Annotated in this window: 101 protein-coding genes and 2 pseudogenes (1 of these 103 running past the window's edge); 52 read left to right on the forward strand and 51 right to left on the reverse strand. The window is 68.7% G+C overall.

The annotated features are described in order from the left end of the window. Positions 1-141: 141 nt before the first annotated feature. The gene (locus tag H0X95_RS18880) at positions 142-1,173 is read right to left on the reverse strand and encodes a bile acid:sodium symporter family protein (RefSeq protein ID WP_059721720.1); all 1,032 of its coding nucleotides are present in this window, start codon (positions 1,171-1,173) and stop codon (positions 142-144) included. 355 nt (positions 1,174-1,528) lie between these two features. On the opposite strand from H0X95_RS18880, the gene H0X95_RS18885 reads away from it, so the two are divergent. The 3 genes from H0X95_RS18885 (at position 1,529) to H0X95_RS18895 (ending at position 4,579) form a co-directional block, all read left to right on the forward strand. After that, positions 1,529-2,011 carry a hypothetical protein gene (locus H0X95_RS18885; protein ID WP_034201267.1) on the forward strand — a complete coding sequence of 161 codons (483 nt, stop codon included), beginning with the start codon at positions 1,529-1,531 and terminating at the stop codon, positions 2,009-2,011. Positions 2,012-2,356: 345 nt separating this feature from the next. Further along, positions 2,357-3,433 (forward strand): porin, encoded by a 1,077-nt coding sequence (locus H0X95_RS18890; protein ID WP_006488646.1) that lies wholly within the window; start codon positions 2,357-2,359, stop codon positions 3,431-3,433. A gap of 183 nt (positions 3,434-3,616) precedes the next feature. Further along, a complete protein-coding gene (locus tag H0X95_RS18895) occupies positions 3,617-4,579 on the forward strand; it encodes a LysR family transcriptional regulator (protein WP_006488650.1) in 963 nt (320 codons plus the stop codon). 115 nt (positions 4,580-4,694) lie between these two features. Here the strand turns inward: H0X95_RS18895 and H0X95_RS18900 are convergent, their stop codons facing one another. Continuing rightward, positions 4,695-5,654, reverse strand: a complete 960-nt coding sequence (locus H0X95_RS18900; RefSeq protein ID WP_006488640.1) for an NAD(P)H-dependent flavin oxidoreductase — start codon at positions 5,652-5,654, stop codon at positions 4,695-4,697. 239 nt (positions 5,655-5,893) lie between these two features. Between H0X95_RS18900 and H0X95_RS18905 the strand changes: the two genes are divergently transcribed. Further along, positions 5,894-6,790 (forward strand): alpha/beta fold hydrolase, encoded by an 897-nt coding sequence (locus H0X95_RS18905; RefSeq protein WP_006495468.1) that lies wholly within the window; start codon positions 5,894-5,896, stop codon positions 6,788-6,790. 61 nt (positions 6,791-6,851) lie between these two features. Here the strand turns inward: H0X95_RS18905 and H0X95_RS18910 are convergent, their stop codons facing one another. After that, positions 6,852-7,343, reverse strand: coding sequence for an Lrp/AsnC family transcriptional regulator (locus H0X95_RS18910; RefSeq protein WP_006495467.1), 492 nt, complete (start codon positions 7,341-7,343; stop codon positions 6,852-6,854). Positions 7,344-7,455: 112 nt separating this feature from the next. On the opposite strand from H0X95_RS18910, the gene H0X95_RS18915 reads away from it, so the two are divergent. Continuing rightward, positions 7,456-8,358, forward strand: coding sequence for a DMT family transporter (locus tag H0X95_RS18915; protein WP_006488637.1), 903 nt, complete (start codon positions 7,456-7,458; stop codon positions 8,356-8,358). Positions 8,359-8,611: 253 nt separating this feature from the next. On the opposite strand, the gene H0X95_RS18920 is transcribed toward H0X95_RS18915, so the two are convergent. Genes H0X95_RS18920 through H0X95_RS18935 form a run of 4 tightly spaced genes read right to left on the reverse strand, consistent with a single transcriptional unit; the run spans position 8,612 to position 11,254 of the window. After that, complete coding sequence (locus H0X95_RS18920; RefSeq protein WP_006488644.1) at positions 8,612-8,818, reverse strand: DUF1289 domain-containing protein; 207 nt, start codon at positions 8,816-8,818, stop codon at positions 8,612-8,614. Further along, positions 8,815-9,321, reverse strand: coding sequence for a YbaK/EbsC family protein (locus tag H0X95_RS18925; RefSeq protein WP_006488642.1), 507 nt, complete (start codon positions 9,319-9,321; stop codon positions 8,815-8,817). The genes H0X95_RS18920 and H0X95_RS18925 overlap by 4 nt, the downstream gene beginning before the upstream one ends. Before the next feature lie 26 nt (positions 9,322-9,347). Beyond that, on the reverse strand, positions 9,348-10,280 hold the full coding sequence (locus tag H0X95_RS18930) for a hydroxymethylglutaryl-CoA lyase (RefSeq protein ID WP_034201288.1): 933 nt from the start codon (positions 10,278-10,280) through the stop codon (positions 9,348-9,350). A gap of 32 nt (positions 10,281-10,312) precedes the next feature. Beyond that, positions 10,313-11,254: a 2-hydroxyacid dehydrogenase gene (locus H0X95_RS18935; protein ID WP_059721718.1), complete on the reverse strand. Its 942-nt coding sequence runs from the start codon at positions 11,252-11,254 to the stop codon at positions 10,313-10,315. A gap of 345 nt (positions 11,255-11,599) precedes the next feature. Between H0X95_RS18935 and H0X95_RS18940 the strand changes: the two genes are divergently transcribed. Next, entirely contained in the window at positions 11,600-12,223 is a 624-nt protein-coding gene (locus H0X95_RS18940; protein ID WP_059721717.1) for an RBBP9/YdeN family alpha/beta hydrolase, read from the forward strand. Between the two features lie 248 nt (positions 12,224-12,471). Here the strand turns inward: H0X95_RS18940 and H0X95_RS18945 are convergent, their stop codons facing one another. Further along, positions 12,472-12,756 carry a hypothetical protein gene (locus tag H0X95_RS18945; protein ID WP_006493376.1) on the reverse strand — a complete coding sequence of 95 codons (285 nt, stop codon included), beginning with the start codon at positions 12,754-12,756 and terminating at the stop codon, positions 12,472-12,474. Between H0X95_RS18945 and H0X95_RS18950 the strand changes: the two genes are divergently transcribed. The 4 genes from H0X95_RS18950 (at position 12,755) to H0X95_RS18965 (ending at position 17,310) form a co-directional block, all read left to right on the forward strand. Next, a complete protein-coding gene (locus tag H0X95_RS18950; RefSeq protein ID WP_124551037.1) occupies positions 12,755-13,084 on the forward strand; it encodes a hypothetical protein in 330 nt (109 codons plus the stop codon). The genes H0X95_RS18945 and H0X95_RS18950 overlap by 2 nt on opposite strands. A gap of 228 nt (positions 13,085-13,312) precedes the next feature. Then, entirely contained in the window at positions 13,313-14,068 is a 756-nt protein-coding gene (locus tag H0X95_RS18955; RefSeq protein ID WP_196446138.1) for a (2Fe-2S)-binding protein, read from the forward strand. Between the two features lie 18 nt (positions 14,069-14,086). Beyond that, positions 14,087-15,088: an FAD binding domain-containing protein gene (locus H0X95_RS18960; protein WP_006495461.1), complete on the forward strand. Its 1,002-nt coding sequence runs from the start codon at positions 14,087-14,089 to the stop codon at positions 15,086-15,088. Beyond that, positions 15,085-17,310 (forward strand): xanthine dehydrogenase family protein molybdopterin-binding subunit, encoded by a 2,226-nt coding sequence (locus H0X95_RS18965; protein ID WP_196446139.1) that lies wholly within the window; start codon positions 15,085-15,087, stop codon positions 17,308-17,310. Before H0X95_RS18960 ends, H0X95_RS18965 begins: the two co-directional genes overlap by 4 nt. Before the next feature lie 9 nt (positions 17,311-17,319). Here H0X95_RS18965 and H0X95_RS18970 read toward each other — a convergent pair whose 3' ends face one another. Continuing rightward, on the reverse strand, positions 17,320-18,240 hold the full coding sequence (locus H0X95_RS18970) for a LysR substrate-binding domain-containing protein (protein ID WP_196446140.1): 921 nt from the start codon (positions 18,238-18,240) through the stop codon (positions 17,320-17,322). Between the two features lie 112 nt (positions 18,241-18,352). Here H0X95_RS18970 and H0X95_RS18975 point away from each other — a divergent pair, with 112 nt between their 5' ends. Next, positions 18,353-18,991: a glutathione S-transferase family protein gene (locus H0X95_RS18975; protein ID WP_006493377.1), complete on the forward strand. Its 639-nt coding sequence runs from the start codon at positions 18,353-18,355 to the stop codon at positions 18,989-18,991. A 56-nt stretch (positions 18,992-19,047) separates the two neighbouring features. Here the strand turns inward: H0X95_RS18975 and H0X95_RS18980 are convergent, their stop codons facing one another. Next, entirely contained in the window at positions 19,048-20,319 is a 1,272-nt protein-coding gene (locus H0X95_RS18980; RefSeq protein ID WP_006495457.1) for an MFS transporter, read from the reverse strand. 106 nt (positions 20,320-20,425) lie between these two features. On the opposite strand from H0X95_RS18980, the pseudogene H0X95_RS18985 reads away from it, so the two are divergent. The 3 genes and pseudogenes from H0X95_RS18985 (at position 20,426) to H0X95_RS18995 (ending at position 22,202) form a co-directional block, all read left to right on the forward strand. Continuing rightward, positions 20,426-21,498 (forward strand): annotated as a pseudogene (locus tag H0X95_RS18985) (LysR substrate-binding domain-containing protein). Between the two features lie 114 nt (positions 21,499-21,612). After that, positions 21,613-21,822 (forward strand): hypothetical protein, encoded by a 210-nt coding sequence (locus H0X95_RS18990; protein WP_006484075.1) that lies wholly within the window; start codon positions 21,613-21,615, stop codon positions 21,820-21,822. Beyond that, positions 21,822-22,202 (forward strand): annotated as a pseudogene (locus H0X95_RS18995) (type II toxin-antitoxin system VapC family toxin). The gene H0X95_RS18990 and the pseudogene H0X95_RS18995 overlap by 1 nt, the downstream one beginning before the upstream one ends. A gap of 56 nt (positions 22,203-22,258) precedes the next feature. On the opposite strand, the gene dapA reads toward H0X95_RS18995, so the two are convergent. After that, a complete protein-coding gene (gene dapA, locus H0X95_RS19000) occupies positions 22,259-23,152 on the reverse strand; it encodes a 4-hydroxy-tetrahydrodipicolinate synthase (RefSeq protein WP_059721714.1) in 894 nt (297 codons plus the stop codon). 451 nt (positions 23,153-23,603) lie between these two features. Between dapA and H0X95_RS19005 the strand changes: the two genes are divergently transcribed. Continuing rightward, on the forward strand, positions 23,604-24,623 hold the full coding sequence (locus tag H0X95_RS19005; protein ID WP_006484066.1) for a sulfate ABC transporter substrate-binding protein: 1,020 nt from the start codon (positions 23,604-23,606) through the stop codon (positions 24,621-24,623). 165 nt (positions 24,624-24,788) lie between these two features. Beyond that, positions 24,789-25,757, forward strand: a complete 969-nt coding sequence (locus H0X95_RS19010; RefSeq protein WP_006484077.1) for an ion channel — start codon at positions 24,789-24,791, stop codon at positions 25,755-25,757. Between the two features lie 32 nt (positions 25,758-25,789). On the opposite strand, the gene H0X95_RS19015 is transcribed toward H0X95_RS19010, so the two are convergent. Beyond that, the gene (locus tag H0X95_RS19015) at positions 25,790-26,404 is read right to left on the reverse strand and encodes a glutathione S-transferase family protein (RefSeq protein WP_006484065.1); all 615 of its coding nucleotides are present in this window, start codon (positions 26,402-26,404) and stop codon (positions 25,790-25,792) included. Positions 26,405-26,765: 361 nt separating this feature from the next. On the opposite strand from H0X95_RS19015, the gene H0X95_RS19020 reads away from it, so the two are divergent. Together H0X95_RS19020 and H0X95_RS19025 are read left to right on the forward strand one after the other, a co-directional pair. Next, positions 26,766-27,323, forward strand: coding sequence for a DapH/DapD/GlmU-related protein (locus H0X95_RS19020; protein WP_048984858.1), 558 nt, complete (start codon positions 26,766-26,768; stop codon positions 27,321-27,323). Positions 27,324-29,047: 1,724 nt separating this feature from the next. Next, positions 29,048-32,620, forward strand: a complete 3,573-nt coding sequence (locus H0X95_RS19025; RefSeq protein WP_059721713.1) for an indolepyruvate ferredoxin oxidoreductase family protein — start codon at positions 29,048-29,050, stop codon at positions 32,618-32,620. A gap of 92 nt (positions 32,621-32,712) precedes the next feature. Here H0X95_RS19025 and H0X95_RS19030 read toward each other — a convergent pair whose 3' ends face one another. Next, positions 32,713-34,380 carry a Na+/H+ antiporter gene (locus tag H0X95_RS19030; RefSeq protein ID WP_043204969.1) on the reverse strand — a complete coding sequence of 556 codons (1,668 nt, stop codon included), beginning with the start codon at positions 34,378-34,380 and terminating at the stop codon, positions 32,713-32,715. A gap of 308 nt (positions 34,381-34,688) precedes the next feature. Between H0X95_RS19030 and H0X95_RS19035 the strand changes: the two genes are divergently transcribed. The 5 genes from H0X95_RS19035 (at position 34,689) to H0X95_RS19055 (ending at position 38,904) form a co-directional block, all read left to right on the forward strand. Further along, complete coding sequence (locus tag H0X95_RS19035) at positions 34,689-35,975, forward strand: sensor domain-containing phosphodiesterase (protein ID WP_006484063.1); 1,287 nt, start codon at positions 34,689-34,691, stop codon at positions 35,973-35,975. A gap of 156 nt (positions 35,976-36,131) precedes the next feature. Further along, the gene (locus H0X95_RS19040; RefSeq protein WP_006484062.1) at positions 36,132-36,518 is read left to right on the forward strand and encodes a hypothetical protein; all 387 of its coding nucleotides are present in this window, start codon (positions 36,132-36,134) and stop codon (positions 36,516-36,518) included. Beyond that, on the forward strand, positions 36,515-36,919 hold the full coding sequence (locus H0X95_RS19045; RefSeq protein ID WP_196446141.1) for a hypothetical protein: 405 nt from the start codon (positions 36,515-36,517) through the stop codon (positions 36,917-36,919). Before H0X95_RS19040 ends, H0X95_RS19045 begins: the two co-directional genes overlap by 4 nt. 109 nt (positions 36,920-37,028) lie before the next feature. Then, on the forward strand, positions 37,029-37,754 hold the full coding sequence (locus H0X95_RS19050) for a copper homeostasis protein CutC (RefSeq protein ID WP_034201302.1): 726 nt from the start codon (positions 37,029-37,031) through the stop codon (positions 37,752-37,754). Between the two features lie 61 nt (positions 37,755-37,815). After that, complete coding sequence (locus H0X95_RS19055) at positions 37,816-38,904, forward strand: suppressor of fused domain protein (RefSeq protein WP_006484078.1); 1,089 nt, start codon at positions 37,816-37,818, stop codon at positions 38,902-38,904. 24 nt (positions 38,905-38,928) lie between these two features. Here the strand turns inward: H0X95_RS19055 and H0X95_RS19060 are convergent, their stop codons facing one another. From H0X95_RS19060 to H0X95_RS19085, 6 genes are all read right to left on the reverse strand, one after another. Beyond that, positions 38,929-40,284 (reverse strand): purine-cytosine permease family protein, encoded by a 1,356-nt coding sequence (locus H0X95_RS19060; RefSeq protein ID WP_006484074.1) that lies wholly within the window; start codon positions 40,282-40,284, stop codon positions 38,929-38,931. 221 nt (positions 40,285-40,505) lie between these two features. Further along, on the reverse strand, positions 40,506-41,501 hold the full coding sequence (locus H0X95_RS19065) for a biotin-dependent carboxyltransferase family protein (protein ID WP_006483468.1): 996 nt from the start codon (positions 41,499-41,501) through the stop codon (positions 40,506-40,508). Beyond that, on the reverse strand, positions 41,491-42,366 hold the full coding sequence (locus H0X95_RS19070) for a 5-oxoprolinase subunit B family protein (RefSeq protein WP_006495445.1): 876 nt from the start codon (positions 42,364-42,366) through the stop codon (positions 41,491-41,493). The genes H0X95_RS19065 and H0X95_RS19070 overlap by 11 nt, the downstream gene beginning before the upstream one ends. Beyond that, a complete protein-coding gene (locus H0X95_RS19075) occupies positions 42,363-43,820 on the reverse strand; it encodes an acetyl-CoA carboxylase biotin carboxylase subunit (RefSeq protein WP_060214904.1) in 1,458 nt (485 codons plus the stop codon). Before H0X95_RS19075 ends, H0X95_RS19070 begins: the two co-directional genes overlap by 4 nt. Before the next feature lie 4 nt (positions 43,821-43,824). Continuing rightward, on the reverse strand, positions 43,825-44,067 hold the full coding sequence (locus H0X95_RS19080; RefSeq protein ID WP_027812637.1) for an acetyl-CoA carboxylase: 243 nt from the start codon (positions 44,065-44,067) through the stop codon (positions 43,825-43,827). A gap of 22 nt (positions 44,068-44,089) precedes the next feature. Continuing rightward, positions 44,090-44,872 carry a 5-oxoprolinase subunit PxpA gene (locus H0X95_RS19085; protein WP_006483471.1) on the reverse strand — a complete coding sequence of 261 codons (783 nt, stop codon included), beginning with the start codon at positions 44,870-44,872 and terminating at the stop codon, positions 44,090-44,092. Positions 44,873-45,131: 259 nt separating this feature from the next. On the opposite strand from H0X95_RS19085, the gene H0X95_RS19090 reads away from it, so the two are divergent. After that, positions 45,132-46,049 carry a LysR family transcriptional regulator gene (locus H0X95_RS19090; RefSeq protein WP_006483476.1) on the forward strand — a complete coding sequence of 306 codons (918 nt, stop codon included), beginning with the start codon at positions 45,132-45,134 and terminating at the stop codon, positions 46,047-46,049. 79 nt (positions 46,050-46,128) lie between these two features. Here the strand turns inward: H0X95_RS19090 and bioB are convergent, their stop codons facing one another. The 9 genes from bioB to aceK form a co-directional block, all read right to left on the reverse strand. After that, positions 46,129-47,148 (reverse strand): biotin synthase BioB, encoded by a 1,020-nt coding sequence (gene bioB, locus H0X95_RS19095; RefSeq protein WP_006483467.1) that lies wholly within the window; start codon positions 47,146-47,148, stop codon positions 46,129-46,131. A gap of 41 nt (positions 47,149-47,189) precedes the next feature. Further along, complete coding sequence (gene bioD, locus H0X95_RS19100; protein ID WP_006483466.1) at positions 47,190-47,909, reverse strand: dethiobiotin synthase; 720 nt, start codon at positions 47,907-47,909, stop codon at positions 47,190-47,192. Next, positions 47,906-49,090: an 8-amino-7-oxononanoate synthase gene (gene bioF, locus H0X95_RS19105; RefSeq protein ID WP_059721705.1), complete on the reverse strand. Its 1,185-nt coding sequence runs from the start codon at positions 49,088-49,090 to the stop codon at positions 47,906-47,908. Before bioF ends, bioD begins: the two co-directional genes overlap by 4 nt. Further along, complete coding sequence (gene bioA / locus H0X95_RS19110) at positions 49,087-50,433, reverse strand: adenosylmethionine--8-amino-7-oxononanoate transaminase (protein WP_195904302.1); 1,347 nt, start codon at positions 50,431-50,433, stop codon at positions 49,087-49,089. Before bioA ends, bioF begins: the two co-directional genes overlap by 4 nt. Before the next feature lie 479 nt (positions 50,434-50,912). Further along, positions 50,913-52,184: a dienelactone hydrolase family protein gene (locus H0X95_RS19115; RefSeq protein WP_006487605.1), complete on the reverse strand. Its 1,272-nt coding sequence runs from the start codon at positions 52,182-52,184 to the stop codon at positions 50,913-50,915. 106 nt (positions 52,185-52,290) lie between these two features. Further along, the gene (locus H0X95_RS19120; protein WP_059721703.1) at positions 52,291-52,725 is read right to left on the reverse strand and encodes a YchJ family protein; all 435 of its coding nucleotides are present in this window, start codon (positions 52,723-52,725) and stop codon (positions 52,291-52,293) included. 38 nt (positions 52,726-52,763) lie between these two features. After that, on the reverse strand, positions 52,764-53,441 hold the full coding sequence (locus H0X95_RS19125; protein ID WP_006495437.1) for an SDR family oxidoreductase: 678 nt from the start codon (positions 53,439-53,441) through the stop codon (positions 52,764-52,766). Between the two features lie 111 nt (positions 53,442-53,552). Further along, positions 53,553-54,320 (reverse strand): carbonate dehydratase, encoded by a 768-nt coding sequence (can, locus tag H0X95_RS19130; RefSeq protein WP_196446142.1) that lies wholly within the window; start codon positions 54,318-54,320, stop codon positions 53,553-53,555. A gap of 56 nt (positions 54,321-54,376) precedes the next feature. Further along, positions 54,377-56,194: a bifunctional isocitrate dehydrogenase kinase/phosphatase gene (gene aceK, locus H0X95_RS19135; protein WP_059721702.1), complete on the reverse strand. Its 1,818-nt coding sequence runs from the start codon at positions 56,192-56,194 to the stop codon at positions 54,377-54,379. 304 nt (positions 56,195-56,498) lie between these two features. Here aceK and H0X95_RS19140 point away from each other — a divergent pair, with 304 nt between their 5' ends. Beyond that, positions 56,499-57,578 (forward strand): MBL fold metallo-hydrolase, encoded by a 1,080-nt coding sequence (locus H0X95_RS19140; RefSeq protein WP_006483650.1) that lies wholly within the window; start codon positions 56,499-56,501, stop codon positions 57,576-57,578. A 16-nt stretch (positions 57,579-57,594) separates the two neighbouring features. On the opposite strand, the gene H0X95_RS19145 is transcribed toward H0X95_RS19140, so the two are convergent. The 6 genes from H0X95_RS19145 to argS all read right to left on the reverse strand — a co-directional run bounded on the left by H0X95_RS19145 (position 57,595) and on the right by argS (position 65,591). Continuing rightward, on the reverse strand, positions 57,595-59,238 hold the full coding sequence (locus tag H0X95_RS19145) for an ABC-F family ATP-binding cassette domain-containing protein (protein ID WP_196446143.1): 1,644 nt from the start codon (positions 59,236-59,238) through the stop codon (positions 57,595-57,597). Positions 59,239-59,430: 192 nt separating this feature from the next. After that, positions 59,431-61,026, reverse strand: coding sequence for an ABC transporter substrate-binding protein (locus tag H0X95_RS19150; protein WP_059721700.1), 1,596 nt, complete (start codon positions 61,024-61,026; stop codon positions 59,431-59,433). 283 nt (positions 61,027-61,309) lie between these two features. Then, a complete protein-coding gene (locus tag H0X95_RS19155) occupies positions 61,310-62,083 on the reverse strand; it encodes an SDR family oxidoreductase (protein WP_006489097.1) in 774 nt (257 codons plus the stop codon). A 19-nt stretch (positions 62,084-62,102) separates the two neighbouring features. Next, complete coding sequence (locus H0X95_RS19160; RefSeq protein WP_059721699.1) at positions 62,103-62,741, reverse strand: thiol:disulfide interchange protein DsbA/DsbL; 639 nt, start codon at positions 62,739-62,741, stop codon at positions 62,103-62,105. 70 nt (positions 62,742-62,811) lie between these two features. Then, complete coding sequence (locus H0X95_RS19165) at positions 62,812-63,702, reverse strand: SPOR domain-containing protein (RefSeq protein WP_034201311.1); 891 nt, start codon at positions 63,700-63,702, stop codon at positions 62,812-62,814. A gap of 107 nt (positions 63,703-63,809) precedes the next feature. After that, positions 63,810-65,591 carry an arginine--tRNA ligase gene (argS, locus tag H0X95_RS19170; protein WP_006495432.1) on the reverse strand — a complete coding sequence of 594 codons (1,782 nt, stop codon included), beginning with the start codon at positions 65,589-65,591 and terminating at the stop codon, positions 63,810-63,812. A 200-nt stretch (positions 65,592-65,791) separates the two neighbouring features. Between argS and H0X95_RS19175 the strand changes: the two genes are divergently transcribed. Continuing rightward, the gene (locus H0X95_RS19175) at positions 65,792-66,115 is read left to right on the forward strand and encodes a DUF1840 domain-containing protein (RefSeq protein WP_006489103.1); all 324 of its coding nucleotides are present in this window, start codon (positions 65,792-65,794) and stop codon (positions 66,113-66,115) included. Between the two features lie 307 nt (positions 66,116-66,422). Here the strand turns inward: H0X95_RS19175 and H0X95_RS19180 are convergent, their stop codons facing one another. The 6 genes from H0X95_RS19180 to H0X95_RS19205 form a co-directional block, all read right to left on the reverse strand. After that, on the reverse strand, positions 66,423-67,010 hold the full coding sequence (locus H0X95_RS19180) for a hypothetical protein (RefSeq protein ID WP_006495431.1): 588 nt from the start codon (positions 67,008-67,010) through the stop codon (positions 66,423-66,425). Between the two features lie 179 nt (positions 67,011-67,189). Beyond that, on the reverse strand, positions 67,190-69,907 hold the full coding sequence (gene metH / locus H0X95_RS19185; protein WP_043206384.1) for a methionine synthase: 2,718 nt from the start codon (positions 69,905-69,907) through the stop codon (positions 67,190-67,192). A 42-nt stretch (positions 69,908-69,949) separates the two neighbouring features. Then, positions 69,950-71,017: a homocysteine S-methyltransferase family protein gene (locus tag H0X95_RS19190; RefSeq protein WP_059721698.1), complete on the reverse strand. Its 1,068-nt coding sequence runs from the start codon at positions 71,015-71,017 to the stop codon at positions 69,950-69,952. A gap of 203 nt (positions 71,018-71,220) precedes the next feature. Next, positions 71,221-71,478 carry a BTH_I0359 family protein gene (locus H0X95_RS19195; RefSeq protein ID WP_006477667.1) on the reverse strand — a complete coding sequence of 86 codons (258 nt, stop codon included), beginning with the start codon at positions 71,476-71,478 and terminating at the stop codon, positions 71,221-71,223. 258 nt (positions 71,479-71,736) lie between these two features. Continuing rightward, the gene (locus tag H0X95_RS19200; RefSeq protein ID WP_059721697.1) at positions 71,737-72,996 is read right to left on the reverse strand and encodes a DUF3108 domain-containing protein; all 1,260 of its coding nucleotides are present in this window, start codon (positions 72,994-72,996) and stop codon (positions 71,737-71,739) included. Positions 72,997-73,109: 113 nt separating this feature from the next. Then, positions 73,110-73,976 (reverse strand): IclR family transcriptional regulator, encoded by an 867-nt coding sequence (locus H0X95_RS19205; protein ID WP_059721696.1) that lies wholly within the window; start codon positions 73,974-73,976, stop codon positions 73,110-73,112. A 128-nt stretch (positions 73,977-74,104) separates the two neighbouring features. Here H0X95_RS19205 and H0X95_RS19210 point away from each other — a divergent pair, with 128 nt between their 5' ends. The 6 genes from H0X95_RS19210 (at position 74,105) to rfaE2 (ending at position 80,124) form a co-directional block, all read left to right on the forward strand. Further along, a complete protein-coding gene (locus tag H0X95_RS19210) occupies positions 74,105-75,097 on the forward strand; it encodes a fumarylacetoacetate hydrolase family protein (RefSeq protein WP_006490901.1) in 993 nt (330 codons plus the stop codon). Positions 75,098-75,229: 132 nt separating this feature from the next. Next, positions 75,230-76,057 carry an enoyl-CoA hydratase/isomerase family protein gene (locus H0X95_RS19215; RefSeq protein ID WP_006495425.1) on the forward strand — a complete coding sequence of 276 codons (828 nt, stop codon included), beginning with the start codon at positions 75,230-75,232 and terminating at the stop codon, positions 76,055-76,057. Positions 76,058-76,138: 81 nt separating this feature from the next. Then, positions 76,139-76,882 carry a PhaM family polyhydroxyalkanoate granule multifunctional regulatory protein gene (locus H0X95_RS19220; RefSeq protein WP_059721695.1) on the forward strand — a complete coding sequence of 248 codons (744 nt, stop codon included), beginning with the start codon at positions 76,139-76,141 and terminating at the stop codon, positions 76,880-76,882. A 24-nt stretch (positions 76,883-76,906) separates the two neighbouring features. Next, the gene (locus H0X95_RS19225) at positions 76,907-78,133 is read left to right on the forward strand and encodes a patatin-like phospholipase family protein (protein WP_006482098.1); all 1,227 of its coding nucleotides are present in this window, start codon (positions 76,907-76,909) and stop codon (positions 78,131-78,133) included. Between the two features lie 465 nt (positions 78,134-78,598). After that, positions 78,599-79,477, forward strand: a complete 879-nt coding sequence (locus tag H0X95_RS19230) for a diiron oxygenase (protein WP_058901843.1) — start codon at positions 78,599-78,601, stop codon at positions 79,475-79,477. A gap of 161 nt (positions 79,478-79,638) precedes the next feature. Continuing rightward, a complete protein-coding gene (gene rfaE2, locus H0X95_RS19235) occupies positions 79,639-80,124 on the forward strand; it encodes a D-glycero-beta-D-manno-heptose 1-phosphate adenylyltransferase (RefSeq protein ID WP_006497810.1) in 486 nt (161 codons plus the stop codon). A gap of 16 nt (positions 80,125-80,140) precedes the next feature. Here rfaE2 and H0X95_RS19240 read toward each other — a convergent pair whose 3' ends face one another. From H0X95_RS19240 to H0X95_RS19260, 5 genes are all read right to left on the reverse strand, one after another. After that, on the reverse strand, positions 80,141-80,383 hold the full coding sequence (locus H0X95_RS19240) for a hypothetical protein (RefSeq protein WP_006482093.1): 243 nt from the start codon (positions 80,381-80,383) through the stop codon (positions 80,141-80,143). A 197-nt stretch (positions 80,384-80,580) separates the two neighbouring features. After that, positions 80,581-81,381, reverse strand: coding sequence for a type III pantothenate kinase (locus H0X95_RS19245; protein ID WP_034201317.1), 801 nt, complete (start codon positions 81,379-81,381; stop codon positions 80,581-80,583). Next, on the reverse strand, positions 81,378-82,298 hold the full coding sequence (locus H0X95_RS19250) for a biotin--[acetyl-CoA-carboxylase] ligase (protein ID WP_006482094.1): 921 nt from the start codon (positions 82,296-82,298) through the stop codon (positions 81,378-81,380). The genes H0X95_RS19245 and H0X95_RS19250 overlap by 4 nt, the downstream gene beginning before the upstream one ends. Before the next feature lie 279 nt (positions 82,299-82,577). Further along, a complete protein-coding gene (locus tag H0X95_RS19255) occupies positions 82,578-83,423 on the reverse strand; it encodes a tetratricopeptide repeat protein (RefSeq protein WP_034201318.1) in 846 nt (281 codons plus the stop codon). 8 nt (positions 83,424-83,431) lie between these two features. Then, the gene (locus H0X95_RS19260; protein WP_059723990.1) at positions 83,432-85,501 is read right to left on the reverse strand and encodes a bifunctional 2',3'-cyclic-nucleotide 2'-phosphodiesterase/3'-nucleotidase; all 2,070 of its coding nucleotides are present in this window, start codon (positions 85,499-85,501) and stop codon (positions 83,432-83,434) included. 343 nt (positions 85,502-85,844) lie between these two features. Here H0X95_RS19260 and H0X95_RS19265 point away from each other — a divergent pair, with 343 nt between their 5' ends. From H0X95_RS19265 to H0X95_RS19310, 10 genes are all read left to right on the forward strand, one after another. Then, positions 85,845-86,969, forward strand: a complete 1,125-nt coding sequence (locus H0X95_RS19265) for an MlaE family ABC transporter permease (RefSeq protein ID WP_012492376.1) — start codon at positions 85,845-85,847, stop codon at positions 86,967-86,969. After that, the gene (locus H0X95_RS19270) at positions 86,966-87,880 is read left to right on the forward strand and encodes an ABC transporter ATP-binding protein (protein ID WP_006481553.1); all 915 of its coding nucleotides are present in this window, start codon (positions 86,966-86,968) and stop codon (positions 87,878-87,880) included. Before H0X95_RS19265 ends, H0X95_RS19270 begins: the two co-directional genes overlap by 4 nt. A gap of 17 nt (positions 87,881-87,897) precedes the next feature. Further along, entirely contained in the window at positions 87,898-88,827 is a 930-nt protein-coding gene (locus H0X95_RS19275; protein ID WP_006481551.1) for an MlaD family protein, read from the forward strand. An 83-nt stretch (positions 88,828-88,910) separates the two neighbouring features. Further along, a complete protein-coding gene (locus H0X95_RS19280) occupies positions 88,911-89,534 on the forward strand; it encodes an ABC-type transport auxiliary lipoprotein family protein (protein WP_011546311.1) in 624 nt (207 codons plus the stop codon). A 19-nt stretch (positions 89,535-89,553) separates the two neighbouring features. Further along, positions 89,554-90,705 carry a VanZ family protein gene (locus H0X95_RS19285; protein WP_034201321.1) on the forward strand — a complete coding sequence of 384 codons (1,152 nt, stop codon included), beginning with the start codon at positions 89,554-89,556 and terminating at the stop codon, positions 90,703-90,705. A gap of 154 nt (positions 90,706-90,859) precedes the next feature. Continuing rightward, positions 90,860-91,177, forward strand: coding sequence for a (2Fe-2S) ferredoxin domain-containing protein (locus H0X95_RS19290; protein ID WP_006485233.1), 318 nt, complete (start codon positions 90,860-90,862; stop codon positions 91,175-91,177). Positions 91,178-91,190: 13 nt separating this feature from the next. Beyond that, complete coding sequence (locus H0X95_RS19295) at positions 91,191-91,835, forward strand: alpha/beta hydrolase (protein ID WP_006485236.1); 645 nt, start codon at positions 91,191-91,193, stop codon at positions 91,833-91,835. 508 nt (positions 91,836-92,343) lie between these two features. Next, positions 92,344-93,654, forward strand: coding sequence for a D-alanyl-D-alanine carboxypeptidase family protein (locus H0X95_RS19300; protein ID WP_006485243.1), 1,311 nt, complete (start codon positions 92,344-92,346; stop codon positions 93,652-93,654). A 48-nt stretch (positions 93,655-93,702) separates the two neighbouring features. Continuing rightward, positions 93,703-94,629, forward strand: coding sequence for a D-amino acid aminotransferase (locus tag H0X95_RS19305; protein ID WP_006485237.1), 927 nt, complete (start codon positions 93,703-93,705; stop codon positions 94,627-94,629). Next, entirely contained in the window at positions 94,629-94,937 is a 309-nt protein-coding gene (locus H0X95_RS19310) for an HP0495 family protein (RefSeq protein WP_011546305.1), read from the forward strand. The genes H0X95_RS19305 and H0X95_RS19310 overlap by 1 nt, the downstream gene beginning before the upstream one ends. A 23-nt stretch (positions 94,938-94,960) precedes the next feature. Here H0X95_RS19310 and H0X95_RS19315 read toward each other — a convergent pair whose 3' ends face one another. Beyond that, on the reverse strand, positions 94,961-95,950 hold the full coding sequence (locus H0X95_RS19315) for a transcriptional regulator GcvA (RefSeq protein WP_006485238.1): 990 nt from the start codon (positions 95,948-95,950) through the stop codon (positions 94,961-94,963). A 102-nt stretch (positions 95,951-96,052) separates the two neighbouring features. Between H0X95_RS19315 and H0X95_RS19320 the strand changes: the two genes are divergently transcribed. From H0X95_RS19320 to lipA, 3 genes are all read left to right on the forward strand, one after another. Continuing rightward, positions 96,053-96,379, forward strand: a complete 327-nt coding sequence (locus tag H0X95_RS19320; protein WP_006485239.1) for a DUF2917 domain-containing protein — start codon at positions 96,053-96,055, stop codon at positions 96,377-96,379. Between the two features lie 84 nt (positions 96,380-96,463). After that, positions 96,464-97,219 carry a lipoyl(octanoyl) transferase LipB gene (gene lipB, locus H0X95_RS19325; protein WP_059723988.1) on the forward strand — a complete coding sequence of 252 codons (756 nt, stop codon included), beginning with the start codon at positions 96,464-96,466 and terminating at the stop codon, positions 97,217-97,219. Further along, a complete protein-coding gene (lipA, locus tag H0X95_RS19330; protein WP_006499067.1) occupies positions 97,212-98,204 on the forward strand; it encodes a lipoyl synthase in 993 nt (330 codons plus the stop codon). The genes lipB and lipA overlap by 8 nt, the downstream gene beginning before the upstream one ends. Positions 98,205-98,504: 300 nt before the next feature. Here the strand turns inward: lipA and H0X95_RS19335 are convergent, their stop codons facing one another. The 3 genes from H0X95_RS19335 to H0X95_RS36390 are packed head-to-tail and all read right to left on the reverse strand — an operon-like array spanning position 98,505 to position 100,688. Next, a complete protein-coding gene (locus H0X95_RS19335) occupies positions 98,505-99,173 on the reverse strand; it encodes a hypothetical protein (protein WP_196446144.1) in 669 nt (222 codons plus the stop codon). A gap of 13 nt (positions 99,174-99,186) precedes the next feature. Next, positions 99,187-100,101, reverse strand: a complete 915-nt coding sequence (locus H0X95_RS19340) for a glycine zipper family protein (protein ID WP_060265666.1) — start codon at positions 100,099-100,101, stop codon at positions 99,187-99,189. Beyond that, complete coding sequence (locus H0X95_RS36390; protein WP_442859836.1) at positions 100,098-100,688, reverse strand: PAAR domain-containing protein; 591 nt, start codon at positions 100,686-100,688, stop codon at positions 100,098-100,100. The genes H0X95_RS19340 and H0X95_RS36390 overlap by 4 nt, the downstream gene beginning before the upstream one ends. A 342-nt stretch (positions 100,689-101,030) precedes the next feature. Here H0X95_RS36390 and tauA point away from each other — a divergent pair, with 342 nt between their 5' ends. The 3 genes from tauA to H0X95_RS19360 are packed head-to-tail and all read left to right on the forward strand — an operon-like array spanning position 101,031 to position 103,845. After that, on the forward strand, positions 101,031-102,047 hold the full coding sequence (gene tauA, locus H0X95_RS19350) for a taurine ABC transporter substrate-binding protein (protein ID WP_006485234.1): 1,017 nt from the start codon (positions 101,031-101,033) through the stop codon (positions 102,045-102,047). Between the two features lie 38 nt (positions 102,048-102,085). Continuing rightward, positions 102,086-102,883 (forward strand): taurine ABC transporter ATP-binding protein, encoded by a 798-nt coding sequence (locus H0X95_RS19355; RefSeq protein ID WP_048986825.1) that lies wholly within the window; start codon positions 102,086-102,088, stop codon positions 102,881-102,883. Next, positions 102,883-103,845, forward strand: a complete 963-nt coding sequence (locus H0X95_RS19360; protein WP_059723985.1) for an ABC transporter permease subunit — start codon at positions 102,883-102,885, stop codon at positions 103,843-103,845. The genes H0X95_RS19355 and H0X95_RS19360 overlap by 1 nt, the downstream gene beginning before the upstream one ends. A gap of 56 nt (positions 103,846-103,901) precedes the next feature. Here H0X95_RS19360 and ggt read toward each other — a convergent pair whose 3' ends face one another. After that, positions 103,902-105,776, reverse strand: coding sequence for a gamma-glutamyltransferase (gene ggt, locus H0X95_RS19365; RefSeq protein WP_034201325.1), 1,875 nt, complete (start codon positions 105,774-105,776; stop codon positions 103,902-103,904). 83 nt (positions 105,777-105,859) lie between these two features. Continuing rightward, positions 105,860-106,822, reverse strand: a complete 963-nt coding sequence (locus H0X95_RS19370; protein ID WP_006485246.1) for a LysR family transcriptional regulator — start codon at positions 106,820-106,822, stop codon at positions 105,860-105,862. Positions 106,823-106,981: 159 nt separating this feature from the next. Between H0X95_RS19370 and H0X95_RS19375 the strand changes: the two genes are divergently transcribed. The 4 genes in view from H0X95_RS19375 to H0X95_RS19390 are tightly spaced (at most 29 nt apart) and all read left to right on the forward strand, a layout consistent with a single transcriptional unit that may run on beyond the window. Then, entirely contained in the window at positions 106,982-109,105 is a 2,124-nt protein-coding gene (locus H0X95_RS19375; RefSeq protein WP_059723983.1) for a 3-hydroxyacyl-CoA dehydrogenase NAD-binding domain-containing protein, read from the forward strand. A gap of 29 nt (positions 109,106-109,134) precedes the next feature. Next, positions 109,135-110,331: an acyl-CoA dehydrogenase family protein gene (locus H0X95_RS19380; protein ID WP_059723982.1), complete on the forward strand. Its 1,197-nt coding sequence runs from the start codon at positions 109,135-109,137 to the stop codon at positions 110,329-110,331. A 14-nt stretch (positions 110,332-110,345) separates the two neighbouring features. After that, positions 110,346-111,491, forward strand: coding sequence for an acyl-CoA dehydrogenase family protein (locus H0X95_RS19385; protein ID WP_059723980.1), 1,146 nt, complete (start codon positions 110,346-110,348; stop codon positions 111,489-111,491). Between the two features lie 29 nt (positions 111,492-111,520). After that, positions 111,521-112,517 carry the 5' portion of a CaiB/BaiF CoA transferase family protein gene (locus H0X95_RS19390; RefSeq protein ID WP_059723979.1) on the forward strand. It continues 209 nt past the right edge of the window, so the window shows 997 of its 1,206 coding nt (coding positions 1-997); the start codon lies at positions 111,521-111,523; the stop codon falls past the right edge of the window.

Below are 112,517 nucleotides of genomic sequence, written 5' to 3' on the forward strand. Positions count from 1 at the left end.
GGGGCGGAAGGCGGAAGGCGGAAGGCGGAAGGCGGAAGGCGGAAGGCGGAAGGCGGAAGGCGGAAGGCGGAAGGCGGAAGGCGGAAGGCGGAAGGCGGCAGGCGGCCGCCAGCGGCGGCCATCCGGCCCCCCGGAGACACGTCAGCGCTTGCCCGTACTCAACGCGCCCGACGTGGCCGTCGCATCCCCCTCGTCCTGCTCGCCGCTCGTGTCGCGTGCGCCCCAGCGCTGCGCGAGCGCCGCGCACGCCATCAGCTGGATCTGGTGGAACAGCATCAGCGGCAGCACGATCGCGCCGACCGCGTTCGCCGAGAAGATCACCTTCGCCATCGGCACACCGGCCGCGAGGCTCTTCTTCGAGCCGCAGAAGATGATCGTGATCTGGTCGGCGCGGTTGAAGCCGAGCCGCTTGCTGACGAACGCGGTCAGCAGCAGCGCGATCGCGAGCAGCACGAGGTTGACGACGAGCAGGCCGCCGAGCGCGTGCGGCGGAATCTGGTGCCACAACCCTTCGTTGACGGCCTCGCTGAACGCGACGTAGACGACCAGCAGGATCGAGCCCTGGTCGACGAAGCGCAGCACGCCGCGATTGCGGTCGATCCAGCCGCCGATTACCGGCCGCAGCAACTGGCCGGCGATGAACGGCACGAGCAGCTGCATCACGATGCTGCCGACGGTGCTCCACGGCGACGCCGCGGCGGCCGACTGCGACGTGATCATCAGCCCGACGAGCGCCGGCGTGACGAAGATCCCGAGCAGGCTCGACGCCGAGGCCGCGCACACGGCGGCCGGCACGTTGCCCTTGGCGATCGACGTGAACGCGATCGACGACTGGACCGTCGACGGCAGCGTGCACAGGAACAGCACGCCCGCATACAGCGTCGGCGTGACGAGCGGCTGCAGCACGGGCTTCAGCGCGAGGCCGAGCAGCGGGAACAGCGCGAACGTGCTGAGCAGCACGACCGCGTGCAGCCGCCAGTGGGTCGCGCCGGCGACGACGGCTTCGCGCGACAGTTTCGCGCCGTGCAGGAAAAACAGCAGGCCGACCGCGATGTTGGTCGCCCAGTTGAACGCATGGGCGGCCGGGCCGCGGCAGGGCAGCAGGCTCGCGAGCACGACGGTGCCGACCAGCGCGAGCGTGAAGTTGTCGGGAAGAAAACGGGGACGGGCCATCGGGAACTCGATTCGGAAACAGCACGGGCGGCAAAAGCGCGCGTCGCGCGCGCGGATGGCGTCATTGTCGCGGTTGGCGATTCACTACACAAATTCATTGTGAGAATCGATTGATGAATCTGTTGCATGCAATGGCGTCCGCCACACCTGTCCGGCCTCACGCAAAACAGCAGAAGAATGTTCTGTCGCGATCGCGCCCCGAAGTGAAAAAACCTAGCAGTAACATGGTGTTACACCGATGCCGGCGACATAACACTTTTTGGCTCGACACACTTTCCGCCCGCTCATAAATTACTGCTGAAAGCCTTGGGTCGGCCGAAAGGAGCCGACGGCGGGCGTCGATGGGCACGGAACGATGACGGAACGGGTGAAACGGAAGATCGGACGATGGGTGGCAGGCGTGCTCGGCACGCTGCTGATGCCGCTCGCGCTCGCCCAGCCGCCCCATGGCGGTCACGGGTTCGGCGGCCACGGCTTCGGTGGCGGCGACATGCGCGCGTACGGTCAGGCGGCCGCCGGCGGTCCCGTCTGGCGCCGCGCCGCGCCGCCTGCCGGCGTACGTCCCGGCGGCGTCAGCGGCTCCGGCTCCCGCTGGGGGCTGCGCCCGACGCCGTCGTACGGCCACTACGCCGCGCAAAGCCCGTATCGGCCGATCAGCGCCGAGGTCCGCCAGATGCCGCGCCCGCCGGGCGGCGGCAACGTCCCGCTGCGCGCCGGTTCGATCCGCGCCGACGTCGCCCGCTACAACGAGGAGCGCGGCGGTCGTCCGATGCCGCCGCCCCGCTCGCAGGAAGAGCCTGCGCACTCGCCGTTTTTCTCCCCGTTCTACCGAAACTGAGCGCCCCGGCGCGCGTCCCCCCGCCGGCTGATGCGAATTCGCCACAGTCGCGCGCAGATTTCCGCTGATTTTCCCGCCGCATTGCGCTATCTTTCGCGCCCGGCACGCGCATGCCACGCCGCCGCCCGCCCGTGCGACCGCGTTCGCGCCGGGCCGCCACCGTGCATCCGGCCATGGATACGTTCCGCGAAGTTAAGGCTGGCGCTATACCAGCAATAAGTGTGCGCAATTTTGACCGGACGAATGATCCGTAAAGATGGCTGCGCCCCATACGACGCAAGCACTCGGCTCCAAAAAACAACGCTCGCGCCACTTATCGACTATTCGACAAAACCTGGAGATCCCATGAAAGCATTCGCTCGCCGTGCGTCGCGCACGTCCGTCAAGCTGATCGCCGCAGCCGCCTGCGTGGCGGCCGCCGCACCCGTCCATGCGCAGTCGAGCGTCTCGCTCTACGGTCAGGTCGACGAATGGGTCGGCGCCACCAAGTTCCCGGGCGGCAATCGGGCGTGGAACGTGTCGGGCGGCGGCATGTCGACGTCGTACTGGGGCCTGCACGGCGCGGAGGACCTCGGCGGCGGCTACAAGGCGATCTTCACGATGGAGAGCTTCTTCCGCGCGCAGAACGGTCAGTACGGCCGCTTCCAGGGCGACACGTTCTTCGCGCGCAACGCGTACGTCGGCATCAGCTCGCCGTACGGCACGGTGACGGCAGGCCGCCTGACGACGCACCTGTTCCTGTCGACGATCCTGTTCAACCCGTTCTACGACTCGTACACCTTCTCGCCGATGGTGTACCACGTGTTCCTCGGCCTCGGCACGTTCCCGACCTATCCGAGCGACCAGGGCGCGGTCGGCGATTCGGGCTGGAACAACGCGCTGTCGTACACGTCGCCTTCGTTCGGTGGCCTGAATTTCGGCGCGATGTACGCACTCGGCAACCAGGCCGGCGACAACCGTTCGAAGAAGTGGAGCGCGCAGTTCAACTATGCGAACGGCCCGTTCGCGGCGACCGCCGTCTATCAGTACGTGAACTTCAACAACGGCCCGCAGGATCTGAGCGCGCTCGTGACCGGCATGAAGAGCCAGGGCATCGCGCTGGTCGGCGCGACCTACGACCTGAAGCTCGTGAAGCTGTTCGGCCAGTACATGTACACGAAGAACGACCAGGTCGCGGGCAGCTGGCACGTGAACACCGCGCAGGGCGGCGTGTCGGTGCCGCTCGGCGTGGGCAACGCGATGGCGTCGTATGCGTACTCGCGCGACGCGGGCGGCCTCGACCAGACGCGCCAGACCTGGGCCGTCGGCTACGACTATCCGCTGTCCAAGCGCACCGACGTCTACGCGGCCTACATGAACGACCACATCAGCGGCCTGTCGACCGGCAACACGTTCGGCGCAGGCATCCGCGCGAAGTTCTGACGCGCACGCGCGATCGGCGCGCCGGCCGCGCGCGTCAATCGCGCGTTTTGGCTGCATGTTTTCCCGCCCGAAACGGCGCCGCCACCCGCGGCGCCGTTTTGCCTTTCTTGACCTTTCTGTTTCCTCGCCTTTGTTACCCTATCTCGTAATTGGTTGATTCCCCCGGGATTGCGAGCTAGTTCGATGGATACCCTCGTCAGCATGAATGTGTTTCGCTACGTCGTCGAAGTGGGCAGCTTCGTCGGCGCGGCGGAGCGCATGCAGATGTCGGCGGCGATGGCGAGCAAGCACGTGATGCACCTCGAGCAGCAGCTCGGCGCGCGGCTGCTGCATCGCACGACACGACGCGTCGCGCCCACCGAGGCCGGACGTGAATACTATGAGCGCCTCGTGCAGGCGCTGTCCGAACTCGACGAAGCCGGTCAGGCCGTCGGCGCCGCGAGCGTGGTGCCGCAGGGCCGGCTGCGCGTGACGTCGCTGTCCGCGTTCGGGCTGCGGCACGTGATGCAGGCCGTCACCGATTACGCGGGTCGGTTCCCGGACGTGACGGTCGACATGACGCTCTCCGATCGCGTGGTCGACCTGATCGAGGAAGGCTACGACGTCGCGGTGCGCGCGGCGCCGAACGGCCTGAAATCGTCGTCGCTGGTCGCGCGCCAGATCGCGACCGCGCACATCCTGCTGGTCGCGTCGCCCGAGTATCTCGAGAAGCGTGGCACGCCGCAGACGATCGCCGATCTCGCGAACCACAACTACCTGCGGCGCGATTCGAATTCGACGATGCTCGATTCGCTGGTGATCGACGCGGCCGCCGCGTCGCGCGTGAGCCTGAACGGCAACCTGATCGTGAACCATCTCGAAGGGCTGCGCGCGGCCGTGCTCGCCGGCGCGGGCATCGCGCTGCTCGGCACCGAAGTGGTCGGCGACGACATCGAGTCGGGCCGGCTCGTGCCGGTGCTGCTCGATTCGGTGCCGCCGCACGAGGCGCCGATCTACGCGGTGTACGCGAGCCGTCGTCACGTGTCCGCGAAGGTGCGCTCGTTCGTCGACTTCCTGGCTGCGCGCTTCGAAGGGCAGTCGTTGTGCCCGTCCATCGAAGCGCGTCTGCGCGTGCTGCCGATCACGCGGATGAAGCGCGCGGTCTGACCCGCATCGTCCGCCGCGGCGGGGCAATAAAAAAAGCGCGAACCGCTGCGGTTCGCGCTTTTTGCCTGGCTCGACGATTTCGCGTCGATGGCGGCCGCGATGGCCGCCGCCTCCGTCAGCGCGGGATGCCGAGCCGCGCCTTCGCGTCGTCGTATTCGCGCTTGAGCCGCTCGACGAGCGCACCCACGCTCGGCAGGTCGTCCATCAGGCCGACGCCCTGGCCCGCACCCCAGATGTCCTTCCACGCCTTCGTTTTGTCGCTGCCGAAATTCATCTTGGTCTTGTCGGATTCCGGCAGCGCGTCCGGATCGAGGCCGGCCTTCTCGATGCTCTCGCGGATGTAGTTGCCGTGCACGCCCGTGAAGAGGTTCGTGTAGATGATGTCCGACGATTTCGCGTTCAGGATCGCGTGCTTGTAGTCGTCGATCGCGTGCGCTTCCTGCGTCGCGATGAAACGCGTGCCCATGTACGCGAAGTCGGCGCCCATCGCTTGCGCGGCGAGGATCGAGCCGCCGTTCGCGATCGAGCCGGACAGCACGATCGGACCGTCGAAGATCTTGCGGACTTCGCCGACCAGCGCGAACGGCGACGTCGTGCCCGCGTGGCCGCCGGCGCCGGCCGCGACGAGGATCAGCCCGTCGACGCCCGCTTCGAGCGCCTTCTGCGCGTGGCGCAGGTTGATCACGTCGTGCAGCACGATGCCGCCGTAGCTGTGCACCGCATCGACGATCTCGCGCGCCGGTGCGCGCAGGCTCGTGATGAAGATCGGCACCTTGTGCTCGACGCACACGCGCACGTCGTGTTCGAGCCGCGCGTTCGACTGGTGGACGATCTGGTTGACCGCGATCGGGCCGATCACCGCATCGGGATGTTTCGCCTTGTGGTCGGCGAGTTCCGACTGGATCTGCGTGAGCCACTCGTCGAGCAGTTCGGCCGGGCGCGCGTTGAGCGCAGGGAACGAGCCGACGATGCCCGCCTTGCATTGCGCGAGCACGAGTTCGGGGTAGCTGACGATGAACATCGGCGACGCGATGACGGGGAGCGTCAGGTTCTGCAGGACGGTGGGCAATGCCATGTGATGTCTCCAGTCTCCGGGGGCGTTGCGGTCGGACGGTGATTCGAGTGTAGCTGTGGAATGCGTTCGTTCATATTAATACGAACGGTCGTGCGATTCTACGCGAGCTTAACAAACTGCGCGGTGTGCCGGCAATCGAGTGAGTGTTCTCTTTCTATGGTTTCGGGTGCTTACCCCGCTGTGAAGACGCGCCGGCGCTCCTAAAATAGCCGCCATAACAAACCAACGAGAAACAAACCATGTCGTTTGAGGCGTTTGCACCGTTTCGCGTGACGGTGCAGGACACCGACATTTTCGGTGTCAAAGGAGGCACGGGGCCGCCGCTGCTGTTGCTGCACGGCCATCCGCAGACCCACATGATCTGGCATCGCGTTGCCGCGACGCTCGCGAATCACTTCACGGTGATCGCCACCGACCTGCGCGGCTACGGCGCATCGGGCCGGCCGCCGAGCGACGCGCGGCACACGCCGTATTCGAAACGCGCGATGGCGGCGGACCAGGTCGCCGTGATGCGGCATTTCGGCTTCGAGCATTTCCACGTATGCGCGCACGATCGCGGCGCGCGGGTCGCGCACCGGCTCGCGCTCGATCACGCGGATGCCGTCGAGCGGATGATGCTGCTCGACATCGCGCCGACGCTCGCGATGTACGAGAAAACCGATCGCGCGTTCGCGACCGCGTATTTCCACTGGTTCTTCCTGATCCAGCCGGCGCCGCTGCCCGAGACGCTGGTCGGCGCGCACACCGATGCGTACATCGAGCGCGTGATGGGCAACCGGTCGGCCGGGCTGGCGCCGTTCGCGCCGGAGGCGCTCGACGCGTACCGGGCGGCGCTCGCGCAGCCGGGCGCCGTGCACGCGATGTGCGAGGACTACCGCGCGTCGGCGACGATCGATCTCGAGCACGACCGTGCGGATCTCGAACGCGGCAACAAGGTCGCGTGCCCGCTGCGCGTGCTGTGGGGCGAGCACGGGATCGTCGGCCGCTGCTTCGATCCGCTCGACGAATGGCGGCGCGTCGCGCGCGACGTCAGCGGCCGTGCGCTCGACTGCGGGCACTACATTCCCGAAGAGGCGCCGGCCGCGCTGATCGACGAACTGCTCGCGTTCTTCGACGCGCGCGACGCGGCTGCGTGACGGTGCGTGCAGGCGGCCGGCGCGGGTCGCCCGCGCCTCGGCGGGGCGTGCCGCTCGCGGCTCAGCGGTGCGCGTGCTCGTCTTCGACGAGCGGCGGCAGGCGGCGCGGCACGGGCGTCGATTTCACGATCGCGGTGCTCGTCTCCGCGCGCTCCGTCACCTTCGACAGGATGTCGTCGAGATGCTCGATCGTGCGCAGGTAGAGCCGGCAGATGAAGCAGTCGTCGCCGGTGACCTTGTCGCATTCGACGAATTCGGGAATCCGCCGCAGCAACTCCTCGACCAGATGCAACTGGCCCGGCAGCGGCTTCACGCGGACGATCGCCTGCAGCGTGTAGCCGAGCGCGCGCGGGTCGAGCTCGACGGTGAACGCGGCGATCACGCCTTGCGCCTCGAGCCGCCGCACGCGGTCGGCGGTCGCGGGCGCCGACAACCCGATCTGCCGGGCGAGTTCGCTGGTCGCGATGCGGGCGTCGTCGGCCAGCGCGGCGACGATCGCGCGGTCGGTCGCGTCGAGCGACGCGACGGCAGGCGGGGAAAGGCGTTTCGGCATGATTGCTTTGCTTTCGAAGGTGAATCTGCTGATTCACTTCAGTTTAGCCGTGGTTGCGGCGAAAGCAAGTTTCTAGAATCGAAGTCATCCACTCTCTTCAACGGAGTTCCTGATGGCCACGAATGAAATTCGCCGCGGCGCCGCCGAGATGATCGTCGCGATGCTGATGTCCGGCACGATCGGCTGGCTCGTGATGTCGTCGCAGCAGCCGCTGACCAATGTCGTGTTCTTCCGCTGCGTATTCGGCACCGCGACGCTCGCGATCGTCTGTGCGGCGTTCGGTTTCCTGCGCCGCTCGCTGTTCTCGCCGCGGATGCTCGTGCTCACGATGTTCGGCAGCCTCGCGATCGTCGCGAACTGGCTGCTGCTCTTCGCCGCCTATTCGCGCGCGTCGATCTCGATGGCGACCGCTGTCTACAACACCCAGCCGTTCATGCTCGTCGCGCTCGGCGCCATCGTGTTCCGCGAGCGGATCACCGCGTCGACGGTCGCGTGGCTCGTGCTCGCGTTCGCGGGGCTGGTGTTCGTGGTGCGCGTGGAGCCGGCCGTGCTCGCGGTGCCCGGCGAATACCTGGAAGGGGTCGCGCTGTCGCTCGGTGCGGCGTTCCTGTATGCGATCTCGTCGATCATCACGAAGCACCTGAAGGGCACGCCGCCGCATCTGCTCGCACTGCTGCAGGTCGGCCTCGGCGTCCTGCTGCTTGCGCCGTTCGCACACTTCGACACCTTGCCGGCGACGGTCGGGCAATGGGCCGACCTGATCGTGCTGGGCATCGTCAACACCGGGCTGATGTACGTGTTGCTGTACGGCGCGGTCCAGAAGCTGCCGACCGCGATGACGGGCGCGCTGTCGTTCGTCTATCCGGTCGTCGCGATCGTCGTCGATCGCGTCGCGTTCGGGCAGACGCTCGCGTGGACGCAGGTGGTCGGCGCGCTCTTGATCCTGCTCGCGGCGGCCGGCGTGAACCTCGGCTGGCGCATCGTGCCGGCGCGTCGCACGGCGGTCGGCAACTGATACGGTCAGACGATTCGGCGCCGTGGCGGGCTCATGCAGCGGCCGTCGAAGGGGCGAGCCGGGAACGGAGATTGCGCTTGAAACGACGCCCAGCGGACGCCGCGCGCACTCGGAAAAGCGCTGTAAGAAGTTGTAGGGAAACACCCGATGCGATGCGGCCGCGTCGCTCGTATGATGCGGGCTGTGACGTTGATCACGTTCACAGGATTCCGATCTCGATGCCGTTCGCCCGTGAGGCTGAACGGCTTTTTTTTTATGTCTCGCTGCCTGCGATCAGGCGCCGCCGTGCGTCGAGCCGCGCGAGCAGCGCGCGCCGCGCGTCGTCGTCCGACGTACGCCATCCCTTGATCTCGCCGCGCGTGCGCAGGCAGCCCGCGCACCAGTCGGTGCGCGGATCGATCCGGCAGACGTCGGTGCACGGCGACGCGACCGTGGCGACCGGCATCGTCACGTCGCTCATGCGGACTCCCGCAACGCGACGTCCGCGACCGGCGCGCCGGTGAGCGACACGAGTTCGTGCGGCGACAGGTTGAACACCGCGTGCGGATGGCCGGCGGCGGCCCACAGGCTGTCGAGCGCGAGCAGGTCGGCGTCGATCAGCGTGACGGGTTCGACCAGATGGCCGATCGGGCAGACGCCGCCGATCGCATAGCCGGTGTTGTCGCGCACGAACTTCGCGTCCGCGCGGCCGACCGGGCCGACCTGTTCGGCGACCTTTCTTTCGTCCACGCGGTTGACGCCGCTCGCAATCACCAGCACGGGCGCGCCGTCGGCCTGCCGGCGAAACAGGATCGACTTCGCGATCTGCGCGACCGAGCAGCCGAGCCCGGCCGCGGCCTCGGCCGACGTCTTGCCGGTTTCGGCGAGCATCACGATGCCTTTCGCATGGCCGCGCTCGCGCAGCAGCAGCGCGACGCGTCGCGCGGAATCGGGGAGGGAATCGAATGAAGCGGGTGTCGTCATGTTGATGAATCCGTGGAGTGGCGCGATCAGACGCAGTTCGCGGCGTCGGCCGCGCTCCGTGCTTTCGCGAGCAGTGCACGACCGGCGCGCGACACGTTCGCGCGGCCGATCGCGTTCGAGATGAAATCGCCGGCGGCGACGACCTGTGCGAGGTCGATGCCGGTTTCGATGCCGAGGCCCTGCATCAGGTACAGCACGTCCTCGGTCGCGACGTTGCCGGTCGCGCCCTTCGCGTACGGGCAGCCGCCGAGGCCCGCGACCGATGCGTGAAAGATCTCGATCCCTTCGAACAGCGCCGCGTAGATGTTCGCGAGCGCCTGGCCGTAGGTGTCGTGGAAGTGGCCCGACAGGCGTTCGCGCGGGAACACGCGCGTGACGGCCGCGAGCACTTCGCGCGTGCGCTTCGGCGTGCCGACGCCGATCGTGTCGGCAATGTCGATCTCGTCGCAGCCGAGCGCGGCGAACCGTTCGACGACGTCGACCACCGACGCGACCGGCACCTCGCCCTGGTACGGGCAGCCGAGCGTGCACGACACGCTGCCGCGCAGCCGCAGGCCCGCATCCTTCGCGGCTTTCGCGACGGGCTCGAAGCGCGCGATGCTCTCGGCGATGCTGCAGTTGATGTTCCGCTGCGAGAACGCCTCGCTCGCCGCGCCGAAGATCACGACTTCGTCGGCCCGTGCCGCGACCGCATTCTCGAAGCCCTTCAGGTTCGGCGTGAGCACCGAGTACACGGTGCCCGGGCGACGCTCGATGCCGGCCATCACGTCGGCGCCGTCGGCCATCTGCGGCACCCATTTCGGCGACACGAACGACGCGGCCTCGACGTTGCGGAAGCCGGCGCGCGACAGCCGGTCGACGAGCGCGATCTTCACGTCGGTCGGCACGAAGGTCTTCTCGTTCTGCAGCCCGTCGCGCGGGCCGACTTCGACGATCTTGACGGCGGTGGGGAACGTCATGGTTGTCTCCTGGTTTCTCTTTGTGGCGGAATTCAGTAGCCGCGCGCGTAGTCGACGATGCCGCTGACGGGCGCGCCGCGCTCGAACGCGCGGATCTTGCCGGCGATCTGCTCGACGGCTTCCGCGCGCAGCGTCTCGGCCGAGCTGTGCGGCGTGATCGTGATGCGCGGCGTACGCCAGAACGGATGGTCGTCCGGCAGCGGTTCGTGCTGGAACACGTCGAGCGTGGCCGCGGCGACCTGGCCGCTCGCGAGCGCGTCGAGCAGGTCGGCTTCGACGAGATGCGCGCCGCGCGCGACGTTGACGACGTACGCGCCGGGCGCGAGCCGCGCGAATGCGCGCGACGACAGGATGCCGTCGGTGTCGCGCGTGCTCGGCAGCAGGTTGACGAGCACCTTCGCGCCGTCGATGCACGCGTCGAACGCGCCGTCGCCGGCGAAGGTCGTGACGCCGTCGAGCTGCTTCGCGCTGCGGCTGTAGCCGCGCACCGGCACGCCGAGGGCGGCGAGCGCGCGGGCGACCTCGGCGCCGAGCACGCCGAGCCCGAGGACCGCGACGGTGAAGTTCGCGCGCGCATGCGGCTCGAGCGGCTGCCAGCGGCGCTCGCGCTGCTGCAGGTCGTATTCGTCGAAACGGCGCAGGTAGCGCAGCACCGCGTGCGTCACGTATTCGACCATCTGCTGCGCCATGCCCGAATCCTCGAGCCGCACCAGCGGCACGTGCGCGGGCAGCGTGCCCGGATGCGCGCGGTCGAGCGCGAGCAGCGCATCGACACCCGCGCCGAGGTTGAAGATCGCGCGCAGGCCGTCGCGCGGCGCGAACAACTCGCGCGGCGGGCGCCACACGAGCGCGTAGTCGGCGGCAGCCGTATCGCCCGGCTGCCACGCGCGCAGTTCGGCTTCCGGCAGCGCACGCGCGATCTCGTCGCGCCATGCGCCGGCGTCCTGATGCGGCGAGTAGAACAGGATCTTCATTGCGTGAGGGCGCGCGCGCCGGCAAGGCGCGCCGCGGGAACGGCAAGCGAAGCCGGGTGCAGCGCACCGGCGGACGTAGCGGACATCGGGCGTCTCCTGACGAGCGGTCCGGCGCGTCGGCGCGGGGACCGGTTCCGTGTGAAGCTGACGGGAAGCCCACATTCTACGGTTTCGCGGCACATCGCGCCGTCGTGCGGGACGGGCGGCCGGTGCGGGCCGCCGTCACGCGGCCACCGGCCGCCACCGCGGCACCGGTCGTGCAAAAGCAAAGCACAAAATATTGGTTCGGCCGCCGCGTACCCGGCGCCACAATCGAACCTCGTCTTCAAGCAAGCGAGGGCAATCATGCGCGCATGCAGCAAATCGGCGTGGCCGCCGCGGCTCGTCACCGTTCCGGGCCTGCACGGCAGCGAAGGCGCCCACTGGCAGACCTGGCTCGAGCGGCAGTTCCCGCGCTCGTTGCGCGTCGAGCAGCACGACTGGGATGCGCCCGATCTCGCGGGCTGGGCGCAATCGGTGCGGGCGCTGCTCGATCGCGAGCGCGGCCCGTTCGTGCTCGCCGCGCACAGCTTCGGCTGCCTCGCGGCCGCGCATGCGCTCGCGCAGTGGCCGCACGTGGGCGATGTCGCGGGCGTGCTGTTCGTCGCGCCGGCCAGCCCGAAGAAATTCACGTTTGCCGGGCCGTTCGACGCGCGCCGGCTCGCGGCGCCGTCGATCGTGATCGGCAGCGAGACCGATCCGTGGATGCCGCTCGCCGATGCGCGCACGCTCGCGCAGCGCCTGGGCAGCGCGTTCGTGAACCTCGGCGACGCCGGGCACATCAACACCGCGGCCGGCTTCGGGCCGTGGCCGCGCGCGAAATACTTCATCGACACGCTGGTGCATTGCGCGGCGCCGCTGCGCTTTCGCGACGCCGACGACGGCTTCGACGCCGCGCTCGTCGATCGCGCGCTCGCGCACGCGGTCTGACGGGCTGGCCGCGCGGCGCAGGCTGCGCGGCGGCTGCCGCGGCATGTCACGCCGATGACGCGCCGGCCTGAAGCCGGCCGGCGCTGAATCGCTCGGCCGGCCGTTCTCGATGTGGCTCGCGAAGCGGCGCGCGAACGTGCCGTTTGCGCCGCCGTCCACCCAACCGTCACGTCATACCCGTCACGCCTCCGCACGAGCGCCTGCTGCTCTGCGCGAGCGGTGCCGACTCCTGTCAGGTTACGAAGGAATCAACCCGGCGACGAGGCGGCGGCGCTCGATGCGGCCGCGTTCGTGGCGGGCTTCGCATCGTCGTCGTCATCGGGCGGGTAGTGCACGACGGGCGGCGCGAGCGGCGCGGCATCGGATGCGGCGGCGTTCGCGGGCGCGTCGCTGTTGAACGCGCTGGCGGCGCCGCTCGATGCGCCGGCCTGCGGCGCGGCGTCGGTCGCGTGAGCGTCGGGCGGTGCGTCGTCGCTGCAGGCGGCGACGAATACGGCGGCACACAGAACGACGGCGACGGAAACGCGACGCATGACTTCTCTCTCCTGGCAGGCTGATCGGGAAACGTTTTCGAGTATGCCGCCGCGATGCGACGTTTCGGTGAATCGTTGGCGATCAGGGCGCGATCGCGACATGTTTTCGTCAGGCCGACCGCGCGCCTTCGCGGCGATCCGCCTGCACGCATGGCGGAATTTTCCAGCAGACGCGGATGCTGCGCGCATTTACACGGCGCGCAACTTCCCAACCCGGCCACCGCGAAGCGGCCGCCATGCGCGCCATTGGCGATGCGACCGGCAACTTGCGATCGACGGGCTGCCGGTTTCGCCCGAAAACCGGGCGTTATTGCCGCTTCGTCAGTGAATTGCCAGCCGCGCGCCAGCGTGGCGTCATGAACGCGCGATCTCGGGCGCCCGAGCCTGGCGATCGCATGTGCGCGCCGCGGCCCGGCGCCGGCACGCTGCAGAGGCGCGGCTTCCCGCGGTGTCGCGGCACCGGAATTGCTCGTTTGCCGATCCGCGTGCCGACTGCGCTGCCATCCGGGCACGAGCGGCACATCCGCGTCCCTCCACCATGGAGCGAGCACAAGCCATGTCCAGCGATCGATCCGATTCTCCGTCCGCCGAACCGGCGCGCGATGCCGCCCCGTCGCCGCTCGGGCCCGGCCATCCCGTGGCGCCGCCGTTGCCGCACGATACGCCGTCCAGCGCCGCGCGGCGCCGCTTCCTGCAATCCGCGGCGGCTGCCGCGACCGTCAGCGCCGCATCGCACGTTCATTCGCAGCCGCCGCACGCGGCAGCGCAGCCGGCCGCGCCGCGCCGCGATACGGCGCCGGCGCAGCCCGTGCGTCTCGACATCAACGGGCGCGCGTACACGCTGCAGCTCGAACCGCGCGTGACGCTGCTCGACGCGCTGCGCGAATACGCCGGCCTCACGGGCACGAAGAAGGGCTGCGATCGCGGGCAGTGCGGCGCGTGCACGGTGCTCATCGACGGGCGGCGCATCAACGCGTGCCTGACGCTCGCGGTGATGCACGAAGGCGAGCGGATCACGACCGTCGAAGGGCTGGCGCGCGACGGCGTGCTGAGCCCGGTGCAGCGCGCGTTCGTCGAATACGATGCGTTCCAGTGCGGCTACTGCACGTCCGGCCAGCTCTGCTCCGCGACCGCGCTGCTCGACGAGTTCGCGGCCGGCGCCGGGAGCGCCGCCACCGACGACGTGCGGCGTCGCCCCGCGCGCCTGTCCGACGACGAGATCCGCGAGCGCATGAGCGGCAACCTGTGCCGGTGCGGCGCGTACCCGAACATCGTCGCCGCCGTGCGCGCCGCGCATGCGGCGCACGGCTAGCCGACGGAGGGCACCGCAATGGAAGCGATCTCCTACGAGCGCGCGACCGACGTCGCCGGCGCCGTGCGCGCGGCGCAGCGGCCCGGCACGGCCTTCATCGGCGGCGGCACGAACCTGCTCGACCTGATGAAGGGCGGCGTCGCGCGGCCCGTCACGCTCATCGACATCACGCGGATCGCGGGCCTCGATACGGTCGATGCGTTGCCCGGCGGCGGTATGCGCATCGGTGCGCTCGTGCGCAACAGCGATGCGGCCGATCATCCGCGCCTGCGCGCCGGCTATCCGCTGCTGTCGCAGGCGCTGCTCGCCGGGGCGTCCGCGCAATTGCGCAACATGGCGACCGTCGGCGGCAACCTGATGCAGCGCACCCGCTGCCCGTATTTCTACGATCCCGCGTTCGCGCAGTGCAACAAGCGCGAGCCGGGCAGCGGCTGCGCGGCGATCGGCGGCCACAACCGGATGCACGCGATCCTCGGCGCCAGTCCGCACTGCGTGGCGGTGAATCCGTCGGACATGAGCGTCGCGCTCGCCGCGCTCGACGCCGTCGTGCAGGTGAGCGGCCCGCGCGGCGCACGGCAGATTCCGATCGCGTCGTTTCACCGCTTGCCGGGCGATCGTCCCGATCTCGACACGACGCTCGAACCGGGCGAGCTGATCACCGCGGTGGACTTGCCGCCGCCGCGCTTCGCCGACCATGCGCACTATCTGAAAGTGCGGGATCGCGCGAGCTACGCGTTCGCGCTGGTGTCGGTCGCGGCCGCCTTGCGGATGGACGGCCCGCACGTTGCCGACGCGCGGATCGCGCTGGGCGGCGTCGCCCACAAGCCGTTGCGGGCGCTGGAGGCGGAAGCGCATCTCGCGGGCCGCACGCCGACCGACGCGACGCTGCGCGAGGCGGCCGCGCTGGCGTTGCGCGATGCGCGGCCGCTCGACGGCAATGGATTCAAGGTCGCGCTCGCGCAGCGGGCGATCGTCCGTGCGGTCGCAACGGCAGCCGCCACGACGGGAGGTGTCGCATGAACACGTTGACGGGACAGCCGCTCGACCGTGTCGACGGCGTACTGAAGGTGACGGGCGGCGCGCACTACGCGGCCGAGTTTGCCGATGCGCGGCTCGCGCACGCGGTGCTCGTGACGAGCACGATCGCATCCGGGCGCATCGAATCGATCGATGCGGCGCGCGCCCGCGCGATGCCGGGCGTGCTGATCGTGATCACGCACGAGAACGCGATGCGGTTGCCCGACGGCGGCCGGCCGCCGCTGTCGCCGCCCGCCGGGCGCCGGCTCACGTTGTTGCAGGACGACACGGTGCGCTACAGCAACGAGCCCGTCGCGGTCGTCGTCGCCGAGACGCTCGAGCAGGCGACCGACGCCGCGAACGCCGTGCAGGTGCGCTATCGCGCGAGCGAGGCCGTGCTCGATTTCGTGCAGGTGAAGCACGGCGCGCGCGTGCCGCCGAAACAGCAGGGGCGTGCGATGGACACGCAGCGCGGCGACCTCGATGCCGGCCTGCGCGAAGGCGCGGTGCGCATCGACGCAACCTATACGACGCCGATGCAGCACCACAACCCGATCGAGCCGCACGCGACGATGGCGCGCTGGGACGGCCCGATGCTCACGCTGCACGATGCGACGCAGGGCGTGTCGGGCGCGAGCGCGGCGGTGGCCGCGGTCTTCGGCATCGCACCGGAGCAGGTGCGCGTGATTTCGCCGTTCCTCGGCGGCGGCTTCGGCTGCAAGGGTTCGTCGTGGTCGCACGTGTCGTTGTGCGCGATGGCGGCGAAGCAGGTCGGGCGCCCGGTTCGGCTCGCGCTGACGCGGCCGCAGATGTTCGGCCCGGTCGGCGGGCGGCCGTTCACCGAGCAGCGCATCGTGCTGGCCGCGCGCCAGGACGGGACGTTGACGGCGATGCGCCACGACACGATCGCCACCACGTCGACGTTCGAGGACTGGATGGAGACCTGCGGGATGCCGTCGCGCATCCTGTACGCGGTGCCGAACCACGCGACCACGCACCGGATCGTGTCGCTGAACGTCGGCACGCCGACGTTCATGCGCGCGCCCGGCGAGGCGTCCGGCTCGTTCGCGCTGGAATCGGCGATGGACGAGCTTGCGTGGCGGCTCGGCATGGATCCGGTCGCGCTGCGGCTCGCGAATTACGCGGAAGTCGATCCGCAGGACGGCAAGCCATGGTCGAGCAACGCGCTGCGCGAATGCTACCGCGTCGGCGCGCAGCGCTTCGGTTGGTCGCGCCGTGCCGGCGCGCCGCGCACGATGCGCGACGGCGACACGCTGATCGGCCTCGGGATGGCGGCCGCCACGTATCCGGCGAACCGCAGCGAGGCGTCGGCGCGTGCGCGGATCTTGCCGGACGGCACGGCCGAAGTCGCGTCGGGCACGCAGGACATCGGCACCGGCACCTACACCGTGATGACCCAGGTCGCGGCCGATGCGCTCGGTTTCGCGCCGCGGAACGTGCGCTTCGTGCTCGGCGATTCCAGCCTGCCGCGCGCGCCGGTATCGGGCGGCTCGCAGTCGGCGGCGAGCGTGGCGCCGGCCGTGCGCGAGGCCGCGTGGCAGGCGCGCGCGAAGCTGATCGCGCTGGCGATCGCCGATCCGGGGTCGCCGCTGCACGGCGCCGCGGCCGATGACGTGACGGTCGACAACGGCTGGATCGTGCATCGCGGCGCGCCGTCGCGGCGCGATCCGGCCGCGGCGGTGCTCGCGCGCGCGGGCGGTCGACCGATCGACGCGCAGGCGACGACGAAGCCGGGCGACGAGAAGTCGCGCTACGCGTCTCACTCGTTCGGCGCGGTGTTCGCGGAAGTGCGCGTGGACGCCGAGCTCGGCACGATCCGCGTCCCGCGCATCGTCGGCGTGTACAGCGTCGGCCGTCTGCTCAACGCGAAGACCGCGCGCAGCCAGTTGATCGGCGGAATGGTATGGGGGCTGGGTACCGCGCTCGAGGAGGGTTCGCATCTCGACGTGCGCCACGGCCGCTTCACGAACGCGAATCTTGCCGAATATCACGTGCCCGTGAACGCGGACATCGGCGCGCTCGACGTGAGTTTCGTCGACGAAAGCGACACGCATTTCAATCCGCTCGGCATTCGCGGCATCGGCGAGATCGGCATCACCGGCGTGCCGGCCGCGATCGCCAATGCGGTTTATCACGCAACCGGCGTGCGGGTGCGCGACTTGCCGATCACGCTCGACAAGGTGGCGATGCCGACGCGTGCGTGAGCCGCGACGTCAGCGCCGCGGCGTCCTGCGCCGCACTTCGCTGCGCAGCCAGTCGAGCCAGGTGCGGATCGCCGCCTCGTGCGGATGGCCGGGGCGCCATACGACGTAGTGCGCATACACGTCGGCGATGCGCACCGTCGACACGCGCACGAGCGTGCCGTCCGCGAGTTCGGGCTCGATCAGCGAGCGGCGCGCGAGCGCGACGCCGCGGCCTTGCCGCGCCGCGTCGATCAGCGCGTTCGTATCGCTGAAACGGGGCGCGCGCGCGGATTCGGTGAGGTCGAGCCGCGCGGCCTGGAACCACGGTTCCCACGGTTGCGCGGGATGGCGCAGCAGCGTCGCGCGGACGAGGTCGGCCGGCGTGCGCGGGGCGATGCCGTCGCGATTGCGGTAGGCGGGGCTCGCGACCGGAAAGATCGTCTCGTTCATCAGCTTCTCGGCGACGACGCCGGGCCAGGTGCCAGGCCCGTAGCGCAGCGCGACGTCGATGCGGTCGCGCTTGCGCAGCGGCGCGAGCGCCACGTCCGGATGGAGCACGATCGAGATGTGCGGATGCGCGGCGGAGAAGCGCGGCAGGCGCGGCGCGAGCCAGCGCTCGGCGACGCTCGGCAGCACGCTGACGTTCAGCGCCACGTCGCAGGTGCGCGGGCGGCGGCGCACCGCCAGCGCGGGTTCGAACGCGCGTTCGAGCACGCTCAGGCCCTGGCGAACCTGCAGTGCGAGGGCATGCGCGGCGTGCGTCGGCGTCGCACCGTTGCGCTCGCGCGTGAACAGCGGATAGCCGAGCTGCGCCTCGAGCGCGCGGATGTGCTGGCTGACCGCGCCTTGCGTGAGCGCGAGTTCGTCGGCCGCACGCGTGAAGCTCTGCAGCCGCACGGCGGTTTCGAACGCACGCAGCGTCTGCAGCGGAGGGAGGTGGATGCGTCGCATACGGGTATTAGTAACACTAATGTCCGAGCACGACAATTCATCGTTTGCCGCGTATCGGTACGCGTTCCTACACTCGGTTCCGTCTTCCACAGCCCCATCGGGCCACACCGCCATGAACGCCTATCGTCTCTACCTTTCGCCGGGCGCCTGCTCGCTTGCCGCCCACATCGCGCTGGAGGAAACCGGCGCGCCGTTCGACGTCGAAATCGTGTCCGTGCGCGAACAGCAGAACCTCGAAGCGCGCTATCTCGCGATCAACCCGAAGGCGCGCGTGCCCGTGCTCGCGATTCCGGGCGAGCCGCGCGTGCTGACCGAAACGCCGGCGATCCTCACGTATCTCGCGCGCCGCTATCCGGACGCGCAACTGCTGCCGCTCGACGATCCGCTGCGCGAGGCGCGCTGCCACGAATGGCTCGCGTGGCTGGTCGGCTGGGTGCATGGCGTCGGGTATGGCGCGCTGTGGCGGCCGGGGCGCTTCATCGACGATCCGGCGCTGCACGGCGCGATCAGTGCGCATGGGCGCGGCACGATCGAGGCCGCGAACGCGTCGATCGAAGCCCTGCTGGCCGACGGGCGCACGTGGGCCGAGCCGGGCGCGCATTCGATCGTCGATCCGTTCCTGCTCGTGCTGTATCGGTGGGGCGTCGCGATCGGGCTCGACATGACGCGGCATCCCGCATGGACCGCTCATGCGCAGCGCGAGGCCGAACGGCCGGCCGCGCGGCGCGCGCTGGCGCGCGAGGCGGCCTGACGGGGGAGCGGGCGTCGCGGGTCCTTGCCGCGACGTCCGAGTGAAACGGGCGGCGGTTATTTCGCCGCGAACAGCGGATAGGTCGCGCCCGCGACCAGCGCGGCCGCGAGCCACACCACGCTCCACGAACTCGCGGCGAGCAGCGGCGGAATCGCGAGCGGCGTCGCGAACAGCCCGAGGTAGACGATCGTGTTCGCCATCCCGAGCGCGGTGCCCGCGTGGTTCGCGCCCGCGAGCGTCGCGAGCTCCGTGTACGCGACGCCATGCCACGCCGACACGCAGATGCCGGCGAACACGAGAATCGCGACGATCGCGGCGAGCGGCACATGCGGGCTGCCGGCCGTCGCCGCCGCGAGCAGCGTGAACGACCCGGCCGCGACGAACACGGAGCCGCGCAGGTACGCGCGTCGATTGCCGTGCCGGTCGGTATGGCGGCCGCTCCACACCCGCATCACCATCGCGCCGAGCTGCAGCGCGACCATCGCCGCGCTGATGCCGGCCAGGCCGAGCCGGCCGAAGTCGTGCAGGAACACCGTCGCGAACGTGAGCACCGCGAATTGCGGCGCGCACAGCAGGCCGATGCCGAGCACGATGCGCCACACGGGGCCGCTCGCGAGCGGGTTGCGCGCGTGGCCGGCGGTCGGTGGCCGTTGGGCGATGCGGCGCGTCGCGACGGGCGCCGCGGCCGGCTCGGCAGGCGGTTCGTGCAGCCAGCGCCAGGTGAGTGCGGCCGATCCCGCGCACAGCAGCATCAGCGCCCCGAACACCGCGGCGAAGCCGGCATGCGACGCGAGCGACGGCAGCAGCGCCGCGCCGAGGCCGCCGCCGAGCGGCACGGCCGTCTGGCGGATGCTCATCGCGAGCCCGCGTTCGCGCTCGCCGAACCAGCGCATCACCGCGCGTCCGCTCGAGCCGTTGACGCTGCCGCCGAGCAGGCCGACGCAGCACATGGCCGCGACGACCCGCATCAGCGGCGGCGCCGCGTGCGCGGTCGGGACGACCGTGCCCACCATCAGCGCGAGCATCGCGGCCGTCGCGACGAGCCCGGTCAGCAGCACGCGGCGGTCGCCGAAGCGGTCGGCGGCGATGCCCCACGGCAGCTCGGACAGCGCGACGCCGAAGCCGAGCGCGCCGAGCACGAGGCCGAGCGCGCCGTTGTCGAGGTGATAGGCCGAGCGCATCCACACGGCCGTGGTCGGAATGCCGGCCGCGGCGGCCGAAAAGCTCATGTTCGCGGCGACGCCAGCGGCCAGCACGCGCCAGCGATGGGCCGGCCCGCGCACGTCGCGGGCTGGCGAAGCAGGAGAAACGATGCACGAAGTGTCCATGACGGCAGGCCCGGTTCGAAGTTGACGTCCATAGTCTGGCGGCCTACATTCATCCTGAAAATCGGAAAGTTTTTGATGAATCGTTCGATGAAACAGGATGGTTGAAATGCCTGGACAAGACCTGCCGCGCGACGGCGGCGAGCCGCTCGCGGGGGCCGATGCCGCGCTGGCGCGGCCCAACTTCGATGTCGCGGCGCTGCGCAGCCTCGTCGCGGGCGTGGATCTCGGCAGTTTCGCCAAGGCGGCCGACCGCGTCGCGCGCTCGTCGTCGGCGGTGAGCGCGCAGATCCGCAAGCTCGAGGAGCAGGCCGGCACGCCGTTGTTCGTGAAGGCCGGACGCGGGCTCGCGCTGACCGACGCCGGCTCGCGCTGACCGACGCCGGCAACGCGATGCTGCACTACGCGCGGCGGATGATCGAGCTGAACGACGAAGCGGCCGCGGCCGTGCGTGGCGTGAATCTCGACGGCTGGGTGCGCGTCGGGTTGCAGGAGGATTTCGGCGAAGCGATCCTGCCCGACGTGCTCGGGCGGTTCGCGCGTGCGCATCCGAAAGTGAAGATCGAGGCGCGCGTGGCGCGCAACGCCGATCTGCTCGACCGGCTCGACGCGAACCAGCTCGATCTGGCGCTCGTGTGGGGCGATCCGGCGTCGGCGGCGCTCGTGTCGCGGGCGGGGATCGACAGCGAAGCGATCGCGCAGGCGCCAATGCAATGGATCGGCGCGGCGGCGGGTGGTGGTGCCGGTGTGCCGGATGGCGGCGGGGATGCCGGCGTGACGGGCCGTGTCGACGAAACCGGCGGTCGCGCCGTGCACGCGACGGGCGAGCCGTTGCCGCTCGTCGTGTTCGACCGGCCGTGCCGGTTCTTCGGCGCGGCGACCGATGCGCTCGACCGCGCGGGGGTGCCGTGGCGCGTCGCGTTCACGACGCCCAGCCTGGCCGGGCTATGGGCGGCCGCGGCGGCCGGCCTCGGGCTGACGGTGTGCTCGCATTACGGACTGCCCGCGTCGGTGCGCGTGCTCGATGCGGCGTCGTGCGGGCTGCCGGCGCTGCCTGGCCTGCCGCTGATCCTGCTGCGGCGCACGTCGTCGGCGACGCCGACGGTCGACCGGCTTGCGCGGATCGTGACGCAGGCGGTGCGGGGGGCGACGGGGGCGGAAGGCGCGGCGTTGGCGGCCTGACGACACGTTCGCGATGGTCACTGCCGGTTATCCGACAGCCCCTCTGCCGATTGGCCGAATGGATCGATCGGGCGAACCTGACTACAGTGATGATCATCTGAAACGGAGGTCATCATGCAAAAAGCGAATGTTCCCGGTGCCGGCGCGATCGATCCTGCGCATCGGACGGATGGTTCGATCCGCAGTGACGGGGAACCCGCCGATCAGTCCGCGCCTGCCTCGCTACCCGTTCGGTTCGGGGTCCTGCAGGGACAGGTCCGGATCGCGGACGACTTCGATGCGCCGCTGCCCGATTATCTGCTGGATGCTTTCGAAGGACGGTGATGCGCCTGTTGCTCGATACGCACATCTTCCTGTGGATCGCGACCAACGATCCGAGGCTCAGCACGCGTGCGCGCAGACTGATCTCGGCTGCTGACGAACGCTTCGTCAGCAGCGCGAGCATCTGGGAGGCCGCCATCAAGGCCGGCCTTGGGAAGCTCGACATCGACGTTGGCGAGCTGATCCGCGCAATCAGCGCAAGCGGGATTCGCGAGTTACCGGTTCGCGCCGTACATGGAGCCGCGGTGCGCGATTTGCCTCATCACCATCGCGATCCTTTCGATTGATTGCTGGTCGCGCAGGCGCGACATGAACCCCTTCGGCTTGTGACGGCCGACGCGCATCTGGCTCGGTATGACCGGTCCCTGGTTTTGACAGTTTGAAATAATCCGTCGGGGCGGGATTCATCTGCCGCCAGCGCCATGCGTGGCTTAGCGGCCTATGCCGTGGCGACGTCCGGCTCGATTGCTTCGAGCGCCGCGCAAAGCGCGTCCAACCGCGCTCGCAACCCTTCGCTCGCCGGCACGAACGGCAGCCGCAATCCGTCCTCGCACCACCCTTGCGCGGCGAGCACGGCCTTCACCGGCGCCGGGTTCGGTTCCGCGAACAGCGCCGCGACGAGCGGCTGCAGCGCGACCGACAGGCGCCGCGCATCGGCGAGCCGCCCGTCGCGCAGCCATGCGTGAATCCGCACATGCCAGTCGGGCAGCACGTGCGCGCTGCTCGCGATCGCGCCGTGCGCGCCCGCGCACATCGCCGCGAAGTTCTGGTTGTCGTCGCCGGACAGGATCGCGAGCGGCGTGTCGTGCACCAGCCGGCTCATCCGGTCGAGCGTGCCGCCGCATTCCTTGATGCCCGCGACGCGCGGATCGCGGGCGAGCGCCTGCAGCGTGTCCAGTTCGACGTTCACGCCGGTGCGGTACGGGATGTTGTAGACGAGCACCGGCAGGTCGGCCGCGTCGACGATCGCCTCGACATGGCGGCGGATGCCGTCCTGGGTCGGCCGCACGTAGACGGGCGGCGTGACGAGCAGCCCGTCCGGGCGCAGCGCCGCGAGTTCCCGTGCGCGGGCGGCCGCGAAATGCGTCGCGCTCGCGGTCAGCCCGACGACGATCGGCAGCCCGGGTGCCGCGTCGCGCAGCGTCGCGAACACCGCGTCCTGTTCGCGCGCGTCGAGCAGCACGCCTTCGCCGGTCGTCGCACCCGCGACGAAACCCGCGATGCCCGTGGCCGCATAGTGGCGCGCAAGCCGCGCGAGCGCCGCATGGTCGACCTCGCCGTTGTGGAACGGCGTGATGATCGGCAGCCAGATACCTTCGAAACGTGTGTTCATGCAAAACCTCAGGGTGGAAACGGAGTGGGAAGGAACCGTTCCGCCGGCGGTGTGCCGGAGCGAGGCGTGCGTGCAAGGAGAATGAAACGACCTGCGGGCATCCCGTCCGGCATTCGCCTGACGGGACGCGACGCCCCCGTCAGTCGAGGAGTCGTTTTTTCAGTTTCAGCCCGGCCGCGCGCGCACCTGCCGCGACGGCGGCGAGGATCGAGGGCGAACGCAGGGTAGCGGACATGGATGAACCGTGAATGGGCTGAGCGGCGATCTTAACACCGGAGCGGCGGCGCGCGCGAGCCCCGGCCGACGCTTAGCAGGATTCGAGATTTGCTTTCCACGACTGATTGGAAAGCGCGCCGCGCCCGGCCGCTAGAATGCCCGCTTACGTTTCGATGACAGCGCGTACGCGTGCGGTCACGCACATTCACCACCACTGGAAACGGGGCATATCACGATGGCAAGCATCAAGGGGATCGGCCGCTGGCTGCACACGGGCGCGGCGGCGGCGCTGGTCGTGGCGGCGACGGCCGCGCACGCGGACACGTCGATCCTGAACGTGTCGTACGACGTGACGCGCGAGCTGTACAAGGACATCAACGCGAGCTTTGCCGCCGCCTACAAGCAGAAGACCGGCGAGACGGTCACGATCAAGCAGTCGCACGGCGCATCGAGCGCACAGGCGCTGTCGGTGCTGCAGGGGCTGCAGGCCGACGTCGTGACGATGAACCAGCCGAACGACATCGACCTGCTCGCCGAGCGCGGCCAGTTGCTGCCGAAGGACTGGCGCGCACGCTTCCCGGACAACAGCTCGCCGTACTCGACGACGATGGTGTTCCTCGTGCGCAAGGGCAACCCGAAGGCGATCAAGGACTGGAGCGATCTCGCGAAGCCGGGCGTCCAGGTGATCATCGCGAACCCGAAGACGTCGGGCAACGGCCGCTATGCGTATCTCGCCGCATGGGGCTTCCAGAAGCAGAAGGGCGCGACCGACCAGCAGGCGCTCGACTTCGAGAAGGCGATCTTCCGCAACGTGCCGGTGCTCGATTCGGGCGGCCGCGGCGCGACGACGACGTTCACGCAGCGCGGCATCGGCGACGTGCTCGTCACGTTCGAGAACGAGGTCGCGCTGATGGACACGGGCGCATCGGGCGCGCAATTCGACGCGGTGTATCCGTCGGCGAGCATCCTCGCGGAGCCGCCCGTCGCCGTCGTCGACAAGGTGGTCGACAAGAAAGGCACGCGCAAGGTCGCGCAGGCGTATCTGGATTACCTGTACACGCCGGAAGCGCAGGAGATCATCGCGCAGCACCATCTGCGCCCGCGCGACGCGGCCGTGCTGAAGAAGCATGCGGCCGAGTTCAAGGCGCTGAAGACGTTCAGCGTCGAGCAGGTCTTCGGCAGCTGGGCGAACGCGCAGAAGACCCATTTCGCCGACGGCGGCACGTTCGACCAGGTGATCGTCGACCGGAAGTGAGCGCGGCGCGCACGACGCGCGCGCTCGCATGACGACGCAGCCGGCCGCTCCCGCGGCCGGCTTTTTTTGTGCCTGCGCGGCGGATTTCCGTTCCGAGCCGGCCCGCATTCCCGGCCGCCGCCGCGCGTGCTACGCTCATCGCCTCCCTGCAACCGGCGCCGCGCGATGAACGTCGATTCGTCCTCCCCAGCCTCCCGCGGCCGTGGCCGCAAGATCTGGTCGGGCACCCGCCCGGTGATCGCGTATGGGATGCCGCCGCTCGGCTGGCGCGACTTCTACCATCGCGCGCTGACGGTGAGCTGGCCGGTGTTCTTCCTGTCGCTTGCGGTGCTGTTCCTGCTGCTCAACGGCGGCTTCGCGACGCTCTATCTGCTCGGCCATGCGCCGATCGCGAACCAGTCGCCGGCGGGCTTCGGCGGCGCGTTCTTCTTCAGCGTCGAGACGCTCGCGACCGTCGGCTACGGCGACATGCATCCGCAGACGGTCTATGCGCACCTCGTCGCGACGTTCGAGATCTTCGTCGGGATGTCGGGCATCGCGCTGGCCACCGGGCTCGTGTTCGCGCGGTTTTCGCGGCCGCAGGCGAAGATCCTGTTCGCGCGCTACGCGATCGTGCGGCCGCTGAACGGCCGGATGACGCTGATGGTGCGCGCCGCGAATGCCCGCCAGAACGTGATTGCCGAGGCGCAGGCGAAACTGCGGCTGATGCGCGTCGAAGGCACGCACGAGGGCTACTCGCTGCGCAAGATTCACGACCTGCCGCTCGTGCGCAGCGAGCATCCGATCTTCCTGCTCGGCTGGAACCTGATGCACGTGATCGACGAGTCGAGCGCGCTGTTCGGCGAGACGCCCGAATCGCTCGCCGCGCGCGACGCGCAATTGCTGATCACGATCGAGGGCTCGGACGAGACTACCGCGCAGGTCATGCAGGCGCGTCATGCGTGGGCGCATGGCGAGATCCGCTGGCGCCACCGCTATGTCGACCTGATGCACGACGAGGACGGCATCACGCACATCGATTACACGCATTTTCACGAAGTCGTGCCGATCGACGTCGACACGGACGAGCGTGGTTCGCCGGGCGTGGTGATCGACGCGGACGCGTCGTCGCCGGGGCCCGCGGCGCAGGCGTGATCGAGGGCGGCGGGGCGCCGCCCGTTCGGGCGTCACGCGTGCAGCAGACGCGCCGCTTCGCGCTGTTCGATCGCGACCGCGCGGCGGAACGCGTCGCGGTCCTCGGCGCGCGCGACGTAGTCGCCGAGCACGCCTTCGTGCGGCAGCAGATGTGCGTCGAACGCGATCTTCAGCGTGCTGGCCAGCAGCAGGTCGGCCGCGGTGAAGCGGTCGCCGACGAGCCAGCGGCTGTGGGCGAGCGCTTGCGCGAGCGCGCGCTGCACGCGCGCGATGTTGCCCCAGCCGAACGCGACCGGATTGCCGGACGCGCCGGTGAATTTCTCGGCCATCGCCGGTTCGAGACAGGTCGGTGTGAAGAACATCCACTGAAGGAAACGGCCGCGCAGCGGATCGTCGGGCGCGACGCCGAGCCCGGCGCCCGGGCAACGGTCGGCGAGATAGAGCAGCACGGCGCCCGATTCGGCGAACGGCGCGCTGCCGTCGTCGAGCGCGGGCAGCTTGGCCATCGGGTTGACCTGCACGAACGCATCGCTGCCCTGCTCGTGCGAGCGCAGGTCGATCGGCACGAGTTCGTACACCACACCGAGTTCCTCGAGCATCCACAGCGCCCGGAATGCCCGGGTCTTCGGCCAGTAGTAGAGCTTCATCGCGCCTCCGCGTTTGGGTGCTGCTGTCGATCCGGTGGATGCTCAAGCGTACCCGAGCGCGGGAGGTTCGGACAGAGGAACCCGGCCATGGGCGCCGGTCGGTTGCGTGTGCCTGATTCGGTGCGCGGGAGCACGGGTGAACCGGGTGAAATGCCTCGTGAAGCCTTCGGCAACGGGAGTTCAATGAATGACTAGTTATTTATAAACTAGTTATAAAAATCGAGAGGTCTCAACGCAAATCCGCATCGTTACGATGCGCCCGGCCGCATTCCGCCGTACCCGCGCATACTGCAACGCGATCGTCCGGCTGCGACCGGAAACGCGCCACGTACCGCCGCAATAACGAGGAGACACATCACGCATGACAAACGACGATCGCACCACGTTCGTTCCGCGCAGAACGCCCGAATCGGCGGCCATGGTGGCCGAGGTCAGACGGGCGATGGCGATCACCGCGCGGCTCAACCGCCTGACGTTCGACGATGCGGCCGACGTGCGCGCATTGTTCGGTGAACTGATCGGCACGCAGGTCGACGACGGCTTCGTGCTGATCCCGCCGTTCCATGCGACCGGCGGCACCGGCATGAAGCTCGGGCGCAACGTGTTCGTCAACCAGAACTGCACGTTCTACGATCTGGGCGGACTCGAGATCGGCGACGACGTGATGATCGGCCCGAACGTCAGCCTGATCACGTCCGGTCATCCGGTCGAACCTTCGCGGCGGCGCGATGGCGTGGTCGCGAAGCCGATCGTGATCGAACGCAACGTGTGGATCGGCGCGGGCGCGACGATCATCGGCGGCGTGACGATCGGCGAGAACGCGGTCGTCGCGGCCGCGGCCGTCGTCACCCGGGACGTGCCGCCGAATACGCTGGTCGGCGGCAATCCGGCGAAGGTCATCCGGTCGATTGCCGAATAACGTCGTCCGGGCGCGCGTGCCGGTGCGGTGAGGCGTCGTCGAACGAATGTGGACAACCCGTCGCCCCAGCCACTCGAAACGCTGTGCATCTGAACGGTGAGCGTGCCGCCGAGGCCGCCCGGACAAGCCCCCCGGGCTTTCCGCTGCTTTCGTCCAACCACGCATCCGCCGAACGGCGGATGAAAATCCGGTCGCGTACGGGTTGTGGATATCCGCGCCGCGAAACGATTCGGCGCGCTGTGGTTTTCACAGGTGAGGGTGACCGGATGCGGCGCGATAGATGACGCAGGTTGTGGACAACTCGCGGCAAGACGAAGCGAAATGCTGTGAAATTCAATGGTGAGTGTCGCGCCCGATCACGCGGGGCGCCTGCACCGGCGCGGGTTTCGCGCCGTTTGCCGCGGTTCGGCGCGCCGCGCATTCTAGCCGACTGTCGCGAGCGCGTGACCGCCCCATACGTGCCCGGGACGTATGCATCCGGCTCCGGCCCCAATCGAAGGGCTGTGCATTCTAACGGTGAGCGCCGGCGCGTGGTTCGCAACATGCGGGTTTCGGTGCGCGTCTTCGCCTGTTCGCGGGACTCGACGCATCGTGTAACCCAATGGTGAATCTGGGCCCGTGATCTGCGCGCAGCGCGCGAAGAAGCAGCCGCTCGACCGATGAAGCCACGCGAAGCACCGTCCGTGTCACGCCTGGACGCGAGGTTGCGAGCGAGGCGTCTACGCATTCCCGTGTGGATATCCGGCCGCCGAAACGACGCTCGCCACTGTGACTTTCGACGGTGAGCATCGGCGCTTCGTCGGGCGCGGTGCCGCTTCCGGTACGGATTGCCGGTCGCCGATGGGTTTCGACGCGTGCATCCTCCGTCGATCCAGGCACATTCGTCCATGTGGATATCCGGTTCCCGGGACCACTCGAAGCGCTGTGTTTTTCGACGGTGAGGGTGCGCGCCAGGCCGGCGCGCAACGCTGGTCCGGGCGTGGACAACTGTCGCGGCAACCACTCGAAGTCCTGTGTATTTCAACGGTGAGGGTGAAGCGATAGTCCCTCGACCGGCGTATTCCGGCGCGACCGTCCGCCGGACGGACGTACTCGCGCGCCTGTGTATCCGACCGGTGAGGGCGAGCAGCCGAGCGACGAAATGCGCAGGCTCCAATGTGGACATCCGCCCACAAACCGACTCGCCGCGCTGTGAATTTCAACGGTGAGCGTCGGCCTCCGAGCGCCCTGCATGCCGATTCCGGAGGTGGACATCCCGCCCCCGACGCCACTCGAAACGCTGTGCAATCGAACGGTGAGCGCGCTTGCCCGACCGGCCGAAGGACGCGTCGTTGTGGACATCCGCCGCCACCGACCAATCGGAACGCTGTGCATTTCGACGGTGAGCGTGACGTCCCGATGCCGCTGAAACCCTTGCCGCTCGGGGTTCGAGCGCCCTCCACCCGGCTGGCGGCGAGCGTTGCGGCACGCACCGGCTTTTCTGCCGAACCATTCGACCACCCTGACGCGCCGCCCGTCACGCTCCCGCCGCCCGCGCGAAAACTCTCTCAAATCCCGGCAAAAAGCTGCGCAGTTTTTCTCGCCACGGGCCGGTCCGCGCAAGATGAGAAAAAACATTCTCGCCGGCGCGCGAAAAAATAGAGCCATTCGCTGCCGGCACCCGCGCGTCATCCGACGATCCGCCGCGCACGGCCCAGAACAGCACAATCCGGAGACAACCCCTCATGACCGCCCGCCTGCCCGTCGACGGCACGCCTGCCCTGTCCGACTACCGCCTGACCGACAACCTGACCGCGACGCGCGGCCGGATCTTCCTGACCGGCACGCAGGCGCTGATTCGCCTGCTGCTGATGCAGCGCACGGTCGACACCGAACAGGGGCTCAACACGGCCGGTTTCGTCAGCGGCTATCGCGGCTCGCCGCTCGGCATGGTCGACCAGCAGCTGTGGAAGGCGAAGAAACTGCTCGACACCAGCGGCGTGCGCTTCCTGCCGGCGATCAACGAGGAACTCGGCGGCACGGCCGTGCTCGGCACGCAGCGGGTCGAGGCCGACCCCGAGCGCACGGTCGAGGGCGTGTATGCGATGTGGTACGGCAAGGGCCCGGGCGTCGATCGCGCGGGCGACGCGCTGAAGCACGGCAACGCGTACGGTTCGTCGCCGCACGGCGGCGTGCTGGTCGTCGCGGGCGACGACCATGGCTGCGTGTCGTCGTCGATGCCGCACCAGAGCGACTTCGCGATGATGGCGTGGCACATGCCGGTCGTGAACCCGTCGAACATCGCCGACATGCTCGAATTCGGCCTGTACGGCTGGGCGCTGTCGCGCTACTCGGGCGCGTGGGTCGGCTTCAAGGCGATCTCGGAAACGGTCGAGTCGGGCTCCACCGTCGACCTCGATGCGTTGCAGACGCGCTGGCCGGCGCCGGCCGGCTTCACGCCGCCGGCGGGCGGCCTGCACAACCGCTGGCCCGACCTGCCGAGCCTCACGATCGAGGCGCGCCTCGCCGCGAAGCTCGACGCGGTCCGCCATTTCGCGCGCGCCAACAGCATCGACAAATGGATCGCGCCGAGCACCCACGCGAACGTCGGCATCGTCACCTGCGGCAAGGCGCACCTCGACCTGATGGAGGCGCTGCGCCGCCTCGACCTGACGGTCGCCGATCTCGACGCGGCCGGCGTGCGGATCTACAAGGTCGGCCTGTCGTATCCGCTCGAAATGACGCGGCTCGAGACCTTCGTCGACGGGCTGGCCGAAGTGCTGGTGATCGAGGAGAAGGGTCCGGTCATCGAGCAGCAGATCAAGGACTACCTGTACAACCGCACCGAAGGCGCGCGCCCGCGCGTGCTCGGCAAGCACGACGCGGCCGGCGGGTGCCTGCTGTCGGAGCTGGGCGAGCTGCGCCCGTCGCGCATCCTGCCGGTGTTCGCCGACTGGCTCGCGCGGCACAAGCCGGCGCTCGACCGCCGCGAGCGCGTCGTCGATCTCGTCGCGCCGCAGATCCTGTCGAACGAGGCCGACGCGGTGAAGCGCACGCCGTACTTCTGCTCGGGTTGCCCGCACAACACGTCGACGAAGGTGCCCGAAGGCTCGATCGCGCAGGCCGGCATCGGCTGCCACTTCATGGCGTCGTGGATGGAGCGCGACACGACGGGCCTGATCCAGATGGGCGGCGAGGGCGTCGACTGGGCCGCACACGCGATGTTCACGAACACGAAGCACGTGTTCCAGAACCTCGGCGACGGCACCTACTTCCACTCGGGCATCCTCGCGATCCGCCAGGCGGTCGCCGCGAAAGCGAACATCACGTACAAGATCCTCTACAACGACGCGGTCGCGATGACGGGCGGCCAGCCGGTCGACGGCAGCATCTCGGTGCCGCAGATCGCGCGGCAGGTCGAGGCGGAAGGCGTGTCGCGCTTCGTCGTGGTGTCCGACGAACCGGAGAAGTACGACGGTCATCACGGGCAGTTCCCGACGGGCACGACGTTCCATCACCGCAGCGAACTCGATGCGGTGCAGCGCGAATTGCGCGAGACGCCGGGCGTCACCGTGCTGATCTACGACCAGACCTGCGCGGCGGAGAAGCGCCGCCGCCGCAAGAAAGGCGAATTCCCCGACCCGGACAAGCGCCTGTTCATCAACGACGCGGTCTGCGAAGGCTGCGGCGACTGCGGCGTGCAGTCGAACTGCCTGTCGGTCGAGCCGCTCGAGACGCCGCTCGGCCGCAAGCGCCGCATCGACCAGTCGTCGTGCAACAAGGACTATTCGTGCGTGAACGGCTTCTGCCCGAGCTTCGTGACGGTCGAAGGCGCGGCGCTGAAGAAGGCCGCCGGCGCCGCGTTCGACGAAGCGGCGCTCGCCGCGCGCGTCGACGCGCTGCCGGTGCCGGCGACGCATCTGGATGCCGCGCCGTTCGACATGCTCGTGACGGGCGTGGGCGGCACCGGCGTCGTGACGGTCGGCGCGCTGATCAGCATGGCCGCGCATCTCGAAGGCAAGAGCGCGTCGGTGCTCGACTTCATGGGCTTCGCGCAGAAGGGCGGCTCGGTGCTGTCGTTCGTGCGGATCGCGTCGAGCGACCGCTGGCTGAACCAGGTGCGCATCGACACGCAGCAGGCCGACGTGCTGCTCGCATGCGACATGGTGGTCGGCGCGAGCGCCGAGGCGCTGCAGACGGTGCGTCACGAGCGTTCGCGGATCGTCGTCAACACGCACCGGATCCCGAACGCGTCGTTCGTGCAGAACCCCGACGCGAACCTGCATGCGGACGCACTGCTCGAGAAGATGCGCCACGCGGCCGGCGACGGCTACCTGTCGAGCTGCGACGCGCAGGCGCTCGCCGCGAAGTTCCTCGGCGATTCGATCGGCGCGAACATCCTGATGCTCGGCTACGCGTGGCAGCTCGGCCTCGTGCCGGTGTCGCTCGCCGCGATGATGCGCGCGATCGAGCTGAACAACGTCGCGGTGCCGATGAACAAGCTCGCGTTCTCGATCGGCCGGATGGCGGCCGGCGACGCGGCGGGCCTCGATGCGTTGTGGAACGCGCGCCATACGGTGGCCGTCCATGCCGCGCCGGAGACGCTCGCCGAGCTGATCGCCGATCGCGAGGCGCGCCTCGACGCCTACGGCGGCGCGCGCTACGTCGAGCGCTACCGGGCGCTGGTGAGTGCGGCGCGCGCGAAGGGCGACGACACGCTGACGCGCGCGGTCGCGACGACGTTCTACCGGCTGCTCGCGGTGAAGGACGAATACGAAGTCGCGCGGCTGTACACGGACGACGCGTTCCGCACCGCGCTCGAAGCGCAGTTCGAAGGCGTGCCGGGCCAGGCGTACCGCGTGAAGTTCAACCTCGCGCCGCCGACGGTCGCGAAGGCCGGCAGCGACGGCAGCACGCCGAAGAAGCGCGTGTTCGGCCAGTGGATGTGGCCGGTGCTCGGCCTACTGGCGCGCGTGCGCAGCCTGCGCGGCACGTGGCTCGATCCGTTCGGCCGCACCGTCGAGCGCAAGATGGAGCGCGCGCTGGCCGACGACTACGAGACCACGCTCACGCGTGCGTTCGCCGCGATGACCCCCGGCAATGCGGCGCAGGTCGTGCAACTGGCCGACCTGCACGCCCGCGTGCGCGGCTTCGGTCATGTGAAGGTGCGCAACCTGGCCGGCGTGAAGCGCGCGGAACGCGAGCTCGCGTTGCAGCTCGGCATCGACGCGGCGACGAGCGCGGCCGTGCAGCACGCGCTCGACGAGATGAAGGGCGCGGGGATGCTGAAGGGGATTCCGGTCGTCGTCGCGAAGTAACGCGAACGCGAGTGGATGCGAAAACGGCGACGCGGGTGCGTCGCCGTTTTTTCATGCATGCCGGTTGCCGCGCGCAGGCCGTTGCAGGCCCGTCAAAGAATGCCTTTCTTGCGCGTCGACAGCGCGGTTTCCGACAGGTCGATCTCGCGAATCAGCTTCGTCAGCGTCTCGTCGGAAATCTTGCTGTCGCTGCGCAGCCGGTACAGCGCCGAGCGCTCCGCGCGCACGGCCGCGATCCGCATCTGCAGCTCCATCGTTTCGGCCTGCTTCGCTTCCGCGCGCGGCGTGGGGCCGTCCTCGGCCAGCGCGGCGAGCCGGCGGCGATACTGGTCCATCACGCGTGCGGAGATGTCCGCGCAGCGCGCCGCGCCCGATTCGTCGAGATCGGCCGAAATCGCGTCGTGCGACGAATCGATCGCGCGGATCGCGGCCTGCGCGGCGGCCGAGCGCGCGGTGCGCTCCTCGTCGCCGAGCGGGTTGCGCGACGAGCGCACGCCGCGCAGCAGCAGCGGCAGGCCGATCACCGCGACGATCAGCGAGCCGAGGATCACGGCCGACGCGATGAAGATCGCGGTGTCGCGGCCGGGCAGCGGCGCGCCGTCGGACAGCGCGACCGGGATCGACAGCACGCCGGCGAGCGTGACCGCGCCGCGCACGCCGCCGACCGTCATCACCGCGATCGTGCGCACGCCGGCCATCGTGCCGGCGAGGCCCTGGCGCGCGGCGCGGCGGCTCGCGAACCAGCGCAGCAGCCACACCCACAGGAAGCGGATCGCATACAGCGCGAGCATCATCGCGCACACGTTGAAGATCATGCGGCCGACCAGCGCGTCGCTCGTATGGTGCGCGTCGACGAGCGCGCGGCCGATGATGTGCGGCAACTGCAGCCCGAGCATGATGAACACCATGCCGTTGAACACGAACTCGATCATCGCCCACGTGCTTTCGGCGCGCACGCGCGACGCGACGGTGCTTTTGCGCGAGAAGCTCGTGTAATTCATCATCATCCCGGCCGACACGGCCGCGAGCACGCCCGACAGGTCGAGGTGCTCGGCGAACAGGTAGGCCGCGAACGGCACCAGCAGCGTCATCACGATGCCGGGCGCCGGGTCGCCCTCCTGTTCGGCGTTCAGGAAGCGTGTCGACAGCGCGCTGAACAGCCACGACACGATCGCGCCCGTCGCGAGCCCGCCGGCCGCGACGATCACGAACGTGACCGACGCGGCGCGCAGCGAGAACACGCCGGTCAGCGCGGCCGCGATCGCGAACTTCAGCGCGACGAGGCCCGACGCGTCGTTCATCAGCGCCTCGCCTTCGAGGATGTGCATCAGTTGCGGCGGGATGCGACCCTTGCCGGCGATGCCCGACAGCGCGACCGCATCGGTCGGCGACAGCACGGCCGCGAGCGCGAACGCGATCGGCAGCGGCAACTCGGGAATCAGCCAGTGTGCGAAGTAGCCCACTGCGAGTACCGTCATGAACACGAGCCCGAACGCGAGCATCAGGATCGCGCGGCGCTGCAGGTATAGCTCGCGTTTCGGAATCCGCCAGCCGTCCGCGAAGAGCAGCGGCGGAATGAACAGCAGCATGAAGATCTCGGGATCGAACGTGACGTGCAGGTTCAGCTTCGGCCACGCGAGCATCGCGCCGAACGCGATCTGCATCAGCGGCAGCGGCAGTTGCAACGGCAGGAGGCGCGTGACGGCGCCGGACAGCGCGACGGTCAGCAGCAGAATGAGGACGGTGAAGACGATTTCCATCGATACGGCGGATAGGCAGAATGAAACGATCGTACGGAGTGTAGCGTGCCGACGTGACGGATGCGCTCGAACGGGCGGTGCGTGCGCACGGAAATGGTGCATCGACGGCGCGCCACGGTGGTGCGGCAGCCCGGCGCGACCCTGCGGCGCACGGGTCATGCGCACCTTGCACGGAGCTTGCTTGAGGGAGAGCAGCCGCCCGGCCCGCGCCGGGCAACCGAGGGTCCAACCATGACATTGCGCGCGCCGTCCCGGTCGTCGTCCGTGACGCCGGACGGCGCGTTCGAGTGCATCACCAGGAGAAGGGCATGACGATCGTGCAACAGGAGCGTCCGGCCGCCGCGTCGCCGTACCGGTTCGAGCGGGAGATGAGCTCCGGCTTCGAACGGCTGGCGACGCAGCACCGCGACCTGACGCTCACGACCGTGTTCCAGCCGATATTCAGCCTGTCGCACCAGCGTGCGGTCGGCTACGAGGCGCTGCTGCGCGCGCACGATGCGCTCGACCGCGCCGTGTCGCCGCTCGACGTGTTCGGCGAAGCCGCGCGCCAGGGCGAACTGCTGCAGCTCGACCGGCTCGCGCAGGCGCTGCATCTGGAGAACTTCGCGCTGCTCGGCGCCGAGCGCGAGTGGCTGTTTCTCAACGTCCATCCGGGCGTGCTCACCGACCCGTTCCAGGCGGCCGCGCTGCTCGCGAACCTGAAGCGGCTCGGCATGCCGCCGCGGCGCATCGTGCTCGAAGTGCTCGAACAGCGCGCGGAGGACGTCGAGCGGCTCGCGGAGGCCGTGCGCGCGTTCCGCACGCAGGGTTTCCTGATCGCGCTCGACGATTTCGGCGCGGGCCATTCGAACCTCGAGCGGATCTGGCAGCTGAACCCGGACATCGTGAAGCTCGACCGGATCATGCTGTCGCATGCGGCACATCGCACGGGACTGACCGCGATCCTGCACGGGCTCGTGACGCTGTTGCACGAGGCCGGCAAGCTGGTGCTCGTCGAAGGGATCGAGACCGAGCACGAAGCGCAGATCGCGCTGTCGTGCGAGGCCGATTTCGTGCAGGGCTACTACTTCGGCCGGCCGGCGCCGGGGCTGCCCGACAGCGCGGCCGCGACCGGCTGCATCGGCGAGCTGACCGAGCGCTTTCGTCAGCAGACCGAAGCGCGCGAGCGGCGCGACACGCAGCGGCTCGCGCCGTACCTGCGCGCGTTCGAACGGGCGGCCGAGCGCCTCGAGGCCGGCGAGCCGCTCGACGAGGTGTGCTGGAACTTCCTCGCGCTCGACGCGGCCGCGCGCTGTTTTCTGCTCGATGCGCAGGGCCGGCAGTCGGGCCGCAACGTCGTGCTGCGCGCGGATCGCGCGCTGGCCGAGGCGCGCTTTTCGCCGCTGGCGGACGCGCAGGGCGCGAACTGGCTGCGCCGGCCGTATTTCCGCTCGGCGATCGCCGAACCGGGGCGCGTGCAGGTCACGCGGCCGTACCTGTCGATCAACGAGGCGCAGCCGTGCGTGACGCTGTCGGTGGCCGTGCGCGTCGGCGATGCGCAGCGCGTGCTGTGCGGCGACATCGACTGGGTCGACGACGACGCGCCGGTCGCGTAGCGACGCACGGCGCGCATGCGGTGAGCAGCGAGCGGGGCGCGGGGCGGCCGTTGCGTTCACCGCGGGCTTCCCCGACAATGGCGCGACCGCGGCCATCGTGACCGCGCGCGCCGTCCCGGGGGCCACCATGGCGGCGAATAAAAAAGGAAAAAAACCATGAAACGACCGATTTCGCTGACCATCCTCGCGTGGGTCATCATCGTGACCAACGCGATCACCTGCGTGTATACGCCGTTCTCGATCGGCATGCCGACCACCCAGGCGCTGCTGTCGCACTACCTGCTGCCCGTCTGGGCGACGCTCGGCATCAGCGTGATCATCGAAGCCGCGAACGTCGTGATCGGCATCGCGATCCTCAAGGGGCGTGAGTGGTCGCGCAAGGCCTACGTCGCGACGTCGGTGTTCGGCTTCGCGTTTTCGTTCATCAACATGCCGAAGTCGATGTTCGCGGTGCTGATCCCCGGCTTCCTGCTGTTCGCGCTGTTCATCTACCTGCTGTTCCGGCGTCCCGCGACCGCGTATTTCCGGCACGCCCTCGCGTGAACGTCGTGCGCAACGCGCTGGCGATCGTGCTGTTCACGATCGCCGGCTTCGGCGTGATGGCCGCGCAGCTGGCCGCGTTCCTGAAAGTCGGCCACGCGGGCGCGACGGTCGTATTCGTCGCCGTGTTGTTCACAGCGTCGGCCGTGCTGCTGGCTGCGGGCGCGTTTGCCGGCGCATTCCGGCCGCGTGCGCGCGGCGCGGGCATCACGCTGCTGGCCGCGGCCGCGACCACCGCGCTCGGGATGATCGGCTGGGGAATGCTCCTGCTCACGCCGGCGATCGTCGACATGATGCAGCAGCAGGGCGCGTACTTCGACGCGCGCATGTTCCGGTTCGTGTCCGGCACCGCGGTGACGGCGTTGTCCGCGCTCGTCGGCGTCTGGCTCGTGCGGCGCGGCTGAAGGACATGGCTGAAATGCGCGACTGAAATACGCGGCCGCCGGCACGCTGGCGTCCGTCACGCGGCTCGGCTAGGATGCGCGAATTATCCAGACGATTCGCGGGCCGCCCATGAACCGACATGCCGCTTCTTCCGTCCTCCTCGAAGTGATCGCCACGACCGTCGGCGATGCCCAGGCCGCCGCCCGCGCGGGCGCCGACCGCCTCGAACTCGTGACCGCGATCACCGAAGGCGGGCTGACGCCGAGCGTCGGCCTGATTGAGGCCGTCGTGGCCGCCGTGCCGATTCCGGTCAACGTGATCGTGCGTCCGCACAGCCGCTCGTTCGTCTATGACGCCGACGACCTGCGCGTGATCGAGCGCGACGTGCGCGCGGCCGTCGCGGCCGGCGCGAACGGCGTCGTGTTCGGCGCGCTCGACCCGCGCGGCGACGTCGATCTCGGCGCGCTGGCCCGGATCGCGGCCGCCGCGGACGGGCGCGCGCTCACGTTTCACCGCGCGTTCGACGTCGCGCGCGATCTGAACGCCGCGTTCGACGCGCTGCTGCGCGTGCCGGCCGTCACGTCCGTGCTGACGTCGGGCGGTCATCCGTCGGTGCTCGACGCGGTTGCGACGATCACGCGGCTCGTGCGGCAGGCGGCGGGCACGACTTGCACGGTGCTGGCCGGCTCGGGGCTCACGATCGACGCGGTCGGCGATTTCGTGCGCGCCACCGGCGTGCGTGCGGTGCATTTCGGCTCGGGCGTGCGGCCGCGCGGCGAGGTGCTGGCGCCCGTCGACGGGCAACGCGTCGAGCGCGTGCGCGCGGCGCTCGACGGCGCGGCGTCGCACGTGTGACGCACGTCCCGACACCGCACGACACAAACACGACACGACATCATCGGGGAGAGCGGGCCACATGACGGACGCCACGCACGACACGCACGACGGCGCGGACGACGATGCCGCGCCCGGCTGGGACGCGATCGACGCCGCGCTCGCGCGCCTTTATCCGGGCCAGGAGCCGAAGCACTACGGCACGCTGGTCAAGTGGCGGCTCGGCGGCCCCGATCCGCTCGACGGGATCAGCGTGTGGCGGCGCGCGGCCCCCGTGCCGCACTGGCATTTCGTCACGTACGGGCTGAGCGAGCTGTATGCGAAGGAGTCGGACGATCCGGCCGTCAGCGGCTTCGGCTTCGAGCTGACGATGCGCGTCGCGTGCGTGGCTGGCGACGACGAGCCGCCGCGCTGGGTGTTCAGCTTCCTGCAGAATCTCGCGCGCTACGTGTTCCAGAGCGGCAACGCGTTCGACGACGGCCACTGGATGACGGCCAACGGCCCGATCGCGCTCGATACCGATACGGCGCTCTGCTCGATGGGCTTCGCGTTCGATCCGGAGCTGCCGGCGATCGACACGCCGCACGGCCGTCTCGCGTTCCTGCAGGTCGTCGGGCTGACGCTCGACGAGGAACGCGCCGCGAAGCGCTGGCGCACGCGTGCGCTGCTCGACACGCTGCTGCCGCACATGCCGCTGTGGGTGACCGATCTCGGCCGCGCGTCGCTGCTCGAACGCGCGGACGTGCGCGAGCAGGTCGACGCGGGCACGCAGCGCGACGGCTCGGCGAGCGGTTACCTGTTCACCGACGTGCTCGGCTGGGGCACCCGCAAGCGGCTGCTGCGCGCGCCGGTGATCGAGATCACCGTCGGCGCGCGGCAGGTCGACGAACTCGTCACGCTACTGCCGCTGCGGCTGCCGTTCGACCGGCCGTTTCGCCTCGTCGGTCACGACGGCGCGGTGCGGTTCGTGCGCGGCGACGCGAACGGCGTGAGCGACGAAGACGGCACGCTGACGCTGCGGCTCACCGACGCGACGGTGCAGGCGCTGGCGCGCACGCTGAAGCCGCGCGCCGGCGAGTATGCGATCGACGGGCTCGACGGCGTGCGCTGGCGGGTCGAGCCGACGGTGATCCGCGACGCGCAGGGCCATCCGGTGCAGACGATCGGCTAGGGCCGGCGCCCGAGCCGCGGCGCGTCACGTGTTGCGCACGAACCAGGTCCGCTTCGCGGTGCCGAGCAGCGCGCGATAGACGAGCCACGACACGACGAAGGTGGCCGGCGCCGACAGCGACGCGGCGAACCCGGTCGCCTGATTCAGCGCGAGCCCCGCGAACGCGCCCGCGAACCACGCGGTCAGGCCGCCCGGATTGAACACCGGCACGTGCGCGTCGCGGCATTCGACGTCGTCGCCGACGAGCTGCCCGTAGCGCGCCGACAGGATGTGCGCGAGCGCGACGCCGACCCACGCGACGACGAAGATGCCCTGGTACGCGAGCGCTTGCAGGATCCGCGAGAAGATGTCGGCCATCATCAGCGCATAGACGACCGCGCCGACCACGACCGCCCACACGAATTTCGGCGCGCGCAGCCCCGCGACCTTCTGGAAGAACGCCTGCATGTTGACGGTCGCGAGGTAGTAGTTCGCGGTATTGATGCGCGACTGCGTGACCCACACGAACAGCAGCCCCCACACGCCCATCAGCTTCAGCAGCGCGAGCACGACCGACACTTCCGACAGCGTGCCGAGCCCGGGAATCGTGCTGACGAGATAGATGCCGGCCGCGCCGTTGACGAGGAACGTGACGAGGTAGAACGGCATCCCGAAGTTGAAGCGGCCGTGATAGCGGGCGTCGGCCTTGCGGCCGAAGCGCGCGTAGTCGAACGTGAACATCATCAGCACCCATACGCCCATGTAGTAGACGAAGCACTGCCACCAGCCGCCGGCCGGGGCGCCGCCCGCCGGCCCGAAATCGAGCCACGCGGCGTGATAGCCGTACTCGGCCGTCGCGAGCCCGACCGCCGCGAGCAACCCGAACAGGTAGAACGGCAGCAGCACGCCGTTGAACTTGTCGAGCCAGTGCTGCACGCTGCCGAACACGAGCGGCACGCTGTAGCAGACGACGATCAGCGCGGCCCACTTGTAGTCGAGCGCCGGAAACTGGTGATGCGCGGCGACCGCGATCACCGAGCCCTCGAACACCGCGTAGTAGATCGCCGTCGCGAAGAAGATCAGCGTCGCGAGCGCCGCGCCCGCGCTGCCGAACAGCACGCGCGAGAACAGCGCGACCGACAGGCCGGTACGGATCGCGTAGCGGCTGATGATCGAATTGACGATGCCGTACGAGACGACCGACAGCGCCATCCCGATCAGCGCGTTGCGCGCGCCGTAGGTGAGCGCGAGCGTCGCGCCGACGACGATGTAGAACACCGCGCTGCAGACGGCCCACCACGCCATCGTCAGCGCAAAGGGCGGCATGCGTGCGTGATCGGGAATGGCGAGCGTCGACAGGTCGAGATCCTCGTCGGTGCGGGCCTGAGCCAGGTTGGCCATGAGCGTGCTCCTCGATGAGCGAAACAGCGGACGACGTCTGGGCCGCGGCCCATGCGAGCCGCGGGGTTGCCCCGACGTCGGGGCGGGCAACCGGTCCGGCGAAAACGGCACGCAGGCGTCCCCGCCGCGCCGCGCGCGGCCGCACGGACGGGAAACGGAAGCGAAGGATGAAAACGGAGGGCGGCGCACGGCGCCCGGCGCGACGGCCGGGCGCGTGGCGCTCAGTCCTTCAGTACGGCGCGCAGCAGCGCGAGGCGCCGCTGGTACTCGCGGCGCGCGGCGAGCGCGTCGGCCATCGTCACGCGCACGAAGCGCGCGCGATGGTTCGGCTGCATCTGGCCGATCAGGTCCATGTCGGCGCTGATGACCGTGCCGATCGTCGCGTAGCCGCCGCCCGACACCGCATCGCGATGCAGGATGATCGGCTCGACTCCGGCCGGCACCTGGATCGAGCCGATCGGATAGCACGCGTCGACGATGTTCGACGGATCGGCCCCGGCGCCGAACGGCTGCTCGCGCGGCCGGAACTGCAGCGGCCGGCCGTTCTTGTAGCGGTAGCCGATGCGGTCCGCCTCGGGCGCGACCGTCCATTCGTCATCGAAGAACGTGTGCGCCGACGCGTCGGTGAGCCGGTAGTGGTACAGCCCCGGCAGCACGCGCAGTTCGACCTGGCTGTCCAGCGGCCGGCTGACCGACGCCGGCAGCTCGCGCCCTTCGCGAAGCGTGCCGCGCGCCGCGCCGATCGGCAAACGGTCGCCTTTCTGCAGGCGCCGGCCCGCGTGGCCGCCGATCGCGCCGAGCGTGTAGGTCGAGCGGCTGCCGAGCACGACCGGCACGTCGATGCCACCCGCGACGGCCAGGTACGCGCGGGCGCCGCCCTTCACGTAGGCGAACGACAGCACGCTGCCCGCGCGGATCCACAGCGCGACGTTGCAGCGCTGCCCGACGCCGTCGATCTTCGGGGTCATCTCGGCGCCCGTGACGGCGACCAGCGCGTCCGCATGGAACAGCAGCTCCGGGCCGAGCAGCGTGCATTCGAGCACGGCCGCCTGTTCCGGATTGCCGACCAGCAGGTTCGCCGCGCGCGACGCGTACTGGTCGAGCGAGCCCGACGGCGGGATGCCGACGTGGTAGTAGCCTTGCCGGCCCGTATCCTGGACCGACGTCGCGAGGCCGGGTTTCACGACCTCGATCAGGTTGTGCGCGTCAGCGGGCATGCAGCACCTCGACGAGAGAACGGTTGACCGCATCGGGATCGCGCCGGAACGCGTCGAGCGAGAATTTCACGGGGCGCACGCGCAGCGAGAAGGTACCCGCTTCGACGGCCGCCACCGCGGCGTCATAGGCGTCGCGATCGATCGGCTGGAATTTCACGATGTCGCCGGGCCGGAAGAACACCATGAAATCGCGCAGGTAGTCGAGCCGCTGCGCGGGATCGAAGATCGGCGCCGGCGTCACGCCGAACATCTGGTAGCCGCCCGCGCCGCGCACCGAGTAGATGCAACCGAAGCAGCCGCCGTGGCCGACCGTCAGCTTCGGCGTGTCGGTGCGCGGCCGCAGGTATTTCGGTACTTCGAGCTGCCGTGCGCGCTCGACCATCTGGTACATGAACGGCAGGCCCGCGACGAAGCCGACCATCGACACGAACCACGGCGAGCCCGAGTGCGCGGCGATGAAGTCGTCGACGTCGCGCTTGCCGTTGATCCGCGCCGCATATTCGAGGTCGGTCGACGACGGGTCCTGGTGACGCTCGCGAAACCGCATCAGCGTCTCGTGCGTCCACGGGTCGTTGTACAGCACCGGCACCTCGACGATGCGGGTATCGAGTTCGAGCGGCGCGTCGCCGACCTCGGCCTCGATCGCCTTGAGCAGCGCGACGAGCGTGTCGGGCTCGATCACGTCCGGGTCGTAGCGCACCTGGTAGGACGCGTTCGCCGGACAGATCTCGGTGATGCCCGGCACCGCGCGCCGCTGCAGTTCGCGCGTGATCGCCGTGCCCTTGAAGAAGGCGTCGAGCGACATCGCCTCGCTGATCTCGACGAACACGAATTCGTCGCCGCCGAACGTATAACGGGTCGTCACAGGGCCTCCCCGACGCGCGCGGCGTCCGCGGTTTCGTGCTGCCGGGCGGCGGCCGTCGCGGCCTCGCGCCATGACGGCATCCACGCTTCGAGAAAATTCGTGTGATAGCGGCCCGCGCGCACGTCGTCGTCCGCGAGCAGCGCGACGTGCAGCGGCGCGGTGGTCTTCAGGCCGCCGACCTGCAGCTCGCCGAGCGCGCGAGACAGACGCCGCAATGCGGCCGCGCGGCTCTCGTCGTGCACGATCAGCTTCGCGAGCAGCGAATCGTAGAACGGCGGCACGACGTAGCCCGGGTAGAGCAGCGAATCGACGCGCACGCCGGGGCCGGTCGGCCACACCAGTGCGTCGATCCGGCCCGGATTCGGGCGGAAATCCTGCAGCGGATCTTCCGCGTTGATCCGGCATTCGAGCGCGGCGCCGCGCATCGCGATGTCGGCTTGCGCGAACCGCAGCGGCTCGCCGTCGGCGATGCGCAGCGTTTCGCGCACGAGATCGATGCCGGTGATCGCCTCGGTCACCGGATGCTCGACCTGGATGCGCGTGTTCATCTCGATGAAGTAGAACTCGCCGCGCGCATCGTCGAACAGGTATTCGAGCGTGCCCGCGCTGCGGTAGCCGACCTCGCGCGCGAGGCGCGTGGCCGACGCGCACAGCGCGTCGCGCTGCGCCGGCGTGAGCGACGGCGACGGCGCTTCCTCGAGGATCTTCTGGCGGCGCCGCTGCAGCGAGCATTCGCGCTCGAACAGGTGGACGACGTCGCGGCCGTCGCCGAGCACCTGCACCTCGATGTGCCGCGCTCGCGCGATGAAGCGTTCGAGATAGACGCCGCCGTCGCCGAACGCGGCCTGCGCCTCGCGCTGCGCGAGCGGCAGTTCGGCGTCGAGCTGCGCGGCGTCGTGCGCGACGCGGATGCCGCGCCCGCCGCCGCCCGCGGCCGCCTTGATCATGATCGGGTAGCCGATGCGCGCGGCGACTTCCCGCGCCTCGTCGAGCGACTGCACGACACCGTCGCTGCCGGGCACGGTCGGCACATTGGCACGCCGCGCGGTTTCGCGGGCGCGGGCCTTGTCGCCCATCGTCGCGATCACCTGCGCGGCCGGGCCGACGAAGATCAGCCCGGCCGCCTCGACCTGCGCGGCGAACGCCGCGTTCTCGGACAGGAAGCCGTAGCCCGGATGGATCGCGTCCGCGCCGCATTGCCGCGCGGCGTCGAGGATCGCGGCCGGATTCAGATAGCTCTTCGCCGCATGCGACGACCCGATGTGGATCGCTTCGTCGGCCATGCGCGCGGCGAGGCTGTCGCGGTCCGCGTCGCTGACCACGGCGACCGCGCGCATGCCGAGCTCGCGTGCCGCGCGGATCACGCGCACCGCGATTTCGCCGCGGTTCGCGACCAGCACGGTCTTGATCCGCGACGGTCGATAGAAGGTGTCGGGGGCGTTTGCCGGCTTCATCGCATCACCCCTCGATCCGCATCAGCACCTGGCCGGCGTCGACCGGCTCGCCATCGTCGACGAGCAGCTCGACGACGCGGCCGGCCGCATCGGCTTCGATCTCGGTGAACTGCTTCATCACTTCGACGAGGCCGACCACCGCGCCGGCCGCGACCGTCGCATCCACCGCGACGTAGTAGTCCGCCTCGGGCGACGGGCGTCGGTAGAACGTGCCCGGCAGCGGGCTGACGATGTCGTGCAATGCCATCTTGCGTCTCCTTGAATCGGGTTCAGTGATGAGCGGCGAGCGGTTGCGGGCCGGCGGTCCGGATGCCTTCGCGGACCAGCGCGTCGCGCGTTTCGCGCACGAGTTCGAGCGCGCCGGGCGTGTCGCTGTGGATGCAGACCGAATCGAAATCGATGTCGATGTCGTCGCCGTCGATCGTGCGCACCTTGCCGTCGATGCACGCACGCAGCACCTTGTCGGCCACCTGCTGCGGGTCGAGGCGCCCGACGCGGCGCGTGAACACGATGGAGCCGCTGCGGTCGTAGTCGCGATCGGCGTAGAACTCGCGGATCACCGGCTGTTCGTACTCCCTCGCCACGCGATACGTGACCGACGCTTCCATGCAGTACAGCCACAGGCCGGGATCGACGCGCTGCAGCGTCTCGATCAGCAGCCGCGAGAACGCCTCGTTGGCCGCCGCGTGCATGTAGAGCGCGCCGTGCGGCTTGACGTGCTGCAGGCTCACGCCGTTGAGCCGCGCGAACTCGCGCAGCGCGCCGAGCTGATACAGGATGTCGTGGACGAGCGCCTGCGGCGTTTCGGTGATCGTGCGGCGACCGAAGCCCGCCAGATCGCGAAAGCCCGGATGCGCGCCGATCCCGACGCCGGCGTCGCGCGCGAGCTGCACCGTGCGCGCCATGATGTTCGGGTCGCCGGCATGAAAACCGGTGGCGATGTTCGCCGAGCTGATGAGCGGCATGATCTGCTCGTCGACGCCGTCGCCGATCGTCCACGGGCCGAAGCCTTCGCCCATGTCCGAATTCAGGTCGACACTGTGCTTCCTCATACGGTTCGTTCCTCCAGGTTCTCCGGTTTCGCTTGCGCCGCAGAGCGTGTCGATACCGTGTTGAACGCAGGTTAGCCGTGCGGGGTGCGTCAAAATAGTTCTATTTTTATATGCGAGCGTATCGATTTTTCAGATATCGCGGGAAGCGGCCGCCCGGCGCCGCGGCAGGCGGATGTGCGCGGGTCGGGCGGGTCCGGATTGCCGCGCAACGGACGGTTGATATGATGGTTGCCCTGCCCCCATCAGTTTTCCACCGCGCATGGCCCTGACGCTCAGACAGCTCAAGTACTTCGTCGCGACCGCCGAGCTCGGACAGATCTCGCAGGCCGCGATCCAGCTCACCATCTCGCAGTCGGCCGTGACGAGCGCGATCAAGGAACTGGAGGACAGTCTCGGCACGCAGCTGTTCGTGCGCACGTCGGCGGGCGTGACGCTGACCGATACCGGGCGGCGTTTTCTCAATCACGCGTACACGATCCTGTCGTCGGTCGACGAGGCGATGCGGATCCCGAATCTCGAAAGCACGCTGACCGGCACGCTCGCGATCGCCGCGAGCTACACGGTGCTCGGCTACTTCCTGCCGCATCACGTGCTGCGGCTCAATACGCTCTATCCGCGCCTGACGATCCACCTGCACGAGCTGAACCGCGAGTCGATCGAGGAAGGGCTGATCGCGGGCCGCTACGACATGGCCGTGCTGCTCACGTCGAACGTGTCGAATCCGGAGCTCGTGCTGGAGCCGGTGATCCATTCGGTGCGCAGGCTGTGGGTCGGCGCGCATCATCCGCTGCTGCGGCGCGAGAGCGTCACGTTCGCGGAGGTCGCGCACGAGCCGTTCGTGATGCTGACGGTGGACGAGGCCGGGCAGACCGCGCTGCGTTACTGGAACGAGACGCCGTACCGGCCGAACGTAATCCTGCGCACCTCGTCGGTCGAGGCGGTGCGCAGCATGGTCGCGAACGGCAGCGGTGTCGCGATCCTGTCCGACATGGTGTATCGCCCGTGGTCGCTCGAAGGGCGGCGCATCGAGACGATCGTGCTGCGCGACCCGGTGCCGCCGATGAGCGTCGGCCTCGCGTGGCGCAAGAACATCGAGCTGAGTCCCGCGATGCACGCGGTGCGCGACTATTTCCGGCACACGTTCATGGAGCCGCGCGCACTGGGCGGCGCGACCTGAGCCGTGCGCGCGGGCGTGAAAAAGCCGGGGCGCGCCCCGGCTTTTTCGTTGGCGGGCGCGGCGCGCCGGCCGTTGCCGCTTACGCGTTGTCCGACAGCGCGTCGGCCTGGCTCGCGCGGATGCCGAGGCGCTCGAACAGCGCGCGGTCGCGCTGCGTCTGCGGGTTGCTCGTCGTCAGCAGCTGGTCGCCGTAGAACATCGAGTTCGCACCGGCGAGGAAGCACATCGCCTGCATCGCGTCGTCGAGCTGCTCGCGCCCGGCCGACAGGCGCACGACGGCCTTCGGCATCGTGATGCGCGCGACCGCGATGGTGCGCACGAATTCGAACGGATCGAGCGGCGCGGTGCCTTCGAGCGGCGTGCCTTCGATCGCGACGAGGTTGTTGATCGGCACCGATTCCGGATACGGGTTCAGGTTCGCGAGCTGCGAGATCAGGCCCGCGCGTTCGCGACGCGATTCGCCCATCCCGATGATGCCGCCGCAGCACACGTTGATGCCCGCGTCGCGCACGCGGTCGAGCGTGTCGAGGCGATCCTGGTAGGTGCGCGTCGAGATCACCTGGCCGTAGAACTCCGGCGACGTGTCGAGGTTGTGGTTGTAGTAGTCGAGGCCCGCGTCGGCGAGCTGCCGAGCCTGTTCGTCTTCGAGCATGCCGAGCGTCATGCAGGTCTCGAGGCCGAGCTCCTTCACGCCGCGCACCATCTCGGTCAGCGCCGGCATGTGGCGCTCCTTCGGGTTGCGCCACGCGGCGCCCATGCAGAAGCGGCTCGCGCCGTTCGCCTTCGCCGCGCGCGCGGCGTCGAGCACCGTGTCGACGTCCATCAGCTTCTCGGCCTTCAGGCCCGTGTCGTGATGCGACGACTGCGAGCAGTACCCGCAATCTTCCTCGCAGCCGCCCGTCTTGATCGACAGCAGCGTCGACAGCTGCACCGCGTTCGCGTCGAAGTGCTCGCGATGCACCTGCTGCGCGCGGAACATCAGGTCGTTGAACGGCAGTTCGAACAGCGCGACGACGTCGGCGACGCGCCAGCGCTGCGGCGCCGGTGCAGCCATGGGAATCGCGTCGGATTGCACGGCGACGGTCTGGGCTTGGGTCATTTCGTTTTCCTGTCCTGGGCGGGATTGGGGGATCGGTTGGGTCAAGGCCGCGCGGCGCGCAGCGACTCGACGAGCGCGGCGATGTCGAGCATCGCCGCGGCGGATTCGGGGGCGGCCGGCGTCATGTGCGCGATGCGGCCGACGAGCGGCGCGCGGTGCTCGCGCGCGAGCCAGTCGCGAATCGTCGCGACGTTCTCGTCGGCGAACGACATGGCCGGGTCGACGTGGTTCGCGACCCAGCCCGCGAGCGCGAGCCCGCGCTGGCGAATCGCATCGGCCGTCAGCAGCGCGTGGCTGATGCAGCCGAGCCGGATGCCGACGACGAGCACGACGGGCAGGCCGAGCGCGACCGCGAGATCGGCGGTGTCCTGCGTGTCGTTCAGCGGCACGCGAAAGCCGCCGACGCCTTCGACGACGACGACGTCCGCGCGCGTCAGCGCTTCGCGATGGCACGCGACGATCGTGTCGAGATCGAGCGTCACGCCTTCCTGCGCGGCGACGATGTGCGGCGCGGCCGGCGCTTTCAGCAGGAACGGCGTGCGCAGCTCGGGCGGCAGCACGACGTTCGCGGCGGCGTCGAGCTGATCGGCATCCTCGTTGCGCCAGACGCCGTCGCGTTGATACGCGCCGGCCGCGACCGGCTTCAGCGCGGCCGCGCGCAGCCCGTGCCGCGCGAAGCCGTGCAGCATCGCGGCCGACACGAAGGTCTTGCCGATTTCGGTATCGGTGCCGGTGACGAACAGCGAGAGCGGGGCGGTCATGCTGCTGCCTCGCTAGCTTCGATCAACGTGGCTTCGAGCCTGGCGAGATCGTCGAACGAATGCGCGGCCGACAGCGACACGCGCAGTCGCGACGTGCCGGCCGGCACCGTCGGCGGCCGGATCGCGGGCACCCACAGGCCGTGCGCGTCGAGCGCGCGCATCGCCGCGAGCGTCGCATCGTTGCTGCCGATCACGAGCGGCTGCACGGCCGTGTGCGAATCGACCGGCTGCCAGCGCGTGTTGCGCAGCAGCGCACGCGTGCGTTCGATCAGCGCGGCGAGGTGCGCGCGGCGCGCGTCGCCTTCGTCGCCCGCGATCACCTTCAGGCTCGCGGAGACCGCATGCGCGACGGCCGGCGGCGCGGCGGTCGTGAAGATGTAGCTGCGCGCGCGCTGGATCAGCCATTCGATCACGGTTTCGTGCGCGATCACGAACGCGCCGGCGACGCCGGCCGCCTTGCCGAGCGTGCCGACGTACACCAGGTGCGGCGAACGCAGCGCGGCGGCCGCGAGCGCGCCGCGCCCCTGCGGGCCGAGCACGCCGAAGCCGTGCGCATCGTCGACGACGAGCCACGCGCCGTGGCGCTCGGCCAGCGCGACGAGTTCGGCGAGCGGCGCGACGTCGCCGTCCATGCTGAACACGGTGTCGCTGACGATCAGTTTCGTTTCGGCCTCCGATGCGTCGAGCAGCGCGGCGAGCGCGGCCGTATCGGCGTGCGGATAGACCTGCACGTTCGCGCGCGACAGCCGCATCCCGTCGATCAGCGACGCGTGGTTCAGCGCGTCGGAGAAGATCGTCGCGCCCTTGCCCGCGAGCGCCGTCATCGCGGCGAGGTTCGCCATGTAGCCGGTGCTGAAGTACAGCGCGCGCGGCGCGTCGGAGAAGCCGCCCGCGAAGCCCGCGAGCTCGTCCTCGAGCCGCGCGTGCGCGCGCGAATGGCCGCCGAGCAGGTGCGAGCCGCCGCTGCCGGAGCCGTAGCGCTGCGCGCCTTCCGCGAATGCGGCGACGAGTGCCGGATGCGCGGCGAGGCCGAGGTAGTCGTTGCTCGCGAAGCCGACGATCTCGCGGCCGTTCACGGTCATGCGTGCGTCGCACGCGGTGTCGGCGATACGGCGCACGCGGCGCAGCCCTTGCGCGTCGAGATCGGCGAGGCCGCGTTGCAGGGTGTCGAGCAGGCTCATCGGCCGAGGTCCTCCAGCGTCGCGTCGAGCGTGTCGCGCGTGCGCTGCGCGAGCCACGCGATGTCGTCGTCGCTCATCACGTACGGCGGCATCAGGTACACGGTCGTGCCGATCGGGCGCAGCAGCAGTTCGCGCGCCAGCGCATGTTCGAAGAAGCGCCGCGAGAAACCGCGCGCCGCGTCGCCGTCGAGCGCGACGTCGAACGCGAACAGCGTGCCGCGCTCGCGCAGATGGCGCACCTGAGGATGAGCGTCGAGCGGCGCGAGCGCCGCGCGCAGCGTCGCCGATTTGCCGGCGTTGCGCGCGAGCACGTCGTCGCGCGCGAACAGGTCGAGCGTCGCGACCGCCGCGCGGCACGCGAGCGGGTTGCCGGTGTACGAATGCGAGTGCAGGAAGCCGCGCGTCGTGTCGTCGTCGTAGAACGCCGCGAACACGTCGTCGCGCGTGAGCACCAGCGACAGCGGCAGGTAGCCGCCGCTGATCCCTTTCGACAGGCACATGAAATCGGGCCAGACACCGGCCTGCTCGCACGCGAAGAAGGTGCCGGTGCGTCCGCACCCGACCGCGATCTCGTCGGCGATCAGGTGCACGCCGAATTCGTCGCACAGCGCGCGCAGCCCGCGCACGTACGACGGATCGTGCATCGCCATGCCGGCCGCGCACTGCACGAGCGGCTCGACGATCAGCGCGGCGATCCGGTCGCCGCGTTCGACGAACAGGCGCCGCACGTCCGCGAGCGCGCGGCCCGCGACGTCGGCGGCCGTCTCGCCCGGCAGCGCGCCGCGCGCATCGGGCGACGCGACCACGTGCGCGTGGCGGATCAGCGGATCGTACGCATCCTTGAACAGCGCGACGTCGGTCACGCCGAGCGCGCCGATCGTCTCGCCGTGATAGCTGTTCGCGACGCAGACGAATTCCTGCTTGTTCCCGCGGCCGCGGTTGCGCCACGCGTGGAAGCTCATCTTCAGCGCGATCTCGACGGCCGACGCGCCGTCCGACGCGAAGAACGCATGGCCGAGCGTGCGCCCGGTGAGCGCGTGCAGCCGTTCGGCGAGCTCGATCGCCGGCGCGTGCGTGCAGCCGGCGAGCATCGCATGCTCGAGCGTGTCGAGCTGGTCCTTCAGCGCCGCGTTGATGTCCGGGTTCGCATGGCCGAACAGGTTGACCCACCACGAGCTGATCGCGTCGAAGTAGCGGCGGCCGTCACGGTCGTACAGCCACACGCCCGCGCCGCGCGCGACGGGGACGAGCGGCAGGCGCTCGTGATGCTTCATCTGGGTGCAGGGGTGCCAGACCGCGCGCAGGCTGCGCGCGACCCAGTCGTCGGTGGCTGGCGTACTCAAGGCGACTCCGGGGGTAAAACGACCGCGCGGCATCGACGGGATGCCGCGCGGCGGGATACGAAACGCGCTGAGATTAGCGTGTTCCGCCGGACGTTGCACTAGCGGTTACAAGTGCCGCAAAGCCTTGTCGGGCGGGAGTTCGACGCAGTTCGTGGGGGCTCGGAACGGAACGCGACGGATCGGGCGAAATGCGCGCAGATGACGACGTTCGAGTGACACCCCCCGCAGAAAAAAATCGCGGCGCGGCGCGCGGTGCGCGGGCGAAAAATCGGGGATCGAAGCGCAAAACGGGCGTGCGGGGCGATGTCGCGACCGACAGGCGGCGGCACAGCGATGGGGGCGCACCGGAACGCAATCGGGCAACCGAAACGGCAGGCGGCGCCGCGCGACGGACACGCGCTCAGGAGAAAAGAAAAGGAAGCGAAGCGGGGGAAAAGACGAAAAACGCGCGCGGCGTACGATCCGCCGCGCGTCGGACGTCAGCGCGAAGCCAGTGCGCGCGTATCGGTGTCGCGGGCGGGGGCGTCGCCGTTGTCGGCCGTCTGCGTCGCGTTGTCGTTCCACACGACACGGTCGTTGACCGCATACAGCCGGCATGCGCCCGCGCCTTGCTTCGCGCAGTTGTCGAGCGCGAGCGCCATCGGATCGTCGCCGCCTTCGGCCCACGACCACGCGCCTTCCGACGACACCGCGAACGCGCGGCTCGGATGCTGGTTCAGGAAGCGGCGATAGCCTTCGCGGCCGGCTTCGTCGACGTACGGCACCGCGTTGACCGCATCGATCGACGCATAGCCGGTGGCCTTCGGCTCGTGCGGGTTCGCGACCGCATAGCGCACCGCGGTCGGCAGGTTCAGTTCGGCGAGGAATGCGTGCACGGCCGGCCACCACACGGGCACGCCGTCGCGATCGACGATCAGCCGGTGCGCGTCGTCCTTGTAGCGGCCGAAATCGATGAACTGCGCCTGCGTGCCATGCGACACGTACGCATCGTGCATCTGCGCGACGAGCGCGGGCGTCCACACCGAATCGTTGTCGCCGTACAGCCACAGCGACCGCACGGCCGTATGCGCGCCGTACTGGTCGAACGCGTCGACGAGGTTGCGCTGCCAGCCGTCGCACAGGTCCTGGCGCAGCCCGCCGGAGAAGTTGATGATGCCGCGCACGCCCGCCGCGGCTTCGGTGCCGTAGGCGACCGACACGAGGCCGCCGTGCGACGTGCCGGCGACGACGATGCGCGACGCATCGACGTACGGCTGGCGCGACATGTAGCGCACCGTCGCGTCGACGTCGGCGGCCTGCGCGAGGCCGTTCTTGCCGACGTTGCAGCCTTCCTGCTGGTACGTGCCGCCCGAACCGGCGAAGCCCTGGCGATTCGGCGCGATCACCGCATAGCCGCGGCGCACGAATTCGCGCGCGAACGCGAGCGGCCGGCTGCGCGGCTGCAGATGGAGATCGCCGGTGTTTTTACCGTGGTTGAAGACGACGAGCGGGAACGGGCCGGGGCCGTTCGGCTTGAACAGCGTGGCCTCGAGCGTGACGGCGCCCGACGCGTCGGCCGGAATGCGGAGGATCTGTTCGTTGAGGTCGGCGGCAACCTGCGGCAGGTTCGCGTCGGCGTAGTCGAAGTGCTCGGCATGGGCGAGCGAGCCGCTGGTGCCCGCACCCGTATTGGCGCTCGGCAGCGTACCGGCCTGAGCGGCCGACAGCGCACAGGCCGCCATCCATCCCACCAATACCTTGCTGAACGCCATCCGTAAGCCCTGCCATGCAACATGACCAATTCGAGGTCATCGTAGCCCGACAAAATCGGGTTGTGCAATGCGGGAATAACCCGGCGTCTGACACAGCAACTATTTGTCAGCGTTCACTTACTTCGCCGTCGACATAGCGCCAGAAACCGTGCTCGTCGCGCTCGAAACGGCTCGTCTCGTGCAGCCGGTAGGCGCGTCCACCGACCTTGTAGCGGGCCACGAATTCGACCTCCGCGTGCCGGTCGTCGAGCGGCGCGTGGCGTTTGACCGCGAGGCCCAGCCAGCGCGGCGCGTCCGGCGCGCTGGGGTCGGTGTCGAGATCGGGCGGGCAGGTGCGCGCGGCCCACGTCGCGCGCAGGTAATCGGTCGCGCCGAGCACGTACGCGCTGTACCGCGAACGCATCAATTCGAGTGCGGTCGGCGCGGCCTCGCCGCCGTCGATGAAGCGGCCGCAGCAGGCCGCATAGCGCGGCGCCGACGTCCTGGCGGGCGCGGCGGACGCGCCGCCGCACGGGCACGCGTCAGGTCGGTTCAAAATCATGCGAAATGTGAATTAACAACGCTGGGTTGTCGGCGCACTCACCAGCTGAGCTCGATGCCGTCGTACTGGAAGAACCGGCCGTTCGCTTGAGACACGTCAGAACCGGATTCGGCGATGACGCGACGCATGCCGGTCACGCTCGTTTCCGGATCGATCGCGGCCTGCGCGCCGCCCATGTCGGTGCGTACCCAGCCGGGATGCAGCGAAATGCACGCGGCATGGCGCGTCTGCAGCGACGCGATGCGCAGCGCGTCGTTCAGCGCGGCCTTGCTCGCGCGGTACAGCCAGCCGGTCGTGCCGGTCGCCTCGGCGATGCTGCCCATCCGGCTCGATACGACCGCCAGCACGCCGCGCGCATCCTCGACGAGCGGCAGCAGGATCGGCAGCAACTGCATCGGCCCGCGCACGTTCGTATGCATCACCGCGTCGAAATCCTCGGCGGTGATCGTCTCGACGCCTTCGGTGCGCGGCCCGTACACGCCCGACACGAGCACGGCCGCGTCGAGCCGCTCGCCGTCGAGCTTCCAGCCGAGCGCCGCGATCTGCTCGGGCTGCGCGATGTCGAGCGCATGCGCCTGGGCGCCGAGCGCGCGCAGCGCGTCGAGCGACGCGGCGTCGCGCGCGGTGGCGATCACGTTCCAGCCGTCGCGCCGGTACTGCCGGACGAATTCGCGGCCGAGGCCGCGCGATGCACCGACGATCAATACGGTTTTCATGCTCGTCGCTCCTTGGGTTGGCGCCGCCGCGGCAGTGCCGGTGTCAGATCCGTTCGATGCGTGCCGCGCCCGCGCGGCAGTCGCCGCCGGGCGGCCGGCGCGCACCTCACGTTACTGCGCGTCGTCGCACGGCTTCAGCGTGGCGGCGACCGCCTGCGCGACGCCGTCGAGCCGTGCGGCGTCCGCCGCGACCATGTCGTTGTCCGGCGCGTGCTGGCCGCGCGCGGTCAGCGCCGCCACGCAGCGCTTGTAGGTTGCGTCGAGCGCATCGAAGCTCGACACGGACATGCCGAGATTGCGCATCCGGCCGTCGTGCACGCCGTACACGAGCCCGTGCACGGTCAGCGACTGGCCGCGCGCCCACGCGTCGTTGACGATCGTCGTGCGGCACACGTTGACGACCTGTTCGATCGAATTCAGCTCGATCAGGCGGCGATAGCGCGCTTCGCCGACCGGCCATTCGTCGAGCAGCGCCGCGTGGCGCTCGCGCACGTCCTGCACGTGATGCAGCCAGTTGTCCGCGAGGCCGACGCGGCGGTTGTGCAGCGCCGCGTTCACGCCCGAGCAGCCGTAGTGGCCGACGACCATGATGTGCTTCACGCGCAGGATGTCGACCGCGAACTGGATCACCGACAGGCAGTTCAGGTCGCTGTGCACGACGACGTTCGCGATGTTGCGGTGCACGAACACTTCGCCCGGCGGAAGGCCGATGATCTGGTTTGCCGGCACGCGCGAATCCGAGCAGCCGATCCACAGATACTCCGGCGCCTGCTGGTCGGCGAGCCGGGCGAAGAAATCGGGATCGTCGGCGAGCTGGCGCTTGACCCACGCGTCGTTATTGTCGAACAGATGTGAAAGCGGATTGTCTAGGGTAGTCATCGGGGTGGCTTCCGTTGGCGGAAATCGGGTCGATATCGGATTCGGTGTTGCCGGCGTCAGGCGGCGCGCTGCGCATCGCCTTCGCCGTCGTTGCGGCCCGTCGCGCCGAAGCGCGCGGGGTAGCGCACGCAAAAGCGCAGGGTCGCGTCGTACGGATAAAAATCGGGCAATTCGCCCTGCATCAGCTTGTCCTTGCTCGCCTGCCACAGCGCGGGATCGAAAAAGTCCGCGTGATGCTTCATGAAGACGCTGCGCACGCGCGGGTCGCCGAGCAGGAACGGCCCGTAGGTCTCCGGAAAGATGTCGTGCGGGCCGACGGTATACCACGGTTCGCCGGACAGCTCGTCTTCCTCGTTGCGCGGCGGCGGCACGCGCCGCACGTTGCAGTCGGTCAGGTATTCGATCTCGTCGTAGTCGTAGAACACGACGCGGCCGTGGCGCGTGACGCCGAAGTTCTTGTACAGCATGTCGCCGGGGAAGATGTTGGCCTTCATCAGCTCCTTCACCGCGTTGCCGTATTCCTTCACGCCGTGCTCGACGTCCGCGTCGCTGCCGTTCTGCAGGTACAGGTTGAGCGGCGTCATCCGGCGCTCGATGTACAGGTGCTTGATGACCAGCTTGTCGTCCTCGTATTCGAGCAGCGACGGCACTTCCTTCTCGAGTTCGCGCACGAGCGCGTGATCGAGCCGCGCGAGCGGCAGCGCGACGCTCGAATACTCGAGCGTGTCGGCCATCCGCCCGAGGCGGTCGTGGCGTTTCACGAGCTGGTACTTCTCCATGATCTGCGCGCGCGTCGTTTCCTTCGGCGGCGGGAAGTGATCCTTGATGATCTTGAACACGTACGGGAACGACGGCAGCGTGAACACGAGCATCACGAGGCCCTTGATCCCGGGCGCGATGATGAAGCGGTCGCTCGAATGCGACAGGTGGTGCAGCAGGTCGCGGTAGAACAGGTTCTTGCCCTGCTTCTGCAACCCGACCGACGTGTAGATCTCGGCCTTCGGCTTGCCCGGCATGATCGTGCAGAGGAACTCGACGTACGCGGACGGCACGCCCATGTCCACGAGGAAGTACGAATGCGAGAAGCTGAAGATGATCTGCAGCAGGTCGCGGCGCAGCAGCACGGTGTCGAGCGCGAGCAGGCCCGGGCGCACGTGGCGGATCGGCACCGCGAACGGCAGCACGCGGTCGGCGTTGATGATGCGGCCGATGATGTACGCGCTCTTGTTGCGGAAGAACAGCGACGACAGCACGTGGATCTGGAAATTCGGCGCTGCGTCGAAGTGGCCGAATTCGTCGTCGATCGCCTGCATCACGCAGTCGATGTCGCGCGTGAGATCCTCGAACGCCGGCTCGAGCTGGAAGTTCGTGACGATGCGCTCGAGCGTGACCGCGAGCCCGTCGGTGCCCGGATAGTACGCGCGGTAGGTCGGTTTCGCGGCCGGCTCGTCGTTCTCCAGGTACTCGGTCGAGATCGCCGGGCGCACGAAGATGAAATCGTTGCTGAAATACGAGCGGTGCAGGATCTTGCAGCACACCGAATTGAAGAAGGTTTCCGCGCACTCGGGCTGGCGGTGCGACGTGAGCAGGCCGATGTAGTGCAGCTTGATCTGCTGCCACACTTCGTCGTCGATGTTCTCCGCGTCGTATTCGTCTTCCAGCACCTCCACGCATTCCTTCACGCGATCGTCGTACGACGTGATCCGCTCGCGTGCGAGCCGCTGCAGCCCGTGCCAGTCGCCACGCTCGAACAGCGTCTTCGCTTCGACGGCCGCTTCGCGGAAGATCCGGTAATGGCGATCGAAGTATTCGAGCATCGTCTGCGCGACGTCGAAACCGATCTGCGACGACAGCAGTTTGGGGAAGTGATTCATTGCGTGCAGGCTCGTTCGGGAGGGGCTGTAAGCACTCGCCATTTTAGCGCCCAAGTCGGCGTTTCAATGACTTTCGGGGCAACGCGCGAATGGCCGTCAATCGGCGTGTTGCTCGCCGTTCGGCGCCGTTCGGTGCATCTTCGCGTAAAGATACGGGTACGGAACCGATTCTGACACGAACTTTTTTTGGCGGGCCGGCGCCCGCCGGGCACGCGTTTTTCGCGACGGCGATAGAATCGACGCACCGCCCGCCGCGCCCGCCGCCGGCGCGCATTCGCACCGATAACGACGAGACACCCCACCGATGAACGCCCTGGAACACCAACTCGACTACCCCTTCGCCGATACGCTGCCCGCCGCGGGCGACACGTTCGAGGTTGCGCCCGGCGTGCGCTGGCTGCGCATGCCGCTGCCGTTCTCGCTCGATCACATCAATCTCTGGCTGCTGCGCGACGAGATCGACGGGCAGGCCGGCTGGACTGTCGTCGATTGCGGGATCTCGTCGGACGCGATCCGCACGCACTGGGAACAGATCTTCGACACGCAGCTCGACGGCCTGCCCGTGCTGCGCGTGCTCGTCACGCACTGCCACCCCGATCACTTCGGCCTCGCGAACTGGCTGTGCGAAGGCGGCGACCAAGGCCGCTGGAACGTGCGGCTGTGGATGACGCTCGGCGAATATATGTTCGGCTGCCTGATGGCGGCCGGCAACGGTTCGAACGCGGGCGGCGCGGCCGCCGCCGATCACTTCGCGCGCCACGGCCTGACCGATCCGGCCGCGCTCGACAAGCTGCGCAACCGCCGCAGCTACTACTCGGACCTCGTGCCGGCCGTGCCGCCGCGCTACCGGCGCCTGCGCGAAGGCGACGCGGTGACGATCGGCGCGCGGACGTGGCGCGTCGTCACCGGTTTCGGCCATTCGCCTGAACATTGCGCGCTCCACAGCGAAGCGGACGGCGTGCTGATTTCCGGCGACATGGTGCTGCCGCGCATCTCGACGAACGTGTCGGTGTTCGACCTCGAGCCGGAAGCGAACCCGCTCGCGCTGTACCTCGAATCGCTCGGCCGTTACGAGACGATGGCGCCCGACACGCTCGTGCTGCCGTCGCACGGCAAGCCGTTCCGCGGCGTGCGCACGCGCATCGCGCAACTGCGCGAACACCACGATGCGCGCCTGGCCGAAGTGCGCGTCGCGTGCGCGGAGCAGCCGATGAGCGCGGCCGACATCGTGCCGATCATGTTCCGCCGCCGCGAGCTCGACATCCATCAGATGACGTTCGCGCTCGGCGAGGCGCTCGCGCACCTGAACCTGCTGTGGCTTGCGGGCGAACTCGTGCGCGAGCAGGGCGACGACGGCGTGCTGCGGTTCCGCACCGCCGGCTGAGCACGCTGCGTCGCCGTCACGCGACGGGTTCGTAGCGCCACCCGTCGCGCTGCCACTGCATCGTGTGCGTCGGTTCGAGCGCCGCGAGAAACGCGGCGTCGTGCGACGCGACCACGATCGCGCCCGGGAAGCCGGCCAGCGCCGCTTCGATCGCGCGCACCGATTCGAGATCGAGGTGATTGGTCGGCTCGTCGAGCAGCAGCAGTTGCGCCGGCGTGCCGCGCCACAACGCGCACGCGAGCGCGGCCTTCAGCCGTTCGCCGCCGCTCAGTTGCCGCGCCGGCTGCGTCGCACGCGTCGCGTCGAGCTGCAGCAGCGCGAGACGGCTGCGCAGGTCGCCTTCGGCGAGCGGCGTATCGAGCAGGCCCAACTGGTCGACGATCGAGCGCTCGGCGTCGAGCAGCGCGAGCCGCTGGTCGAGATACGCGGTGCTCACGTGCGTTGTGCAGGTGCCCGAACGCGGCGCCAGCTCGCCCGCGAGCATTCTCAGCAACGTCGACTTGCCGCAGCCGTTCGGGCCCGTCAGCGCGATGCGCACGGGGCCGCTCGCCGACCACGTGATCGCGTCGGCGTCGCCCGCGACGCGCCACGGCAGTTGCGCGCGTTCGAGCGTGAACAGCTGGCGGCGCGCGCTGACCTCGGTGCCCGGCAGCGATACCAGTACCGGCGCGTCGGCTTCGACGCGCGCGGCCGCTTCCTGCACGCGCGCGTCGAGCATCGCCTTGAAGTCGCTCTGATGACGCCGGACGGTCCCCATGATCGCGCGCGCGGCGCCCTTGCGGCTTTGACGCGCCATCGACGACAGGTTGGCCGTCTTCGCGTCGCGCAGCGACGCGGCCGCGTGACGCTGGATCGTGTCGTGTTCCTGTTCGAGCCGGCGCCGTGCGCGCCCGCGCTCGGTGCGCGCATGGTCGAGCGCCGCGTGCGCGGCGTCCTGTTCCGCGTCGCGCTGCGCGCGGTAGCGCGCATAGTTGCCGCCATATGAACGCGCGCCGTGCGGCGTCAGCTCGACGATGCGTTGCACGCCGGCGAGCAGCGCACGGTCGTGGCTGACGATGACGACGCCGCCGCGCCAGCCGTCGAGCGCCGCGCGCAGCCACGCGCGGCCTGGTGCGTCGAGATGGTTGGTCGGTTCGTCGAGCACGAGCAGGCCGGCGCCGGACAGCAGCGCGCCGATCAGCGCGACGCGCGCGAGCTGGCCGCCGCTCAACGCGTGCGCAGGCGTGTCGGCGTGGACGTCGTGCAGGCCAGCCGCGTCGAGCGTCGTGCGCAGCAGCTCCGCGAGATCCCAGCGATCGCCGATCAGCTCGAAGTCGTGCGGCGTTGCGCGCCCGTCCGCGAGACGCGCGAGGGCGCCGAGCGGGGCATCGAGCGCGGTGATCTGCGCGACGGTCCGCGGGGTGGCCATTGCGTCGTCGTCGTGCTGCTGCGCGACGTAGACCACCTGCGCATGCCGCTCGATCGTGCCTGCGCTGGGCGCGCGGCGGCCCGCGATCAGTTGCGCGAGCAGGCTCTTGCCGATGCCGTTGCGGCCGACGATGCCGGTCGGCGTGCGATCGATGGACAGGTCGAGCGAATCGAACAGCGTGACGCCGTCGTCGAAGCGGAAGGAAACGTGATGAAGCGCGACGAGCGCGCCGGTGGGCGTGGCTGCAGCCATAAGCACCTCCAAAAATGCGTGAAGACCTTCGCGCGCGGCGTGCGTGGCACGGGCGGCGAAAACATTTTGGGAAGGCTTAGTGGTTCACTTTGGCTGGCGTCCGGTATGAGGAATAGGCGCGCAGTGTAGCAAGCGCGGCGTGCGGGCCGCAAGCGGGCGGCGCGTGCGCCGTCGCTTGCGCGCCACGCACGGTTACTGCACGGCGACCGTCGTGAAGTTCTGTCGTCCGAACGGACTGACGTGATAGCCGCTCACGTTGGTGCGCGTGAGCGCGGCCGCGGTCGGGTAGCCGAGCGGAATCCACAGCGCCTGATCGTGGATGATCTTCTGCGCGCTTTCGTACAGCTTCGCGCGCTTGGCCTGGTCGGCGGTCGCCTTGCCGTCGGCGATCAGCTTGTCGAGCGGCGCATCGCAGAAGCGCGCGAAGTTGATGCCCGACTTCACCGCGTTGCAGCTGAACAGCGGCGACAGGTAGTTGTCCGGATCGCCGTTGTCGCCGGCCCAGCCCATGAACAGCATGTCATGCTGGCCGAGCTTCGCCTGCTTGATCAGCTCGCCCCATTCGATCACCTTGACCTCGGCCTTCACGCCGATCTTCGCGAGGTCGGCCTGCAGCAGTTCGGCGCCGACCTTCGGATTCGGATTCAGCACGCTGCCGGTCGGGCGCGTCCAGATCGTCGTCGAGAAGCCGTTCGGGAAGCCGGCCTGCGCGAGCAGCTGCTTCGCCTTCGCGGGATCGTGCGGGTACGGCGCGATGTCCTTCGCGTAGCTCCACGTGTTCGGCGGATACGGGTTGTTCGCGGCCGTCGCGGTGTTGTCGAACACGACCTTCAGGTAGGTCGCGCGGTCGAACGCGAGGTTCAGCGCCTCGCGTACCTTGTCGTTGTCGAGCGGCTTCTTCTGCGTGTTCAGCGCGACGAACGCGGTCATGAACGCGGGCGTCTGCACGACCTTCAGCGCGCTTTCGCCCTTCGCGGCGAGCACGTCCTGCGGCTTCGGCGACAGCGCGATCTGGCATTCGCCGGCCTTCACCTTCTGCAGGCGCACCGACGGGTCGGGCGTGATCGCATAGATCAGCCGGTCGACCTTCGACTTCGGGCCCCAGTACGTCGGGTTCGCGTCGTAGCGGATCAGCGCGTCCTTCGTATAGCTCTTCAGCACGAACGGGCCGGTGCCGACCGGCTTCGCGTTCAGGTCGGCCTGCTTGCCGGCCTTCAGCAACTGATCCGCGTATTCGGCCGAGTAGATCGACGCGAAGCCCATCGTCAGGATCGGCACGAAGGTCGCGTTCGGCTCGTTCAGCACGAATTTCACCGTGCTGTCGTCGACCTTCGTGACCGACTTCACGAGCTTCACGAGGCCCATCGACTGCGCGTGCGGGAAGCCGCTCGCGCCGGCGACCTTGTGCCACGGGTTCGCATCGTCGAGCATCCGCGTGAACGTGAACACGACGTCGTCCGCATCGAGCGCGCGGCTCGGCTTGAAATAGTCGGTGGTCTGGAACGCGACGTTCGGGCGCAGGTGGAACGTGTACGTGAGGCCGTCGGCGCTGGCCTCCCATTTGTCCGCGAGCGCGGGCACGACCTTTTTCGCGGCCTCGTCGTAGGACACGAGCGTGTTGAAGATCACGTCGGCCGATGCATTGGTCGTGACGAGCGAGTTGTACTGCACGACGTCGAAGCCGTCCGGGCTCGATTCCGTGCAAACGGTGAGCGGCTTGGCGGCGGCGAGGCCGGGGGCGGCAAGGGCGGCGGCGATGGCGGCCGCGGCGAACAGCTTGACGTGCATAGGATCTCCCACGTGGCTTGTGTTTTTCGCTGGATGATGGAGGCAGGCGCGGCCTGGAAGCGGCAGGGCCGGCGCGGCTGGCGAATAGCATACCGTCAAAGCGCGCGACGCGTGAAAAAAGGCGCCGGAACGCGGCGAATTGGCCGAAAAACGGCTGCGTTCGCGACGGAACGGGTGTTGATGCGGCGAAGGTGCCGCGGCAGGTGTCGCAAAACCGGCGCGTCGACGCTCCGGCGCAGCGATACGGCCCGGCGCGCGTCGCGCGGGCCGCGTCGGCGGATCGTCAGTGCGCGCCGGCCTTCGGCTTGCGCGGCGCCTTTTCGAACAGGCGGTCGTACAGCCAGCGCGGCAGCACGTGCAGCACCTTCGCGACGACGCCCATCTGCCACGGAATCACGCGGAACGCGTGCTGCCGGGCGATCGCCTGCGCCGCCCGTGCGGCGAAGCGGTCGGCGTCCATCAGGAACGGCATCCGGTACGGGTTGTGCGCGGTCATCGGCGTGCGAATGTAGCCGGGCGCGATCGTCACGACGCCGACGCCGGCCGGACGCAGCTCGACGCGCAGCGCTTCGAGATACTTGATCGCGGCCGACTTCGACGCGCTGTACGCGCCGGAGCCGGGCAGCCCGCGCACGCCGGCGACGCTCGCGACGCCGACCAGCGTGCCGTGGCGCGCGGCCGTCATCGGGCCGACGAACGGCTCGAACGTCGCGACCATCCCGTAGTAGTTGATGTCCATCACGTCGCGGAACGCCGCGAGATCGCCCTGGCCCGTGACGGCGCCCTGGCTTATGCCTGCGTTCGCGATCACGACGTCCGGGCAGCCGTGCGTCGCGATGAACGACGCGGCGGCCGTCGCGAGCGCATCGGCGTCGCGCACGTCGGCGGAATAGACGGAGATGGACAGCTTCGGGAAACGCCGCGCGAACGCATCGAGTGCATCGGTGCGCCGCGCGACGAGCGCGAGCGTGGCGCCCTGGCGGGCGTATTCCTCGGCCATCGCGAGGCCGAGGCCGCTCGACGCGCCGGTGATGAAGACCTTCAGCGGAGTAGTCATGCCGGCGCGCGGGCGGGGATCAGAGCTTCTTGTCCTGGACCTGCTTCACGAGGAAGTCGAGCACCTGGGCGGTACCCGGGATGCTGTTCGTGTAAGCGGGGCCCGTCTTGTACTTGCCCTGGACGACGACCGTCGGCACGCCGTCGATCGCGTAGTCCTTCAGCAGCTTGGCCGACTGGTTCACCTCGCCCTGCACGCTGAACGAGTTGTACGCGTCCATGAACTTCTTCTTGTCGACGCCCTGCGTGGCCAGGAAGTCGGTCTGCGCCTGCGGCGTCAGCAGGTAGTTCTTCTGCTTGTGGATCGCGTTGAAGATCGCCGGCGTGACCTTCTCGGAGATGCCGAGCGCGGACACCGCGTAGTACAGCTTCGAGTGCGGGACGAAATCGTCACGGAATGCGACCGGCACGCGCTTGAAGTCGATGTTGTTGCCCTGCTTCTTCACCCAGGCCTCGATCGTCGGCTCGAATTCGTAGCAGTGCGGGCAGCCGTACCAGAAGAACTCGATCACCTCGACCTTGCCGGCCGGCGCGGATACCGGCTGCGGCGACTTCATCACCTCGAAGTCCTTGCCGGCGGCCGGCGCGGCGGGCGAAGCCTGCGCGAGGCCGGCGGCCAGGCCCAGGGACAGAAGGAGCGTGCTAAGCAGTTTTTTCATGTTGTGAACGTCGAATCAGTTGCTCGGGTTACGGAACGTAACGGGTTCTGCGTGGGCTCGGCCGGTTGGCTTACTGCTTCGTGAAGCGGATCACCGCCGTGTCGACACCTGCATCGGACAGGCGCTGACGGGCCGAGTTCATATCCTCGAACTTCGAGAACGGGCCGACGCGCACGCGGAAATAGGTCACGCCGCTGACGTCGCGCTTCGACACCTTCGATTCGAAGCCCTGGAAGCCGAGGCGCGCGCGCTGCTGCTCGGCATCGCCTTCCGTCTTGTATGCGCCGACCTGCAGGAAGTAGCCGGTGTTCGCGTCGTTCGCGGTCGGCGGCTTCGCTGCCGCTGCGGCCGTGGCCGACGACGTCGGCTTCGGCGTGTTCGCGGCCTGCTGCTGTTGCTGCTGCTTTTGCGCGGCGGCTTGCTGCGCCTGCTTCTGCGCGGCGAAGCGGGCGAGGTCGTCCTCGCCGCCTTGCTGCTGTTGCTGCGCCTGTTGCGTCTTCTTCGGCGGCGGCGTGGTGTCGGCCGGCTTCGGCGCGACGGCGACGCCGTTGCCCGACGACGGAGTGTTCGACGCGGTGGTGTTGCTCGAGCCGGTCGCGCCGTTCGTGTTACCCGACGGCGGCACTTCGACGATCTGCGGCTCGGGCAGCAGGCCGCCCTGGGTCTGGTTCGCGGCCTGGCCCGGCGCCGTGTTCGGCGGGGCGGGCTGCGCGGCTTGCGGCACCGGCTGGCCGGGCGTCTTGCCCTGCAGCGCGCGGTTCGGATCGAACTGCTGCGGCTGGCTTGCGCCGTTGTCGGCCGGCGGCGGCGCGACCTTCGACACGAACGGCGACGGCGAACGCGTGATATAGAGCGCCACCACCACGGCGATCGCGAGGCCGACGATCAGGCCCAGCACGATTCCAAGAAATGTCCCTCCGGCTTGTTTCGATTGCTTCGAAGTTCGGCGTGGTTGTGCCATTGCTTGAGTCACCTGCAAAAAGAATCGTGAAAAGGCCGAGGCAGGCTCTCCTGCGGCGGGCGCTGCCGCGGCCATTCGCTGCCCGGTTCGGGGCCGCGCTTACATCCTTACATCTTGGCGGGTGCGGACACGCCGAGCACCGCCAGGCCGTTCTCGAGCACCTGCCGGGTCGCGGCGAGCAGCGCGGCGCGCGCATTGCGCGGCGCTGCGTCGTCGACCAGCACGCGCTCCGCATTGTAGAACGAGTGGAATTCGCCAGCGAGATCGCGCAGGTAGAACGCGACTGCGTGCGGCGCCAGCTCGTTCGCCGCGTGCGTGAGCATGTCCGGATACTCGGCCAGCTTCTGCATCAGCGATGTCGCCTGCGCGCTCGTCAGTTGCGACAGGTCGGCGCCCGGCAGTTGCGCGACGTCGACGTTGTAGCGCGACTTCAGTTCGTTGAGCACCGAGCAGATTCGCGCATGCGCGTACTGGACGTAATAGACCGGGTTTTCGTCGTTCTGTTTCAGCGCGAGGTCGATGTCGAACACGAACTCGGTATCGGCCTTGCGCGAGATCAGGAAGAAACGCACCGCGTCGCGGCCGCGCGTGATGGTCGCCTCGTCGATCAGGTCGGGGGCCGCTTCCTGGCCCGCCGCCGCGCCGCCCGACCATTCGATCAGGTCGCGCACCGTCACGTAGCTGCCCGCGCGCTTCGAGATCTTCACTTCCTGGCCGTCGCGCATCACGGTGACCATCTTGTGCAGCACGTAGTCGGGATAGCCCTTCGGAATCCCGATGTGCAGCCCCTGCAGGCCGGCGCGCACGCGCGCGATCGTGCCGTGGTGGTCCGAACCCTGGATGTTGATCACCTTCGTGAAGCCGCGCTCCCACTTCGTCACGTGGTACGCGACGTCCGGCACGAAGTACGTGTACGTGCCGTCCGACTTGCGCATCACGCGATCCTTGTCGTCGCCTTCGTCGGTCGTGCGCAGCCACAGCGCGCCGTCCTGCTCGTAGGTCATGCCGGCCTTGACCAGCGCGTCGACCGTCTTCTCGACGCGCCCTTCGCTGTACAGCGACGATTCGAGGTAGTACTGGTCGAATTTCACGCCGAACGCCTGCAGGTCCATGTCCTGCTCGCGACGCAGGTAGGTGACCGCGAACTTGCGGATCGCGTCGAGATCCTCGACGTCACCCGTGCCCTTGACCGGCTCGCCGTCCGAGGCGGCGACCGTTTCGCCGTTCAGGTAGTCGCGCGCGATGTCGGCGATGTACTCGCCGTTGTACGCGGCTTCCGGCCAGCCCGCGTCGCCCGGCTTCAGGCCGCGCGCGCGCGCCTGCGTCGAGATCGCCAGGTTGCCGATCTGCACGCCCGCGTCGTTGTAGTAGAACTCGCGGTGCACCGCGTAGCCCTGGCTCGCGATCACGTTCGCGAGCACGTCGCCGAGCGCGGCCTGACGGCCGTGGCCGACGTGCAGCGGGCCGGTCGGGTTGGCCGACACGAATTCGAGCAGCACCTGCTTGCCCTTCTCGCGATCCGACGTGCCGAACGCGCGGCCCTGGTCGAACACGGCGGCGATCACGGCCTGCTTCGCGGCGGCCGACAGGCGCAGGTTGATGAAGCCGGGGCCGGCGATCTCGGCGGCTTCGACGAGGCCTTGCGCGGCCGGCTGCGCGGTGAGGGCGGCGACGATCTGCTCGGCGAGCTGGCGCGGGTTCGTGCCGAGCGGCTTCGCGAGCTGCATCGCGACGTTGCACGCGACGTCGCCGTGCGCGGCGACCTTCGGGCGCTCCAGCGTGATGGCCGGGGCGACGAATGCTGCGTCGGCGCCTTTCAGCGCGTGTGCGACCTGCTTGACGCTATCCGCGAGCAGGGCTTCGAGGGTCTGTTTGTGTGCTGGCAGCATGCTGGTAGAAGGCTTCGTTGGTGGCGGCCGGAAACGCCGGCCCGCCGGCACGCTTTTTAAGCGCGCGTTTCAGGGATCGCAGAATTTTAACAGGTGCTAATATGCCGCTCAGGCGGCCCGCGTCCGCGAGGCCGGACGCCGGTCTGCCGGCGTTCCCCAACCGCGCCGCGCAGGCACAACAAGATGAAAAGGGAATTGTCATGATTACGTTCAAGAGCAAGGCGGCACAGGATCTCGACGTGCTGAAGGATTTCGCCGTGTATGTGCTGGGTCTCGTCGGCAAGCAGCTGGGCGAGCGCGGTGTGATTACGCACGACGAACTGGACCACGCGATCGCCAAGCTGGAAGGCGCGGTCGCGCAGGCGAAGCAGGAACGCGCCGAGCACGCCGGCCATTTCCATGAGGACGAAGCCGACCACGCGCACCACGAAGTGCCGCCGAGCCTGGCCCAGCGCGTCGCGCCGTTCCTGACGATGCTGCGCGAAGCGAAGGCCGGCCAGGCCGACGTCCACTGGGGCTTCTGAGCTTCCCTTGCTTGGCGGATCGAAAGGTTCGCCAGACAGGAAAAAGCCCGCTTTCGAGCGGGCTTTTTCTTTTGTCTGATGAAAGTTGCGCTCAGCGGAAGGCGGGCGCGAAATCGGGGCGGCAGCGTGGCACTTGCCTTGACCGAAAGATGAAATTCCTTATAATTCAACGCAAGACTATGTGAAAGCGGGTGCGAAAACATAGCGCCGCCCGGACAACCGGGTCCCACCTGGAGTGGGTATTTCGTCGAAAGACGGAAAGAGAATCCTGCATGCGACGGCTGCCGAAAGGCGGCCGTTGGTTTTTCTACGCCCGGATCTTGCGGCCTTCCAGGCTCGCGCGCAGCAACGTGCGCAACGCGACTTTCCGGGCTTCCCGCTGGCGCCGGTTCAGGCCGCCGTCCAGCATGTAGGCCGACTGTACGCGCAGGATGAGCCGGCGTTTCCTGATCCGGTCCTTCGACACCTCGAAGAACACGGCATACACGCGTTGCGTGCCGTCCGATGCGACCGCCTCCACCGTGACGAAATTGGGTTGCCGTTCATCCGCGACGACGATCCGGCGCGTCGCCAGCCCCACGATCACGCCGCGCAACAGCTCCCGTGACGCGCGATACCGGTCCGCGCAAAGCACGCGTGTCTCGCGGCCGTCGTCGTAGATCTCGCCGTCCGGAATGGTGTCGCGGCTGCGTCCGTCCCATTTGAAGCTGCGTGTGAAGCAGTGACACGAGAACAGGACAAGAACCGTCACATCGAAGCCGGTTTCCAGATCGCAGGTGAAGGTCAATGGACGCAGATGGTCCAGATCCCAGCGCTCGCCGCGGTAAATCGTCGGCGGGAACGGGCTTGCGCTGTCCGCTGGCGTTTCGGTGATCCGGATCTCGAAGGTCGACATGGCGGGAATGATTTAGAGAGAAGGGCGCGTCATGTCGCCCACGCGCGTTGGCCCGAAAGCTCGGCGTTACAGCCGCTTCGATCTTGATTATTGAGATTAGGTATCCTGATGAATTGAGCTGTTGTGCGACGCGCCCCTGGATCGGGGCGCGTGGCGATGGAAACGGTAGGTCGACGCGGTTACAGTTGCGGCGCGAGCGCGCGACGTGCGTCGTCGAGCGACAGCGCCATGCGCCGCGCATAGTCCTCGAGCTGATCCTGCCCGATTTTGCCGACCGAGAAGTAGCGGCTGTCCGGATGCGCGAGGTAGAAGCCCGACACGCTCGCCGCCGGCAGCATCGCCAGCGAGTCGGTCACGCTCATGCCGATCTCGTCCGCGTGCAGCACGTCGAACATGTCGCGCTTGACGAGGTGGTCCGGGCAGGCCGGGTAGCCGGGCGCCGGGCGGATGCCCGCGTACTTCTCGGCGATCAGCGCGTCGTTGTCGAGCGTCTCGCCGCTCGCATAGCCCCACAGCTCGCGCCGCACGCGCGCGTGCATCGCTTCGGCGAACGCTTCGGCGAAACGGTCGGCGAGCGCCTTCAGCATGATCGCGCTGTAGTCGTCATGGTCGGCTTCGAACTGCTTTTCCTTCGCGTCGACGCCGAGGCCGGCCGTCACCGCGAACATCCCGATGTAGTCGGCCACACCCGATTCCTTCGGCGCGATGAAATCGGCGAGCGAGCGGTTCGGCCGCATCACGCCGTCGACCACCGGGCGCACGCTCTGCTGGCGCAGGTTGCGCCACGTGAGCAGCACCTCGGAGCGCGACTCGTCGCTGTAGATCTCGATGTCGTCGTCATTGACGGTGTTCGCCGGCAGCAGCGCGATCACGCCGTTCGCGGTCAGCCAGCGGCCCTGGATCAGGCGCGCGAGCATCGACTTGGCGTCGGAGAACACGCGCCGCGCCGATTCGCCGACGATCTCGTCGTTCAGGATCGCCGGGTACGGGCCCGCGAGATCCCAGGTCTGGAAGAACGGACCCCAGTCGATGTAGTTCGCGAGCTCGTTCAGGTCGTAGTTCCTGAACACGCGGCGGCCGATGAACTTCGGCTTGACCGGCTGGTAGCCGGCCCAGTCGACCTTGGTCTTGTTCGCGCGCGCGTCGGCGAGCGTGACCATCGGCTGCTGCTTGCGGTTCGCGTGCTGGTCGCGGATGCGTTCGTAGTCGGACTTCAGCTCGTCGAGATACTTCGCCGCGCCTTCGTCGGACAGCAGGTTCGACGCGACCGACACCGAGCGCGACGCATCCGGCACGTAGACGACCGGGCCTTCGTAGTGCGGCGCGATCTTCACCGCCGTGTGCACGCGCGACGTCGTGGCGCCGCCGATCAGCAGCGGAATCTTCTTCACGCGGAAGTAGTCGTCGCGCTGCATTTCGGACGCGACGTACGCCATTTCCTCGAGGCTCGGCGTGATGAGGCCCGACAGCCCGATGATGTCCGCGCCTTCGACCTTCGCCTTCGCGAGGATCTCGTTGCACGGGACCATCACGCCCATGTTGACCACTTCGAAGTTGTTGCACTGGAGCACGACCGACACGATGTTCTTGCCGATGTCGTGCACGTCGCCCTTCACGGTCGCGATGACGATCTTGCCCTTCGCGCGCACGTCGCCGCCCGCTTCCGCGAGCAGCCGCTTTTCTTCCTCGATGAACGGGATCAGGTGCGCGACCGCCTGCTTCATCACGCGCGCCGACTTCACGACCTGCGGCAGGAACATCTTGCCCTGGCCGAACAGGTCGCCGACGATGTTCATCCCGTCCATCAGCGGGCCTTCGATCACGTTGATCGGACGGCCGCCGGCCGCGGCGATCTTCGCGCGCACTTCTTCGGTATCCTCGACGATGAAGGTCGTGATGCCGTGCACCAGCGCGTGCGAGAGCCGCTTCTCGACCGGCTGGTTGCGCCACTCGAGGTTCTCTTCCTTCTTCGCGCCGCCCACCTTGAACTTGTCGGCGATTTCGAGCAGGCGATCGGTCGAATCCGCGCGGCGGTTCAGGATCACGTCCTCGACGCGCTCGCGCAGCTCCGCGTCGAGATCGGCGTACACGCCGAGCTGGCCCGCGTTCACGATGCCCATGTCCATCCCGGCCTGGATCGCGTGATACAGGAACACGGTGTGGATCGCCTCGCGCACCGGGTCGTTGCCGCGGAACGAGAACGACACGTTCGACACGCCGCCGCTCACCTTCGCATGCGGCAGGTTCTGCTTGATCCAGCGGGTCGCCTCGATGAAGTCGACCGCGTAGTTGTTGTGCTCCTCGATGCCCGTCGCGACCGCGAAGATGTTCGGGTCGAAGATGATGTCTTCCGGCGGGAAGCCGACTTCGTTCACGAGGAAGTCGTACGAGCGCTTGCAGATCTCGGTCTTGCGCGCGTAGGTATCGGCCTGGCCGGTCTCGTCGAACGCCATCACGACCGCGGCCGCGCCGTAGCGGCGGATCAGGTTCGCGTGGTGGCGGAACGCGTCCTCGCCTTCCTTCAGCGAGATCGAGTTCACGATCGCCTTGCCCTGCACGCACTTGAGGCCGGCTTCGATCACGTCCCACTTCGACGAGTCGATCATGATCGGCACGCGCGCGATGTCCGGCTCCGACGCGATCAGGTTCAGGAAGCGCACCATCGCCGCCTTCGAATCGAGCATCGCCTCGTCCATGTTGACGTCGATCACCTGCGCGCCGTTCTCGACCTGCTGGCGCGCGACGGCGAGCGCCTCGTCGAACTGGCCGTTGAGGATCATCCGTGCGAACGCCTTCGAGCCGGTGACGTTGGTGCGTTCACCGACGTTGATGAAGAGCGTCCCGGGCGTGACGTTGAACGGCTCGAGGCCGGCAAGGCGCATCATGTGATCGGTCATGGCGGTGCGAATTCTTTTGAGGAAGGACGTGGGGCGGTCGGGTCAGGCGTTGTCGCTGTACTGGTTGGGCCAGCGGCGCGGCTTCACGCCGGCGAGCGCCTTCGCGATCTCGGCGATGTGCTCGGGCGTCGTGCCGCAGCAGCCGCCCGCGAGGTTCACGAGCCCGGCCTGCGCGAACTCCTTCAGCAGGCCCGACGTGACATCGGGGGTTTCGTCGAAACCGGTGTCGCTCATCGGGTTCGGCAGGCCCGCGTTCGGGTAGCACGACACGTAGGTGTCGCACAGCTTCGCGAGCTCGGCGATGTACGGGCGCATCAGCGCCGCGCCGAGCGCGCAGTTCAGGCCGAACGTGAGCGGCTTCGCGTGGCGCAGCGAATTCCAGAACGCCTCGACGGTCTGGCCCGACAGGATCCGGCCCGACGCATCGGTGACGGTGCCCGAGATCATGATCGGCAGGCGCTCGCCGGTGTCCTCGAACAGCTCGTCGAGCGCGAACAGCGCGGCCTTGGCGTTCAGCGTGTCGAAGATCGTCTCGACGAGGAACAGGTCGACGCCGCCGTCGAGCAGCGCCTTCGCCTGCTGGTAGTACGCCGTGCGCAGCTCGTCGAACGTGACGTTGCGGGCGCCCGGATCGTTGACGTCCGGCGAGATGCTGGCCGTCTTCGGCGTCGGCCCGATCGCGCCGGCGACGAAGCGCGGCTTGTCCGGCGTCGCGTATTTCGCGGCCGATTCGCGCGCGAGCTTCGCCGATGCGACGTTCATCTCGACGACGAGATCTTCCATCCCGTAGTCGGCCTGCGCGACGGTCGTCGCGCCGAACGTGTTGGTTTCGACGATGTCGGCGCCGGCCGCGAAGTACTGATCGTGGATCTCGCGGATGATCTGCGGCTGCGTGAGCGACAGCAGCTCGTTGTTGCCCTTGATGTCGCGCGGGAAATCCTTGAAGCGCTCGCCGCGATACGCGGCTTCGTCGAGCTTGTAGCGCTGGATCATCGTGCCCATCGCGCCGTCGAGGATCAGGATGCGCGATTTCAGCAGCGCGGGCAGGGCGGCGCCGCGCGTGTAGCGCGCGTCGAGCGGGGCGGAAGCGGCGAGGGGAGTCGCAGACATGGGCGGAAGACCGGCGAAGACGGAAAACCGTCATTGTAGCCGGTGCGTCAAGCAGTCGCCGACCCTCGCCGCGCCGGCCGGACGGCCCGCCAAATGAAAGCCCCCGCAGGCGAACCGGACGGGGGCAGGATCGGAGTGCACGCGGCGCCGCGTCGATGCGCGGCGAATGGCCCGGCCCGCGTGACGCGCCGGGCCGCGAGTCGTCAGTGCAGCACGACGGGCATCATCATCAGACTGTCGAATTGTCCGAGGAATTCGTCGACTTCGTCGAGCGACGGTTCATCCTCGATCAGCTGCTTCACGTGCGCGCGGAATCGTTCGGCAAGTTCGCCGTCGATGAAGATTTCGCGCTGCGCGTTCTTGTCGACGATTTCGTATCCGCCGGCATTCATCAGGTGATGGCCGGCCTGCGGCGCAAATTCGACGACGCAGTAGTTGGGGCTGTTGTAGATCATTTGCATGGCGGCACTCCTCTTCGCAGTGGCATCTGGCCTTGTTGTCCCCTAGGTGGGGCGAGCCTTGCCGGTTTCAAGGGGCTTGCGCTGCACACCCCGTTCTCCCGTTTGCGTGGGGTGTATCGGTTAGAAGCCGATGTCTATCAAACGTTTCTTATTGTGAGCCGGTGCACTGAAATAGTTGTTAAAGAGTGTCATCGGCCATTTTCCGGAAATCTGTAATCGGTCGAAATTGCCGATTCGTGCGCGTTCATGTGCGCGCGTTCACTGTGTGACAGTCGATGACGCCGGTGGTTGCACGGCGGCGGGCGGCGTGGAGGGCGCGGGTTCCGCGGGCGGCACGGCCGATGCATCGGGTGCCGGAGCGACGGCGGGCGCGTTCGTTGCGCCGCTGGGCGCGGCGTCGGCAGGCACGTTCGGTGCGGCGAGCCGGCCGTGCCACAGCAGTTCGATCTGCGCCCCGTTCGGCTCGCTCTGCACGAGCCGCGCGGGCAGCCAGCCGAGCGACGGCGCGAGCCACATGTCGATGCGGCGCGTATCGCCGTCGCGGCGCGGCAGGCGCATGAAGTGCCGCGCCGCGACGATGCCGGCCTGCGTCTGCACCTGTTCGTCGCCGATCACGGTGATCGGCCAGGTCTCGCCGCTGTTGTTGTCGATCACGAAGAACTGCTGCGTGACGCCCGGCTTGTAGGCGGCGGGATTGCCGCGCACGAGCCCCGACAACTGCATCAGCATGCTGAAGCGGTCCTGCACGCCGTCCGGCAGCGGCGCGTTGTTCGGCGTGCGCGTGAACACGACCTGCCGGATCTCGCGGTTGAAGATCGCGATGTCTTCCGGCCGCTTGCCGCGCTTCTCGACGTAACGGTCGGGTGCGACGCCGAACGCGTCGATGCGGCCTTCGCTGCGATAGGTGAACGGGCCGACGAACGGCACCGGCATCGACACCGACAAGTCGTAGGTATGCCCGTCGGTGCGCCAGTGGATCGTGCCGATCATGTTCTGCATGCCGTTGTAGAACGTGTCGTACTGCAGGTCGCCGGACGGCGGCGCCGCGAACTTCACGCCGCTCGTCGCGGGGCCCGGTGTCGCGGCGCTGGCGCCCGCGGCCGATGCGGCGTGCGCGCCCGAAGCCCCCGGTGTGCCGCTCGCCGCGGACGCGGCGGCAGCCGGCGGTTCGCCGTGCTCGGCGGTCTGCGTCGACGTGAGGACCGGCTCGTGCGACGGCGCGGGTTTCGGCGGGGCCACCTTCGGTGCGGCGGCCTTGGGCGCCGCCGATTCGGCCGGACGTTCGACCGGTTTCGGCGCCGGCGGGGCCGGCTGACGCTCGATCGGTTGCGGTTTCAGCAGCTCGATCTGCACCGGGATCTCCGTGGCCGGCGGCGGCGTGAACGATTCGCGGTTGCGCATCAGCCAGAACCCGGCGAGCGCATGCAGCACCAGCACGGCGACGAGCGCGACGCCCACGCGCAGCCAGCGGCGGGGCAGGGCGTGACGCGGGCGAAGATCGGCAGGCTGCATGGGCATCGGAACAGGGTCGGGGGCGCTGGCGTGACGTCGGGCGCGGCGCGCGCCACAGGAATCGGACCGTCGGATGCGCCGCGCGTTCGCGATGCGTGACGTGGCGTGAACCGGATGCGTCAGGCGTCGCGTGCGTCGGGACTATAGCCGAGTTCGTAAGACAGTTTCTGCGCGCAGGCGCGCAGCGCGGTGTCGATCTCGCCGCCCCATGCGATGTCGAACGAGCCTTCCTGGCCGAGCGCGACGATCGCGAGCGCGAGTTCGCCGACCGCGTCGAACACCGGCATGCAGAACGCATGGATCGTCGGCAGCAGCATCCCTTCGACGCGCGCGGCCTGGTGCTGGCGCACGTCGGCGAGCACCGTCTCGACTTCGTCGAGCGTGCGCGGGCCGCCGTGGTGCGGCGAGCGGCGCGTATCGGCGAGTTCGCGCTCCAGCATCGCGGCGGTCTTGCTGCGCGGCAGGTATGCGGCGAACAGCAGGCCCGTCGCGGAGCCGAGCAGCGGCATCACGTCGCCGAGCTTCAGCGACGCCTTCGCCGGATGGCTCGATTCCATCCAGTGCACGATCGTCGGCCCCTGGTTGCCCCACACCGCGATGCCGACCGTCTGGTCGAGGCGGTCGCGGAATTCGGTGAGCGCGATCCGCGCGAGCTTCACGCCGTCGACGCGCGCGAGCCGCGCGAGCCCCATTTGCAGCGCGAAGCCGCCCAGCTCGTAGCGGCCCGAGACGGGATCCTGCGACACGACGCCGAGCCGCGAGAAGCTGACCAGATAGCGATGCGCTTTCGCCGGGCTCATGCCCGCGCGCTGCGCGAGATCGCGCAGCATCATCGCGCGCGGCTCGCTCGTCAGCACGTCGAGCAGGCGGAAGCCGACCTCGATCGACTGGATGCCGGAACGGACCTTCTCGCCGGGTTCGCCGGAGGCGGCGTCGTCGGTATCGGAGTCGGCGAGATCGTCGTCGGGAAGCGGGCTGGCGGGCATGGGCAGCGGGTGCGCGAAAAGGCGACAGGAAACGGGGCGAAAACGGCGTGCGCGATCGCGGCGCGCCGCAGGGATTCACCATCGTAAAATAGATTCCCTCCATCGTCACTACAACGGCAGATCCCCCTATGAAACTTGCTTCGCTGAAGGACGGCACGCGCGACGGCCAGCTGATCGTCGTGTCGCGCGACCTGCACACCGCGGCGATTGCCGATGCGATCGCGCCGACGCTGCAGCGCGTCCTCGACGACTGGGCGTTCTACGCGCCGCAACTGCGCGACCTGTACGACGCGCTGAACCACGGCCGCGCGCGCAACGCGTTCGCGTTCGACCCGGCCAACTGCATGGCGCCGCTGCCGCGCGCGTTCCAGTGGGCCGACGGCTCCGCGTACGTGAATCACGTCGAGCTCGTGCGCCGTGCGCGCGGCGCGGAGATGCCGCCCGAGTTCTGGACCGATCCGCTGATGTACCAGGGCGGCAGCGACGATTTCCTGGGCGCGCGCGACGACGTCGTGTGCCCGTCCGAGGAATGGGGCATCGATTTCGAGGCGGAAGTCGCGGTGATCACCGGCGACGTGCCGATGAGCGCGTCGCCCGACGACGCGCTGAAGGCCGTGCGGCTCGTCACGCTCGTGAACGACGTGTCGCTGCGCAACCTGATTCCGGCCGAACTCGCGAAGGGTTTCGGCTTCTTCCAGAGCAAGCCGGCCACCGCGTTCGCGCCGGTCGCCGTCACGCCCGACGAGCTCGGCGACGCGTGGCGCGAAGGCCGCGTGCACCGCCCGATGATCGTCCACTGGAACGGCAAGAAGGTCGGCCAGCCCGACGCGGGCACCGACATGGTGTTCCACTTCGGCCAGTTGATCGCGCACGCGGCGAAGACGCGCAACCTGCGTGCCGGCTCGATCGTCGGCTCCGGTACGGTCTCGAACAAGGACGCGAAGCGCGGCTACTGCTGCATCGCCGAGAAGCGCTGCCTCGAGACGATCGAGCACGGCGCGCCGCAGACCGAATTCATGCGCTACGGCGACACCGTGCGCATCGAGATGTTCGACGCGGCCGGCAAGTCGATCTTCGGCGCGATCGAGCAGTCGGTCGCGCCGCCCGACGGCGCGGCGTAAGCGGCGCGGGGCAAGCAACGCAGCGGCGAAACCCGGCTTCGGCCCGCGCGCCGGGTTTCGCCCGATGTTTGACCGCGCGGGCTTGGCTACACTCGATTCAGGCGTTCGAGCGCCTCGCACAAGGAGCAGCAGATGGCCGATCTTGCCGCGTACGGCGGTTACGAAGCACTGAAGGTGACGCGCCGCGACCATGGCGTGCTCGACATCGTGATGAGCGGCGAGGGCGCGAACCGCAGCGGCCTCGCGACCGCGAACGCGCGCATGCATCGCGAGCTCGCCGACATCTGGCGCGACGTCGATCGCGATCCCGACACGCGCGTCGCGGTGATCCGCGGCGAAGGCAAGGGCTTTTCGGCGGGCGGCGATCTCGCGCTCGTCGAGGACATGGCGAACGATTTCGACGTGCGCGCCCGCGTGTGGCGCGAGGCGCGCGACCTCGTCTACAACGTGATCAATTGCAGCAAGCCGATCGTGTCGGCGATGCATGGCCCGGCCGTCGGCGCGGGGCTCGTCGCCGGGCTGCTCGCCGACATCTCGATCGCCGCGAAGGATGCGCGCATCATCGACGGCCACACGCGGCTCGGCGTCGCGGCCGGCGATCACGCGGCGATCGTGTGGCCGCTCTTGTGCGGGATGGCGAAGGCGAAGTACTACCTGATGCTGTGCGAGCCCGTGAGCGGCGAGGAGGCCGAGCGGATCGGCCTGGTGTCGCTCGCGGTCGAGCCGGCCGACCTGCTGCCGAAGGCATACGAAGTGGCCGAGCGGCTCGCGCACGGTTCGCAGTCGGCGATCCGCTGGACCAAGTACGCGCTGAACAACTGGCTGCGCACGGCCGGCCCGACCTTCGATACGTCGCTCGCGCTCGAATTCATGGGCTTTTCGGGGCCCGACGTGCAGGAGGGCATCCGTTCGCTGCGCGAGCGGCGCCCGCCCGCGTTCCCCGGCGACGCGCCGTTCTGACGTGCGCGCTATGATCGAATCACGCGCGGCTGCGCGACGCACGGCGGCCGCCTCGCTCCCCCAGTCAACCAGGATGCCCGTATGACGACCGATGCCTCCGGCGCCAACCCTTTCGCCGGCTTTGCCGGGTTCCAGCCCGCCGACATGATGGACCGGATGTGGGACATGATCCGGATGTCGCCGTTCGGCGGGATGGCGCCGTTTCCGGGCGCCACGCACGGGCTGCCGCCGTCGCTGTCGAGCATGTCCGACATGATGTCGCCGCTCACGAACGTCGAGGAGCTCGACAAGCGGATCACCGATCTGCGCGCGGTCGAGCAATGGCTGAAGCTCAATCTCGGGATGCTGCAGTCCGCGATCCAGGCGCTCGAGGTGCAGCGCGCGACGCTCGCGACGTTGCGTGCGTTCGGCGCGTTCGCGCAAAGCTCGATGTCGGCGGCCGAGGAAGCGGCCGTGGCCGCCGCGCAGGCCGCGAAGCCCGCGTCGGCGGGCGAGCCCGCGCCCGATGCCGCGGCGTCCGCGGGGGATGCGCCGGCGGGCGACCCCGCGCAGCAGCCGTTCGACCCGGCCGGCTGGTGGAACCTGCTGCAGACGCAATTCAATCAGCTCGCGAGCCTCGCGATGGCGCAGCCGGGCATGCAGCCTGCCGCGCCGGGCGCCGCGCCGCCGGAGGCCGCCGCGCCGGAGCCGGCCGCGAAGCCGGCCGGGGCCGCTGCCGCGCCGCGCAAGCCCGCCGCGAAGCGCGCGAAGCCGTCCGGTTCGGCCGCGGCGCGCGCGGCGGCCGCTTCGTCGCCCGAAACGCGTCCGCCGAAGCGCTCGACGTGATGCGGCGCAGGTAGCAGGTCGATCATGCGACTCGCGCTCGTTCTGATGGGAGGCGGCGCGCGCGCCGCATACCAGGTCGGCGTGCTGAAGGCGCTGGCCGAGATCGCGCGCGAGGCCGATCCGCAGCGGCACACGCTGCCGTTCGCGATCGTGTGCGGCTCGTCGGCCGGCGCGATCAACGCGACGTCGATCGCGAGCCACGCGGACGACTTTTCCCATGGCGTGCGCCGCCTGCTCGAATTCTGGGAGCCGCTGCGCGCCGATTACGTGTATCGCACCGACTGGCTCGGCATCGCGGCCGCCGGCGCGCGCTGGCTCGCGACGATGACGTTCGGCTGGGCGGCGCGCCGCTCGCCGCGCGGGCTGCTCGACAACACGCCGCTCGCGCACCTGCTGCAGCGCGAGCTGAGCTTCCACCGGATCGAGCAGATGCTCGAGGCGCGCCTGCTGCACGCGCTCGCGATCACCGCGCTCAGCTATTCGAGCGGCCGGCACCTCACCTTCTACCAGGCCGCCCAGCCGATCCAGGCGTGGCGGCGCGCGCAGCGCACCGCGCGGCTCGTCGACCTGTCGGCGTCGCACCTGCTCGCGTCGTCGGCCATTCCGTTCGTGTTCCCTGCGGTGCCGCTCGTGCTCGACGGGCAGATCGAGTACTTCGGCGACGGCTCGATCCGGCAGATCGCGCCGCTGTCGCCGGCGATCCACTTCGGCGCGGACCGGATCGTCGTCATCGGCGCGGCCGATCCGCGGCCCGAGATTCCGGCCGCGAACGGCGCGGGACGGGCCCGTGGTTATCCGACGCTCGCGCAGATCGGCCAGCAGGTGCTCGCGAGCGTGTTCCTCGACTCGATCGGCTCGGACATCGAACGGATCGAGCACATCAACCGGATGATCGAGCACCTGCCGCACCAGGTCGAGGTCGACAGCGGCTGGCGGCACGTCGACGTGCTCGCGATCGCGCCGTCCGAGCGCATCGAGCTGATCGCCGCGAAACACCTGAAGCAGATGCCGGCGACGATGCGCGGGCTGCTCGGTGCGATCGGCGGCAGCCAGCCGGCCGGCGCGTCGTTCGCGAGCTATCTGCTGTTCGAGGAAGCCTTCACGCGCGAGCTGATCGAGCTCGGCTACCGCGACGGCCGGGCGCAGCGCGAGACGCTCGCCGGCTGGATCGCGCAGGCCGACGGCAGCAGTGCGCCGGCGGCCGGCACGCCGCCGGAAGACGGTCTCGCGACCGGCGAAATACGGGTCTGACACGCGCAGGCGCAATGTAAGGTTGCGTTTTCGCGACGGTCGGCCGCGACCGATCGCCGCACCGTGGCTGGCGGCACGCGACGGGGCGAGCGTCTCGGAACCGTCATGCACGCGTGCTATCATGGCCGCCGCCGTATACACCATATCGAGCAGCCCGCCGATCCGGCATCCGCACGGGACCTTTCGGGGACCCGCCTGGGGCAGGGGACGGGCGCGCCACCGAGCCGGCCAGCGCCGGCCCCCACTCAGGCAAGCGCGGCCGGCTCCGTCCGAACGGAGCGGGGTTGCGGCATGCCCAACGGCGGCAACGCGGCCGCCAGGCAGCCGGACGAGGAATCAGCGTCCGGCGGGCCGGTTTCCCGCGTAAAATTAGAGTCTTGGCTGCAAAAAGCGCGCGTGGCGTGCTTGCGCGGCAACAGTCACGTTTAGAGAAGTCGCATTGCGCAGAACAGGGGTGGGACCATCATGAACACCATGCTTTATCCGGAACTTTACAGGTCGCTCGAAGCTGTCCGTTGGGACATGGAGAAGGACATTCCGTGGGACAAGTTCGACGCTTCGCTGCTCACCGACGAGCAGGCGAAGACGATCAAGATGAACGCGATCACCGAATGGTCGGCGCTGCCCGCGACGGAAATGTTCCTGCGCGACAACCAGCACGACAGCGACTTTTCCGCGTTCATGAGCGTGTGGTTCTTCGAGGAGCAGAAGCATTCGCTGGTGCTGATGGAATACCTGCGCCGCTTCAAGCCCGAGATGGTGCCGACCGAAGAGGAACTGCACGCGGTGCGCTTCCAGTTCGATCCGGCGCCGCCGCTCGAGACGCTGATGCTGCACTTCTGCGGCGAGATCCGCCTGAACCACTGGTACCGCTGCGCGGCCGACTGGCACACCGAGCCCGTCATCAAGCAGATCTACGAAACGATTTCGCGCGACGAAGCGCGTCATGGCGGCGCGTACCTGCGCTACATGAAGAAGGCGTTGAACAACTGCGGCGACGTCGCCCGTGCCGCATTCGCGAAGATCGGCGTGCTGATGGCGTCGGCGCGCCGCACCGAGAAGCCGCTGCACCCGACCAACCTGCACGTGAACCAGGCGCTGTTCCCGCGCGACACCGTGCAGTCGCGTCTGCCGGATCCGGAATGGCTCGAGCGCTGGCTCGACGAGCAGATCCGGTTCGACGGCGAGTGGGAGAAGAAGGTCGTCGAGCGGATCCTGCACAACCTGTCGATCCTGTTCGAGCGCACGTTCGCGACCGCGCAGGAATTGAACCGCTACCGCAAGGAAGTCACCGGCCGCCTGCAGGCACAAAGCGGCCCGTCGTCGGCCGCGCAGCCGGCCTGAGGCCGGCAGGGGCCGCCGTCGGCGCGAGTCGCACCCGATTCGCGCCCGGCGCGCGGCACCGTGTCGCGTTCATCGCATGAAGCCCGCCCGGCCGGTCCGGCGGGCTTTTTATCGGGTGCCGCCGTCGCGCGAGCCGTTGTCCATTCCGTCCGCTCTTCATCATGTCCGCCACTTTCGAACGCAAGCTGATCACCCGTGATGCCCTCGTCGCGCTGCGCGCGTCGCTGCCGTCGCCCGTCGTGTTCACCAACGGCGTATTCGACATCCTGCACCGTGGCCACGTCACGTATCTCGCCGATGCGAAAGCGCTCGGCGCCTGTCTGATCGTCGGCGTGAACAGCGATGCGTCGGTGCGCATGCTCGGCAAGGGCGACGACCGGCCGATCAACCGCGAAGAGGATCGCGCGGCATTGCTGGCGGCGCTGGAAAGCGTCGACTGGGTCGTGACGTTCGCGGAAAAGACGCCGGTGTCGCTGATCGAGGCCGTCCGTCCGGACATCCTCGTGAAGGGCGGCGATTACGACATGGATGCGCTGCCGGAATCGGCGCTCGTGCGCGGCTGGGGCGGCCGTGCGCTGGCGATCCCGTTCGAGCACGATCGCTCGACCACCGCGTTGCTGAAGAAGGTGCGCGCGCAACAGCCCTGAGCGCGACGCGGCGTCGTCACGGGGCGGACGCCGCGAGCGGTGCGGTCGTGACGGCTGGCGCCGCGATCGGGCCGCCGACGACGGGCTGATCGGTCGCCCGCAGGAGCGGCGTCACATGCAGCGCGTCGGGCCGTACCTGCCGCGACAGCACGCCGGGTTCGCGCGGGCCGGCCGCCGGCAGCGGCCCGAACACGCCGCGCGCCACCACGAACGCGAGCATGTTGGCGAGAAAGAGAACAGCGATCAGCCAGCGCAGCATCGTCGAAACTCCTTGTCGTCATTGACGTGGTTTACGTCGTTCAGTCGAGCCGGCCGCAGGGCCGGCTTTTTTCATGGCTTCCGTGGATCGTCCGTGCGGGCCGCTGGCGCGGCAGCGCGCGGATGGCATCGTCGGCGTGAAGCCGGCCCGTTTGGGCTTGCGTCGTCACGCGCCGGCGCGATGCCGGCGCCTTTGCATCAATCCGGCGCCGTTGCCGGGTCGGCCGCGTCCGCGGCGATCAGCGCGAGCCCGGACAGGATCAGCGTGTCGTGCCGGGTATGCGCGACCGTCAGCGCACGCGCGACGTCGTCCGCCGCGCCGCCTGCCAGCACGAGCCGCACGGGCGCCTGCCACGCCGCGACGAGATCGCGCCACGCGCGTTCGATCAGACCGGCTTGCGCGTACAGGCACCCGGCCGACAGCGAGCGCGGCGTATCGACCTGGAACGGTTCGGCCTGCGCGCCCGCGAGCAGGCCGCTGGCGATGTCGGTGGTCAGCGTCGGCAACTGCGCGGTGTGCGTGCCGAGCGCGCGCATCATCAGCGCCCAGCCCGGCGCGATCAGCCCGCCCGTGAAGCGGCCGTCCGCGCGCAGTGCCTCGAGCGTCGTCGCGGTGCCGAACGTCGCGATCAGCAGATGCTCGCCCGGAAACGCCGCGTGCGCGCCGATCAGGCCGGCCCACCGGTCGCTGCCGAGCTGCTCGGGTGTCGTATAGCCGTTCGTCACGCCGCATTGCGCGGGCCGCGAGCGGATCGTCGTGCGCGGCAGGCCCGGCCAGCGCGCGTCGAGCAGCGCATCGATCCGCGCGGCCACGTCGGCGCCCGCGACGTTCGAGATCCATGCGCCGCGCGGCCGCGGCAGGCGCGACCAATCGGGATCGGCGCCGCCGTCGCGCGTGTGGCCGAACGCGCCCGTGTCGACGAGCGTGCGCCGCGCGTCGGCGAGCGCCCACTTGATCCGGCTGTTGCCGGCGTCGATCAGCAGGTGCGGTTCGCTCATTGCGCTTCGCGCAGCGACACGTCGCCGGCCGCGATCGTCTGTACGCCGTTCGGCGTGTCGAGCAGCAACTGGCCGGTCGCGTCGATGCCCGTCGCGATGCCGCGCGCGCGTTCGACGCCCTGTTCGAGCAGCACGACTTCGCGGCCGGCGTACGCGTGCAGCGCGTGCCAGCGCGGCAGGAACGGCGCGAGGCCGTCGGTGCCGAACTGTGCGAGCGCGGGCGTGAGCGCGTTCAGCGACGCGGCGAGCGTATCGGTGAGGTTCGCCGACGCGCACGCGATCGACAGCGCGGCGGGCGGCAGCCCGCTCGCGAGCGTCGCTTCGCGCGCGCGCAGCGCGTCGACCTGCGCGGCCACGGCTTCCGCGCCGCGCACGTTGATGCCGAAGCCGATCACGACCGCGGTGGCGTCGGCGGTGGTCCAGACGGTTTCGATCAGGATCCCGGCGAGCTTGCCGACGATACGCGGCGTGCCGTCGTCGTCGGTCGTCAGCAGCAGGTCGTTCGGCCATTTGAGCGCGACCCGCATGCGGGCGTCGAGCGGCAGCGTGGCCAGCCCTTCGGCGAGCGCGACGCCGATCGCGATGCTGAGGCCGCCGAGCGCATCGATGGCGCGCGGCACGATGCAGCCGACCGAGCACAGCAGCGCATTGCCGGGCTGCGCGAACCACGGGCGGCCCTGCCGGCCGCGGCCGGCCGTCTGCTCGAACGCGACGCGCACGAGCGGCGCGGGCAACGCGCTCGCGGTGCGCGGCAGCGCCTTGAGCCGGGTCGCGACGTCGGCGTTGGTCGAGCCGGTGGCGGCGACGATGTCGAGCGGCCACGCGCGCGGCGTGGCGTCCAGGTGCGCCTCGAGCCGGTTGCGCGCGATGTGCGCGTCGCCGGATTCGGGCGTGTCGGAGGAGGTGGGGGCGTTCATGGCGCCTATTGTAGCGACAGGGGGCGTTGGCGCGCGCCGGACGGCGCACGCAACCTGCGGGACGACACGGCGGGCTTGGCGCGGCATCGCTATCCGCTCCCGCGCCTCGATGCCCGCTTCCGACGTCATCTCGCACGCGAGCAGCGTCTTGCCCTTCAGCGCCGGGCCTTGGCGGGTCGAAACGAGGATCGGCGCGCCGCCGACGCCGCGCGGCCGACGCATGCGAAGCAACCACCGTTCGGCCAGGTCACGCTCGCGCGTCCCCTGGCCGAACGGCCATCACGGCGCGACGACCGGGTGCTTCAGCGCATGCGCGGTCTCGATCCACTGCGCGTGGAACTCGTCCGCGTCGGGCCGAAGCCCGAGTTCGCCGTTGCGATAAGCCATCGCAAGCGTCTGCACGGCTTCGGGCAACTCGTGTTCGGCGGCCCGGCGATACAGCGCGAGCGCGCGCGCTTCGTCGCGCGGCACGCCGCTGCCGTCGCGGTACGCGTTCGCGAGCATGAAGTCGGCGGCCGGGATGTCCGCGCGCGACGCGATGTCGAACCAGTGCGCGGCCTGGACGGGGTCGGCCGCGATGCCGTAGCCGCTGCGGTAGATCAGCCCGAGGTAATACGCGGCGGCCGGGTCGCCCTGTTCGGCGGCTGCGCCGAGCAGCGCGCGGGCGCGTGCATAGTCTTTCGGGAGGTCGCCGCTGCCGAGCAGCAACGCCTTGCCGAGCGCGAGCTGCGCGCGCCGCGCAGCCGGCGCGTCGGCCTTGCCGGCGGCCGCCGCGGCGGTTTCCAGCCAGCCGCGCCCCTCATCGCGCAGCTCCGGCTCGTGCGCATCGACGAGCGCGATGCCGAGCGCCGCCTGCGCGGCGCCCGAGCCGCGGCGCGCGAGCGTGCGCAACTGGGCCAGCGCATGCGGCTCGTTCGCCTGCGTGACCATCGCCTGCCATTCGTCGAGCTGCGCGGCGCTCGGCGCGGGGCCGGCGCCGCGCAGGCCGGTCATCGTGACGACGGCCGCGACGGTCACGGCCGCCGCCGCGAGCAGCGCGGCGGGCGGGAGTTTCGCGCGCAGCACGCGCCGCGCGGCGGCGGCGAAGCCGGTTTCGGCGGGCCGCATCGTCCGGATCGGTTGCATCGCGTGTCTCATTGCGTGAGGTCGATCTCGTAGGTCGCGAGGTTCTTGCCCGAGCCGTCGTCGGCCGCGACCTGCGTGATGCCGGTCAGGCCGGCCGCCGCCGCATCGCCGAGGCGGTTCGGCGCGGACGCGAACTGCACGTGCGCGACCGAGCTCGCGAGTTTCGTGAAGCGCCAGCTGCGTTGCGCGCCGTCGGCCGCACGCGTGATCGCGCCGCGCTTCTTGATGAACGCGATCAGCACGTCGCGGTTCGCATCGGGCGACGCGAAGATCGTCTTGCTGCCGTCGAGGCCCGGGAAATTGCCGCCGCCGCTCGCGCGGTAGTTGTTGGTCGCGACGATGAACTGCGCGTTCGGGTCGATCGGCGCGCCCTTGTACGTCAGGTTCCTGATCCGGCTGCCGACCGGCTGCGTGACGTCGATTTCATACGCGAGGTCGGCCGACGTGAACATGTCGAAGTTGTAGCCGGGGAAGGTGCTGACGAGCGGCTGCACGGTCGCCTTGGTCGGGTCGATCCGGTTGAAGCGCTTGGCGGCCGTCTCCAGCCAGTTCTTCACGTCGGTGCCGTTCACCTTCACCGCGTACACGGTGTTCGGATACAGGTACAGGTCGGCCGCGTTGTTGATCGCGAGCGCGCCCGGCGCGACGTCGGTGTAGTCGGTACCGCCGCCGAAGCCGCTCTTGAACGGCGCGCTGACCGACAGCACAGGCAGCGACGCGTATTGCGGCAGGTTCGCCTGCACGTAGGTCTTCACGTAGTCGGCCTGCGCCTCGTTGACGATCTGGATCGCGCCCGGATCGCCGACGTCCGCGAAGTACGAGTTCATCCGGTAGTCGGTCGAGCCGATCGGCGTCTTCACGTAGTCGATCGTCGCCTGGTGCTCGGCCGCGATCGCGGCGGACACCGACGGGTCGGCCGCGACGTAGCTCTTGTCGGCGTTCTGGATCGGCCGCGCCTCGACGGTCGTCTGCGACTTGTCGACGATCCACGTCTTGCCGTCGAACTTCAGGCCGAGCTTGATCACGCCGAGATGCTTGCCCCAGTAGTTGGCCATCACGGTCGGCACGCCGTTGACGGTGCCCTTGACCTTGTCGACGCCCGGCAGGTTGAACTGCGACACGGTGCTGTTCGCGTCCGGGAACACCTGGTGCGAGTGGCCGATCAGCATCGCGTCGATGCCGGACACCTTCGACAGCCACCAGCTGCCGTTTTCCATCGTCGGCGAATACGCGGAATTGTCGAGGCCGCCGTGCGAGATCGCGACGACGAGATCGGCGCCCTTCGCGCGCATTTCCGGGATGTACTTCTCGGCCGCTTCCTTCAGCCCGGTCGTATAGACCTTGCCGTCGAGCCAGCGCTTGTCCCAGTTCATGATCGCGGGCGGCGTGAAGCCGATGATGCCGATCTTCACGGGCGCGCTGACCGTCTTGCCGTCCGGCGTCGTGGCCGTCACCGTGCGCGTCAGGATCGTGTACGGCGTGAACAGCGGCGCGTTGGTCTTCGCGCTGATCACGTTCGCGAGCACCTGCGGGAAGTTCGGGCCCGCGCACTTCTTCTGCTGGGCGGGCGCGGGCAGCCCGTCGACCTCGAAGGTGTTGCCGGTCACCTGCGACAGGTACGGCAGCCCGTAGTTGAACTCGTGGTTGCCGATCCCGCCGCCGTCGAATTTCGCGGCGTTCATCACCTTGTAGATCGCGAGCGTCTGGTCGCAGCCGACCGGCTTCACGAGCGCCTGGTAGTCCGACAGCGCGGTGCCCTGGATCGTGTCGCCGTTGTCGAGCAGCAGCGTGTTCGGGTACTGCTTGCGCGCCTGCGCGATCAGCGTCGACACGCGCTCGAAGCCGAGCGAATTGTCGGCGGCGAGCTTGAAATAGTCGTACGACAGCACGTTGGTGTGCAGGTCGGTCGTCTCGAGCAGCGCGAGCGTGGCCGTCGTGCCGACGGGCGCCTGGGCCTCGGGCTGCGACGGCGGCGTGGCGGTGACGTCGTCGCCGCCGCAGCCGGCGAGGACGAAGGCGAGGCTGGCGAGCGCGGCGGCGGCCGGTACGTGGCGGCGGGAAAGCGGGGGGAGACGCATCGGTTGTCCTGTTCGGTGTTCTGTTTTATGAAACGCGAGATACGCACGAATGGCGGCGCGGCGCGCCGACGGCCTGATGTGCGGCGCGTGAGAGTATCGAAAGGAAACGTGACGGAACAATGAAAGGTCGCGATGCCGGCGGCGGGCAGGCTCGTGGCGGCTTCGGGCTGATCGGCCGGCGCCCCGGCCCGGCGCTCCTGACCACGCGCGCCGAGCGCGGCGGCCCTCAGCTGCGCGCCCCCGCTCGCGCCCCGAGCTCGCCGCCCACACGGAAATCCTCACGTCGCGGCGCCGGGCGGTTCGCTACAATGGCCGCTGTCATCCTTTTGCAAACAACCTGCCCTTGGACTTCGAGACTCCTCCCGGCCTGTCGGTCGACGTCGGCGGCCAGGGCCAGACGGTGCGCCTGACCGGTCAGTGGACCGCGCTCGCGCTCGCGCGCAATCGCGGCGCCGTGGCGCGCCGCGTCGCGAGCATCGCCACCGGGCGCGTGAGCGAATGGGATCTGTCCGGCATCGAGCGGCTCGACCACGTCGGCGGCCAGGCGCTGTGGCGCGTATGGGGCCGCAAGCTGCCGGCCGGCGTCGCGCTGAGCGCCACGCAGCGCACGATCTTCGAGCGCATCGAGCGGCTCGACAGTGAACGCGAGGCGCCCGAGCGCGTGGTGCGCGTCGATCCCGTCACGCGGCTCGGCCAGGCGATCTTCTCGTTCGGCGAACACCTGCAGGGCGGCATCGCGATGTTCGGCCTCGTGATCCTCGATGCGCTGTCGGTGCTGCGCCGCCCGCAGACGATGCCGTGGAGGGAAACCTCGGCGAACATCTACAGCGCCGGCGCGCAGGCGCTGCCGATCACCGCGCTCGTCGCGTTCCTGATCGGCATCGTGCTGAGCTACCTGTCCGCGCAGCAGTTGCAGACGTTCGGTGCGAACCGCTACATCGTGAACATCCTCGGGCTGTCGGTGATTCGCGAGCTCGGCCCCGTGCTGTCGGCGATCCTCGTCGCGGGCCGCTCGGGCTCGGCGATCACCGCGCAGATCGGCGTGATGCGCGTGACCGAGGAACTCGACGCGATGCGCGTGATGGGCATCCCGCACGGGCTGCGGCTGGTCCTGCCGCGCGTGCTCGCGCTCGGCGTCGCGATGCCGCTGCTCGTGATGTGGACCAACATCATCGCGCTGACGGGCGGCGCGATCGCCGCGAAGTTCGTGCTCGGCATCGACGTCAATTACTTCGTGCGCTCGCTGCCGGGCGTCGTGCCGATCGCGAACCTGTACATCGGCCTCGGCAAGGGCGTCGTGTTCGGCATGCTGATCGCGCTGGTCGCGTGCCATTTCGGCTTCCGGATCAAGGCGAACTCGCAGAGCCTCGGCGAAGGCACGACCACGTCGGTGGTGTCGTCGATCACGGTCGTGATCCTCGCCGACGCGGTGTTCGCGATCCTGTTCCAGAACGTGGGGCTCGGATGAACGCATCGAACGAAACGACCGCGCATGCCGCGGCCATCGGCGCCGGGTCGGTCGGGGCCCGGCCCGACGTGGCCGGCGATGCCGGCGACCTCGTGATCGAGGTGCGCAACCTGACCAAGCGCTACGGGCGCAACATCATTCACCAGAAGCTCGACTTCGACGTGCGGCGCGGCGAGATCGTGTCGATCGTCGGCGGCTCGGGCTCCGGCAAGACGACGCTTGTGCGCCAGATCCTCGGCCTGGAGCGGCCGACGTCGGGCACGATCAAGGTGTTCGGCGAGGATACGGCGACGATCGACGACGCCAGCGCGCGGATGATGCGCACGCGCTCGGGGATGCTGTTCCAGCAGGGCGCGCTGTTCTCGTCGATGACGGTGTTCGACAACGTCGCGCAGCCGCTGCGCGAGCTCGGCCGCGTGCCGCCGGACCTGCTGCACGACATCGTGATGCTGAAGCTCGAGATGGTCGGGCTGCCGTGCAAGCACGCGTCGAAGATGCCGGCCGCGCTGTCGGGCGGGATGGTCAAGCGGGTCGGCATCGCGCGCGCGATCGCGCTGGAGCCCGAACTGCTGTTCCTCGACGAGCCGACGGCCGGCCTCGATCCGCAGGCGTCCGACGAATTCGTCGAGCTGATCGCGACACTGCACCGCACGCTCGGGCTGACCGTCGTGATGGTGACGCACGACCTCGACACGATGGTCGCGCTGTCGACGCGCGTCGCGGTGCTGGCCGACCGCAAGGTGCTGGTCGCCGCGCCCGTCGAGGAGGCCGCGAACGTCGACCATCCGTTCATCCACGAATATTTCCTGGGGCTGCGCGGGCGCCGCGCATTGCAGGCGCTCCCGCCCGAGCGGCGCGCGAAGCTGCCGAAGGCGGCCCTCGAACCGGCGCTGTCGAGCGTCGAGCTGTAGAAGCAAGGAACCCGCGAATGGAAAACAAATCACATGCGTTCTGGGCCGGCCTGTTCACGATCGCGCTGACGCTCGCGATCGCGGGCACCGTGTTCTGGTTCAACGTCGACCGTACCGTGCGCGTGCCGTACGACCTGCTCGCGCGCACCAACGTGACGGGGCTGTTCCCGGACGCGGCCGTGCGCTTTCGCGGCCTCGACGTCGGCAAGGTGCAGTCGATCGGCTTCGATCGCACGCATCCGGGTCAGATCCGGATCCGCATTCTCGTCGATCACGACGCGCCGATCACGCAGTCGACCTACGGCAGTCTCGGCTTCCAGGGCGTGACGGGCATCGCGTTCGTGCAGTTGGAGGATACGGGGCGCGATCTGTCGCCGCTGCCGTCGTCGCCGAAGGCGATCGCGCAGATCCCGATGCGGCCGAGCCTGTTCGACCAGATCCAGGAGCGCGGCGACGTGCTGCTGCGGCAGCTCGAGCTGGCCGCGAAGAGCGCGAACGCGCTGATGTCGCCCGAGATGCGCGAGCAGTTGCGCGCGACCGCCGAAAGCCTGCAGCACGCGGCCGACGGCGCCGCGACGCTGACGAAGCAGCTCGGCCCGGCGGTCACCGCGCTGCCGGAGACGATGCACGAGGTGAACCGCGCGATGGCGTCGGCGAACACGCTGATGCAGCCGAACGGGCCCCTCGTGTCGAATCTGAACAAGGCCGGCACGGCCGCCGAGCAGGTCGGCGTCGCGCTGAACGGCCTCAACGCGCGTGTGCAGTACGACACGCTGCCGCGCTTCAATGCGCTGGCCGACAGCGTCGGCGACGCGTCGCGGCAATTGAAGGACGTCGCCGGTGAACTCGGCCGCAACCCGCGCAGTCTGTTGTTCGGTTCGCCCGGCGCGGCGCCGGGGCCCGGCGAAGCGGGCTTCGTGTGGCCGGGTGCCGCGGCCGGGAAGTGAAGCGCAAACCCATCGAGGGTCCAGCCGGAAACGGCCGGGTCATGACGCCCATCGAAACCGGAAACATCATGCAGGAATACGCCATGCCACGAATCCTTGACCGCGCGCTGCGCCCGGCCGCGGCCGCGCTGGCCGTGCTGACGCTCGCACTGGCGGCCGGCTGCGCCGGCAACGACGCGGTGCTGTCGAACATCCGCTACGACCTCGGGCCTGCGTCGTCGGTGACGACCACCGGTTCGGGCCCCGCGCTGAAGGTGCTCGACGTCGCCGCGCCCGACGCGCTCGACTCGGACAAGTTCGCGTACCGGCTCGCGTACGCGGATGCGCAGCACGTGGCCGTCTATCGCGACAGCCGCTGGACCGCGCCGCCCGCGCAACTGCTCACGCAGCGGCTGCGCGGCGCGCTGTCGTCGCGTGGCACGGTGCTCGAAGGCGCCGACGGCGTGCGTGCGCCGACCCTCAAGGTCGACCTCAGCGAATTCGAACAGGTCTTCGACGGCCAGTCGCAAAGCCACGGCGCGGTGACCGCGCGCGCGACGCTGATGCTCGACGGCAAGGTGCTCGGCCAGCGCACGTTCGTCGCGCGCGCGCCGTCGAGCACGCCCGACGCCGCCGGCGGTGCGCGCGCGCTCGCGGCGGCCAGCGACGAACTCGTGTCGCAGATCGCCGCGTGGGTCGGCGTGCAGGCGTACGCGGGCACGCCGTGACGCACGCCGTGCAGCCGCGATGAACGTGCCGGGCCCGCATCGCGCGTCACCGCTCGCACGGCAGGCATTTGCCGCCTATGCGGCGCTGATCGTCTATGCGTCGCTGTATCCGTTCGAAGGCTGGGCGGCGCTCGGCATCGGCCCGTTCGATTACCTGTTCGCGCCGATGCAGCGCTACGTGACGACGTTCGACGTGGTCACGAACGTGCTCGGTTATCTGCCGTTCGGCGCGCTCGGCGTGCTCGCGCTGCATCCGCGCTGGCGCGGCGTGGCCGCGACGCTGATCGCGGGCGGGCTCGGCGTGCTGCTGTCGGGCGCGATGGAAGCGCTGCAGACCTATTTGCCGACGCGTGTCGCGTCGAACCTCGATCTCGGCGCCAACGCGTTCGGCGCGCTGCTGGGCGCGGCGCTCGCCGCGCCAGCCACCGGCGCGCTGCTCGACCGCGGCGTGTTGCGCCGGCTGCGCTTCGCGTGGCTGGAAGCCGATGGGTCGACGCCGCTGCTGCTCGCCGCGCTGTGGCCGTTCGCGATCGTGTTTCCGTCGCCGTTCCTGTTCGGCATCGGCGACTGGCCGGCCGCGCTGTGGGAGCGCGCCGACGCGTCGATGCAGGACGCGGTGCTCGCGTGGCTGCCGGCCGCCTGGCGCGTCAGCGAATGGCCCGAGCGGGTCGACGGCTGGTTGTCCGATTCGGCGTGGGAAGCTATGCTCGGCGGGCTGATGCTGTTCGCCGCGCTGGCGATCGCGTCGCTCGCGATGCGCCCGCACGCGCCGCGCATCCGGCTGCTGGTCGCGCTGGTGGTCGCCACGCTCGTGCTGAAGGCCGCGGCGACCTTCATGCAGTCGGCCACCGGCCTCGTCGTCGTGTGGGCGACGCCCGGCGCGCGGCTCGGCATCGAGCTCGGCTTCGCGGCGGCGCTCGTCGCCTTGCGCGTGCCGGCGACGTGGCGCGCGCTGCTCGCGGCGCTCGCGCTGCTGGCCGGCGTCGCGCTCGTGAACCTGCTGCCGGTCAATCCGTTCTTCGACTTCACGCTGTCGGGCTGGCGGCAGGGGCGCTACGTGCACTTCAACAGCCTCGCGCGCTGGCTCGCGTGGATCTGGCCCTACGCGGCGCTGATCTGGCTCGGCCAGCGCGTCGAGCACGCGTGGCTGCCGGCCGCGCTGCGCCGCTGACGCCGCAGTCCGGGCCGTGCGGCGGCGGCCGTGCCGCGGGCAGCCGCGTGCGCCGGTCGCTATAATCGTCCGCATCCTCCGTTGCCGCCTCGCGCAACGGCAATCCATCGCCCCTCTTTCCGCACGGCCTCGTGCCGGGCCGCTCGTCACCATCATGGATTCCTACTACCAGCACCACGTCTTCTTCTGCCTGAACCAGCGCGACCCGGGCGCCGAACGTCCGAGCTGCGCGCAATGCGATGCACAGACCATGCAGGAATACGCGAAAAAGCGCGTGAAGGAACTTGGCCTCGCGGGGCCGGGCAAGGTCCGCATCAACAAGGCCGGCTGCCTCGACCGCTGCGAGGAAGGGCCGGTGATGGTCGTGTATCCGGAGGGGACGTGGTACACGTACGTCGATCAGGCCGACATCGACGAGATCGTCGAATCGCATCTGCGCGACGGCAAGGTCGTCGATCGCCTGAAGATCTGAGCGGGCCGGCCGAATGAACGTTCATACGCAGAAATCGCTGATCGCGGGCCCGATCGGCCAGATCGAAATCGCGGTCGACCTGCCCGACGCCGTGCGCGAAGGCGGCGCCGCGCCGCGCGGCATCGCGCTCGTCGCGCATCCGCATCCGCTGTTCGGCGGCACGATGGACAACAAGGTCGCGCAGACGCTCGCGCGCACGCTCGTGCAGCTGAACTACGTCGTCTACCGGTCGAATTTCCGTGGCGTCGGCGCGACCGAGGGCGTGCACGACAACGGCACGGGCGAGGCCGACGATCTCCTCGCGGTGCTCGCGCACATGCGCGCGCAGCCCGCGTATGCGGACCTGCCGCTCGTGCTCGCGGGCTTCTCGTTCGGCACCTTCGTGCTGTCGCACGTCGCGAAGCGGTTGCGCGATGCGGGCGAGACGATCGAGCGGATGGTGTTCGTCGGCACGGCCGCGAGCCGCTGGCAAGTGGCCGACGTGCCCGAGAACACGCTCGTGATCCACGGCGAAACCGACGACACGGTGCCGATCGCATCGGTGTACGACTGGGCGCGGCCGCAGGAGCTGCCCGTCGTCGTGATCCCCGGCGCCGAGCATTTCCTCCATCGCAAGCTGCACGTGCTGAAGCGCATCATCGTCGACGCGTGGCGCTAGCCGCCATGCGGGCGTCGGCGTAGGCGCCGGCGGCCCGTACCGCGCATCGGCCTCGGCCGGACGATGCGCGACCCTTCCCGAAACTTCACGCGACAGCGCGCCGCACAGCGCGGTGCGCCGCCTACGGCATCGTGGCGCAACCCGACTTGCACACCGCCTGCGCATGCCTTTCGCGCGGCTTCGAGCGCACGTGCCCGCCGCGTCTCCACGCTATGCTCTCGCAGCCGGTATGCGGGCGTCCGCTGCCAGGTTCGCGAAAACGCCGTTCGCGGCCACGTATAATGGCCGCATTCCGCGTCGCCCGCGGCCCGGCTGGGCCCATGCCGCGCTCGTTTCGCCGCCTGTCCGCCCGCTCGCGACGGCCGCGAACCGAACGCGTCCGCACGAGTCCAACCGGCGCGTTTCGCGTCGCCCGACGGTGTCGGGCGAGTGCCCGACACGCCCGTCGCCTTGCCGTTCAACCCTGCGCGTTTCGCACCGCACTTTCTGCCATCAGCCTGAATCGATCATGCGTCTGTCTTCCCAAGGCCTCAAGTCCCTCGCTTCCTCCATCGCCTTCGGCACCGCCGCGCGCAACGTAGCGCTCGGCGTGATGCTGCCCGTCGCGCTCGCGTCGACGATCGTCGTCGCCGAGGCGAAGCCGGCCGCCAAGGCCAAGGCCGCGCATGCGGCGCCGGCCGCCGAGCAGTTCACCGGCGCGCCCGCGACCTACATGCCGGGCGCGGTGCCGCCGCCGGGCGTGAACGCGCGCTCGTGGGTGCTCGTCGACGCGACGAGCAACACGGTGCTCGCATCGGGCAATGCGGACGAACGCGTCGAGCCGGCGTCGCTGACGAAGCTGATGACCGCGTACCTCGTGTTCGAGGCGCTCGACAAGAAGAAGATCTCGATGGAGCAGATCGTCACGCCGAGCGACGCGGTGCGCCGCGTCGGCCGCGACGAGTCGCGCATGTTCATCGAGGCGAACAAGCCGGTGTCCGTGCACGACCTCGTGTACGGGATGATCATCCAGTCGGGCAACGATGCCGCGATCGCGCTGGCCGAACTCGTCGGCGGCAGCGAAGGGCAGTTCGTCACGCTGATGAACGACGAGGCGGCGCGTCTCGGCATGAAGGGCACGCACTTCGCCGACGTGAACGGCATGCCCGACCCGAACCACTACACGACGGCCGGCGACCTCGCGAAGCTGTCCGCGCACCTGATCCGCGATTTTCCGCAGTACTACGGCATCTTCTCGGAGAAGGAATTCAAGTACAACAACATCCGCCAGGGCAACCGCAACCGGCTGCTGTGGCTCGACCCGACGGTCGACGGCCTGAAGACGGGCCATACGCAGGCGGCCGGCTTCTGCCTGATCGCATCGGCGAAGCGCGCGATCCCCGGTGTCGACGGCCAGCGCCGTCTCGTGTCGGTGATGATGGGCGAGCAGAAGGAAAACGACCGCACGCAGGACAGCATGAAGATGCTGAACTACGGCTACAGCGCGTTCGATTCGGTGCGCCTGTTCAAGGGCGGCCAGGCGATCTCGACGCCGCGCATCTACAAGGGCAAGGACAACACCGTGCAGGTCGGCGTGAAGGGCGACCAGTGGGCGACTGTGCCGCGCGGCCTCGGCGACAAGGTCAAGACCGAAGTCGACGTGAACGCGCCGCTGATCGCGCCGCTCGCGGAAGGCCAGCAGGTCGGCACCGTGAAGATCGTCGCCGACGGCAAGACGCTGTCCGAATTCCCGGTCGTCGCGCTGCAGGCCGTGCCGGAAGCGGGTATCTTCGGACGTATCTGGGACTCGATCCTGCTGATGTTCAGCAAGAAGAAGTAAGCACGACGGGCCTTTGTTTTCACGACTTCATCCCCATCTGTCATAGCCATGAGCCAAGCCGAATTCGAACCGATCGTCTACCTCAGCGTCTCGGCGCAGGAGGAACTGGTGCCGCTGTCCGAAGCCCGTGTGCCGGTGCTCGACCGCGGATTCATCTTCGGCGATGGCGTGTATGAAGTCGTCCCCGTTTATGCGCACGACGGCGCGCACGTGCCGTTCCGGATCGAACAGCATCTGGACCGGCTCGCGCGCAGCCTGAAGAAGATCGGCATCGACAACCCGCACGATGCGGCGGGCTGGCGCGCGTTGATCGAGCGGGTGGTCGCGGCGAATGCCGAAGGCCTCGGCGACGGCAACGCGCTCGTCTACCTGCAGGTGACGCGCGGCGTCGCGAAGCGCGGCCACGCGTTCCCGGCGAACGCGGTGCCGACGGTGTTCGCGATGACGAGCCCGCTGCGCCTGCCGTCGGAAGAGGAGCGCGCGAAGGGCGTGCGCTGCGTGACGGCCGAGGACCGTCGCTGGCTGCATTGCGACATCAAGTCGATCTCGCTGCTCGGCAACGTGTTGATGGCGCAGCATGCGGCCGAGCGCGATGCGTTCGAGACGATCCAGCTGCGCGACGAAAACGTGACGGAAGGCTCGTCGTCGAACGTGTGGATCGTGAAGAACGGCGAACTGTTCGCGCCGCCGCGCAGCAACAAGATCCTCGAAGGGATCCGCTACGCGCTGGTCGAGCAGCTGGCCGACGAATGCGGGATCCGGTTCGTCGCGCGCGAGATCAGCGAGGTCGAACTGCGCTCGGCCGACGAGATCATGCTGACGTCGGCCACGAAGGAAATCCTGCCTGTGACGTCGCTCGACGATCTGCCCGTGCAGGGCGGCAAGCCGGGCCCCGTGTTCGCGGCGCTGTATGACGCGTACCAGCGTGCGAAGGCACGCGAGTTTGAACAGTTTGACCTAACCCGGAGAAAATGATGAGCGAACCGACCAAAACCGTCGAGGTCACCGGCGCGATCGAGACCCGGAAGGAGTCGCTGCTGGAGTTTCCGTGCGATTTCCCGATCAAGATCATGGGCAAGGCGCATCCCGAGTTCAAGGACACGATCTTCAAGGTCGTGGCCGTTCACGACAACGAGATCGACGTCGAGAAGATCGAGGAGCGCGCGTCGAGCGGCGGTAATTACACGGGCCTGACGATCACCGTGCGCGCGACGAGCCAGGAACAGCTCGACAACATCTACCGCGCGCTGACCGGCCATCCGATGGTCAAGGTCGTGCTCTAAGGGGCCGTTCCGGTGGCCCGGGATCAGCGCAAACGGCCGCTGATCCCTTTCCATCCTCCCTCCAGCGCGCACTCGGCGGGGCATTTTCCCGCCGCGCGCCGCGCGTCCAGCTCGTCGCACAGCCGCTTGTATTCGGCGACCTCCTCGAACAACCAGGTCCGGAACGCCTGCACGCGCGGCGTGTTGAGCAGCGGCGGCGGACACACGAAAAAATAGTGCCACGGGCTCGGCCCGTCGATGTCGAACAGGCGCACGATGCGCCCGTCGAGCAGGTCGTGGACCGCGAGCGAGCGGCGCACCAGCGCGATGCCCTGGCCCTCGATCGCGGCCAGCAGCAGGTTCGACGAATCCTGGTACAGGATCCCCCGTTTCGGCTCGGTCAGCGTATCGAGCCCGGCCGCGTCGAACCACGGCCGCCACAGCTCGTCGTCCGAGCGCAGCAGTGGGTAGTGCACGAGATCGGCGGGCGTCTGCGGCAGCTTGCCGCCATTCAGCGTCGGCGCGCAGGCCGGAAAGAACACCTCCTCGAACAGCGGCTCCACGTGCAGCCCCGGATAGCTGCCGAAGCCGAAGCGGATCGCCAGATCGACGTCGTCGCGCGCGAAATCGGTGAGCGAGTTGGTCGACTGCAGTTCGACGTCGATTTCCGGATGCCGCTCGATGAACGTGCCGATGCGCGGCGTGATGAAGCGCGCGGCGAACGACGACAGCATCGACACCACCAGCCGCCGGTCGCGGTCGCTCGCGCGCACGTCGCGCGTCGCGTCGGCGATCACCATCAGCGCGGTGCGGATCTGCTGCGCGTACCGCATGCCGGCGTCGGTCAGGCACAGCCGCTTGCCGTTGCGCGTGAACAGCTGCACGCCGAGCTCTTCCTCGAGCGCGCGCACCTGGTGGCTGACCGCGCCGTGCGTGACGAACAGCTCGTCGGCGGCGCGCGAGAAGTTCTCGTGGCGCGCGGCGGCTTCGAACGCGCGAATCGCGTTCAGCGCGGGGAGCTGGCGGAGGTCCATTTGCTAATTTTCCTCACATCGACGTGAAAATTGGTCGTTTGGTCGGACGCCTTCGAGTGACTACGATTGTAGCCATCGGAGCACTTATTGGCGGAGTCGATCATGCAAGAAATCTCTTCAAGCATCACCTTCGAAATTCCCCCGGGCGAGACCGTGCCGATGAGGGTGCAACGCAGCACGCGGCTGGTCGTCCAGTGCGGGCCGGTCTGGGCGACGCGCAGCAACGACGTCGACGACTACTTCCTGGCCGACGGCGAGACGCTGAAGCTGCGCCGCGGCGAGCGGCTGTGGCTCAGCGCGGAAGGCCGCGAGGGCGCGTGCGTCGCGTTCTCGGTGTCGCGGCCGCCGCGGGAAGTCGCGCTCGGCGGGCTGACCCGGCTGCGCCAACGCGTGAGCGCGCTGTTCCATGACGGCTGGCGCACCGTCTGACCATCATTTCATCCGACGGATACCGGCGATCCGTCCCCCTCCCCAGGCCGGCGAGACCCACGGGTTTTCGGTAAACTACCGCCCATGTCCGTTTCGCCGGTTTCCATCGTGTCCACGCCTGTCGCCGTTTCCGCATCGCCCGCCGAAGTCCCGGATCAGCCGGTCCAGCCGGTCACCGTGCGCTGGCGGGGCAGCGAGGCGTACGAGGCGAGCTTCGACGCGATGCGCGCGTTCACCGATACGCGCACGGCCGACACCGGCGACGAGATCTGGGTGGTCGAGCATCCGCCCGTCTACACGCTCGGCCAGGCCGGCGACCCGGCGCACCTGCTGGTGGCCGACAGCGGCGTGCCGCTCGTGAAGGTCGACCGCGGCGGACAAATCACTTACCACGGCCCCGGCCAGATCGTCGTCTACCTGTTGCTGGACCTGCGCCGGCGCAAGCTGATGGTGCGCACGCTCGTGACGAAGATCGAGGAGGCCGTGATCGAAACCCTCGCGGCGTATAATCTCGCTTCGGTCCGCAAGGCGGGCGCGCCGGGGATCTACGTGGCATCCGGCGTGCACGAGGGCGCGAAAATCGCGGCCCTCGGCCTGAAGATCCGTAACGGCTGCAGCTATCACGGGCTGAGCCTGAACGTGAAGATGGATCTGCGCCCGTTTCTTGCGATCAACCCGTGCGGCTATGCCGGACTGGAAACCGTCGACATGGCGAGCCTCGAGGTTGCCGCCGACTGGAACGACGTCGCCCGCACGCTGGTGCGCCGTCTGATCGCCAACCTCGACGGCGCATCCGCGGCCGCCGACAAGCCGCACGCACTGGAACAATCGAATGACTGACGTTACCGCTTCTCCCGCACCGGCCGATACGGCCGCGACCCCTGCCTACGATCCGACCGCCAAGCAGAAGGCGCAGGCGAAGACGGCGCGCATCCCGATCAAGGTCATTCCGATCGAAAAGCTGAAGAAGCCCGAGTGGATTCGCGTGAAGGCGGCCACCGGCAGCTCGCGTTTCAACGAGATCAAGACGATCCTGCGCGAGCACAACCTGCACACCGTGTGCGAGGAGGCGAGCTGCCCGAACATCGGCGAATGCTTCGGCAAGGGCACTGCGACGTTCATGATCATGGGCGACAAGTGCACGCGCCGCTGCCCGTTCTGCGACGTCGGCCACGGCCGTCCCGATCCGCTCGACGCGGATGAACCGAAGAACCTCGCGCGCACGATCGCGGCGCTCAAGCTCAAGTACGTGGTGATCACGAGCGTCGACCGCGACGACCTGCGCGACGGCGGTGCGGCTCACTTCGTCGAGTGCATCCGCGAAGTGCGCGAGCAGTCGCCGGACACGCGCATCGAAATCCTGACGCCGGACTTCCGCGGTCGTCTCGACCGAGCGATCTCGATCCTGAACGCCGCGCCGCCGGACGTGATGAACCACAACCTCGAAACGGTGCCGCGCCTGTACAAGGAAGCGCGCCCGGGTTCCGACTACGCGCATTCGCTGAAGCTCTTGAAGGACTTCAAGGCGCTGCATCCGGACGTCGCGACGAAGTCGGGCCTGATGGTCGGCCTGGGCGAAACCGAAGAGGAAATCCTGCAGGTGATGCGCGACCTGCGCGCGCACGACGTCGACATGCTGACGATCGGCCAGTACCTGCAGCCGTCCGAGCACCACCTGCCGGTGCGCGCGTACGTGCATCCGGATACCTTCAAGATGTACGAGGAAGAGGCGTACAAGATGGGCTTTACGCACGCGGCCGTCGGTGCGATGGTGCGTTCGAGCTATCACGCCGATCTGCAGGCGCATGGGGCCGGGGTGGTCTGATCGCTCGCTGACGCTCCACGCATAAAAAGACCCGCTTTGCGGGTTTTTTTATGCATTTCTTTGTCTCGCTGTCCTGACGAAGCGAAGCATCGCCTTCTAGCGCAGCACAATTTCGTCAGTGCTTCCAGCAGCAGTCAGCATTCGGTCGATCTTGCGTCATTCCGCCTTCACACTCCTGCTGGTCATGGCAAAGTGTCGCGATCCGTTACTGATTGACGTGAATCAGCCATAGCTGAAGAGACCAGATCGGGTAAGCGCGGGGCCATCACGTCGCATCGTGCCATTACCGGACACGGGCTCTTAGTCTTCAAGCTCGCGAAAACGGGCATCGCGCATTCTGATACTCTGGATCCACAGTTTCCAGTCCTCGGCCGAGATATAGGCGCCAGCCTCTTCCCTTCCTTCTTTCAGAAAGCTCGTCTGTTCATCCAGGCTCAGGCTTTCCCAGAACGAGTCCCATACATAGTTCAGCCAGTAGTGAGGGTCGCCCTGACCGATATGCAGAACCGGTCCGAACTCATACAACGCGATCCACGGCGGGGTGGGGTGGAAGCCTTGTTCCGAGAGCTTCGCAATCAGTTCAATATCGTTGGAGAGCAAGCGCACGACTCGCTCTGCAAACCTCCATGTGGGGGAGATGATGGTGCTCAGCGACTGCCCGTCGACTTCGCGGATGAAATGGAAATACGTAACCTCGTCCCTGCCTTGCCGCACGAGATTGAGCAAAGCTGGAAACTGGCCAGGCTGAACATGATGAACCAGACCAAAAGCATTGATACCTGCATCGCCTTGATATATCGGCTTGGGATAGGTGGGAAGTTGCTGCTGTTCCAGATCGATCGCGCCTGAGCCGAAAATAGCTTGCAATTCACCGAGCGACCTTCCAAAGGCATCTTCCAGACTCTTCAGACTTTCCCGCTCCGCACGCTTCGTTTGCAACTCTTCAACCTTGCGCTTGAAGAAAGACACATCTCCTCCCTCATCATTTATCCGGGATCTGGCCGGCAATCATAGAACCGCCGAAATAGCCGATGGCGCCAAAGACGATGCCACCGATGGCGCCGGTTATTACGGCACCAGGCCCAAGTTCAATACCAACCATCGCACCCGCTGTAGCCCCCACCCTGGCTCCAGCAACGGCGCCGGCCCAACTACCTGCCCATCCACCAGCCTGGCGAATGACTTCCTTTTCCAGAGGACGAATGGACTTTAGACGAATGGATTCATTGGATGCCACCGAGAGGTCATAGCCGGTAAAAGCGAGGCCGACAACCCGCACAACCCGAGCATATTTGACGATGCCGAGGCTGATAGCCAAACCACGCTGCGAGAACACACCTTCACCTGGCACCATTGGCCGTGGTTGAACCAGAACCTCCTTGTCCATGGCCAGGACTTTTTGTTTGATATGTTCCGCCCACCGCCTGTCTTTTGAGCGAGCCTTGGCGGCATATTCATCGATGGCTCGAACGATTTCGTCGGTCGTCACGAGCCTCGCTCCTGCTCGCCTGGCTTTGGCGATGTCGACATACACAGTCTTGCCCGCCATTCTGCCCGCGCCTTCAGGGTAGGTGCGACTGGGAGAGGCATAGGAAGTTAGCTTGTCGTATTCCAGCACGTGCTCAACCACGCTGCCTGGAGCTTTGGGACCGCCCTTGCTCCACAGACCATATTTCTCTGGATAGACTTCGCGCATCTCACCAAGCGGTGAGAGCTCAAGTTGCTTGAGATATGGATCGTTGATCGTGCTGTACGTGCGACGGACCAACATGCCGTCCTTTCCGACTTCTTCAACAGTAACAAAGAAGAAAATGCGAGCAGGCATGTGATGCCCGAGGACATCATACTTGGAGTCAGCGGTAGTGTTTGTCGTTGTACGATATACGAAGTTGCTCATTGCTCCCACCGCTCCAGAGCTTGCAGGCCGACTGCAATGTCCAGCTTTGACACATCTTTCGTGTAGACGCGAGGACAATAACCTTGGGCGTCCGTCAGCCCCTTATAGACTGCCCCTGTTGACGTGCGAATGTGATAGGGCGAACTGCAAACAGGTTGACTATTGGCGTCGAGTACGCGGACGCGCTCATCGTAGTTGCCTCGATACTCTTCCGTCAGAGATTGCACTGAAGATCTGTATCCCATCTCGGCGAGGTTATGAGACTCGACGCTATGAATGCTATCGGTTTGGGAAGCGATCATTACAGGAGGAGGGTGGCATTTGCAAAGGCACAAGTCGCCATCAAGCGCCTGTTCTTTACCCATCAAATGATCCGGCCAACGAGGACCTTGTGCCGCGATCACACCCGTGGACCGGCACGCGTTACAAACGACCTGAGCGCCAACAAAAGTCAGGGCTGTGCCGTGATGCGTGCAACTGTCTACCCCCTCGATGACGATGCCGCCGGTAGTCGACTTGTCGCCAACTTTAAGCAAGTACCGTTTCATGCTCCTCACCTGTTTTCGCAACAGGCGAAGAATTATCATGGTGGCATAGTGCGCAGCAATCAGACAGGTACTAAAAAATCTGCAATCCGAATTTTTGCGAAATCTTCCGGGTTTACCTATTTTTCATAGCGAATGTGTGGAGCTTGGAAGTCTTGCAAGTTCGCTAAGACTTTGCATCGACTGACGAGCGAGGGGTACGCGCGGCAACGACCCGCCACCGCACGACAATCGTCGTCGGACCGGACGCGCGATCCATTTCAGCGTGGAAAGCAAAGCTGAAACGACATCGATAGCTTCGCAGGATAAGTTCGCTCCCGCCGCGCGCAAAGCCCGTAAAGTCGGCTCTCCCGCAGCAATGCCCGCATTCCGAAGGAGAGCCGCATGTCCCGTTTCAGCTTCATCCGCCGCGCCGTCGTCGCGCTGACCGCCTTTGCCGCGCTCGGCGCGGCGCACGCCGAATCGCGCGAAGTCGTGATCGCGTACCAGGACATGGTCGTGCCGTGGCGCTACGCGCAGGCGAGCGGTGAAGTCGAAAAGGCGACCGGCTACAAGGTCACGTTCCGCAAGCTCGACAGCGGCGCCGACGTGATCCGCGCGCTCGCGTCGGGCTCCGTGCAGCTCGGCGAAGCCGGCTCGAGCCCGATCGCGGCCGGCCTGTCGCAGGGGCTCGACATCTCGCTGTTCTGGGTACTCGACAACATCAACGACGCCGAGGCGCTCGTCGCGCGCAACGGCTCGGGCGTGACCAGCATCGCCGCGTTGAAGGGCAAGAAGATCGGCGTGCCGTTCGTGTCGACGTCGCACTTCCATACGCTCGTCGCGCTGCAGGCCGCGGGCGTCAATCCGAACGACGTGAAGATCGTCAACCTGCGTCCGCCCGAAGTCGCGGCGGCGTGGGCGCGCGGCGACATCGACGCGACCTATATCTGGGATCCGGTGCTCGCGAAGGTCAAGCAGTCGGGCACGGTGCTGACGACGTCCGGCCAGGTTGCGAAGGAAAGTGGCAAGGCGACCTTCGACGGCTTCGTCGTGAGCCGCAAGTTCGCGCGCGAGAACCCCGAGTTCGTCACGCGTTTCGTGAAGGTGCTCGCGGCGGCAGACGCCGACTACCGCGCGCATGCGGCGGCGTGGAAGGTCGGCTCGCCGCAGGTCGCGGCGGTGGCGAAGGTGTCCGGCGCGAACGCGCAGGACGTGCCGGCCAGCCTCGCGCTCTACGCATTCCCGACGGCGGCCGAGCAGGCATCGCCGACGTGGCTCGGCGGCGGCGCGCAATCGGGCGCCGCGAAGTCGCTCGCGGCCACGGCCACGTTCCTCAAATCGCAAGGCACGATCCAGACGGTGCTGTCCGACTATTCGGCCGGCGTCGATCCGCAGTTCGTGCAGAAGGCCGCGCGCTGAGCGCGGCCATTCAGCCCACTCATCGCGGAGCCCCGATCATGAGCACGCTGGAAGTCCGTCAGGTATCGGTCGCCTATCCGGGCGAACGCGGCAGGCCGACGACGCAGGCGCTCGCGCAGGTCGACCTGCGCATCGATGCCGGTGAATTTGTCGTCGCGCTCGGCGCGTCCGGGTGCGGCAAGACCACGCTGCTGAACTGCATGGCCGGCTTCGTCGCACCGACGACGGGCGATGTGCGGGTCGACGGCGTGCCGGTCACGGGCCCCGGCGCCGATCGCGGCGTCGTGTTCCAGAAATACGCGCTGCTGCCGTGGCTCGACGTGCTCGACAACGTCGCGCTCGGACTGCGCTTCGCGCGCGTGTCGAAGGCCGAACGCGATGCACGGGCGCGCGAGATGCTCACACTCGTCGGCCTCGAGCGTCATGCGCGTGCGCGCGTGTACGAGCTGTCGGGCGGGATGCAGCAACGCGTCGGCATCGCGCGTGCGCTCGCGAGCGACCCGCGCGTGCTGCTGATGGACGAGCCGATGGGCGCGCTCGACGCGATGACGCGCGGCACGATGCAGGCGCTCGTGCTCGACGTGTGGGCGCGCACCGGCAAGACGGTGTTCTTCATCACGCACGACGTCGAGGAGGCGTTGTTCCTCGCGACGCGTCTGATCGTGATGACGCCGGGCCCCGGTCGCATTGCCGAAACCTTCGAGCTGCCGTTCGCGCGGCGCTACGTCGAATCGCGCGATGCGCGCGCGGTGAAGTCGTCGCCGGACTTCATCGCGTGGCGCGAGCGGTTGATCGCGTACCTGCATCGCGACGAGGCGGCGGCGGAGCCCGCGTGATGAGTGAACTCGCACGGCACGGGGTGGCCGTGGGGCGCGGCCGGAACAGCACTTTGCACAGGCAGGACAGCATGAGCACACAGGATTCTTGGACGGCCGATCGTGCGGCCGCCGATTTCGAACGGGACGATCGCACGCCGCGTCGGGCGGCGCAGCGCCGTGCGCCGTCGTCGCGCCGTTACCGGTTGCCGGGGCAGGGGAAGACGGCCGGGTTGAGCGCCGCGACGGTCGCGGCGCTGGCCGTGCTGTGGTGGGTCGCGACGCATCTGCAGTGGCTGCCGCCGCTGTTCCTGCCCGCGCCGGAAGCGGTGTGGACCGCGTTCGTCGATGCGTGGCACGGCCGCATCCAGGGCGGCCTGCCGTTGTCCGACCATCTGTTGTGGAGCGCGGCCCGCGTGTTCGGCGCGTTCGCGCTCGCGACCGCGATCGGCGTGCCGGCCGGCATCCTGATGGGCGTGAGCCGCATCGCACGCGGCGTGCTCGATCCGCTGCTGGAGTTCTACCGGCCGCTGCCGCCGCTCGCGTATCTGCCGCTCGTCGTGATCTGGTTCGGCATCGACGAGACGGCCAAGCTCGTCGTGATCTTTCTCGCGTGCTTCGCGCCGATCGCGATGGCCGCGCGCGCCGGCGTGCGTGCTGCAACCGTCGAGCAGATCAACGCCGCGTATTCGCTCGGCGGCAGCTTCGCGCAGATCGTGCGCCATGTCGTGCTGCCGGCCGCGCTGCCGGAAATCCTCACCGGGCTGCGGATCGCGATCGGGTTCGGCTGGACGACGCTCGTCGCGGCCGAGATGGTCGCCGCGACGGCCGGGCTCGGGCAGATGGTGCTCAACGCGTCGAGCTTCCTGCGCACCGACATCGTCGTGATGGGCATCCTGCTCATCGGCGCGATCGCGTGGCTGTTCGATCTCGCGATGCGGTGGGTCGAGCGGCGGGTGGTGCCGTGGAAGGGGAGAGGGTGACGTCACACTGACGGCACGGGCAACGGGCGCGTACGCGCCGCCCGCGCCTTTCACGCTCAATCGCCCATCGCGATCCCTTCGCGTCGCGGATCCGCGCCGCCGAACCACACCGTCTGCCCCTGCACGTTCAGCCGCTGGATTCCCTGCAGCCCCGAGTTCATCTCGACGATCTGCACGTCGTGCCCGCGTCCCTTCAACCCGTCCACGAGCGCGTCCGACACGCGGCCCCGTTCGAGCTGCGTCGGCCCGTTCATCGACCCGAAGTTCGGTAGCGCGATCGCCTGCTGCATCGTCATGCCCCAGTCGAGCACGCCGACCAGCGTCTTCGCGACGTGATTGATGATCGCCGGGCCGCCGGCCGAGCCGACGATCATCGTCACCTGCTTCGTCTTCTTGTCGAACACGAGCTCCGGCGACATCGCCGAGCGCGGCCGCTTGCCCGGCTGCACGCGGTTCGCGACCGGCCGGCCGTTGTCGTTCGACACGAACGAGAAATCGGTGAGCTGGTTGTTCAGCATGAAGCCGCGCACCATCAGCCGCGAGCCGAACGCGTCCTCGATGCTGGTCGTCATCGACAGCGCCTGGCCGTAGCGGTCGACGATCGCGATGTCGGAGGTCGACGGCCATTCGGGGCTGCGGTCATCGGCCATCGCGAGCGTCGCACCCTGCGGCGTGCCGGCCTGCGCGACGCCCATGCTGGTGTCGCCGATCAGCCGCGCGCGCTGTGCGAGATAGGTCTTGTCGGTGAGGCTCGCCCAGGTGCCGCCCGGCAGCGGCACGAAATCGGGATCGGCCACGTAGCGTGCACGGTCCGCATACGCGAGGCGCCCGGCTTCGCTGAACAGGTGCGCGGCGAACGGCGTCGGCTCGTAGCCGACGTCGTTGCGCACCGGCTTCTGCGCGCCGATCTGCTGCCAGTCGGGCATCGCTTCGAGCATGCCGAGCATCTGCGCGATCGCGAGGCCGCCCGACGACGGCGGCGGCATCCCGCACACGATCGAGCGCCGGTAGTCGGCGCACAGCGGCGCGCGGACCTTCGCCTTGTAGCGCGCGAGATCCTGCAGCGACAGCAGCCCCGGGTTGGTCGGGTGCTTGCGCACCTTCGTGACGATGTCGCGCGCGATCGCGCCGCTGTAGAACGCGTTCGCGCCGCGGTCGGCGACCTGGCGCAGCACGGTCGCGAGCGCCGGGTTCTTCAGCACCGTGCCGGCGGCCTTCGGGGTGCCGTCCGCGTTGTAGAAGTACGCGCGGGCCGCCGGGTCGTTCTTCAGGTACTTGTCGTTCGCGATCAGCATCGCGAGCCGCGGGCTGATCGTGAAGCCGCGCTCGGCGAGCCGGATGGCCGGCTGGAACAGCCGGCGCCACGGCAGCTTGCCGTGCGCGCGGTGCGCGGCGTCGAGCATGCGCAGCACGCCCGGCGTGCCGACCGAGCGCCCGCCGACGACACCTTCGTAGAAGCTCATCGGCTGGCCGGTCGGCCCGTAGAACAGCCGGTCGGTCGCGGCGGCCGGCGCGGTTTCGCGGCCGTCGTACGCCTGCGTTGCACGGCCGTCGAAGTACAGCATGAACGCGCCGCCGCCGATGCCCGACGATTGCGGCTCGACGAGCGCCAGCACCATCTGCGTCGCGATGGCCGCGTCGATCGCGGTGCCGCCGGCCTTCAGCATGTCGTAGCCGGCTTGCGTCGCGAGCGGGTTCGCGGCCGCGATCATGAAATGCTGCGAGGTCCAGCCCGACTTGTCCGTCCAGCCGGACGACAGTTCGGGCGCGTGAACGCCCGGCAGCGGGACGGCCGCGCCCGATGCGGCGGTGACCGGGACGACGGCGCCCGATGGCGCGGACGGGGACGTGCAGCCGGCGTTGAACGCGACGAGCGCGACGGCGGCGAGCAGCGTCCAGGGACGCGAATACGGACGAATCCGGTCGAACATTGAACCCTCGGCAGCAGTGAATTCGAAGGAGACGGCGGCGTGGACGTCGGCGCGGGCGCAACGGCGCTGCCCGCCCCGGCGCGCTATTGTCGCCGCGCGCCCGGCGGCTTGTCATCCGACAGGAAACCCTGACGCATCCCGCCGGGCCCGCCCCGGCCGGTCTTTCCGGCCTGTTCGAGGATGAACTCTATGAACGTCGAGGTCGCGCGCGTGTGGTGGCGATTCGGCATGTACAGCATGTACATGTGGGTGCCGAAGATGCTGAGCCGGTACGCGTCGAGCGACGTGACGACGGCGCCGTGCCGCAGGTCGTCCTGCATCACGTAGTCGGGCACGATGCCGACGCCGATCCCCGCGAGGATCGCCTGGCGCAGGAACAGGAAGTTCTCCGAAATCAGCGTCGGTTCGAGCAGCACCTCGTGGCGTTCGTCGCCGAGATAGGCGGCGATGCGGAGCTGCCGGCCCATCACCGTCGCGGTGACGACCGGCGCGGCGGCCAGCGCGCCGAGGCTCGCCGGCATCCCGTGCGCGGCCGCGAACGCGGGCGACGCGCACGCGACGTAGCGCACCGCGCCCATGTCGCGCGCGACCAGGTTCTGCGGCGGCTCGGACATCACGCGGATCGCGATGTCGACTTCGTCGCGCATCAGGTCTTCCACGCGATTCTCGAACACCACGTCGAGCACGATGCCCGGATGCCGCCGCTTGAACGCGAGCAGCCATTCGGACATCACGATCTGCCCGTAGCCGCTCGGCACCGACAGCCGCACGCGGCCCTGCAGGTCCTGCCCGAGCGTCGTCACCGATTCCTGCGCGGCGAGCAGTTCGTTGCGGATGCGCCGGCCGTGTTCGTACAGCTTCAGCCCGATCTCGGTCGGCTCCATGCGCCGCGTCGTGCGCCGTACCAGTTGCTGGCCGATCGAGCGCTCGAGCTGGTTGAGCCGGTAGCTGACGTTCGCCCGGCTCATCTTGAGCCGCTGCGCGGCCTTGCTGAGATTGCCGGCGTCGAGGATCTCGACGAGCAGCGTCAGCGCGTTCAGGTCCATGCCCGTGTTCTCCTGATCCGGCCCGTTTAACGGTCGGAAAGCATCCAGTGTCAAGTCAGACTTGACAGCTTGTAAAGGCGTGCGGGAATTGTCAATGAATCTCGATCAATCGAGAATCGGGTCATGCCTGCTGCATCGACAGCTTCGACAGGAGACGCCATGAATTCCCCCGCCACGCCCCCAACCGGCACCGTCACGCGCGAGCGGCGCGACAAGGTGCTCGTCGTCACGATCGACCATCCGCCCGTCAACGCGCTGTCCGCCGACGTGCGGCGCGGCCTCGCCGACGCGATCGACGCCGCGCAGGCCGACGACGCGATCCGCGCGGTGCTGATCGTCGGCGCCGGCCGCAACTTCATCGCGGGCGCCGACATCCGCGAATTCGGCAAGCCGCCGGTGCCGCCGTCGCTGCCCGACGTGTGCGAGCGGATCGAGTCCGGCACGAAGCCGGTCGTGGTCGCGCTGCACGGCGCGACGCTCGGCGGTGGCCTCGAAGTCGCGCTGGCCGCGCATTACCGGCTCGCGGTGCCCGGCGCGAAACTCGGGCTGCCCGAAGTGACGCTCGGCCTGCTGCCCGGCGCGGGCGGCACGCAGCGCGCGCCGCGCCTGATCGGCGCGAAGGCCGCGCTCGACCTGATGCTGACGGGCCGTCATGCGAGCGCGGAGGAAGCGCTCGCGCTCGGCCTCGTCGATCGCGTCGCGCACAGCGACGACACGCTCGCCGAAGGGCTCGCCTATGCGCAGGAACTCGTGTCGCTCGGCGCACCGGTGCGCCGCACGCGCGATGCGCAGGGCCTGGCGGACCGCACGGCCGCGCAGGCGGCGATCGACGCGGCCCGCGCCGAATTGCCGAAGAAGTCGCGCGGCCTGTTCTCGCCGGCGAAGATCGTCGACGCGGTCGAGGCCGCGCTCACGCAGTCGTTCGACGCGGGAATGAAGTTCGAACGCAGCCTGTTCCTGCAATGTCTGGACAGCCCGCAGCGCGCGGGCCTCGTGCATGCGTTCTTCGCGGAACGCGAGGCGGCGAAGGCGCCCGAGGCGCGACGCGCGAGCGCACGGCCGGTCGGGCGGATCGGCGTGGTCGGCGGCGGCACGATGGGCGCGGGCATCGCGGTCGCGGCGCTCGACGCCGGGCTGCCGGTGACGATGATCGAGCGCGACGAAGCCTCGCTCGCGCGCGGCCGGGCGCACGTCGAGAAGGTGTACGACGGCCTCGTCGCGAAAGGGCGGATGACGCCCGCCGCGCACGCGGCGCGCCTCGCGCGCTTCAAGGGCAGCACGTCGTACGACGCGCTCGCGCAGGTCGACGTCGTGATCGAAGCCGTATTCGAGGACATGGCCGTGAAGCAGGCCGTGTTCGCCGAACTCGCCCGCGTGTGCAAGCCGGGCGCGGTGCTCGCGACCAACACGTCGTATCTCGACATCGACGCGCTCGCGAGCATCGACCGGCCGGCCGACGTGATCGGCCTGCATTTCTTCTCGCCGGCCAACGTGATGAAGCTGCTCGAGATCGTTGTGCCGGCGCGCGTGAGCCCGGACGTCGTCGCGACCGCGTTCGCGCTGGCCCGGCAGTTGAAGAAGACGCCGGTGCGCGCGGGCGTATGCGACGGCTTCATCGGCAACCGGATCCTCGCCGTCTACCGGACGGCGGCCGACTACCTGATGGAAGACGGCGCGTCGCCGTACCAGATCGATCGCGCGGTGCGCGAATTCGGCTTCCCGATGGGGCCGTTCCAGGTCGTCGACCTCGCGGGCGGCGACATCGGCTGGGCGACCCGCAAGCGCCGCGCGGCGACGCGCGATCCGAATGCGCGCTACGTGGAGATTTCCGACCGGCTGTGCGAGCGCGGCTGGTTCGGGCAGAAGACCGGCCGCGGCTACTACCTGTATCTGGACGGCGCGCGCGTCGGCACGCCCGACCCGGAAGTCGACGCGATCGTCGCGGAAGAACGCGCGAAGAAGGGCATCACGCCGCGCACGTTCACCGACGACGAGATCCTGCGCCGCTACCTCGCCGCGATGATCAACGAAGGCGCGAACGTCGTGCACGAGAAGATCGCGCTGCGCCCGCTCGACGTCGACGCGGTGTTCCTGCACGGCTACGGCTTCCCGCGCTATCGCGGCGGCCCGATGCACTACGCGGACACGCTCGGCCTCGCGAACGTGCTCGCCGACATCCGCACGTTCGCGAAGGACGATCCGCTGTTCTGGAAGCCGTCGCCGCTGCTCGTCGATCTCGTCGCGCGCGGCGCGGATTTCGCGAGCCTGAACCACATCGACTGAACGCCAACCGCATTTGCCACGGACCGAAGATGGACCTCGATTTCACTCCCGAAGAGGAAGCCTTTCGCGCTGAAGTGCAGCGCTTCCTCGCCGCCGAACTGCCGGCGCGCACCGCGCGCAAGGTGAAGGGCGGCCTGCACCTGACGCGCGACGACATGCGCGAATGGCACGCGATCCTCAACGCGCGCGGCTGGCTCGCGAGCCACTGGCCGCGCGAATACGGCGGCCCCGGCTGGAGCGTCGCGCAGAAATTCCTGTTCGACAACGAATGTGCACTCGCCGGCGCGCCGCGCATCGTGCCGTTCGGCGTGAACATGCTCGGCCCGGTGCTGATCAAGTACGGCAACGACGCGCAGAAGCGCCACTGGCTGCCGCGCATCCTCGACGGCACCGACTGGTGGTGTCAGGGCTACTCGGAGCCGGGCGCCGGCTCCGATCTCGCGTCGGTGAAGACGAGCGCGGTGCGCCACGGCGATCACTACGTCGTGAACGGCCAGAAGACGTGGACCACGCTCGGCCACTACGCGAACATGATCTTCTGCCTCGTGCGCACCGCGACCGACGTGCGCAAGCAGGAAGGCATCAGCTTCCTGCTGATCGACATGAATACGCCGGGCGTCGACGTGCGTCCGATCATCACGCTCGACGGCGAGCATGAGGTGAACGAGGTGTTCTTCACCGACGTGCGCGTGCCGGTCGAGAACCTGGTCGGCGAAGAGAATCGCGGCTGGACCTGCGCGAAATACCTGCTCACGTACGAGCGCACCAACATCGCGGGGATCGGCTTCTCGACCGCCGCCCTCGACCGGCTGCGCGCGGTGGCCGCGAAGGTCACGAAGAACGGCCGGCCGCTCGCGGACGATCCGTTCTTCGCGGCGCGGCTCGCGCGCGTCGAGATCGAGCTGGAAAACATGCGCACGACCAACCTGCGCGTGCTGGCCGCGGTCGCGGGCGGCGGTGTGCCGGGCGCGGAAAGCTCGATGCTGAAGATTCGCGGCACCCAGATCCGCCAGGAGATCACCGCGCTGATGCGGCGCGCGATGGGGCCGTACGCACAGCCGTTCGTCGACGACGCGCTCGACGCCGATTACGACGGCGAACCGGTCGGCCCGGAAGAAGCCGCGAGCGCCGCGCAGCAGTATTTCAACAACCGCAAGCTGTCGATCTTCGGCGGCTCGAACGAGATCCAGAAGAACATCATCGCGAAGATGATGCTCGGGCTGTAACGAGGGACGCGACGATGGATTTCCAGCACACAGAAGACCGCCGGATGCTGGCGGACACGTTGAACCGCTTCATCGCCGAACAGTACGCGTTCCCGGTGCGCGACCGCATCGCGCAGTCGGCCGAAGGGTTCGACCGCGCGATGTGGCAGCGCTTCGCCGAACTCGGCACGGTCGGCGCGCTGTTCGCCGAAGCCGACGGCGGCTTCGGCGGCGCGGGCTTCGACATCGCCGTGGTGTTCGAATGCCTCGGGCGCGGGCTCGTCGTCGAGCCGTTCCTCGGCGCGCTGCTCGCGGGCCGCGCGCTGTCGCTCGCCGGCGGCGATGCGCATCGCGACCGGCTCGCCGCATTGATCGACGGCAGCGCGAGCGCCGCGTTCGCGCACGACGAACCGGGCTCGCACTATGAACTGACGACCGTGCGCACGCGCGCCGAACGGTCCGGCGACGGCTGGGTGCTGACCGGCGCGAAAGGTGTCGTCGACCAGGCCGCGCAGGCGGCGTTCTTCGTCGTCAGCGCGCGCGTGTCCGGCAACGACGACGACGCGGCCGGCATCGGCCTGTTCGTCGTGCCGGCCGATGCGCCGGGCGTGTCGCTGCGCGACTACCGGAAGATCGACGGCGGCCGCGCGGCCGAAGTGCGCTTCGAGCGTGTCGCGCTGCCGGCCGACGCCGCGCTCGGCGCGCCGGACGCGCTCGACGGCGAAGCGGGCGCCGAGCTGCTCGAACGCGTGCTCGGCTACGGGCTGCTCGCGCTGTCGGCGGAAGCGCTCGGCGCGATGGACGTCGCGAAGGAGCACACGCTCGACTACCTGCGCACGCGCAAGCAGTTCGGTTTGCCGATCGGCAGCTTCCAGGCGCTGCAGCACCGGATGGCCGACCTGCTGCTCGAAGTCGAGCAGGCGCGCTCGGCCGTGATCAACGCGGCTGCGCAGCTCGACGCGCCGCGCGCGGTGCGCGAGCGCGCGCTCGCGGCGGCGAAATACAGCATCGGCCGGATCGGCACGCTCGTCGCCGAGGAAAGCATCCAGCTGCACGGCGGGATCGGGATGACGTGGGAGTTGCCGCTGTCGCACTACGCGAAGCGGCTGGTGATGATCGATCACCAGCTCGGTGACGAGGATCATCATCTCGCGCGCTACATCGCACTGTCGAAACAGTAACGGCGAAAACGCGAATGGAGGAGACAAGGATGACGAACGAACCGCGCGCGTTGCCGCTGGCGGGCGTGAAGGTGCTCGATTTCTCGCGCGTGCTGGCCGGCCCGTGGTGCGCGATGGTGCTGGCCGATTTCGGTGCGGAAGTGATCAAGGTCGAGCACCCGGCGCGCGGCGACGATACGCGCGACTGGGGGCTGCGGATCGGCGACACTGAAACCACGTATTTCAACAGCGTGAACCGCAGCAAGCGGTCGATCTGCGTCGACCTGCAGACGGACGCCGGCCAGCGCATCGCGCGTGAGCTGGCCGCGCAGGCCGACGTGCTGATCCACAACTTCAAGTTCGGCGGCGCGGAGAAGCTCGGCCTCGGCTACGACGCGCTGGCCGAGCTGAACCCGCGCCTCGTGCACTGCGCGATTTCGGGTTACGACCGGTCGGGCGCCGAGGCCGCGCGGCCCGGCTACGACCTCGTGGTGCAGGGCGAGGCCGGGCTGATGGCGCTGAACGGCGAGGCCGGCCAGCCGCCGCTGAAGTTCGGCGTCGCGGCGGTCGACCTGTTCACCGGCATGTATTCGGCGCAGGCGATCCTGGCCGCGTTGTACGAACGCCATGCGACCGGGCGCGGGCGGCGCATCGAGATGGCGCTGTTCGACTGCGGGCTGATGATCACCGCGTACTACGGGCTCGACGCGCTGCTGATGGGCGAGGACCCGCCGCGCTACGGCAACGCGCACCCGTCGATCGTGCCGTACGGCGTGTTCGACGCGGCCGACGGCCCGCTCGTGATCACGGTCGGCAACAACACGCAGTTCGCGCGCTTCTGCGACGCGATCGAGCGGCCCGACCTGGCGGCGGACGAACGCTACAGGACCAACCTCGGCCGCTCGGAGAATCGTGCCGACCTGCTGCCCGAGATTCGTCGCGAACTGGCACGCCGGTCGCGCGCGACGCTGCTCGCCGCGCTCGCCGATGCGGGCATCCCGTGCGGCGAAGTGCTCGGGCTGCACGAAGCGCTGACGTCCGAACGTG

The sequence above is a fragment of the Burkholderia sp. 9779_493 genome, assembly GCF_015712215.1.
Lineage (GTDB): Bacteria > Pseudomonadota > Gammaproteobacteria > Burkholderiales > Burkholderiaceae > Burkholderia > Burkholderia cenocepacia.

Excerpts from the sequence above, each read along its gene's own strand:
- H0X95_RS18880 (WP_059721720.1), bottom strand. The coding sequence starts at position 1,173 with ATGGCCCGTCCCCGTTTTCTTCCCGACAACTTCACGCTCGCGCTGGTC.
- H0X95_RS18885 (WP_034201267.1), top strand. The coding sequence starts at position 1,529 with ATGACGGAACGGGTGAAACGGAAGATCGGACGATGGGTGGCAGGCGTG.
- H0X95_RS18890 (WP_006488646.1), top strand. The coding sequence starts at position 2,357 with ATGAAAGCATTCGCTCGCCGTGCGTCGCGCACGTCCGTCAAGCTGATC.
- H0X95_RS18895 (WP_006488650.1), top strand. The coding sequence starts at position 3,617 with ATGGATACCCTCGTCAGCATGAATGTGTTTCGCTACGTCGTCGAAGTG.
- H0X95_RS18900 (WP_006488640.1), bottom strand. The coding sequence starts at position 5,654 with ATGGCATTGCCCACCGTCCTGCAGAACCTGACGCTCCCCGTCATCGCG.
- H0X95_RS18905 (WP_006495468.1), top strand. The coding sequence starts at position 5,894 with ATGTCGTTTGAGGCGTTTGCACCGTTTCGCGTGACGGTGCAGGACACC.
- H0X95_RS18910 (WP_006495467.1), bottom strand. The coding sequence starts at position 7,343 with ATGCCGAAACGCCTTTCCCCGCCTGCCGTCGCGTCGCTCGACGCGACC.
- H0X95_RS18915 (WP_006488637.1), top strand. The coding sequence starts at position 7,456 with ATGGCCACGAATGAAATTCGCCGCGGCGCCGCCGAGATGATCGTCGCG.
- H0X95_RS18920 (WP_006488644.1), bottom strand. The coding sequence starts at position 8,818 with ATGAGCGACGTGACGATGCCGGTCGCCACGGTCGCGTCGCCGTGCACC.
- H0X95_RS18925 (WP_006488642.1), bottom strand. The coding sequence starts at position 9,321 with ATGACGACACCCGCTTCATTCGATTCCCTCCCCGATTCCGCGCGACGC.
- H0X95_RS18930 (WP_034201288.1), bottom strand. The coding sequence starts at position 10,280 with ATGACGTTCCCCACCGCCGTCAAGATCGTCGAAGTCGGCCCGCGCGAC.
- H0X95_RS18935 (WP_059721718.1), bottom strand. The coding sequence starts at position 11,254 with ATGAAGATCCTGTTCTACTCGCCGCATCAGGACGCCGGCGCATGGCGC.
- H0X95_RS18940 (WP_059721717.1), top strand. The coding sequence starts at position 11,600 with ATGCGCGCATGCAGCAAATCGGCGTGGCCGCCGCGGCTCGTCACCGTT.
- H0X95_RS18950 (WP_124551037.1), top strand. The coding sequence starts at position 12,755 with ATGACTTCTCTCTCCTGGCAGGCTGATCGGGAAACGTTTTCGAGTATG.
- H0X95_RS18945 (WP_006493376.1), bottom strand. The coding sequence starts at position 12,756 with ATGCGTCGCGTTTCCGTCGCCGTCGTTCTGTGTGCCGCCGTATTCGTC.
- H0X95_RS18955 (WP_196446138.1), top strand. The coding sequence starts at position 13,313 with ATGTCCAGCGATCGATCCGATTCTCCGTCCGCCGAACCGGCGCGCGAT.
- H0X95_RS18960 (WP_006495461.1), top strand. The coding sequence starts at position 14,087 with ATGGAAGCGATCTCCTACGAGCGCGCGACCGACGTCGCCGGCGCCGTG.
- H0X95_RS18965 (WP_196446139.1), top strand. The coding sequence starts at position 15,085 with ATGAACACGTTGACGGGACAGCCGCTCGACCGTGTCGACGGCGTACTG.
- H0X95_RS18970 (WP_196446140.1), bottom strand. The coding sequence starts at position 18,240 with ATGCGACGCATCCACCTCCCTCCGCTGCAGACGCTGCGTGCGTTCGAA.
- H0X95_RS18975 (WP_006493377.1), top strand. The coding sequence starts at position 18,353 with ATGAACGCCTATCGTCTCTACCTTTCGCCGGGCGCCTGCTCGCTTGCC.
- H0X95_RS18980 (WP_006495457.1), bottom strand. The coding sequence starts at position 20,319 with ATGGACACTTCGTGCATCGTTTCTCCTGCTTCGCCAGCCCGCGACGTG.
- H0X95_RS18990 (WP_006484075.1), top strand. The coding sequence starts at position 21,613 with ATGCAAAAAGCGAATGTTCCCGGTGCCGGCGCGATCGATCCTGCGCAT.
- dapA (WP_059721714.1), bottom strand. The coding sequence starts at position 23,152 with ATGAACACACGTTTCGAAGGTATCTGGCTGCCGATCATCACGCCGTTC.
- H0X95_RS19005 (WP_006484066.1), top strand. The coding sequence starts at position 23,604 with ATGGCAAGCATCAAGGGGATCGGCCGCTGGCTGCACACGGGCGCGGCG.
- H0X95_RS19010 (WP_006484077.1), top strand. The coding sequence starts at position 24,789 with ATGAACGTCGATTCGTCCTCCCCAGCCTCCCGCGGCCGTGGCCGCAAG.
- H0X95_RS19015 (WP_006484065.1), bottom strand. The coding sequence starts at position 26,404 with ATGAAGCTCTACTACTGGCCGAAGACCCGGGCATTCCGGGCGCTGTGG.
- H0X95_RS19020 (WP_048984858.1), top strand. The coding sequence starts at position 26,766 with ATGACAAACGACGATCGCACCACGTTCGTTCCGCGCAGAACGCCCGAA.
- H0X95_RS19025 (WP_059721713.1), top strand. The coding sequence starts at position 29,048 with ATGACCGCCCGCCTGCCCGTCGACGGCACGCCTGCCCTGTCCGACTAC.
- H0X95_RS19030 (WP_043204969.1), bottom strand. The coding sequence starts at position 34,380 with ATGGAAATCGTCTTCACCGTCCTCATTCTGCTGCTGACCGTCGCGCTG.
- H0X95_RS19035 (WP_006484063.1), top strand. The coding sequence starts at position 34,689 with ATGACGATCGTGCAACAGGAGCGTCCGGCCGCCGCGTCGCCGTACCGG.
- H0X95_RS19040 (WP_006484062.1), top strand. The coding sequence starts at position 36,132 with ATGAAACGACCGATTTCGCTGACCATCCTCGCGTGGGTCATCATCGTG.
- H0X95_RS19050 (WP_034201302.1), top strand. The coding sequence starts at position 37,029 with ATGAACCGACATGCCGCTTCTTCCGTCCTCCTCGAAGTGATCGCCACG.
- H0X95_RS19055 (WP_006484078.1), top strand. The coding sequence starts at position 37,816 with ATGACGGACGCCACGCACGACACGCACGACGGCGCGGACGACGATGCC.
- H0X95_RS19060 (WP_006484074.1), bottom strand. The coding sequence starts at position 40,284 with ATGGCCAACCTGGCTCAGGCCCGCACCGACGAGGATCTCGACCTGTCG.
- H0X95_RS19065 (WP_006483468.1), bottom strand. The coding sequence starts at position 41,501 with ATGCCCGCTGACGCGCACAACCTGATCGAGGTCGTGAAACCCGGCCTC.
- H0X95_RS19075 (WP_060214904.1), bottom strand. The coding sequence starts at position 43,820 with ATGAAGCCGGCAAACGCCCCCGACACCTTCTATCGACCGTCGCGGATC.
- H0X95_RS19080 (WP_027812637.1), bottom strand. The coding sequence starts at position 44,067 with ATGGCATTGCACGACATCGTCAGCCCGCTGCCGGGCACGTTCTACCGA.
- H0X95_RS19085 (WP_006483471.1), bottom strand. The coding sequence starts at position 44,872 with ATGAGGAAGCACAGTGTCGACCTGAATTCGGACATGGGCGAAGGCTTC.
- H0X95_RS19090 (WP_006483476.1), top strand. The coding sequence starts at position 45,132 with ATGGCCCTGACGCTCAGACAGCTCAAGTACTTCGTCGCGACCGCCGAG.
- bioB (WP_006483467.1), bottom strand. The coding sequence starts at position 47,148 with ATGACCCAAGCCCAGACCGTCGCCGTGCAATCCGACGCGATTCCCATG.
- bioD (WP_006483466.1), bottom strand. The coding sequence starts at position 47,909 with ATGACCGCCCCGCTCTCGCTGTTCGTCACCGGCACCGATACCGAAATC.
- bioF (WP_059721705.1), bottom strand. The coding sequence starts at position 49,090 with ATGAGCCTGCTCGACACCCTGCAACGCGGCCTCGCCGATCTCGACGCG.
- H0X95_RS19115 (WP_006487605.1), bottom strand. The coding sequence starts at position 52,184 with ATGGCGTTCAGCAAGGTATTGGTGGGATGGATGGCGGCCTGTGCGCTG.
- H0X95_RS19120 (WP_059721703.1), bottom strand. The coding sequence starts at position 52,725 with ATGATTTTGAACCGACCTGACGCGTGCCCGTGCGGCGGCGCGTCCGCC.
- H0X95_RS19125 (WP_006495437.1), bottom strand. The coding sequence starts at position 53,441 with ATGAAAACCGTATTGATCGTCGGTGCATCGCGCGGCCTCGGCCGCGAA.
- can (WP_196446142.1), bottom strand. The coding sequence starts at position 54,320 with ATGACTACCCTAGACAATCCGCTTTCACATCTGTTCGACAATAACGAC.
- aceK (WP_059721702.1), bottom strand. The coding sequence starts at position 56,194 with ATGAATCACTTCCCCAAACTGCTGTCGTCGCAGATCGGTTTCGACGTC.
- H0X95_RS19140 (WP_006483650.1), top strand. The coding sequence starts at position 56,499 with ATGAACGCCCTGGAACACCAACTCGACTACCCCTTCGCCGATACGCTG.
- H0X95_RS19145 (WP_196446143.1), bottom strand. The coding sequence starts at position 59,238 with ATGGCTGCAGCCACGCCCACCGGCGCGCTCGTCGCGCTTCATCACGTT.
- H0X95_RS19150 (WP_059721700.1), bottom strand. The coding sequence starts at position 61,026 with ATGCACGTCAAGCTGTTCGCCGCGGCCGCCATCGCCGCCGCCCTTGCC.
- H0X95_RS19155 (WP_006489097.1), bottom strand. The coding sequence starts at position 62,083 with ATGACTACTCCGCTGAAGGTCTTCATCACCGGCGCGTCGAGCGGCCTC.
- H0X95_RS19160 (WP_059721699.1), bottom strand. The coding sequence starts at position 62,741 with ATGAAAAAACTGCTTAGCACGCTCCTTCTGTCCCTGGGCCTGGCCGCC.
- H0X95_RS19165 (WP_034201311.1), bottom strand. The coding sequence starts at position 63,702 with ATGGCACAACCACGCCGAACTTCGAAGCAATCGAAACAAGCCGGAGGG.
- argS (WP_006495432.1), bottom strand. The coding sequence starts at position 65,591 with ATGCTGCCAGCACACAAACAGACCCTCGAAGCCCTGCTCGCGGATAGC.
- H0X95_RS19175 (WP_006489103.1), top strand. The coding sequence starts at position 65,792 with ATGATTACGTTCAAGAGCAAGGCGGCACAGGATCTCGACGTGCTGAAG.
- H0X95_RS19180 (WP_006495431.1), bottom strand. The coding sequence starts at position 67,010 with ATGTCGACCTTCGAGATCCGGATCACCGAAACGCCAGCGGACAGCGCA.
- metH (WP_043206384.1), bottom strand. The coding sequence starts at position 69,907 with ATGACCGATCACATGATGCGCCTTGCCGGCCTCGAGCCGTTCAACGTC.
- H0X95_RS19190 (WP_059721698.1), bottom strand. The coding sequence starts at position 71,017 with ATGTCTGCGACTCCCCTCGCCGCTTCCGCCCCGCTCGACGCGCGCTAC.
- H0X95_RS19195 (WP_006477667.1), bottom strand. The coding sequence starts at position 71,478 with ATGCAAATGATCTACAACAGCCCCAACTACTGCGTCGTCGAATTTGCG.
- H0X95_RS19200 (WP_059721697.1), bottom strand. The coding sequence starts at position 72,996 with ATGCCCATGCAGCCTGCCGATCTTCGCCCGCGTCACGCCCTGCCCCGC.
- H0X95_RS19205 (WP_059721696.1), bottom strand. The coding sequence starts at position 73,976 with ATGCCCGCCAGCCCGCTTCCCGACGACGATCTCGCCGACTCCGATACC.
- H0X95_RS19210 (WP_006490901.1), top strand. The coding sequence starts at position 74,105 with ATGAAACTTGCTTCGCTGAAGGACGGCACGCGCGACGGCCAGCTGATC.
- H0X95_RS19215 (WP_006495425.1), top strand. The coding sequence starts at position 75,230 with ATGGCCGATCTTGCCGCGTACGGCGGTTACGAAGCACTGAAGGTGACG.
- H0X95_RS19220 (WP_059721695.1), top strand. The coding sequence starts at position 76,139 with ATGACGACCGATGCCTCCGGCGCCAACCCTTTCGCCGGCTTTGCCGGG.
- H0X95_RS19225 (WP_006482098.1), top strand. The coding sequence starts at position 76,907 with ATGCGACTCGCGCTCGTTCTGATGGGAGGCGGCGCGCGCGCCGCATAC.
- H0X95_RS19230 (WP_058901843.1), top strand. The coding sequence starts at position 78,599 with ATGAACACCATGCTTTATCCGGAACTTTACAGGTCGCTCGAAGCTGTC.
- rfaE2 (WP_006497810.1), top strand. The coding sequence starts at position 79,639 with ATGTCCGCCACTTTCGAACGCAAGCTGATCACCCGTGATGCCCTCGTC.
- H0X95_RS19240 (WP_006482093.1), bottom strand. The coding sequence starts at position 80,383 with ATGCTGCGCTGGCTGATCGCTGTTCTCTTTCTCGCCAACATGCTCGCG.
- H0X95_RS19245 (WP_034201317.1), bottom strand. The coding sequence starts at position 81,381 with ATGAGCGAACCGCACCTGCTGATCGACGCCGGCAACAGCCGGATCAAG.
- H0X95_RS19250 (WP_006482094.1), bottom strand. The coding sequence starts at position 82,298 with ATGAACGCCCCCACCTCCTCCGACACGCCCGAATCCGGCGACGCGCAC.
- H0X95_RS19255 (WP_034201318.1), bottom strand. The coding sequence starts at position 83,423 with ATGCAACCGATCCGGACGATGCGGCCCGCCGAAACCGGCTTCGCCGCC.
- H0X95_RS19260 (WP_059723990.1), bottom strand. The coding sequence starts at position 85,501 with ATGCGTCTCCCCCCGCTTTCCCGCCGCCACGTACCGGCCGCCGCCGCG.
- H0X95_RS19270 (WP_006481553.1), top strand. The coding sequence starts at position 86,966 with ATGAACGCATCGAACGAAACGACCGCGCATGCCGCGGCCATCGGCGCC.
- H0X95_RS19275 (WP_006481551.1), top strand. The coding sequence starts at position 87,898 with ATGGAAAACAAATCACATGCGTTCTGGGCCGGCCTGTTCACGATCGCG.
- H0X95_RS19280 (WP_011546311.1), top strand. The coding sequence starts at position 88,911 with ATGCCACGAATCCTTGACCGCGCGCTGCGCCCGGCCGCGGCCGCGCTG.
- H0X95_RS19285 (WP_034201321.1), top strand. The coding sequence starts at position 89,554 with ATGAACGTGCCGGGCCCGCATCGCGCGTCACCGCTCGCACGGCAGGCA.
- H0X95_RS19290 (WP_006485233.1), top strand. The coding sequence starts at position 90,860 with ATGGATTCCTACTACCAGCACCACGTCTTCTTCTGCCTGAACCAGCGC.
- H0X95_RS19295 (WP_006485236.1), top strand. The coding sequence starts at position 91,191 with ATGAACGTTCATACGCAGAAATCGCTGATCGCGGGCCCGATCGGCCAG.
- H0X95_RS19300 (WP_006485243.1), top strand. The coding sequence starts at position 92,344 with ATGCGTCTGTCTTCCCAAGGCCTCAAGTCCCTCGCTTCCTCCATCGCC.
- H0X95_RS19305 (WP_006485237.1), top strand. The coding sequence starts at position 93,703 with ATGAGCCAAGCCGAATTCGAACCGATCGTCTACCTCAGCGTCTCGGCG.
- H0X95_RS19310 (WP_011546305.1), top strand. The coding sequence starts at position 94,629 with ATGAGCGAACCGACCAAAACCGTCGAGGTCACCGGCGCGATCGAGACC.
- H0X95_RS19315 (WP_006485238.1), bottom strand. The coding sequence starts at position 95,950 with ATGGACCTCCGCCAGCTCCCCGCGCTGAACGCGATTCGCGCGTTCGAA.
- H0X95_RS19320 (WP_006485239.1), top strand. The coding sequence starts at position 96,053 with ATGCAAGAAATCTCTTCAAGCATCACCTTCGAAATTCCCCCGGGCGAG.
- lipB (WP_059723988.1), top strand. The coding sequence starts at position 96,464 with ATGTCCGTTTCGCCGGTTTCCATCGTGTCCACGCCTGTCGCCGTTTCC.
- lipA (WP_006499067.1), top strand. The coding sequence starts at position 97,212 with ATGACTGACGTTACCGCTTCTCCCGCACCGGCCGATACGGCCGCGACC.
- H0X95_RS19340 (WP_060265666.1), bottom strand. The coding sequence starts at position 100,101 with ATGAGCAACTTCGTATATCGTACAACGACAAACACTACCGCTGACTCC.
- H0X95_RS36390 (WP_442859836.1), bottom strand. The coding sequence starts at position 100,688 with ATGATAATTCTTCGCCTGTTGCGAAAACAGGTGAGGAGCATGAAACGG.
- tauA (WP_006485234.1), top strand. The coding sequence starts at position 101,031 with ATGTCCCGTTTCAGCTTCATCCGCCGCGCCGTCGTCGCGCTGACCGCC.
- H0X95_RS19355 (WP_048986825.1), top strand. The coding sequence starts at position 102,086 with ATGAGCACGCTGGAAGTCCGTCAGGTATCGGTCGCCTATCCGGGCGAA.
- H0X95_RS19360 (WP_059723985.1), top strand. The coding sequence starts at position 102,883 with ATGAGTGAACTCGCACGGCACGGGGTGGCCGTGGGGCGCGGCCGGAAC.
- ggt (WP_034201325.1), bottom strand. The coding sequence starts at position 105,776 with ATGTTCGACCGGATTCGTCCGTATTCGCGTCCCTGGACGCTGCTCGCC.
- H0X95_RS19370 (WP_006485246.1), bottom strand. The coding sequence starts at position 106,822 with ATGGACCTGAACGCGCTGACGCTGCTCGTCGAGATCCTCGACGCCGGC.
- H0X95_RS19375 (WP_059723983.1), top strand. The coding sequence starts at position 106,982 with ATGAATTCCCCCGCCACGCCCCCAACCGGCACCGTCACGCGCGAGCGG.
- H0X95_RS19380 (WP_059723982.1), top strand. The coding sequence starts at position 109,135 with ATGGACCTCGATTTCACTCCCGAAGAGGAAGCCTTTCGCGCTGAAGTG.
- H0X95_RS19385 (WP_059723980.1), top strand. The coding sequence starts at position 110,346 with ATGGATTTCCAGCACACAGAAGACCGCCGGATGCTGGCGGACACGTTG.